Raw genomic sequence first — 115,343 nt, forward strand, 5'->3', positions numbered from 1 at the left:
GACCAGCGCCTTGCCGATCTGCGCGGCCTCTTCCTGCCCGTGCGCCCGCTTGAGCCAGACGAACGTGGAGTCGGTGTCGCCATAAATCACCTCGTAGCCCTGCGCTTCGATGAGCTGCCGGGTCTGGCGCATGATCTGATGCCCGCGCAAGGTGATCGACGACGCCAGACGCGTATCGAAGAAGCGGCAGCCACTGGAACCCAGTACGCCGTAAAAGGCGTTCATGATGATTTTCAGCGCCTGAGAAAGCGGCGCATTGTGCTCGCGCTTGGCGGCCTCGCGCCCCTCGGCGACCCGGGCCACGATGGCGGGCAGGCAATGTCGGGTGCGCGAGAACCGTGCGCCGCGAAAGCCTTCCACGGACAGGCTGTCATCGGGGTGCTTGAGGCCTTCGATCAATCCCACCGGGTCGATGAGAAAGCTGCGGATGATCGAGGGGTACAGGCTTTTGTAATCGAGGACCAGCACCGATTCGTACAGCCCCGGTCGCGAGTCCATGACGAATCCGCCGGGGCTGGCTTCCGGCATGCGCTCGCCCAGGTTGGGCGCGACGAAGCCCTGTCGGTGCATCAGCGGCATGTACAGATGCTCGAAAGCGGCCACCGATCCCCCGCTGCGGTCGGCTGGCAGGCCGGTCACCGTTGCGCGCTCGAGCAAAAAGGTGAGCAGTTCGGTCTTGGCGAAAATGCGCGTGACCAGCTCACAGTCCTTCAGGTTGTAGCGCGCGAGCGCAGGCTTGTCCTCGGCGAACATGCGGTTGATTTCGTCCATGCGCTGGTAAGGGTTGTCGATGGCCTTGCCTTCGCCCAACAAGGTCTGCGAGACGTTTTCCAGACTGAACGAAGGGAAACTCCAGGTCGCCGAACGCAAGGCCTCGATGCCATCGATGATCAGGCGTCCGGGGGCGGAGGCGAAAAAGTGGCTGTTGCGCGCGCCGTGCTCGCGCCAGCCCATGACTTCGCCGCCACGGCCGAGGCGCAGCGGCACGTTCAACCGCCGCGAGTGTTCGTGCAACACCCGCAGGTCGAACTGCACGACATTCCAGCCGATGATCGCGTCCGGATCGTGCAAGGCCAGCCAGTCATTGAGTCGCTCCAGCAACGCCTCGCGGCTGTCGCAGTACTCGAACGCAAAATCGACCTGTGAAGCGTCGCCATTGGGCGGGCCGAGCATGTACACCTGACGTTCGCCGCAGCCTTCCAGCGCGATCGAATACAGCTCGCCGCGTTCGGTGGTCTCGATGTCCAGCGACACCAGTTTCAGTTGCGGACGGTAGTCGGGCGCCGGTTTCATCTGGGTGTCGAGCAGCACGCCGTTCTCGTCCTGCGTGCCACTGAACTGCACGGGCGCGGTGATGAAACGCTCCATCAGGTACCGCTCGGGCGGCCGCACGTCGGCTTCGTAAAGGTCGACGCTGGCGCTGCGCAGGTCCTTTTCCAGATTCATCAGTTGTCGATGCTGGCGCGTGTACAGGCCGAGCACCGGACGATGGCGGAAATCACACAGTTGCAGCGGCTTGAGCTCGACGTCTTTCTCATTGCGCAGCACGGCTTCGGCGCGTTCGCGGTGCACCGCGGGAATGAACGCCACAGAGGTCTGTAGCGGCAGGCGGACCTGACGCGGGCCGTCGTCGGTGGCCAGCCAGAACTCCACCTCCGTGCCTGCATCGGTATCGCGCCAATGCCGGGTCAGGACAAAACCCTGCTGTAAATCCACCGCTGCAACCTCGAAAACCGCCTCTCAGGAGCGCGATTCTACGGCGATCGGCACGGGAAAGCGCGCGGCGTTACGCTGTTCGCTCACAGCCGAGCAGGATGCGGCGCATGCGCCAGCGTTCAATCGGCGGGGAACAACCCGCGCCGATCGGGTATCACAACCTCACTCGCACATCATCTGAGGGATCCAGCATGCTCGTTCGACGTACCGCTCTGGCCGCTTCTGTCTGGGTTGCACTGCTCGGCAGCCACGCTTTCGCCGCCGAATTCTCCGCCGACGGCTTACTCAAGAAAGCCGAGGCCGAACAGAAGCCATATCTGGCCACACTCAAGCAATTGGTCGATATCGACACCGGCACCGGACAGGCGGCCGGCCTGAAAACCGTGAGCGCCGTGCTGGTCGAGCGGCTCAGGGCGCTGGGGGCAAGCGTGCAGACCACGCCTGCGACGCCTTCCGCGGGCGATAACATCGTCGGCACCCTCAAGGGCAATGGCAGCAAATCGTTCCTGCTGATGATCCATTACGACACCGTGTTCGGACCGGGCACTGCCGCCAGGCGGCCCTTCCGTGTCGACAGCGAACACGCCTACGGCCCGGGCGTTGCCGATGCCAAAGGCGGCGTGGCCATGGTGCTGCACACCCTCAAGTTGCTGCAGGATCAGAAATTCAAAGACTTCGGCAGCATCACGGTGCTGTTCAACCCCGATGAAGAAACAGGCTCGGCCGGCTCGAAGAAACTCATTGCCGAGCTGGCTGCGAAAAACGATTACGTGTTCTCCTTCGAGCCGCCGGACAAAGACGCCGTGACCGTCGCAACCAACGGCATCAACGGTGTATTCGTCGACGTCAAAGGCAAATCGTCCCACGCAGGTTCCGCGCCGGAGGCCGGGCGTAACGCCGCGATGGAGCTGGCCCATCAGCTGGTGCAACTGAAGGACCTCGGCGATCCGGCCAAAGGCACCACGGTGAACTGGACGCTGATCAAGGGCGGCGAAAAGCGCAACATCATCCCGTCCAGCGCAGCGGCCGAGGGCGACATGCGCTATTCCGATCTGGGCGAATCCGACCGGGTGCTCGCTGATGGTCAACGCATTGTGCGGAGCACACTCATCGACGGCACCGAGGTGACGTTCCGTCTGGACAAGGGGCGTCCGCCGCTGGTGAAAAACCCGGCCACCGAAGACCTCGCGAAAACCGCGCAAACCCTCTATGGCAAGATCGGCCGCAACCTGGAACCGATTGCCATGCGCTTCGGCACCGACGCTGGCTATGCCTACGTTCCCGACAGCCAGAAACCGGCGGTGCTGGAAACCATGGGCGTCGTCGGCGCGGGATTGCATGCCGACGACGAATATGCCGACCTCTCAAGCATCGCGCCACGGCTGTACCTGACGACCGCGATGATCATGGAGCTGTCCGGCGGGAAATGACCGGCCGACGCGCTGCGGCTCGCCTCGACGTGGCGAGCGCAGCCAGAGCACGCGCGCGCCGGGTCATCCCAGCGCGCCGGCGATCCCGGCAACGATCATCTCCACATCGGTCTCATCGATCACCAGTGGCGGCAGCAGGCGGATGGTCTGGCCGCGCGTGACGTTGATCAGCACGCCGAATTCTTGCGCGGCCGTCAGGCACAAATCGCGAATCGGCTGATTCAATTCGATGCCGATCATCAACCCCAGCCCACGAATGCGCACCACGTTCGGGTGGCTGCCGAGTGATTCACGCAGACGGCGCAGCAGGCGTTCGCCCTGCTCGGCGGCGTTGTGCAGCAAGCCTTGCTGTTCGACGATGTCCAGCACCGTGCAGCCGACGCGGCAGGCCAGCGGATTGCCGCCGAAGGTGCTGCCATGGCTGCCCGGCGTAAACAGACGCGCGACAGCCGCGGACGCCAGGCAGGCGCCGATGGGAATGCCGTTACCCAGCCCTTTGGCCAATGTCATGACGTCGGGCACGATTCCCTCGTGTTCGAAAGCGAACCAGCGCCCGGTACGGCCGATGCCGGTCTGGATTTCGTCAAGCATCATCAGCCAGCCGTTGTTGCTGCAATGCGCGCGCAATGCCTTCAGGTAGCCCGGTGGCGGCAGCATCACGCCGCCCTCCCCCTGAACCGGTTCGAGCAACACCGCGACGAGGCGCTCGCCGTAGGTCCTCGTTGCGCGCTGGACGGCGGCCATGTCACCGAACGCGACCTTGATGAACTCACTGGACATCGGCTGATAACCCAGGCGCGCCGCGCCGTTGTCGCTGGCCGACAAGGTGCCCAACGTGCGGCCATGAAAGGCGTTGTCCATGACCAGCACCAGCGGCTGTTCGATCCCCCTGGCCCACCCGTGCAGGCGCGCCAGCTTCAGCGCCGTCTCGTTGGCCTCGGCCCCGGAATTGTTGAAAAATACCTGCGCCAGTCCAGACAGCCGGGTGAGCTTGTGGGCCAGCCGCTGCTGCCAGTCGATGCGGTAATGATTCGAGGTGTGCAGTAGCAGACCGGCCTGTTCGCTGATGGCCGAGACGATCCATGGATGGCTGTGCCCGACGTTAGTCACCGCCACGCCCGCGACGGCGTCCAGATATTGGCGACCGCTGGCGTCCCAGAGTCGCGCGCCCAGGCCTTTGACGAAGCTCAGCGGCAGGGGTTTGTAGGTGTTCATCAGGCAGGCGGCGGTCATTGGCGAAGCTCCATCACAGGTTGTGATGCCAGTATCGTTAGCCGCGATTGCTGTATAAAGAGCGACTTTCTTGAGTCACTTTAAAGCGAGGCTTGATAATGGACGTATTTCAGGCGATGAGCGTGTTCGTCAGAGTGGTCGAAGGCGGCAGCATGACCGCAGCGGCGCGCCAGTGCGAAATGTCCACGACCATGGTCGGCAATCACCTCAAAGCCCTGGAGCAGCGTCTGGGGGTAAGCCTGCTGCAACGCACCACCCGCAGACAGAACCTGACAGAATTCGGCCTGCAGTATTATCGGCGCTGCGTTGACGTGCTGGGGTTGGTGGACGATGCCGAGCGCATGGCCGAACAGGTGCAAAGCCAGCCGGGCGGCACATTACGGATTACCGCCGCGCCGGCGTTCGGCGCGGAACGCCTGGCACCGATGCTCAGCGATTTCCTCCAGCGCTACCCGCAGATCAAGGCCGAAGTCGTCCTGAGCAATCAGTTGATGGACCTGGTCGAGCATGGCTTCGATGTCGCCTTCCGCCTGGGCGTGCCGGAAAACTCTGCGCTGATCGCCCGGCCCTTGCAGGACTACACCCTGACCATCTGCGCCTCCCGGCATTACCTGGAGCGGTGCGGCACGCCTGAAACCGCCGCCGAACTGCGCGACCACAACTGCCTGGCGTACGCCTATCCCGCCGGGGACGACTGGCGCGCCGCCGACAAACTGTGGCGGCTGACCGGGCCCGAAGGCGTCGTGGAAGTGCCGGTGTCCGGGTCGATGATCGTCAACAGCTCGCCGGCGCTGCGTCAGGCGGCGCTGGCGGGCATGGGCGTGGCGATGTTGCCGGATGTGCTGATCAGTGACGACCTGCAGGCCGGCAAGCTGGTGCCGTTGCTTCAGGATTATCAGCCACCGGGCCGGCCACTCTGGCTGATGTACCCGCAGGACCGTTACCGCTTGCCCAAGGTCAGGCAGTTCGTGGAATGCGCACTGGAGGCGTGGGGCCGGTAACCCCCAAGCGTCGCCCGACGCGAGTTCCGCACATTCGAATTGATAACAGGCATGTCGGGTATCAACCGACAGAAATAGTGCCTGAACCCATGCGTCGATACAGTCATTACAACCCTAATCAAATGAGTCGAGGTTGGAAATGTCACGCGCCATCAAATTTCATCGCTTCGGCAAAGCCGATGTGCTGAGTTGCGAAGAACAGCCTGACCGCTTGCCCGGTCCTCAGGAAGTGCTGGTTCGTGCCGAGGCCATCGGCATCAGCTGGGACGACGTATTGTGGCGGCAAAACCTGGCCCTGGCCGAAGTCCGCCTGCCCGCAGGCCTTGGCAGCGAAATGGCCGGTATCGTCGAAGCCGTCGGCGCTGACGTGACCGATCTGAACGTCGGCGACAAGGTTGCCAGCTTTAAGGCCATGAGCGCCAACCAGTATCCGGTCTGTGGCGATCACGTGCTGGTGCCGCGCAATGCGCTGACCCGCTATCCGCAAACGCTGACGCCCACCGAGGCCAGCGTGCACTACACGCCGATGCTGCTGGCTTACTTCGCGTTCGTTGACCTGGCAAAGGTGCAGCCCGGCCAGACCGTGCTGATCACCGACGCCACGTACAGCCCCGGCATCGCCTTCGTGCAACTGGGCAAGGCGCTGGGCTTGCGAGTGATCGCAGCCACCCAACACGCCGAGGACCGGGAATACCTGCTGGCCAATGGCGCCGAACGGGTGATCGTCACCGACGAGGATGACATTTGCCTGCGCATCGATGCGGTGACCCAAGGCCAGGGCATCGAAGCGGTGTTCGACGGTCTGGGCGGCATGCAGATGTCGATGCTGGGCGATGTGCTGGCGCCCCGTGGCAGCCTGGTGCTGTATGGCCTGCGCGGTGGTAACAAAACGCCCTTCCCGGCGCTGCAGGCTTTCCGCAAGAACATGCGGTTCTTCGTTCACTGCCTGGAGAACTTTACCGGCAAACCCGAAGCGGGAATCGAACAGGACGGGCCAGCGATGCAACGCGCGCTGCAGGTCATCAATGACCTCACGGCCAAGGGACTGCTCCAACCCGACATCCATCGCACCTGGCCGTTCGAGCAGTTCGGCAAGGCGCACAATCACCTCGACGACAAACCCGTGCGCGGCCGCGTGGTGCTGACGGTTCGCTGAAACACGCTGTGCTGCAGCGCCCGGCGCAGCGTTCCCCCGCCATCGATCCATCGCTTCCCGGCGTTTACTGAAAGCGAAGGTAAACGCCTGATCCGACACCGCACCTCTCCCCTCGTAAACATCAGGCAACAGTTGTCGGCGCCAAGGCAATTGACGCAAGGCGGCCGATAGCCACACTCCAGTGAGGAATCTTCAAGCCACCCGCTCGAGCCCTTGCTCATCAGGCTCGGCAACACGTCAAAGGAATGACCCATGACCACGCTCGACAACGTTCACCCGCGTCCCGCCCATTTGGACTGGATGGCGCAGACCCCGCACCTGGCGCCGTTGCGCATCGACGAATTGATCCTTCCAGGCACACACAATTCAGGCAGCGACAAACTGTCTCCCAATCTCGGCCTGCCGCAAGAACTGGCTCAGGACGTGGCTCCGTTCGAACAGATGCGTCAAGGCATCCGCGTGCTGGACCTGCGCGTATCGTTTTATGGAAAACACCCGAAAGGCGACCCCAGACGCTTTCAGCTCTTTCACCTGTCATCCTCGGGCCGGACCATTGCGGTCGACATCATCGAGCGCGTGCTGGATTTTTACCGAGAACTGGAAGCGTCAGGCGCAGCGGCTCGCGACATCATCATCCTCGATTTCCACCAGTTCGACGGTTTCACCCCGCAGGCGCACCAGGAATTGCAAGCGTTGCTGAGCGATCGACTGCGCCAGCGACTGCTGCCCAGAGCATCGTCCACCCTGACCCTGGAGGAAATCTGGCGCAATCATCCCGGCAAAAACGTGGTGCTGGCCTACGCCCACACCACGCCCAGTGATGATTTCTGGCGCGGCGTCAGCCAGCGCTGGCCCGGCGAGAACCTGTTCAACACCAACACCCTGAAAGCGTTCATCAACGAGGTGGCCGCCGAGTACAAGCCCGTGCATTCACTGGTCGCCGTGCAATGCGCCAAGTATTCACTGCCCCTGCACGCCCCTACCGACCTCAGCCACAAGGTGGATCAGTGGTTCGAATCGGTCGACGAGAACAGCTTCATTCAGAACTTTTTCATCATCAACACCGACTGGTCGTTGCGCAGCGGGCTGGTCGCCAACTGCCGCCACGCCAATCGCATCCGCGCGCAACACAAAGCCAGGCATCCGGACCGGCCGCTGCAGCCGATGCGTCGGGCCGTCAGCAGCGTGTAATCAGCCCCTGCCTGGCAACGCGGGTCAGATGACGAATCACGGCGTCGGCATGCACTGCGGCCGGCGCCTGAATGACAGCGAGGTCGAATTGATCATTGGCGAAACGCTCCAGTGACTCGTCGGCGTCGATGAACTGGATGAGGAAGGCATGGGGACCGTTCTGGCGACGGGGCCAGCCATCCAGATAACGCAGCAGCGTCGGCTGATGGGAACCGCCCAGAAGGATTTTCGGATTACGACGATTGAACTGACTGGCGATTGGAGCCAGGCGAACGAGGGGGCGCGGGTTGGCGTAACTGCTCATAGTGTCTTCTCTGCCTCAGTGTTCCGCTGGGCAGCGGTGAGAGGCAACACCGAACCAGCGCTTTAGCGGTATTTCGACGGCGTTTTCACGTCATCAGGCGCCCCGCAAGTAGCTGTTTAAATCGGCGCATGCGGCATCCTAGAGAAGCCGCACGGGAATTGTCAATTGGCGCTTTGGATGGCGTTGCAGGCAGGGACGAAAAACCTCTGTCGTCTTCTGATTTGCCCGAGGCGGCGATTCGGGATCGCCGACTTGAGCATGCCAGGAGACGACAGAGGCGATGAAGCCGGGTTACTTGCTGGCGATCAACCGGTCCAGCGACAGGCGACCGGCACCTTCGAACAGCACCGCGACGGCACCTGCAATCAGCGCCAGGCCGAACTCATAACCGTTATTGGCCATGAACAGACCGTTGTGGATGTGCACCGAAAGGATCGCCACCACCAGCATCACGATGATCACCAGCGCGGCGGGACGTGCCAACAGACCGAGGAACAGTGCCAGACCGCCGAAGAATTCAGCGCTACCGGACAGCAGCGCCATCAGATAGCCGGGATTCAGCCCCAGGCTGGCCATGTACTGGCCGGTGCCTTCCAGACCGTAACCACCGAACAGGCCGAACAACTTCTGGCTGCCGTGCGCCATCAGGATGATGCCGACGATGATGCGCAGTGCGGTGATGCCGTAGCCGGCGCGGGTGGTGAACAGGGATTTGATTTGAGCGTTCATGGAGCTAATTCCGTTTGCGTTAGAGAATGGCGCCATCTTAATCGGATTAACAAATATGAAAATCGCAAAAAACGCATCTAACCCATCGAATTATTGAATCTATATTCATTATCGCGGACGCGCGTCAGGGTCTTCCAGCGAACTGCGCGCCTGGTCGTACGCCAGGTAGTATTTATTCACGCTGTTGACGTAGCTGACGACGTTCTTGCCGCCCTGCTCCATCGCGACCCGCTCGACCTGAAAAAACCACTGGTTCGGGTTCAGGCCCTGGCGTCTGGCCTCGGTGCGCATGGCCTGCACACGTTCCGGCCCCAGGTTATACGCCGCCAGCGTGAACGCCATGCGCTCGCGCTCGTTGATCTTCGGGCTGGAGAAAAACTTGCGCCGAATCATCGCCAGGTATTTGCTCGCCGCCTGGACGTTGCCGTCTATATCGTGAATGTTGCCAACGCCGACACGCTGCGCGGCGGACGGGGTGATCTGCAACAAGCCGGTGGCGCCGCTGCCCCCTTTGGCGCCGGGGTTGAGCGCCGACTCCTTGAACGCCAGGGCGGCCAGGTCCAGCCAGTCCATTTTCTGCGCATCGGCATGCAGTTGCAGGGTTGGACGCAGCTTTTCCAGGCGCAGACGATCGGCTCGCGCCAGTGGGTTGTGGATCTGATACAAATCCTTGTAGGCCTTCTGGAAGGCCACGTCCTGATTGCCGGGCACCTCGTAGGTTTCCAGGAAGCGGTTGACCGCTGCGTGCAGCATCACGGCGTCCTTGCGCACGAACCAGTTCATGTCGCCCGGATCACTCAGCGCCACCGACCGGTCCAGCCGCAGTCTGGGCATCACCTTGGCCCAGCGCTCGGCAATGGGCTGCTCGACCACGGTCAGGTGATAGATCCCGGCCTGAACCATTTCCAGCACATCTTCGACGGCCAGACTGGGATCGACCCACTCGATCTTCACCGGCGGCAGCTTGCGCAACGCAAGCTTCTGGTTGAGTTGAATGATTGCCGCGTCGGCGGCGCTGCCGCTGGTCAGCATCAGCGTGCGCCCGGAAAGCTGCTCGGGGTGTTTGAAGCTGCGCTCGCCCTTGACCCCGACAACCACCAGCGGCACGTGGCTGGCGACCGGTTCGGTGGCGTCGACATAACGGGCGGCACTGGCGTCGAGCAATTCGCCCGGCGCAACCAGATCGCCTTCGCCGCGCTGCAATGCGGCCAGCAACTGATCCTTGGCCTTGGGAATGAGCTTGAGGGTGATTTTCTGGCCATCGCGGGCGTGGCCGTTGAGGTATTTCTCGAATGCCTGCAAGCGACAGTATTCGATGCCGACCGGTTCGCCTTTCACTTCACCCGAACTGTTGCGGCTCTGATTGACCAGCACGCGCAACACCTTGCTGCTGCGAATGGCGGCCAGATCGCGCACCTGGCTTTTCTTGATCACCACCGGCGGACCAGCAGGACGAGCCGATGCGTGGGTGGGCACCAGCAACAGGCACAGCAATGAGATCAGAGAGGCTCGGATCATTGACGCTCCGGGAAAAGGCCGAAAATACGGGCTTGAAGCCTGTGCAGGACAGTCACTTGCGCCGCGGCGTGCGCCACGACCGGCAACCTCACAGGGATCTAATAATTCTAAGCAGTTGAACCTGCTTGTTTTTTATCGCTTCAATCGCTCTGGTATTCTTCTCGGCCTCTGGCCTGAGGTAGCACCATGCAATTAATCGACATCGGCGTCAACCTGACAAACGCAAGCTTCGCCAACCGGGAGCGTGAGGTCCTGGACCGCGCGTACGCCGCGGGCGTCAAGCAATTGGTGCTCACCGGCACTGACGTCGAAAGCAGCGAACAGGCGCTGCAACTGACCCGCCAGCTGGACGAAAGCGGCCAGCGTCTGTTCAGCACCGCGGGCATCCATCCCCATTCGGCAAGCGCCTGGACCTCAGCAACCGAGAAACAGCTGCAGGCCCTGTTGAACGAAAAACCGGTGTGCGCAGTGGGCGAATGCGGGCTGGACTTCAACCGCGACTTCTCGCCACGGGCGCAACAGGAAAAGGTGCTGGAGGCGCACCTGGCACTGGCCGTCTCCTTGCAGATGCCGGTGTTTTTGCATGAGCGTGATGCCGATGAACGCCTGCTGGCGATTCTGCGCGATTATCGCGATCACCTGCCCGCGGCCGTGGTGCACTGCTTCACCGGCGAAAAGCGTGCGCTGTTCAATTATCTGGACATGGACCTGCACATCGGCATCACCGGCTGGATCTGCGACGAACGACGCGGCACCCACCTGCATCCGCTTGTGCGCGACATTCCCCGTGGCCGCCTGATGCTGGAGAGCGACGCGCCCTACCTGCTGCCCCGTACGTTGCGGCCAAAACCGAAAAACGGCCGTAACGAACCCGCCTACCTGCCCGAAGTGCTACGCGAAGTCGCCCTGCACCGGGGCGAAAGCGAGGCCGATGTCGCCGCCCACACAACGGCGTGCGCACGTGCATTCTTCGGATTGCCGAGCCTGACGGACTGATACCGCCGTTCAGCACCCGATCCGTCGGGTTGCCTGACCTTCGTTAAAGATCAGCCCGAGCCAGAGGCGACTGAGCAGTCGCCCTCGCAGGCCAGCGCACGCCTGCCCTGCTCCCTGGAACATAAGCGCACCGGTGAAACCTTGATGCAGATCAACGCCGGTGACCTGCACAGTTGAGAAAATACTGGCACCTTGCCTTATCACGTGCATCCACAGAAGAGCTTTATCATGAGCCGCTGGCTGAGCAACATTTCCCTGAAATACAAGTTCTGGGCGGTCAATGCCGTCGCTTTCGTGACCACCCTGCTGCTGGTGTTGTATGCCCTGCAGCTCGAGCAACACAGCCGGGCCGACGATGCGCGTAACGCCGCCCGGTCTCAAGCGACGCTGCTCTCGGCCTGGCCCGCCGGCCAGCCGCTGCCGAGGGCGGAGGGTCTGCTGATTTTCCAGGCAGGCCAGACGCCACAGCTCAACGGTCAGGCCCTGACGGAACTGGCACAGGCCAGCGGCTGGGTGGACCTGTCAGGCGCTGCGTCATTGAACGATGTCCCCGTGATCGGCGCTCAGGTGATGACCTTGGGTGATCGCCGTGTCGCAGTGCTGGCCGCTGCGCCTGACCTGCCGCAACTGCTGGCCGACCACTTCAGTCATTACGCAATCGCGGTTTTCTTCCTGATGCTGGCCATGCTCAGCGCATCGCAATTGCTGATCCGTTTTCTGCTCACCCACCTCAACACGCTCAAGGACGTGATGCTCCACGTCAAGAAAAGCGGCGACCTCTGCGCCCGGGTGCCGCTGGCCGGTGAAGATGAAGTCGGGCAGATGGCCAAGGCGTTCAATGCGATGCAGGCCGGTTATCAGCGCATTGTCGCAACCGTGGCGCAGTCCGCCGCGCAACTGGATCAGGGCGCCGTGCACCTGGCGGCGGGCATGAGCGATGTGCGTCAAGGCATGCTGGGGCAGCAGAGCGAGACCGATCAGGTCGCCACCGCAATCAATGAAATGACGGCAACGGTCCATCACATCGCCCAGCACGCCAGCGCCACCCGCGATCAGTCGCAGAACGCCGACACCCTCGCCGGAACCGGCAAGGACGTCGTGGATCGGGTGCAGACGTCCATCGCGGGGCTGTCCAGCGGCGTGCAGCAAACGGCGGGCATGATTCAGCGGCTGGCCGAGGACAGCCAGAAAATCAACGGCGTGGTAAACGTGATTCACAGCATCGCCGAGCAGACCAACCTGTTGGCACTCAATGCGGCAATCGAGGCGGCACGGGCCGGGGAAATGGGACGCGGCTTTGCCGTGGTGGCCGATGAAGTGCGTAACCTTGCCAGGCGCGTACAGACCTCGACCGACGAAATCACCACGATGGTCTCGGCGCTGCAGGCCGGCACCCGTGACGCCGTGGACTTCATGCAGGAAAGCTCGTACAAGGCCGATGACTGCGTGCAGCATGCACGCGAGGCCGGGCAGGCGCTGGCCGCGATCACCGAGGCGGTGGCGCAGATGCGTGAGAACAATACCCAGATCGCCGTTGCCGCGCAGCAACAGAGTCAGGTGGCTGAAGAGATGAACCGGGCAGTGGTCAGTATCCGCGACGTCACTGAGCGCACCGTGCGCCAGACGCTGGATTCGGCCAGCACCAGCGATGAACTGGCGACACTTGCCGGCGCGCTGAACTCGGCCGTCGGCCAGCTGAAACTGCGTGGCTGATGATCGATCCACCAGCGGCAACGCGCGCGACCACGATTGACTGACACTGCTGTGCCCTATCACGGCCATAGCAAACGTCGATTCGCCGAGCTGAACTGTCGAGCCTATGCTGACTCTATCGAAAACACTTCTTATTAGTTTTTACGGAGGGTCAGCATCATGCCCAAGTTCATTGCCAACCTGCACATCGACGACTTTTTCAGCGCTGCGAGCAAGTCGGGCCTCTCGTCGAATCTGGTGGTCTCTTCCATTGCGTTCCCGCTGTCGATCGTCTCAGGCCTTCTGCTGCTCGACAGCGTACTCAATGCGAGCGTGACCTCCGCCGCCATCGGCGCGCTGGGTCTGGTGGCGGCCCAGGCCATCAAAGCCCGAGTCCAGTAAGGTCTCGGGCATGCTCCACGCAGGTGGTTTCACGTCAGCGAATCAGGTTAACCCACGCACGCTCAGCCAAACACCGTCACCGTCTGGCGACTGATCGCCACCAGCTCGCCCTTGGGCGTCCACAACCCCGCCGCAACATGACCATAGCCGTCACGTGCATGCTCGATCACCGCCTTGTATTGCGTCCAGTCGCGGGTGGTCATCGCCGGCAACGGCTGCACGAACTCAATGGTCCAGGTCAATGAACTGCCCGGCGCAGGTCTGGCCAGATGTGCCAACACCGCAGGCGGCCAGGTATCGACCAACGCCAACAGGTGCGCTTCGGTCAGCACTTCTTCCTCGACGTCACGCAACCGCGCATACCCGCCGATAGCCCGGGATTTCGTATTGGAAAACGGCATGCCGCCCAGCGCCCAGCGCATTTCCATGAACCGCAGGTATTCCGGCATCGCGCCGGCGACAAAAGGCAGCGCGGGCGACTCCAGCACCGGCTTGAATTCGGGCGCTGGCTCAGCGTTTACGCTGACCGATGATTCCCTCGCCGCACCGAAGCTGCCCTGTATCAGCGTCATCACTTCGCCGTTCTGAACCGCTCGTCCCAGCACCTGGCTGACCGCCTTGCCTTCGCGCAGGATTTCCACTTCGAAAGCAATCGGCACATCGATCGCAGGCGGCCCGATGAAGGAAATCGCCAGTGAGCGCACCGGCCGACCAGGCGCAACCCTGGCCTTCATTGCCTCGTAGACCAGCGCCGCCATCAGGCCGCCAAAACACGAGCGACCTTGAGACCAGGACGAAGGCACGCTGACGGATTGAGGATGGTCGCGTACAGCGTCGAGCAATTCGGAAAATTTCATGCGCACTCCATGGCGGGCGGGCGTCGGACATTTCCCGATGTTAGCGAGGCAAGATCCGCAGGACAGGGCTCATAAGTGCCAATCCTGCGGACAGTTCAGATCAATGGCCGGGACGTTTACCAAAACAGGCGTCGGACAGACGCTCCAGTTCCCGGTCGGATTTGTCCTCGGCGCGATGAATCGCCAGCTCCCATCCGGCCACGCAAGGCGCCAGGTCAGACTGATGCCGAGCCTGTTCCAGCCACTGCAAATGATCGTGCCAGTCGCCGAGTGCGCCTTGTGCGGCTTTGAGGCGTTTCTGCATGCCTTTGGGCTGATGGCTGAGTTCGGGGTAAGCCTCGGCGGCGTAGCGCACACGCTTGATCAGCAGGCGCAGGCGATGACGGTCATGGGCCGGATCGGCCATGGCGTCGCGCAGTTTCTTCCATTGCTTGTCCATGCGCTTCTCGATGCGCTGGCGCAATTTGCGCAGCAGCCCGTGGCGCTGCTGCGCGCGCAGGAAGGACGGCAACTGATCCAGCACGCCAAACAGCCGATTGAGCTCGGCGGACGTCGCCACGTTCGGGCACGCGGCATCCAGAAAGGTGGTGCGCTTGCGTGCGGCCCGGTCCAGCCCCTGCTCGCTGAGAAACGCCGCCAGTACCTGCATGTCTCGCAACGGCGTGGTCAGGTCGCCGACGCCCTTGGCGGCTTCTTCGATCTGATCGATGCCGGGCAACCCGCGCAGTGGTCGCAGCACGCTGCGAAGCCGCCGCACAGTGGTGCGCAGATCATGCAGGGCTTCGCTGTCGGTGGACGCTGCCAGCCGCGCATGGCAGGCCAGCAACTTGACGTTGAGACTGAAAATCTCGGCGATCAGATGATCGACCATGGCAGACATGACACGCTCCTTATGAATGTGGCTGCTTGCCCCTGATCGTGGACAAGCGCCATGGCAAGCTGCGTCGCAGGCGTTTCAAACGGCGCCGCAATTGCGCCGCCGAGCCGGAGGCGCCGGCATAACGCTGGGCCTGGAACTCATCGACAAAGCCCTCGATCGCTTCGGCGTGCTGGGGAAAATGCAGCGCCGCGCGCCGGGCAAAAGCCTGAGCGCCCTCGCCCTGTTGACGCTTGAGACCATGGCGCGCGAGCAACCGTTCGAAGCGATTGAACAGGCGCAGCTGAGAATCGCTTTCCCGACGCCAGGGCTTGAGCAGCCACAACGCCAGCAGCCCGAGAATCGCCAGCCCGGAGCCCGCGAACACCGGCGCCTGGACGCCGGAGAACCAGCGACCCAGCACCTGCAACTGCTGCTGGCCCTGATAGCCGAGCACCCAGCGCTGCCAGCCATAATTGAGGTTATCCCAACTCATGCGCAGGGCATTGACCCAGGCCAGATGCCGATAGCGCAACGCTGACATGGGTGAATCAGCAAGAAACTCCTCGCCCGAAGCCAGCGCCTGTTCCAGCCCCTGTTCGATGCGTGCAGGTGCCACCGCGGCGGTCGGGTCGACGCTGCGCCACCCGACGCCAGCCTGCCAATACTCGACCCAGGCATGCGCATCGAATTGCCGCACGCTGATGTAATTGCCGTCCGGGTTCAGCTCGCCGCCCTGGTAGCCGGCCACTACGCGCGCCGGGATACCCGCAGCGCGCAGGGCGAAGGTCATCGCCCCGGCATAATGCGCGCAGAAGCCGCTGCGGCTGGCGAACAGGAAATCATCGATGCTGTTGGGGCCAAGCGTCGGTGGCTTGAGTGTGTAATGGAACGGCTGCTCGGTGAAGTACGACAGCATGGCGTCCACCAGCGCATCCGTCCGGGGGTAGCGACGATGCAGATCGGCGGCCCATTCGCGGGCCTCGGGATTGCCTTTGGCGGGCAGTTGCAAAGCCTGCGAACGGGCGCTGTCACTGAGCGTGGTTTCGCGGACAGCGTCGGGCCATGACACAACGTTGTAGAGCATCGACTGCTCGACCGGACGTCGGCGCTGCCAGCGAAAATCGCTCATCTGCCGCGCGCCGGCCAGGTCGGTCTGCCCGACGTCCATCGTCATCAGCCAGGGTTTGCCGGTGGGCTCCAGCACGATGCTGTAAGTGATCTGCTCGCCCGCACGACGCCAGTCCGGCGCATCCGGCACCTGCGCGCGGGACGATTGCGACCAGCGCCGGCCGTCGAACTGCTCCAGCGTCAGGCCGCGCCAGTACTGCTGGCTGCGCGGTGGCACGGGGCCGTCGAAACTGGCCCGAAACACCAGCGAGGCCGACTTGCTCAACTCGGCGATGTCCCCCGGCGCCATGCTGTCGGACAACCCCGTCAAGGCCTTGTTGCTGGGCTGCGGCAGCGACCAGAGCGGGTCCAGCCGAGGAAAGAACAGAAACAACAGCAGCATCAGCGGCACCGCCTGCAGCAACAGCTTGGCGGCGAGCATCAGCGTGCCCGCAGGCTTGCTTGCAAGGTTCGACTGCTGCAGGCCGATCAGCGCCGCCAGCAGTGTCGCGATCGGCAGCAGCGTGAACAGCCCCCACAGCAGCGCATCCTCGAACAGGTAGCCCACCGCTACGCAAAAGAAGCCCAGAAAGATGAGCACCAGCGCATCGCGCCGGGTCTGCATTTCGAGCATCTTCAGGATGAACGCCGCGATCAGCAGCGCCGCGCCAGCGTCCAGCCCGATCAGGCTGCCACGCGCCAGGAAGATGCCGCCCGCAGTGCCGACCAACAGGCCCGACTTGATCCACGTGCCGGGCATGCGCACGCGCATGCGGAAGATTTGAATGCGCCAGAACGTGCAGACCAGCCACAGAATGATCAGCGCCACGGGCACGTGCAGCGCGAACGGCACAATCACCAGCGCCTGCGCGATCAGCAGCCAGTTCAGGCTGATCCGCGGGATCGGCTGGGCCAGTTGGGTCGAGGTCATGGCGATGCCCCGTTCATGCCCGCACGCCATACAGGGCGAGCTGGCGCAGGCAGGCTTCGCGATGAGCATCGCCACTGTCCACCGCCGAGAGAGAATTGGGCAGGCGCAGCGCAAACGGCTGTTGGCGCTGGGACAGTTCCAGAACCCAGTAGCACAAGCGCGACAGGCGCTCCTCGATGTCACCGCCCAGGGCCATGAAGTCCAGGCACAGGTCATGTCCGCTCAGATCGCTGAATTCCTTGACCATCAGGCCTTGCCCGCGCGACCAGGCTTTCCAGTGCATGCGCCGCATCGAGTCGCCGGGCTGCCACGGGCGCAGTCCCTGATAATCATCGACGCCCTGACCCTGAGTGGCCTGACCATCATCCTGCGCATGGGGTTGCACGCCCTGCAGCAACGGCATCGTTCCGGCCACCGGGCGCGGGTAGATCAACACCGTCTGCTCCAGATCGAGCCAGGTCCAGGCACGAAAGATCCCCAGCGGAAACACACTTTCCACGCGCAGACGCGGCGCGCGCAGCCAGCCACGGTTGAGCGCCGGCAGCGTCAGGGCGAGCTCCACCTGACGCTCGGCCTCGACGTCGGTCTGCTCCAGCTGTTCGCTGTCCCAACCCAGCGCGATGGCCTGATGGCCACGTTCGGCGCTTTCCAGCCGCAGGCGCAGTTGCACCGGCTCGCCGACGAACACCGAGCGCGCATTGCCGGCGCTGAGGATCAGCCCGCTGAAATTGCGATACGTATGAAGAATGGCGAGCACGCCGACCGACAGCATGAGGAAGGTCAGCCCGTAGGCGAGGCTGTTCTGGTAATTGATCGACACCAGCAGCAGCAGAAACAGCACGAACGCGTAAGTGCCGCCGACCCGGGTCGGCAGGATGAAAATTCGGCGGTGATCCAGCTCGATCCGCGAAGCGGGAGGAATGCGACGTCCTACCCAGCGCTGCCAGACCGGTTTGAACTGTTCGATCAAAGCACCGGCACCTCACGCAGCAGCCATTGAACCAACGCCCCGCCGCCGTGCCCGGTGGGGTCCGTACGCTCGCGCAGGCGATGCCCGATCACGGCAGGGAGAATCGCCTGAACGTCTTCTGGAATCACATAATCGCGGCCGGTCAGCAGGGCCCACGCCCGCGCCGCCGACAGGATCGCCAGACTCGCCCGGGGCGAAAGGCCGTAGGCGAACTGCGGCTGGCTGCGCGTGGCATCCACCAGCCGCAGCACGTAATCCACCAGCGCGTCGCTGGCGCGCACCTGCCGTGCTTCTTCCTGCAAGGCCGCCAGCCCGGCGTGATCGAGGATCGGCTCGATACGCGGCAACAGCTCGCGCCGGGACTCGCCCAACAACAACGCTCGCTCCGCCGACCGGGCCGGATACCCCAGCGACAGACGCATCAGAAAACGATCCAGCTGGGACTCGGGCAAGGCGAAGGTACCACCCTGGCTGAAGGGGTTCTGCGTGGCGATGACGAAGAAAGGCTCGGGCAGCAAACGGGTAGCGCCCTCGATCGTCACCTGGCCTTCTTCCATGGCTTCGAGCAGTGCGCTCTGACTTTTTGGCGTGGCGCGGTTGATCTCGTCCGCTAACACCAGTTCGGCGAAGATCGGCCCCGGGTGGAAGGTGAACTGCCCGGTTTCCCGGTCGAAAATCGAAGTACCGAGGATGTCGCCCGGTAGCAGGTCGGAGGTGAACTGGATCCGCTGGAAGCTAAGACCCAGCACCCGCGCGAGGGTATGGCTGAGCGTGGTCTTGCCCATGCCGGGCAAATCTTCGATCAGCAGATGGCCGCCGCCCAGCAGGCATGTCATCGCCAGGCGAACCTGTGGCTCCTTGCCCAGCACCACTTCATTGATCGCGTTTAAACACGCATCCAGTTTTCTGCCCATCGGAAGGCCTCCCCAGGCGACTGCTTATGGCTAGTAGGACTGCAGAAGATGCCAGACGTGCAGCCACTTTAAAGTCAGCGTAGGCGTTTTCGCCAGCGCGCAGGAAGGGATTGGGAAGGATTTATTCTGAAGCGGCTGTGGAAGTGAGCGTGCCCACTCCCACAGCGCCGGGCGAGGCGTTTGGAACCGGTTTACCGTCCGGCGCGGGACTCACGAATGTAGAAGCGGGCTTTTTCAGCCTTTTCCGAGCAACCTTCGAACGCTTCGAACTGCTGCTGGGTCTTCGCGCCGGTCAACAACGACAGGGCCTTGGAGTAGCTGACCGTGCCTGCAAAGCCTTCGGCCTTGGCCAGATCCAGCTCGTGCCAGGCGGCATCGAGTTGCGTGCCGCAGGTATCGCGGTAAGCGGTTTTACCGGCGCAACCAGTGAGAACCAACGCCAACAGGGGCAGGCAGATCCACGCTTTCATGGGGTGTTACCTCAACAATGGAAATCGACGATGCCGGTTTGACGGTAACGCGATGCAAAAGTGCCATACCGGGACGCCGCAGCGTATCCGATTCTGCGACCGGCTTGGCAACATGACGGGTGAGTCACCCGCCAAGCCGGTTTCCACCCCGGCGTTACGGTGCGGGGGCGTAGTGCATGTCGCCATTGCCGAACGACCAGTTCTCGCGTTTGGTTTCCACCAGGTTGATCCACACATCTTCCTGTCGCAGACCGGTGCGCTCATGAATCCCCTGCGCCACCGCCTTGTAGAACGCCTTCTTGACCTCAGTCGTACGCCCCTCATTCCAGGTGATCTGGATGAACACGATGTCCGGCGTGTAGTTGACGCCCAGATACCCTTCGGCGGGATAGACCAGCTCCTCGGCAGTATGACGATGGATGATCTGAAACCGGTCGTGCTCGGGCACGCTGGCGGTGTTGCGCATCGCCTGGTAGATGACGTCGCCGATGGCGGCAATGGTCTGTGCAGGTGTCTGAGCGGCAACATCGATTCTGACGAGGGGCATGGCGCGATCCTTTTTTGTGGTTGAAATGGCGGATGGTCTGGGTACGGGACCCGGCTGCTGATGCCCACACGCTATGCCTGGCGCCGGATTTGAGCAAGCGAATTTAGCGGGCGATCGTCATCTTGATGGGCCATGCGATCTGCAGCGCATTGCAGGCACTATCCCTGAGGAGGATGTACAACAGCAGATGATTCGCGGCAGCCTTGGGCGTAGGGTAGAACCTTTGCGGCGGGGGGCAGGCAAATGAAAAAACGAATCGCGCTGGTGCTGGGATCCGGCGGTGCCAGAGGCTATGCGCATATCGGGGTGATCGAAGAACTGGAGCGCCGCGGTTACGACATCGCCTGCATCGCCGGCTGTTCGATGGGCGCGGTGGTTGGCGGGATTTACGCGGCCGGCAAGCTGCCCGAGTACAAGGCGTGGATCGAGAGTCTCGACTACCTCGATGTGCTGCGGCTGGTGGACGTGAGTTTCCGCCTGGGCGCCATTCGCGGCGAAAAGGTCTTCGGCAAGATTCGCGAGATTGTCGGCGAGGTCAACATCGAGGACCTGCGCATTCCCTACACCGCCGTGGCCACCGACCTCACCAACCAACAGGAAATCTGGTTTCAGGAAGGTAATCTGCATTCGGCGATGCGCGCCTCGGCGGCCATTCCGAGCCTGTTCACCCCTGTGGTTCAGGGCAATCGCACGCTGGTCGACGGTGGCTTGCTCAACCCGTTGCCGATCGTGCCGGTGGTGTCCAGCCACTGCGACCTGATCGTTGCGGTCAACCTCAACTCGACCAACCAGAAGCATTACCAGTTGCCGGTGATCGAGCGACCGCCCGCAGTGAAGAAGCGCTTCGACAGCCTGATCAACTCCATCGGCTCGCACCTGCCGTTCCGGCGCAAACTGGAGGTCGCGGGCGGCGACGTGCTGCGGCTGCAGCAGGACAGCCTCAAGGCCACGGCTGCGACGATCGCCAATCCGTGGCTGGCGGGCGACAGCGAGTCTGCCGATCCTCAGGGCCAGCAACCTGCCGCTGCGCCACAGGCCGCGGGCGCGCCGAAGTCCGCCAGCGGCTCGATCATCGTCGACAACGTCGGGCCCGCCTCCCTGCTCGACCTGATCAACCAGAGCTTCGAGGTCATGCAGACGTCGTTGGCGCAATACAAGATTGCCGGTTATCCGCCGGACATCCTGATCAACGTGCCCAAGCGGGTCTGCCGGTTCTTCGAGTTCTACAAGGCGCCGGAACTGATCGCCCTGGGTCGGGAAATCGCCCGGGATACGCTGGACCGCTACGAGCGGGAGCACTGAGCATCCCCGCCGTAACGTCGGATCAGCTTTCTATCAACCGATACCCCACGCCCGCCTCGGTGACGATGAAGCGTGGCGCGGCCGGATCGTCCGCCAGTTTCTGACGCAGGTGGCCGACCACGATGCGCAGGTAATGGGTGTCCTCCACGTGGGTCGGGCCCCAGATGTCCTTCAGCAGTTGCTGCTGGGTGATGACCCGGCCCGGATGCCGCGCCAGTTGCGCCAGCACCGCATATTCCTTGCGAGTCAGCGCGACTTCAAGGCCGTCCAGCGACACCCGCCGATACGCCAGATCGACTGTCAGCGGCCCGATCACCAGCGCCGCTTCCACTTTCCCGCTCTCCGGCGCCTGACGCAACAACGCGCGGATGCGCGCCAGAAACTCCTGAATGCCGAACGGTTTGGTCACGTAGTCGTTGGCGCCGGAGTCCAGCGCACGCACCTTCTCGCCTTCACTGGCGCGCACCGACAGCACCAGCACCGGCACCGCCGACCACTCGCGGAACTGGCTCAGCACATCCTGGCCGTCCATGTCGGGCAAGCCCAGGTCCAGCACCAGCAGATCGGGTTTGTTCAGCGCCGCTTGCGTCAGACCTTCACTGCCAGTGCCGGCTTCCAGCACTTTGTAGCCTTGTGATGCGAGGCTGATCCGCAGGAATTTGCGAATCTGCGGCTCGTCATCGATCACCAGAATGGTCGCCGTCTGGCTCATGCTTTTCCCGTTACTCGTCAGATTCGATTACAAAACAGCAGCGTACCCGGCAAACGATCAGACCGCCTGCTCGATTTCAGCCTGAGGCTGCGCTTGCAGCGGCAAATGCAGGCTGATGCACGTGCCGCGGCCTTCGATGCCGTCCGCGACACTGATGCGTCCGCCATGGGCGCCGACCATGCCCTGACAGATCGCCAGCCCGAGCCCTGTGCCCTGCCCGCCCCGGTCGCCCCGTGCGGCGGTGTAAAACATGTCGAAAATCTTCGCCCGCTCGTCTTCGGGAATGCCCGGCCCTTCGTCGCTGACGGCGAACACCAGTTCGTCGGCCTCGACCCGCACGGCCATCTGCAGGCGACCGTGAACCGGCGAAAAGCGTGCGGCATTTTCCAGCACGTTGATCAGCGCCTGCTCGATCAGCGCGGCATGCACATAGAGCAGCGGCAGCTCAAGCGGCACATCGGTCTCGACGTGCAGCGGCGCCAGCACCGCGCGCAGTCGATTCAGCGCGCTGCCGACGATGTCTCCCGGCGATACCCAGTCGCGCGCCAGCTTCAATGCGCCGTGGCCCAGCCGGGTCATGTCCAGCAGGTTCTGGATGTAACGATCCAGCCGCTCGGCCTCGTCGCGCGTGCCCTCGAGCAACTCGCGCCGGTCTTCCAGCGGGATCGCTTCACCCAATGCCAACAGGCTGTCGATGCTGCCGCGCATGGCCGTCAACGGGGTGCGCAGGTCGTGTGACACCGAAGCCAGCAACGCGCTGCGCAGCTGTTCGGTTTCGCCGTGCAGACGCGCGGCCTCCAGATCCTGCGCCAGGCGTGCGCGCGCCAGCGCCTGCCCGAGCGGCTGGCTGAGTGCGCCCAGCAGGCGCCGACGCTGGGGGCTGAAGCTCTGCCCTTCTCGCGGCCTGACGCCGAGCAGCGCCAACGGTGCATCGTCGACCCACAATGGCAGCCACCACCAGTTGCCCGACGGCAGCGTGCCGGTGCCCCGACCTGCCGGCTGGCCGTGCTGCCAGGCCCAGTCGGCGGCCGCGCGCTCGGACCCGGAAAACTCCAGCGAGCCCCCGACTTCGGTTTTCCAGCCCTGCTGACCATCGCGATCCAACACGCAGATCTGCAATTCGCGCCAGTCGTCCAGATGATGCTCCGCCGCGCTGAGCACTGCCTGGCGATCGGTGGCGGCGGTCAGGCGCTTGGACAGGTCAAGCAGCTCGCTGGTCTCTTCCTGGGTGTCGCGCAGCGCCTGCAGCTGACGCCGCTGGCGCGCGGCGAGATTGCCGGTCAGCGCCGCCATCAACAGGAAAAACAACAGCGTCAGCACGTCTTCTTCGCGCTGGATGCTCAAGGAAAAGTTGGGCGGTATGAACAGAAAGTCATAGGCCAGAAACGACAGCACCGAGCAGACCATCGCAGGGCCCACGCTGCTGCGCACCGCCACCAGCAGCACGGCGGCGAGGAAGACCAGCGAGATGTTCGGCAACGCGAGGACGCTGGACACCGCCCATGCCAGCGCGCTCGCCCCCACAGTGGCCAGCACGGCCAGCAGATAATCGAACCAGACCAGCGGGTGCGGTGAAGCCGAGCGGGCCTGATCGGGCCGCGCTTCGCTGTCGAGCACGTTGATCTCTAGGCCATGGGCGTTGCGCAGCAGTCGCGAGGCCAGGCCGCCACCGAACAGCCGACGCCGCAGCAACGGCCGCGACTGACCGACCAGCACCAGACTGGCGCGGCGTTCAGCGGCATGCTGGATAAGGGTTTTCGCCACCTCGGGCGCACGCAGCACCACGACCTCTCCGCCCAGCCGCTCGGCAAGCTGCTGCGCGCTCTGCAGACGACTGCGTGCCAGCTCGTCGAAGAAGCGGCCGTTGTCGACGTGCACCAGGCTCCACGGCAAGTGCCGCCGCTGAGCAACCCGGCTGGCGTGGCGCACCAGTCGCTCGGCCTGATCGTCGCCGTCGATGCCCACCAGCAAACGGCCTCGCACCGCAGGCGCGGCCTGCCCCATCTGGCGATAGCCCAGCGCCAGATCATTGTCCACCTGAGCGGCCGCCGTCTGCATCGCCAGTTCACGCAGGGCCGTCAGATTGGTCTGGGTAAAAAACGCGTCGATGGCCGCGCGTGCCTGCTCGGGCACATACACCTTGCCATCGCGCAGACGCTCTAGCAGTTCGCGAGGCGGCAGGTCGATCAGCACCAGTTCGTAAGCTTCCTGCAGCACCCAGTCGGGCAGCGTTTCGCGTACCTGCACGCCGGTGATGCCGCGAACCTGATCGTTGAGGCTTTCCAGATGCTGCACGTTGACCGTGGTGTAAACGTCGATGCCGGCGGACAACAGCTCCTGAATATCCTGCCAGCGCTTGGCGTGTCGGCTGCCGGGCGCGTTGGTGTGCGCCAGTTCGTCGACCAGCACCAGTTTGGGCCGGGCCAGCAGCAGGCCGTCCAGGTCCATTTCTTCGAGCATCACGCCGCGGTATTCGCTGCGCAGCATCGGTTGCTGAGGCAGGCCGACGAGCAAGGACTCGGTCTCGGCGCGGCCGTGGGTTTCGACCACGCCCACGCGCAGCATCACGCCCTGGCGCAGCTGCGTGTGGGCGGCCTGAAGCATGGCGTAGGTCTTGCCCACGCCCGGCGCAGCGCCCAGGAACACCTTCAACCGGCCTCGGTCGTCCCGGGGCAGATCGGCCAGCAAGGCGTCCGCGCGGCTGTTTGAGTTCACGAAAGTTGTCCTGTGGCGTTGACGCGATTCAAAGTGTGCTTCCCGGTGCCTGATAAACCAATAATTGCAGGAGCGAGCTCGCTCGCGAAGAGGCCAGTACGTTCAGCAAAGATGCGTCGCCTGAACCTCAGTCTTCGCGAGCAAGCTCGCTCCCACAGAGCGCGTTTCACGAAGGTTGTCCTGTGGCGTTGACGCGATTCAAAGTGTGCTTCCCGGTGCCTGATAAACCCATAATTGCAGGAGCGAGCTTGCTCGCGAAGAGGCCAGTACATTCAGCAAAGATGCGTCGCCTGAACCTCAGTCTTCGCGAGCAAGCTCGCTCCCACTGCTGCGTTGTACCGTGACTCTGCCAATCAATTCACGACTTTGCCAGACGGCAATGCTTCCAGGCTCTGGTTCAGCGCCAGCACATTGACCACGGGCGGGCCGATCAGCGGGTTGTAGGTGTTGGCCGCTACGAGTTTATGCACCGAATCGCGCGGCAGATGACGCGCCGCAGCAATTCGCGCTACCTGATAATCCGCCGCTTCTGGCGACAGGTGCGGGTCCAGACCGCTGCCGGAGGTGGTCAGCAGGTTCAGCGGCACCGGCCCCTGGTTATCGACCTTTTGCTTCGCGGCCTCGTCGCCGATGCGTGTCGCCAGCGCCGGGTTGCTTGGCGACAGGTTGCTCGCCCCGCTCGCGACGGTGGCATAAGCGCCGGCGGACGGACGCGGATGAAACCACTGTTCGCCGCTGAAATCCTGCGCAATCAGCTCCGAGCCCCGGACTTTGTCCTGATCGTCGTACACCAGGCTGCCATTGGCCTGTTCCGGGAAGGCCACTTGCGCAACACCGGTGACCACCAGCGGATAAGCCACGCCGGTGATCAGGGTCATCAGGACGATCAGGCTCACGGCCGGACGCAATACACTGGACATCATTCATTCCTCATTCGAAAAAGGTGACTGCGGGCATGGGCCGCCCGCAGTGCAGGCAGTCGGTCAAACCAGGTGCAACGCCGTCAGCAGCAGGTCGATGGCTTTGATCCCCACGAACGGCACGACGATCCCGCCCAGCCCGTAGACCAGCAGGTTGCGTCGCAGCAGGTGCGCCGCGCTGGCCGCCTGCACGCGCACGCCACGCAGTGCCAGTGGAATCAGCACCACGATGATCAACGCGTTGAAGACGATCGCCGAGAGAATCGCGCTCTGCGGGCTGGCCAGGTGCATGATGTTGAGCACACCCAGTTGCGGATAGATGGCCGCGAACAGTGCCGGCAGGATCGCGAAGTATTTCGCCACGTCGTTGGCAATCGAGAATGTGGTCAGTGCGCCGCGGGTAACCAGCAACTCCTTGCCGATCTGCACCACGTCGAGCAGCTTGGTCGGATCGCTGTCCAGATCCACCATATTCGCCGCTTCGCGTGCAGCCTGAGTGCCATCGTTCATTGCCATGCCGACGTCAGCCTGGGCCAGCGCGGGGGCGTCGTTGGCGCCGTCGCCGCACATCGCCACCAGACGACCGTCGTTCTGTTCCTGACGAATGCGCTCGAGTTTCTTCTCCGGCGTGGCCTCGGCGATGACGTCGTCGACGCCCGCTTCGGCAGCAATCGCAGCAGCGGTCAGCGGGTTATCGCCCGTCACCATCACCGTGCGGATCCCCAACTTGCGCAACTCGTCGAACCGCTCGCGAATTCCCGGCTTGACCACGTCCTTGAGGTGAACAGCGCCCAACAGTTTGCCGTCGCCGCACACCAGCAGCGGCGTGCCGCCGGTCTTGGCGATCTTGTCGATCTCGCGGGACAGGGTCAGCGGCAGATCGGCGCGGTCGCGGCCGAGGAACTTGAGCAGAGAATCGACCGCCCCCTTGCGGTACACGCGGCCGTCGTAGTCAATGCCGGACAGGCGTGTTTCGGCGCTGAACGGCACCGCCGTCACCTGACCGGGCGATGGCTCGTTCATCGGGTGCAGCGCGCGCAGATATTCGACGATCGACTTGCCTTCGGCGGTGTCGTCGGCCAGCGAGGCCAGCAATGTGCCTTCGGCCAGCTCCTTGGCGCTCACGCCGGGCGCGGCATAGACCGCGGCGCAGCGACGGTTGCCGAACGTGATGGTGCCGGTCTTGTCCAGCAGCAGCACATGGACGTCGCCCGCTGCCTCCACCGCGCGGCCGGATTTGGCGATGACGTTCAGGCGCACCAGACGGTCCATGCCTGCAATGCCGATCGCCGACAGCAGACCGCCGATGGTGGTCGGAATCAGCGTGACCAGCAGCGCCACCAGAAACACCAGCGGCAGGCTGCCGCCGGCAAAGTGGGCGAACGGCTGGAGGGTGACGACCACCAGCAGGAAAATCAGCGTCAGGCCGATCAGCAGGATGTCCAGCGCCACCTCGTTGGGGGTTTTCTGGCGCTTGGCGCCTTCGACCAGCGCGATCATGCGGTCCAGCGTCGACTCGCCGGGATTGGCGCTGATCCGCACCAGCAACCAGTCGGACACCAGCCGGGTATTGCCGGTGACCGCCGAGCGGTCGCCGCCGGACTCGCGGATCACCGGCGCGGACTCGCCGGTAATCGCCGCTTCGTTGACCGCTGCGATGCCTTCGATGACCTCGCCGTCACCGGGCATCAACTCCCCCGCTTCGACGCGCACCACGTCACCCTTGCGCAACGTGCTGGCGTTGACCATCAGAAAGCCGCCCGTCGCACCTTTGAGTCGAGCCTTGAGGCCGTCCGTTCCGGCTTTCAGGCTGTCGGCCCGGGCCTTGCCGCGTCCTTCAGCCAAGGCTTCGGCGAAGTTGGCGAACAGCACGGTGAACCATAGCCAGACCGCAATCTGCACGGCGACGAAGGTCGGCACGGCCGGATTGGGGATCAGGCACAGAATGGTGGTGAGGATGGCGGTCAGTTCGACCACCAGCATGACCGGTGCGCGTTGCAGCTGACGGGGGTCGAGCTTGACGAACGCCTGAATCAACGCCGGGCGCCAGAGGTCACCGAACCCGGTCTTGACCGGCTCGGCCGCGGCCGGCGCGGGCACAGTGTTTTTGGTCACAGGAGCTTGCATATTCATGTTCAATCCTCAGAAGCCCAGGCTCAGATGTTCGGCAATCGGTCCTAACGCCAGCGTCGGCAGGAACGTCAGGCCGCCCACCAGCAGAATCGTCACGGTCAGTAACGTGACGAACAGCGGGCCATGGGTGGGAAAGCTGTTGAGCCCCAGCGGCGCGGTCTTCTTCGCCGCCAGACTGCCCGCCAGCGCCAGCACCGGCAGGATGTAGCCAAAGCGGCCAATGAACATCGACAGGCTCAGCATCAGGTTGTGGAACAGCGTGTTCGCACTGAAACCGCCGAATGCCGAGCCGTTGTTCGCGGTGGCCGAGGTGTAGGTGTAAAGCAGCTGGCTGAAGCCATGGGCGCCCGGGTTGCTCACCGAGCCGGCAGGCCCTGGCAACGAGGCCGCCAGCGCGCCGAACACCAGCACGCCGACCGGCATCACGATCAGCGTCGCAACCAGTAATTTCACCTCGGTGGCCTGAAGTTTCTTGCCCAGGTATTCCGGCGTGCGGCCAATCATCAGCCCGGCGAGGAACACGGCGATCAGCACGTTCAGCAACATCCCGTACAGGCCTGCGCCGACGCCACCGAAGATCACCTCGCCGACCATCATGTTGGCCAGCGCGATCATCCCGGTGAGCGGGTTGAGGCTGTCGTGCATGCCGTTGACCGACCCGTTGGACGCGGCAGTGGTGGTCGCTGCCCACAATACCGTGGCGGTGGTGCCGAAGCGGGTTTCCTTGCCTTCCATCGGCGCGGTCTGCTCGACCGCCGCCAGGTTCAGCGCCGGGTTGGGCTGGTATTCGGCCCACAACGCGGTCGCGCCGCCAATCAGGAACAGCACGAACATGCAGGCGACGATGGCACGGCTCTGGCGCATGTCCTTGACGTAATGGCCGAACGTGAACACCAGGGCGACCGGAATCAGGATGATCGACACCAGTTCGAACAGGTTGCTCCAGATGGTCGGGTTCTCGAACGGATGCGCCGAGTTGACGCCGAAGAACCCGCCGCCGTTGGTCCCCAGTTGCTTGATCGCGATCTGACTGGCGGCTGGGCCCAGAGGGATCGTCTGGTCAGCGCCCTGCAGGGTGACGGCGTCGACGTAATGGGCGAAGGTCTGCGGCACGCCCTGCGAGACCAGGAACAGCGCGAGGATGATGCACAGCGGCAGCAGGCCGTACAGCGTGGCGCGGGTCATGTCGGTCCAGAAATTGCCCAGATGCTGAGTCGAGCGTCGACCGATGCCGCGGCAGAATGCGACCAGCACGGCAATACCGGTGGCAGCGCTGACGAAGTTCTGCACGGTCAGGCCGGCCATCTGGCTCAGGTAGCTGAGCGACGCTTCGCCGCTGTAGCTCTGCCAGTTGGTGTTGGTGACGAAACTCATGGCGGTGTTGAACGCCAGCGACCACTCCATCCCTGGCAGGCCTTGGGGGTTGAGCGGCAGCGCGCCCTGAAACACGAGAATCGCGAACAGCACGACGAACCCTGCCAGGTTGAACGCCAGCAGGGCCAGGGTGTAGGTCTTCCAGTTGTGCTCAACTGCGGGGTCGACGCCCGACAGTCGATAGCAGATGCGCTCGATCGGCCCCAGCACCGGCGTGAGGAAGGTGCGCTGACCTTCCATGACGTTGTAGTAGAACCGCCCAAGCATTGGCGCGGGCAGCAGCACCAGTGCGAAAAAAGCCAGAATCAGCAGATAGTCATAACTGTGCATGGCCGTCACTCCTCGACCCGGCCAGCGCGCAGCAGCGCCACCAGCAAGTACACGAATAACCCTGCGGCCAACAGCAGAGACACCCCATCCAGAACGCTCATGAAAAACTCTCCGTCATACGGCGACTGCCGTGTGGAGGAATTGTCGTCATGAGGGGTGTAAAGGAACGAGATCGAGGCGTGGCATGCGACATAAAGAAAGCGTAAAGACTGCCGATTTTGCTGGGCGTCGGGGCTGGCTCCGCTGTAAAGAACCTGCTCGGCGGGCGCTGGCTGACGCCAAAACGTTTTCGACTTGCGCAAGGCACTTTTTTCAGAGCCGGAATGAGGGACGTTCCGCCATCAACCGTAGGCGCGCGGCTTGCCCCGCGATCTGCGGAGTACCGGCAGTAAAACCTGTGCATGCGAAGTGTCAGACTTTACGCGGTGGCTGGTTCTACGACTGCTGCGCAGCCGATCGCGGGCAAGCCGCACTCCTACGCCTTGCCGGCAGAATCACAAGCAGAGCTGTAATCGGCTATAGCCAGCGGTCTTCGCCTTCTGGATGCATCCGGCCATCTCCGCTGTCAGCTGTAGGAGCGCGGCTTGCCCCGCGATCTGCCGGAACCGGCAGCAAAACCTGTGCATGCGGAGTGTCAGACATAGCGCGGTGGCTGGTCTTACGACTGCTTCGCAGCCGATCGCGGGCAAGCCGCACTCCTACAGGGACCGGGGCGGCTGCTGACTTGTTTTTCCGACGCGACGACCCCATCGCCATCAACCGTTTTTTGTATCCCCGCCCTGCCGCGCAGATGACTCACGCGGGGGTGCGAGCTAACGGTTAGTGCGTCCAACGTACCCCGCTGTCAGCTGTAGGAGCGCGGCTTGCCCCGCGATCTGCCGAGTACCGGCAGTAAACCTGTGCACGCCGAGTGTCAGACATAGCGCGGTGGCTGGTTCTACGACTGCTGCGCAGCCGATCGCGGGCAAGCCGCACTCCTACAGGGACCGTGGCGGCTGCTGACTTGTTTTTCCGACGCAACGACCCCTTCGCCATCAACCGTTTTTTTTATCCCCGCCCTGCCGCGCAGATGACTCACGCGGGGGTGGGAGCTAACGGTTAGTGCGTCCAGCGTACCCCGCTGCCAGCTGTAGGAGCGCGGCTTGTCCCGCGATCTGCCGGGTACCGGCAGCAAAACCTGTGCATGCGGAGTGTCAGACATAGCGCGGTGGCTGGTTCTACGACTGCTGCGCAGCCGATCGCGGGCAAGCCGCACTCCTACAGGGACCGGGGCGGCTGCTGACTTGTTTTTCCGACGCGACGACCCCTTCGCCATCAACCGTTTTTTTGTATCCCCGCCCTGCCGCGCAGATGACTCACGCGGGGGTGCGAGCTAACGGTTAGTGCGTCCAGCGTACCCCGCTGTCAGCTGTAGGAGCGCGGCTTGTCCCGCGATCTGCCGGGTACCGGCAGCAAAACCTGTGCATGCGGAGTGTCAGACATTACGCGGTGGCTGGTTCTACGACTGCTTCGCAGCCGATCGCGGGCAAGCCGCACTCCTACGCCTTGCCGGCAGAATCACAAGCAGAGCTGTAATCGGCTATAGCCAGCGGTCTTCGCCTTCTGGATGCATCCGGCCATCTCCGCTGTCAGCTGTAGGAGCGCGGCTTGTCCCGCGATCTGCCGGGTACCGGCAGCAAAACCTGTGCATGCGGAGTGTCAGACATAGCGCGGTGGCTGGTCTTACGACTGCTTCGCAGCCGATCGCGGGCAAGCCGCACTCCTACAGGGACCGGGGCGGCTGCTGACTTGTTTTTCCGACGCAACGACCCCTTCGCCATCAACCGTTTTTTGTATCCCCGCCCTGCCGCGCAGATGACTCACGCGGGGGTGGGAGCTAACGGTTAGTGCGTCCAGCGTACCCCGCTGTCAGCTGTAGGAGCGCGGCTTGCCCCGCAATCTGCCGGGTACCGGCAGCAAAACCTGTGCATGCCGAGTGTCAGACATTACGCGGTGGCTGGTTCTACGACTGCTTCGCAGCCAATCGAAAACGTCCAGAGAAGTCGCTGCCCCAACCACATGTACATTTCTTGATACATTCAGGACAATCCGCCGACACCTCGCTTCGTCACCCTTCCGCCCCGCTCGCCTGCGAAGTAGCATGGCAGCGTTGTTCTTCACTCGCGGCCTTTCTCGGCGGCATCACATGGCGGCAGCAACATGCAGACAACCCCCGACAGCAACACCGCCAACGCGCAGGCCGATGAGCGTCGCTGGAACACGCGCGCGCTGATTGTCGATGACGATGTGCCGATCCGGGAGTTGCTGTGCGATTACCTGGCGCGCTTTAACATTCAGAGCACCGGCGTGACCGACGGCAATGCAATGCGGCAGGCACTGGCTGAGGAAACCTACGACGTGGTGGTGCTGGACTTGATGCTGCCCGGTGAAGACGGTCTTTCGCTGTGTCGCTGGCTGCGCAGTTCGTCGGATATTCCGATCCTGATGCTGACGGCCCGCTGCGAACCCACCGACCGTATCATCGGCCTGGAATTGGGCGCTGATGATTACATGGCCAAGCCGTTCGAGCCGCGTGAGCTGGTGGCGCGCATCCAGACCATTCTGCGCCGCGTGCGGGACGACCGCACCGAAGAACGCGCCACGCTGCGTTTCGACAATTGGCGCCTGAACAGCGTGCTTCGGCAGCTGACCGCTCCCGACGGTCTGGTCGTGCCGCTGTCCAACGCGGAGTTCCGCCTGCTGCGCGTGTTCCTCGAGCGTCCGCGTCGCGTGCTCAATCGCGAGCAGTTGCTCGACGCCGCGCGGGGCCGCTCGATCGAAGCGTTCGACCGCAGCATCGACCTGCTGGTCTCACGCCTGCGGCAGAAACTGGGTGATGACCCCAAATCCCCTCAACTGATCAAAACCGTGCGTGGCGAAGGCTATATGTTCGACGCCAGGGAGATTGGTTGATCCGCTCCGCCGACACCCTCTTCGCCCGATTATTCGGCGGCGCGCTGCTGGCAATCATTCTGGCGCACCTCCTGGCATTCATGTGGTTTCACCATTACGGTCCGGCGATGCCGCCGCCTCCCGCTGCACAGCAGACTCAGGCTGGCCCAGACAGCGGCGCCCCAGGCAAGCCTTCCGGCGGATTCGACGCGTTGCGCCCGCCGCCAGGCCGTCCGCCGTTTCTGGGTATTCCACTGATCCCATTGATCTTCCAGCTGATCACGCTGGTCATCGCCGCCTGGTTCGGCGCCAAGGCCCTGAGTCGTCCGGTGCAGCGCATCAGCGAGGCGGCCGAGCGGCTGAGCGAGAACCTCGACAGCCCGCCGCTGGACATCAAGGGGCCGCGAGAAGCGCGTCAGGCCGCGGCCACTTTCAACCTGATGCAGGAACGCATTCGCGAGCAGGTGCAACAGCGCGGCCGCATGCTCGCAGCAGTCTCCCACGACTTGCGCACGCCCCTGGCCCGCCTGAAATTGCGCGTCGAACAGATTGACGAGCCGAAACTGCACGATCAGATGACGCAAGACCTGAACGACATGATCGGCATGCTCGACGCGACCCTGACCTACCTCAATGAACAACGCACCAGCGAGGCGCTGCAATACTTCGACGTGCAGGCGCTGATCGAATCTCTGACCGAAAACGCTCAGGACAACGGCGATGATGTGCAGGCCAGCGGCACTTGCCGGCCGCTCAAGTCTCAGCCGATGGCGTTGCGCTCGTGCCTGCACAATCTGATCGACAACGCCCTGCGCTATGCCGGCCACGCCCGGGTGGAGATCGAAGACGCCAGCGACCGCCTGCAGGTGCGCGTCGTCGACCATGGCCCGGGTATTCCGGACCACCTGCGCGAAGCGGTGTTCGAACCCTTCTACCGCGTCGAGGGTTCACGCAACCGCAATTCCGGCGGCGTCGGAATCGGCATGACCATCGCCCGCGAGGCCGCCCGCAGAATGGGTGGCGACCTGCGCCTGGCGCAAACCCCTGGCGGCGGCCTCACCGCCGTGCTCGACCTGCCGCGCATCTGAATCGTCACCACGACGGTGGGCGTAAACCCATGGCAACCACCACCCTCCTCGCCGCGTAAGCCCCGCGTTACAAAGCTCACATACCCAGGACACGCGCCCCGTGGACGCTGCATAAGCCGGAGCACCCGGTTTTATCCATCTGATGGGGAGTCAGTCCGATGATCACAGGCATCAGCGGCAGCAGCAGTTATTCCAGCTATGTCAGTTCAGCCACCAGCAGCGCCAACAGCAAGAAGTTCGCCGAAGAACTGGTCAAGAAACTCGACGCCAATGGTGACGGCAGTATCGACAAGGACGAGTTGAGCTCGGCCCTGTCCTCGGATTCAAGCGACGGCATCACGGTCAGTCTGAGCAAGGCGTTCAGCGATCTGGACAGCGATGACGATGACAGCCTCGACGCAGAAGAACTGGCGGCGATGGCGCCGCCACCACCGCCGATGGCCATGGATGCCGCGTCCGCCGCCGATCAGGCGCAGGATCTGCTCAGCGCGCTGGACACCGACGGCGACGGCGCCGTCAGCAGCGATGAATTGACCGCCGCCCTCAGCAGCACCGACAGCAGCGCCGATGGCACTCAGGTTTTCGATGCACTGGACACCAACGAGGACGGCACGGTCAGCCTTGAAGAGCTAACCGCCGGCCTGCAAGCCCAGCAGCCACCGCCACCCGCCAACGATGCAGGCGACCTGTTCAGCAGCCTGGACACCGATGGCGACGGCAGCATCACTGCCGCCGAACTCACCCGTGCGCTGCAGAACGGTACGAGCGCCGACGGCAGCAATTCGACGTCTTCCAGCGCCGATGCCGTCGACTCGCTGTTCAGTGCGCTGGATGCCGATGGCAGCGGCGGCGTCAGCGCAGACGAACTGAGCGCAGCGCTCAAACCCGATGCCAGCCAGCAATCCACCGCTGCCACTCAGGCCAGCGAGGCACTGAACCGCATGGTCGCGGCCCTGAGCGACCGCTACAACCTCAACAGCAGCGCAACCGCAGGCAAATATCTGAGCACGTCGGCCTGATGCAAAAAACCGCCGCGGAACCTGTGTTCGGCGGCGGTTCTGTCAGTCATGAATCGTCACTTTGGCAACTGGCGCGCGCGGCTGTCGCCGACCCAGTCGAGCAGCAGACTGTACGCCACGGCCAGCAGTGTCGGGCCGATGAACAGGCCGATAAAGCCGAACGCCAGTAACCCGCCAAACACCCCCAACAGCACGATCACCAACGGCAAATTGCCTCCGCGACTGATCAGATAAGGCTTGAGGACGTTGTCGACCCCGCTGACGATGAACGTCCCCCACAGCCCGAGAAAGATCGCCATCCCGTAATCGCCTTTCCAGGCCAGCCATGCCGTCGCGGGAATCCAGATCAGCGGCGGGCCCATGGGCACCAGGCTGAGCAGGAACGTGCCGATCCCCAGCACCAGCGCCCCCGGGACACCGGCAATCAAGAAGCCGATCAGCGCCAGCACTGCTTGCGCGGCTGCGGTCCCGATCACGCCATTGACGACGCGTTGCACGGTCCCGGCGACCAGATCGAGGTAATACTGCGCGCGATCACCGATCAGCCGCTCCAGCAGACTGAGGACGAACGCCGCCAGACGCGGCCCGTCGCGGTAGAAAAAGAACACGAATACGATGCTCAGGGTCAGTTCGAGAATGCCGCCGCCGATCTGCGCACTGCGCGCCAGCAGCCAGTTGCCGACCTGTCCCAGATAAGGCTTGACGCTGGCAAGCATCGCCGCGCCTTGCTGATCGATGGTCATCCAGTAACCCACCAGCCGTTCGCCCACCAGCGGAATACTGCCCAGCCAGGCGGGCGGATCCGGCAGCCCATCGACCTGCACGTCCTTGACGAACGCCGTCGCGTCGCGCACGTGATCCGCCAGATTGAACCCCAGCCACACCAGCGGTGCGGCGACCAGCAACATCCAGCCCAGCGTGAGGATGCCGGCAGCCAGGGACTCGCGGCCATTGAGCCAGCGGGTGAGCAATGGCATCAGCGGCCAACTGGCAAATGCCAGCACGGCGCCCCAGAACAACGCCGACCAGAACGGCGCCATCACCCACAGGCAGGCCCCCAGCAACGCCAGCAGCAGAATCTGCACCAACAGGCGATCGTTATTGAGCATGGTCATTCCGCAGAAGTGAATCGAAGTATGAGCATAACGGCGAACCGGAGGGCTCGCCCGCTATTGAGCAAAATCAGCGTCCGGCAGGCGTCAGCGAATGACTTCCAGGGTCAGGCCCGGGCTTTCGTTGTCTTTGCTGCCAGCCTCCAGTCGCGCCTTGCGCACGCCTTTATCCACCAATGCCTGAAGCCAGGCTTCGCGTTGCGCCCCGGAGAGCACGATGCGCAGGGTGCTGTCCAGATTCAACCCTCTGGAGAGCAAGGTGAGCCATGGATCTTCGGGTGCTCCGGTCAGCATGGGCAGGTCCAGCTTGCCGGTGCTCTTGAGCTCCCGCAGCAGGGTCGCGGACGTGGGCAGCAACGTGCCCAGCGGCGCGCTGGCCTGCATCTGCTCGACATGCAGGTACGCGCGGCGATTGCCTCGGGTGATGCCATACAGTGCAACCAGCGTGTCGTTGGCCGGTGCCGCCAGACGCAGCAGCAGATAGGCCTGCTCGTTGTCGGCGCCATACAGCTTGGCGTTGCCGAACACCTCGTTGGCCCACAGGCTGCTTTCGCCGCAGTCGCGCGCCTGACACCAGAACAGCAACTGCGCACCTTGGCTCTGCAGCGCTTCACGGGCGGCGGTAAAGGCTTCGTCTGAGCTGTGCTCGACGGGGAGTTGATAGGTGATCGCGGTCACACTGCCCCGGGCGGGAACCTGACCGTCGAAGCGCAACTGGCCGCTGATCTTGCGGATGGAGCCCAGTGGGTAGATCCGCTCGAGTTCGGCGGCGGGACGGTAATCGATGATTTCGGCATCGGTAAGACGTGGCAGATTGGGCAAGTCCTGACTGCCGGGCACATCGGACGCCTGACTCAAGCCGGTGTGACCGACGACGCAGAGCAGCAGGCCCAGCGCGGAAAATAAACGCATGGGGGCTCTCATCGGCAGGGAATCGGGAGGCAAAGCAAGGCCGCAACGACGTGCGGCTTGGGAAGAAGTGTGCGTGTGCGGCTTGGGCGGTGGTCCATCGTGCAGTCTCCTGTTTCTACACGCCCAGCGTCGGCAGTTGCAGGGCGCAAGTCAAGGAACGGCGAAGAACCGATTGAAACAGTCTGCAACAGAGCGCGCACCCGCTTCGTCGTTCAGGTGCAGATGATGCCCGCCCGGCAGTTGCGAGACCTGAAACGGCACGCTGGCCAGCAACGCTTTGTTCTGCGCCAGCATGCCCTCCTCGGCCACGATCAGTTGGGCAGGGCATTGCACCGCGTTGACGAACGACATCGCCTGCGCGCGCGTAAGACGAATCGGAGACGCCAGGGTCAGGCGACTGTCGCTGCGCCAGGTGTACCCGCCGGGCACCGGCATCAGCCCGCGCTGCGCCAGCAACTCGGCGGCCTCGCGACTGACCGCGACGGCGCCCTTCATGCGCGCTTCGACGGCGCGGTCCATGTCCGCATACACCGGCTTGCGCTTGCCCGATTGCGCCAATTGTCCCTGCAGCGCGGTGCCCATCCGCTCAGCCGCGGATTCGGGCTCGCCCAGCGGCGGAATCAACCCGTCTATCAGGGCAAGGCGACGAACACGCTGCGGCATGGCGCCCGCCACGATCACCGAAACGATTGCGCCCAGCGAGTGGCCCAGCAGCGAGAACGTCTCCCAGCCCATCTGCGCCGCGACCTGCAACACATCGTGGGCGTAGTCCGGCAGGCCGTAACCGGCGCCGGGCGGACGATGATCGGAATGACCATGACCGGCCATGTCGACGGCGAGTATGCGCAATCCTTCAAGCCTGGGCGCCAGACGTGCGAAGCTGTTGGCGTTGTCGAGCCAGCCATGCAACGCGATCACCGGCTGGCCGTCCGAAGGCCCGAACAGGTGCGCGGCCAGTTCGATGTGCGGCAGGCTCAGACGTATTTCTTCAACCGAACAGGTCATGCGCGGGCCTGCTGAGGGGACGAAGCGGCATTGCCGGCTTGGGCCCTGGCCGTCCAGCGGGAAAACAGCTGCTTGAGCATCTGCGCGGTGTCCTCGGGGTGTTCAAGCGGAAACATGTGCCCGCCCGGTACCGAAAGATACTCGCCTTCGCGCATGCTTTTCACCGACAGCGCGTGATGGCGACGCACGACATCGCTGCGTTCGCCGCGCACCATGGCCAGCGGCACCCGCAGATGGCGGGCCATGCCCGGACTGGTGTGCGGGACGCTGCGGTAGATGCTGATCTCAGTGGCCGGATCGAAGCGCAGTCGCAGTTGCCCGCCTTGCGCCTGCAGACCGTGCAGCAGATAAGCTTCGAAGCATTCCGGATCGAAGCGGCGAAACAGGCTCTTGCCGGAAAAATACTGGCGGGCAGCGTCCAGATCGGTGAACAGCTCGCGACGTCCCAGCGTGCGCCCTGCCGGTGTGATGCGATCAATGAAACCGAAGCGCTTGGCGGCGCGAATCATCCATTGATCGAAGCGCGTCAGCACCGGTGAATCGAGCATCACGACGCCGCGGTACAGCTCCGGGTGGCGCAAGGCGGCGTGGTAATGCAGCACGCCACCCAGCGAATGGCCAACGCCCCACACCGGCTGCGGCTGTTCACGCAGATGGTGAACGAGTTCGTCGACCAGATTGGGCCAGTTGTCGGTCACTGGAAATCGCGGATCGTGGGCGTGCTGTTCCAGATGGATGACCTGGAAATCATCCCCCAGCGCTGAGAACAACTTGCCGTAGGTGGCGGAAGGAAAGCCATTGGCGTGAGCGAAAAACACAGTCTGGGTCATGCCGGCGTATCCATCGAAAGCAAACAGGCTGCAATTGTGCGCAGCGCCTCCTGTGCGCAGCAATGACCGGAACTGCCATCGATGATGACACTCCGGTCATCGACCGGATATATAAACTGCTCGTGCTGATGAATGCTCAAAGCATCTGGGTGAATCTGTCCAGACACGCCTGAATGTAGGCTACTTGAAATGCGTAAGCCTCGTGAATTCCGGTCTTGAGCTCACTGGGCAACTTTTGCTTCTTGAAGCTGAGAATCCCGGTCTGCATCCGTTGCACAGCACTATCGGCTGCTTCCTGAAAAGCAGCCAGCTCGGTGCTTTGGGGGTAAAGCTGTTTTAAAGCATCGACCCTGCGGTCAGCCTCGTCACGCAACTGCTGGAACTCGATATTGGTAAGCGATTTGTCACCATAGATGCGTGCCAGCCATTGACTCAGCTCGGTTTCCTCACCTTGCGTCTCGGTTGTTTGAGATTCCGACAGCTCAGCGGCAAGCTTTGCGATTTCGGCTGACTTGCTGACGATTTCCTCACTGATTAATGCAGCTCTTCTGCTCATGTCACTCCTCCTTGAACCTGCGTCATCCCGTCATGGGACCTCTACAGGCTAGGCGCATACACTCACGACAACAACTGTCACTTCTGACAGTTGACGGCTGCACAAATCAAGCGTCGGAAATCAGCGCGCGGGCGGCTGTTCGCCGAGGGGCACCACGGCCACGGTCAGGCGCGAGATGCAACTGGCCTTGCCTTCGTCGCTGGTCAGGCGGATGTCCCACACATGGGTGGTGCGACCGATGTGCACCGGGTGCGCGACCGCCGTGACCCGCCCGCTGCGCAGGCCGCGCAGATGATTGGCATTGATTTCAAGCCCGACGCAGAAGTACTTGCTGGTATCGATCACCAGGTAACTGGCCGACGACCCCACAGTCTCGGCCAGCACCACCGAAGCGCCGCCGTGCAACAGACCGTACGGCTGATGGGTGCGATGATCGACCACCATGCTGGCGGTCAGGGATTGCTCGTCAAAAGCCTCGAAACGGATGTCCAGCACTTCACCGATGGTGTTTTTCTGCATCGCGTTGAGGGCTTCGAGGTCGGGGGTTTTATGCCACAGACTCATGTCTTTTCCTTGTGGTTGATGTCACGAACCCGGTAACCCGGCAGAACCGAGAGATACCGCATTGCCCGCAAAAACGGGCATTACACCGGATGACGAACGCGCGACAGTTCCATTGCGCCCGCCAGCGGGAAATCCGCTTCCAGCTCGGCCAGGCTGGCGGTGTGCATGGGCTCTGCCTGTTGCAGACTGCCGTGCACCGCCAGGCCGATCAGCGAACCCACCAACGGTTGATGGCTGACCAGCAGCACGTCGTCGGCCGCGTACAGATCGAGGTTTTCCAGTACCTTGCGCGGATCGCTCTCAGGCGTCAGCCACGGCACAGTCACCACCGGTTCGGCAAACCCCAGTGACTGGCGCACCAGTTCGGCGGTCTGCTGTGCCCGCACATAAGGACTGGCGATGATCCAGCGCAGCGGCTGACCCAACAGCTGCGCAGCGCTGCTCAACACTTCTTCGCGGCCATTGGCGGTCAGCTCGCGCTCGGCGTCGGTGCGCGCGCGATGCTGAGCTTCGCCGTGGCGCAAGATCCACAACTTCATAGTTTCGGTTCCTCATCGCGCACGGGGTGCTCGGCAGCGGGAACGGTGTGAGGCGCTTCGCCCTCCGGAGCACGTGGCGCGGGCCAGTCGGCAAACGGCCAGGGCTTCTGGTCGGTATGAAAGGTGCCGAACCGGCCGATCTGTGCCAGAAACTGGCTCAGGCTGTCACCGAACGACATCATGCTCAGGCTGGGCGCCCCGTAAAACAGGCGGTACGCGAGCTGGACGAGCACAACGACCACCAGGACCAGTTCGGCGACCTGCCAGACGACGACAAACACCACCATCCAGAGGATGCGCAGCAGGATCGATTCGTGTTGCTTGAATTTAGACTCGTTCAAGAGCTTCTCCACCTGGAAATTGGGGTCAGTTGAAACCACTGGTTGAAATGAAATCGACATCGGTCTTGGGCTCGGCCCGCATCAGCAGCTCGATGACCTGCTCCAGCGTGCGCCCCTCGAAGAGGATGGCGTGCAACCCGGCGACCAGTGGCATGTAAACCTGCAGTTCCTGCGCTTTGGCCTTGAGGACCTTGAGCGTGTTGACCCCCTCGGCCACTTCACCCAGACGCGTCACCGCTTCATCCAGGCTCAGCCCCTGCCCGAGGGCAAAGCCGACCTGGTAATTGCGACTTTTGGGCGAGGAGCAAGTGACGATCAGATCGCCCACACCCGCCAGTCCGAGAAAGGTCATCGGATTGGCGCCCTGACTGACCGCAAAGCGGGTCATTTCAGCGAGCGCGCGAGTGATCAGCATGCTCTTGGTGTTCTCGCCCATGCCCAGCGCAACGGCCATGCCGGCGACGATGGCATAGACGTTCTTCAGGGCGCCGCCCAGCTCGACGCCGAAGCGGTCGGCGCTGGCGTACACCCGGAAGGTGCGCCCATGCAGCGCGGTCTGGACCTGCTGACAGAGGTCCTCGTCTTCACTGGCGACCACGGTGGCGGTCAGCGCGTGCTCGGCAATCTCTCGGGCCAGATTGGGCCCGGACAACACGCCGATGCGCGCGTTGGGGGCGATGTCTTCGAGGATTTCGCTCATCAGCTTGAAGGTCTGCGCCTCGATGCCTTTGGTCAGGCTGACGAGCATTTTACCGGTCAGCAATTCGACATGAGGGGTGAGGACGCTGCGCAGCGCGCTCGAAGGCAGCGCGACGAAAATCAGCTGGCTGTCGCGCAACGCCGCTTCCAGATCCGTCACAGGTTCCACCGCGTCGAGCACCTTGATGCCCTTGAGGTAACGCGGATTCTCACGATTGACGCGAATCGCCTCGGCCTGCTCCGGATCACGCATCCACTGCAGGACCCGATGGCCATTGCCGGCCAACAGATTGGCCACGGCCGTCCCGAAGCTGCCGCCGCCCAGGACTGCTATAGGTTGCTGTTGGGTCATAAAACAATCCATTCAGAGCCATCACATCTGGCGATGGCAGCATTATACGGAGCGCGATGCCTGCCACCAGCGGCAAAACACCTGTCGAAGAACATATAGCCGATCCCTACTCTTCACGAGGAAATTACCCACGGCTCGGTTAAGATGCGCGCCCGACACGAAAAATTCCGGCGTAACGCCGATGAGCTATCGTTAGTGCGCTCCCGAAGAGATCCATCACATGACGCAACGTTCTTCCTCCCCACGCACCGGCCAGCCCCGCGTCTTCTGAAAAAATGGCGAATGAAGTGCCCACCCAGAGCCGGAACTCAGTGATGACGGTACAACGCGGCTGGAACATCAGCACACGAACGCAGATCCTCAGCCTGGGACCGGCGTTGCTGTTGACGCTGTTGCTGATCAGTTTCTTCACCGTGGTGCGCATTCAGGACCTTCGTCAGGAGCTCAATCACACCGGCCAGCTGATCGCCAACCAACTGGCGCCCGCCTCGGAATACGGCGTGATCGTCGGCAACGACGACGTGCTCGAAAGCCTGATGAAAGCCACCATGAACACGCCTCACGTGCGCTTTCTGGAGGTTCAGAACAGTGCCGGACAGGTTCTGGTACATGTCGAGCAGACCGCGGACAACAATCACGCCCGCCAGATGGAAGTGTTTCAGGCGCCTATCCGCCTGCAACGGGTGAAGGCGCAGAACGACCATGCCGATGAGCTGGACGACAACGCCAGTGTGCCGGTGGAGGATTATCTGGGCCGTGTGCTGGTGGGCATGTCCAGTGATGCATTCAATCTGCGCGAGCAGGAAATCCTCCTGAAAGCCGGCATCCTCGCGCTGTTCGCCCTGCTGTTTACCTACATCCTTGCGCGGCGTCTGTCCTTGAGCCTGTCACAGCCAATCAGCGCCATGAGCGATGCGGTGAAGGCCATTCAACACGGCGATTACACCGCGCCTCTGCCCGTGGCAGACGACGCCGAGCTCGGCGATCTGGCTCGACACATCAACAATCTGGCGCTGGGCCTGGAAAAGGCCAGTCGCGAACAGAAACAGGCGATGGATGAACTGATCCGGACCCGAGAAGAAGCCGAGCGCGCCAACAGCGCGAAATCGGAATTTCTGGCGATGATGAGCCATGAATTGCGCACCCCGATGAACGGCGTACTGGGGATGTTGCAGTTGATGGAAACCACGAAAATGACCGAGGAACAGGCCGAATATTCCGCCCTCGCCATGGAATCCACCGAGCATCTGCTTCGGGTGATCAACGACATCCTCGACTTCTCCCGTTTCGAGCGCGATGCGCTGGAGCTCGAGAACATTGCGTTCAATCTGGCAGACCTCATCGCCACATCGGTGCAGGCGTTCGCTCATAACGCGCAACAGCGGGGTCTGGCGCTGGAGCTGGATCTACCGCCGGGGCTCGAATCGCTCAGGGTCAAGGGCGATCCGACGCGCATCCGGCAGATCCTCGTCAACCTGATTGGCAACGCATTGAAGTTCACCGAGTTCGGCAGCGTGCGCGTCGAAACCGCCTGGCAACAGACCGACCCCCAGCACATCCTGTTCATCTGCGCAGTGCGCGACAGCGGCATCGGCATTTCCCCGGATTTGCTGGAATCGATGTTCGACGCGTTTCAGCAGGCCGACAACTCTATCTCCCGGCGCTACGGCGGCACCGGACTGGGCCTGCCGATCGCGCGCAACCTTGCCGAACGCATGGGCGGCTCGCTGCAGGCGCAGAGCAGCGAAGGTCTGGGCTCGGTGTTCAATCTCGAAATTCCGCTGCAACGGGTGCAGGAGGAAGAGCCGGCGCCTCAGTCCGGCGCCCTTGGCGAGATGCCACAGGAGCGCGAAGGCTGCGTGCTGCTGGTCGAAGACAACCCGGTCAACCGCACCGTGGTCGAGGCCATGCTTCGCAGTCTGGGCCTGCAGGTCAGCGTTGCCGCGGATGGTGCTGAAGCGGTGAGCATGGCCAGCAAGGAAAAATTCGCCCTGATCCTGATGGACTGCCGGCTGCCGGTGATGGACGGTTACGAGGCCACGCGGCGAATCCGTGCGCTGCCAGGGCTCGACAGCCTGCCGATCATTGCCCTGACGGCCAACGCACGGCACGGCGATCGCGAGATTTGTATTCAGGCCGGAATGAACGATTACCTGGCCAAACCGTTCAAACGTACTGATTTACAGCAGGTTTTGCAGCGCTGGCTGACCTTTAAGGCATCTGTGACTGGCGATAAATGATAAATTGCGGCAGTCTTGTGCGCTGGATCGACCCGCGCCGACGCGCGGACAGAAAATTTCAGTGCACAGGTGTACATTCATTTCACCCGTGCTGTGACTTTCACTACAACGCAATAGTCTATGAGTAGGCTGCCAGCAGACCCCTTGTGTGAGAACAGCCGTTCTCCTCAGTCAGGGAAGACCGCTGGCCAGATCGGGTTAGTACGCCACACCCTGCCGCACAGGATTATCGAGGAGCTCGCATGACCAAACAAAACGCCTTTACCCGGGAAGACCTGCTGCGCTGCAGTCGCGGTGAGCTGTTCGGCCCAGGTAACGCGCAACTGCCCGCCCCCAACATGCTGATGGTTGATCGCATCACCCATATCAGCGAAGAAGGCGGCAAGTTCGGCAAAGGTGAATTGGTCGCCGAACTGGATATCACTCCTGACCTGTGGTTCTTCGCCTGTCACTTCGAAGGTGACCCGGTGATGCCAGGTTGCCTGGGCCTCGACGCCATGTGGCAGCTGGTCGGTTTCTTCCTGGGCTGGCAAGGCCTGCCGGGCCGCGGCCGTGCGCTGGGTTCGGGCGAAGTGAAGTTCTTCGGCCAGGTCCTGCCGACCGCCAAGAAGGTCACTTACAACATTCACATCAAGCGCGTCCTCAAAGGCAAGCTGAACATGGCCATCGCCGATGGTTCGGTCAGCGTGGACGGCCGCGAAATCTATACCGCCGAAGGCCTTCGTGTCGGCGTATTCACCTCCACTGACAATTTCTAAGGGTATTCGCATGCGCCGCGTCGTTATCACTGGTCTGGGCATTGTTTCCTGCTTGGGCAATGACAAAGACACCGTCTCCGCCAACCTGCGTGCAAGCCGCCCTGGCATCCGTTTCAATCCGGAATATGCCGAAATGGGTCTGCGCAGCCAGGTCTCGGGCTCCATCGACCTCAACCTCGAAGAGCTGATCGATCGCAAGATCTACCGCTTCGTCGGCCACGCTGCGGCGTATGCCTATCTGGCCATGAAGGACGCCATCGCTGACTCCGGCCTGACCGAAGAGCAGGTTTCCAACCCACGTACCGGCCTGATCGCCGGCTCCGGCGGCGCGTCGACCCTGAACCAGATGGAAGCGCTGGACATCCTGCGCGAGAAAGGCGTCAAGCGCGTCGGTCCGTACCGCGTGACCCGCACCATGAGCAGCACCGTTTCGGCCTGCCTCGCGACGCCATTCAAGATCAAAGGCCTGAACTACTCCATCGCTTCGGCGTGCGCGACCAGTGCTCACTGCATCGGCACCGCCATGGAACAGATCCAGATGGGCAAGCAGGACGTGGTGTTCGCAGGCGGCGGTGAAGAAGAACACTGGAGCCAGTCGTTCCTGTTCGACGCCATGGGCGCGCTGTCCAGCAAGCGTAACGAAACGCCTGAGCAGGCTTCGCGCGCTTACGATGCCGACCGTGACGGTTTTGTCATTGCCGGCGGCGGCGGCATGGTCGTTGTCGAGGAGCTGGAACACGCTCTGGCACGCGGCGCGAAGATCTACGCGGAACTGGTCGGCTACGGCGCGACTTCCGATGGCTACGACATGGTCGCACCGAGCGGCGAAGGCGCCATCCGCTGCATGCAGCAGGCGATGTCGACTGTCGACGGCAAGATCGACTACCTGAACACCCACGGCACTTCGACGCCGGTCGGTGACGTCGCTGAAATGAAAGGCGTGCGTGAAGTGTTCGGCGACAACGCTCCGGCCATCAGCTCCACCAAGAGCCTGTCGGGTCACTCCCTGGGCGCCGCCGGCGTTCACGAAGCGATCTACTGCATGCTGATGATGGAAGGCAACTTCATGGCGGGCTCCGCCAACATCGACGAGCTGGACCCGGAAGTGGCCGATCTGCCGATTCTGACCAAGACTCGCGAGAACGCCGACATCAATCTGGTGATGAGCAACAGCTTCGGCTTCGGCGGCACCAACGCCACGCTGGTCATGAAGCGCTGGACTGGCAAGTAATCTGCCTGTCTGCACTCAATAAAAAGGCGCCCCTCGGGGCGCCTTTTTTATTCGCTGTCGGCCTTACACTGTAAACGCCGCCACCATCCCGTTCAGATCCGTCGCCAGGCGCGACAGGTCATGACTGGCGGCACTGGTCTGATTGGCGCCCGCTGAGCTCTGCAGCGCGATGTCGCGAATATTGGTCAGGTTGCGATCGACTTCGCGAGCCACCTGCGCCTGCTCTTCCGAAGCACTGGCGATGACCACGTTCCGCTCGGTGATCAGCGTGATTGCGGCGGCAATGTCGTTCAACGCGACGCCTGCCGATTGCGCCAGCTCAAGAGTCGATTGCGCGCGGCTATTGCTGCCCTGCATGGCGTTGACCGCCTGATCGGTGCCCTGCCGGATGTCGACCACCAACTGCTCGATTTCCTGAGTCGAGGACTGCGTGCGATGGGCCAGCGCGCGAACTTCATCGGCGACGACCGCAAAGCCGCGCCCCGCTTCCCCTGCCCTTGCGGCTTCGATCGCGGCGTTGAGCGCCAGCAGGTTAGTCTGCTCGGCAACCGAGCGGATGACATCCAGCACTTTGCTGATGCCATACACCTTCTGCGCCAGAATCCCTACCTGATCGCCTGCCTGCGTGACGTCGTGCGCCAGATGCCCGATCGACGCGACCGTCTGCTGCACCTGCTCGCGGCCACGCTGGGCAATCCGGTCTGACTCGCCGGACGCCTGCGACGTCGCCACCGCATTACGCGCGACCTCCTCCACCGCGGCCGTCATCTGATTGACCGCGGTGGCGGCCTGATCGATTTCCAGGCTTTGCTGATGCAGGCCCCGCGTGGAATCTTCGGTGACGGTGCTCAGCTCTTCCGAGGCCGACGCCAGTTGGTTCGACGAATCGGAGATGCGCAGAATCGTGCGCCGCAGGTTCTGCTGCATGGTTTTCAGAGCCTCCAGCAGGCGTGCCGGCTCGTCACGACCGTGGACCACGATGTTGGCAGTCAGATCGCCCGCCGCCACGACCTGAGCGATGCCCAGCGCCTGAGCCAGCGGCATGACGATGCTGCGCGTCAGGCCCCAGGCCAGCATCAGGGTAATCAGCGCCGTGATCAGCATCATGCCGACCACCCAATTGGTGGCGCTGCCAAACACCGCCAGGGCCTCTTCGCTGGCCTGGCCGGCGCCCTGCTTATTCAGGGCGGTCAATTCGTTGAGGGCCTGAGTCATTTTGTCGGCGTATTGATTCATTTCGCCATTGATGACCTGAAGCGCCGCGTCCAGCTGGTTCTGCGCGGAAAGCTCCATCACCCGGTTCTGCCGCTGCAGATAGGCTTGCTGCGAGGCAAGGAAGTCGTTATACAACTCGCGCTCTTTCGCCGAGCCGATCAATGCGAGGTAGCGGGTTTCGGCAACCTGCAAGCCGGACTTCAGGCTCTCCAGTTTGGCGATGTTCTCGCGCAATGCCTCGGGGCTGCGGTTGAGCATCAGTCGAAGGGTCAGCGTCCTGATCCTCATGATGTCCTGACCTACCGTCCCCAGTTCCATGACGCTCGGCAGCCATTTGCCTTCTACCAGATCCGATTGCTTGCGCATGCTGGACATCTGCAGCAACGCAAAGGCGCCCAGCCCAAACACCAGCAGCGCGAGCACCCCAAAGCCAAGAGCGGCGCGGGGCGCGATATTCATGTTTCTTACGGTCACAATGGGTCCCTCCCCAAAAATCCTGCACGGTTAAGGCGCAGCTGGTCGTTGCCACAGGTATCGGCGGGGAGGCGTACATTCTGTAGGACCTTTCGGCAATTCATGTCGGCGTCCATCCGAGCGGATCGATTCGAGAGCACAGACGATCCAGACGGCGGCGTGCAAGTTGCTTATCCTGTCATCAAGCCCACCGAGAGCCCTGACATGTTCACCATCAAACCTCGAGCGGAAGACGTTGAAGGCCAGCCTATTCTGCGTCCCCTGCCCTCCGCTCAGTGCCGCAGCGTCGGCCCCTTCGTGTTTTTCGATCACATGCTGGAAACCTCCTACGCGCCGGGCCACGGAATGGACATTCGCCAGCATCCACACATCGGCCTGTCCACCCTGACCTACCTGTTCGAGGGCGAGATCCGACACAAGGACAGCCTGGGCAGCGATCAGCACGTGCTGCCAGGCGAGGTCAGCTGGATGACGTCAGGGAGCGCGATCGCACACATCGAACGCACGCCCGAAGCGCTTCACGACGCCGGTTCACGCTTACATGGCCTGCAAATCTGGCTGGCCTCGCCCAAGGAGCATGAACAAGGACCGGGCCACTACAGCCATCACCCCGCCGCGACGCTGCCGGTGAGCGACTCGATGGGCATCAGCATTCGCATGATTGCCGGGACAGGATTCTGCCTTCAATCACCGGTGCCGGTGCTGTCGCCTACGCTGTATGCCGAAATCAGGATGCAGACCGCCACGACGCTGCTGATTCCGGCCGAGCATGAGCAGCGTGCGTTGTATGTGATCGAGGGTGACATGCTGCTGGACGGCGAACCTGTCGAACCACGCAGCCTTATCGTGCTGGACGCGGGGGATGAGCCGACACTGAGCGCTGAAAGCGAAGCCCATGCCGTGCTGATTGGCGGCGCGCCGCTGGATGGGCCGCGCAGGATGAACTGGAATTTCGTGGCCAGCGATCCGGCCTTGATCGATCAGGCACGCGCCAGATGGGCCGCCGGAGACTGGCCGACCGTACCAGGGGAAGTCGAGCGGATCGAATTGCCTTCAGGCAAACGCTGAATTCGGCCAGAACCGAGCCTGTTCACGACGGCGTGCGTGCATTCATCCTTCGGAGCATCACGCCACGCCATCCCGAGCAAGCTCATTTAGACGAGGCGTATCAGCCCGCGAACACTTCATCCAGCAGGTTATGCATGGCAGTGAACGCGCGCTTTGACACGGTCGGGTTATACATCTGCACGCCTGGATTATTGGCGTGCTTGTCAGTGAACGAGTGGAAGGCGCCGCCGTAACTCAGCAGTTGCCAGTCGACGTTGGCGGCGTTCATTTCCGCTTCGAACGCAGGCAATTGCTCCTTCGGCACCAGCGGATCGGAAGCACCGTGCAGCACGAGCACTTTGCCCTGGATCTGCTTGCCGCCGTCCGGATGAGTGGTGTCCAGCGTGCCGTGGAACGAGATTGCCGCCTTCAGCGGCGCACCGGTACGGGCCAGTTCCAGCGAACAGCAACCGCCGAAGCAGAAACCGAACGTCGCCAGACGCGTCGAGTCCACCGCCGCAATCTTTTGCCCGGTCAGTTGATCCAGCGCAGCCTGCATGCGCGTGTTCAGCAGCGCACGGTCGTTTTTCAAGGGCATCATTGCCGCCGCGGCCTCGTCGCCGTTTTTCGGGCGAACGTTCTGGCCATACAAATCGGCCAGCAGCACCACGAAACCTTTGCCGGCGACTTCCCGGGCGATGTCCTCGGCGTCCTCGCTGATGCCCATCCAGTTTGGCGCCATCACCAGACCCGGAGCGGCTTTGGCACCTTCGCTGAATACCAGACGGCTCTCATAGGATTTGCCATCGATCTGATACACCACGGACTGTACGGTCACGTTGCTCATTGCGGACTCCTGCTGTTGAGAATGAAAGATCATCAAATGACAAAACCCGCCGAAGCGGGTTTTGTCAGCACTCGAATGTTAAACCGAGAGCTCCACCAACAACTTGTTCAGACGGCGCACGTAAGCGGCCGGATCCTTCAAGCTGTCGCCTGCGGCCAGCGCGGCCTGATCGAACAGGATGTGCGACAGGTCGCCAAAGCGCTCTTCGTTCTGCTCGTTGTCCAGCTTGCCGATCAGCGGATGCGTCGGGTTGAACTCGAAGATCGGCTTCGAATCCGGAACCTTCTGACCGCTGGCTTCCAGAATCTGGCGCATCTGCAAGCCCAGATCCTGCTCGCCGATGGCCAGAATCGCAGGCGAATCGGTCAGGCGATGGGACACGCGAACTTCGCTGACAGCCTCGCCCAGCGCGGTTTTCAGGCGCTCGATCAAGCCCTCTTTGTCCTTGGCGACTTCTTCCTGGGCTTTCTTGTCCTCTTCGGAGTCCAGTTTGCCCAGGTCCAGGTCACCCCGTGCCACATCGACGAAACCCTTGCCGTCGAAGTCGCTGAGGTAGCTCATCAGCCACTCGTCGATACGGTCGGTCAGCAGCAGCACTTCGATGCCTTTCTTGCGGAAGACTTCCAGGTGCGGACTGTTCCTGACCTGCGCGTAGCTCTCGCCGGTGAGGTAGTAGATCTTGTCCTGACCCTCTTTGGCGCGCGCCAGGTACTCGGACAGGGCCACGCTCTGCTCACCGCTCTCGTCGGAGGTCGAAGCGAAACGCAGCAGACCGGCGATCTTTTCCTTGTTGGCAAAATCTTCGGCAGGACCTTCTTTCATGACCTGACCGAAGTTCTTCCAGAAGCCTTTGTATTCTTCCGGTTGGTTCTTCGCCAGTTTCTCCAGCATGTCCAGCACGCGCTTGGTGAGCGCCGACTTCATCGAGTCGATGATCGGGTCTTTCTGCAGAATCTCGCGCGAAACGTTCAGCGACAGATCGTTGGAATCGACCACGCCCTTGATGAAGCGCAGGTACAGCGGCAGGAAGGACTCCGCCTGATCCATGACGAACACGCGCTGCACGTAGAGTTTCAGGCCACGCGGCGCTTCACGCTGATACAGGTCGAACGGCGCGCGGGCCGGAACGTAAAGCAGCGAGTTGTATTCCAGCTTGCCTTCGACCTTGTTATGGCTCCAGCTCAGCGGGTTCTCGAAATCGTGGGCGATGTGCTTGTAGAACTCCTGGTATTCCTCATCCTTCACCTCGGTGCGCGGACGGGTCCACAGGGCACTGGCGCGGTTGACGGTTTCCCATTCCTGCACCGGTGCAGGCTCGCCTTCGACGGCGATCTGCTCTTTCGGCAGCTCGATCGGCAACGCGATGTGGTCGGAGTACTTCTTGATGATGTTGCGCAGGCGGTAGCCATCGGCGAACTCGTCTTCGCCGTTTTTCAGGTGCAGCACGATGCGCGTGCCGCGGTCGGCTTTTTCCAGCGTGGCGACTTCGAATTCGCCCTCGCCTCTGGAGGACCAGTGCACGCCTTCGCTGGCAGGCAGGCCGGCACGACGGCTGAAGACTTCGACCTGATCGGCAACGATGAACGCAGAGTAGAAACCGACACCGAACTGACCGATCAGGTGCGAGTCCTTCTTCTGATCGCCGGACAGGTTCTTCATGAAGTCGGCAGTGCCCGATTTGGCGATGGTGCCCAGGTGGGTGATCACATCTTCACGGCTCATGCCGATGCCGTTGTCTTCGAGCGTGACGGTCTTGGCGTCTTTGTCGAAGCTGACGCGGATCTTCAGCTCGGCGCCGCCTTCCAGCAGCTCAGGTCGGGACAGCGCTTCGAAGCGCAGCTTGTCGACGGCGTCAGACGCGTTGGAAATCAGCTCGCGGAGAAAAATCTCCTTGTTCGAGTACAGCGAATGGATCATGAGGTGCAGCAGCTGCTTTACCTCGGTCTGGAAGCCCAGGGTTTCCTTTTGAGTTTCCACACTCATGGTCATCAAACTCCAATCAGTCGACACAAATAGGGATGGCCGCGCCTGACACCTGTTGAAGGCCGGGCGGCGGGTTGTCATCAAGGTGGGGGCTGGGTCAGGGATTTCAAGAGAGCGGCATCAAGGGAATGAAGATTCTCCATCGTCCATAAACATGATCACCCGAGGTCTTGCATGACTCACCCTGCATAAACGTTTAATCAGCCTGACTGCGCGGCATTGCGCCGGCATTGTGTAAATCCGAGGTAACAGCTGGTTTTTAATCCTCGACACACAATGGAACTAACTTAATAGCGCTGTGCTCGAAGGCTCGTAGATGTTCAATAAGGAGAAACACCCCATGCGTAAGACTTTAGCCATTGCCCTCATGCTTTCTGCCACTTTGGGTCTCGCTGCCTGCGATAAAAAATCCGAGGATAAACAGCAAGATGCAAACAAGGCTGCTCAGCAGTCCCAGGAGTCGATGCAGAAGGCTCAAGATAAAGTGAACGATGCAGCCAAAGAAAGTCAGGAAGCTGCTCAGAAAAATGCCGAGGCCGCACAAGAACGCGCGAAAGAGGCGAACGAACAGGCACCTGCTCCAACTAAGCCGTAAGTTCGAAAGTTTACAGAAAATAAAGCCCGCACTAAGCGGGCTTTATTTTTTATGCGGGAAATGTTGTTCCACGGTGCAAGCGCTTGCGCCGCCGCCCTCCCCTCAGGCCAGCGCCTCGCTGCGCTTGCCCAGCATCCGGTCCACCACGAACGCGATGAACAGAGTGATCAGTGAGGGAATCAGCCAGGCCAGGCCCTGCTCGCTCAACGGCAGATGGCCCACAGCTTCAGGCAGGTAAGCGCCAAGACCAGCGCCTTTCGCTGCATCCACAGCACCGAACACAAATGACACCAGCATCACCGGCGCAACGATCCGGCCCTGTGCGTGCCAGAAATCCTTGCAGAAACTCAAGGCGACCAGCGCGATGCACGGCGGGTAAATCGCCGTCAGCACCGGGATGGAGAACTGGATGAGCTTGGTCAGACCAAGGTTGGAGACCAGCAGTGAAAACACGGCCAGGAGGATGACCAGCGTCTTGTAGGACAGTGGCAACAACCGGCTGAAGTATTCGGCGCAGGCGCAGGTCAGACCTACTGCGGTCACCAGACACGCCAGGGAAATCAACACCGCCAGGAAGCTGCTGCCCAGCGTACCGAAGGTATGTTGCACATACGCGTGCAGCACGGCAGCGCCGTTCGTTGCGTCCGCCGCGACAGCGTGACTGCCCGAACCGAGGCGGAACAGACTGATGTACACCAGCGCCAGACCGACGCCGGCAATCAGGCCGGCGATGATGGCGTAGCGCGTGATCAGGCGTGGCGATTCAACGCCGCGCGAACGAATGGCATTGACGATGACGATGCCGAACACCAGCGCACCCAGGGTATCCATGGTCAGGTAGCCATTGATGAACCCTTGCGAGAACGGCGCCGCGACGTAAGCCGGTTGCGCGCTTCCTACATCACCGGCAGGCAGTGCGAACGCCGCGATGCCCAGCACGGCCAGTGCGATGATCTTCAACGGGGCAAGGAAACGTCCGACGGTATCGAGCAGGCGGCCCGGATACAGTGAGATCCAGAACACCAGAAGGAAATAAACCAGGCTGTAGAGAAACAGCGCCAGTGGACTTTCGCCGGTCAGCGGCACCAACCCGACTTCAAAGGACACCGTGGCCGTGCGCGGCGTGGCGAACAGCGGGCCGACGGAAAGGTAGCAGACCGCCGCCAGCAGCGTCCCGGCGATCTTGCCGATGGGACTGCTCAACGCGTCCATTGCACCGCCGACCTTGGCCAGCGCGATGACCGTGACCACAGGAAGACCGACCGCAGTCACCAGAAAGCCCAGCGCCGCCATCCACACGTGTGGACCGGCCTGCAGGCCTACGATGGGGGGAAAGATGATATTGCCAGCACCCACGAACAACGCGAACGTCATGAAACCCAGCGCCAGGATGTCCTGGCCTTTCAACACTTTCATCAAAGAAACCACACTGCTGAATCGGAATTAAGAAGAGGATTTCCCTGAGGGTGAGGGAAATGCTGCCCGTCCTTTTAAGACAGACCCGTTGCGCGCAGCAGCTCCTTATGGGGGCCGACCACGCAAAATGGCGGCTAGCCTACCTCATTTTTCGCACCGTTACAGGGCGGTGCGACCGATGAACGCACGTTGCTGTCGCATTTCGGACAAGTCCTACAAAACTCGGCCAGACTGCTCGCCCTTCGTCCCCCTGCGCCTTGCGAACAGGAGGCTGTTATACGGATTGAATACTTGCGACTGGAAACGACACGCCGAAATCCAGACCCGGAAAACACAAAGGCCACCCGAAGGTGGCCTTTGTCGATCAGACGATGATCAGCAAGCGATGCTTACTTCTTCATTTCCCAACCGGTCAGCTCAGCCAGGGCTTTGCCGATGTCTGCCAGCGAACGCACGGTTTTGACGCCTGCGTCCTGCAGTGCAGCGAATTTCTCGTCTGCAGTGCCTTTGCCGCCAGAGATGATTGCGCCCGCATGGCCCATGCGCTTGCCCGGAGGAGCAGTCACACCGGCGATGTAGGAAACCACTGGCTTGGTCACGTTTGCCTTGATGTAGGCAGCCGCTTCTTCCTCAGCCGAACCGCCGATCTCACCGATCATGACGATCGCTTCGGTCTTCGGGTCTTCCTGGAACAGCTTGAGGATGTCGATGAAGTTGGAGCCCGGGATCGGGTCACCACCGATACCGACGCAGGTCGACTGACCGAAGCCGGCGTCAGTGGTCTGCTTCACAGCTTCGTAAGTCAGGGTGCCGGAACGCGACACGATACCGACTTTGCCTGGCAAGTGAATGTGACCTGGCATGATGCCGATCTTGCACTCGCCCGGGGTGATGACGCCTGGGCAGTTAGGGCCGATCAGGGTAACACCCAGCTCGTCGCACTTGACCTTGGCATCCAGCATGTCGAGGGTAGGAATACCTTCGGTGATGCAGATGATCAGTTTGATGCCGCCGAACGCTGCTTCAAGGATGGAGTCCTTGCAGAACGGAGCCGGAACGTAGATCACGCTGGCAGTGGCGCCAGTCTGTTCAACGGCTTCGCGAACGGTGTTGAACACTGGCAGGTTCAGGTGAGTGGTGCCACCTTTGCCTGGGGTCACGCCGCCAACCATCTTGGTGCCGTAGGCAATGGCTTGTTCGGAGTGGAAGGTACCTTGCGAGCCGGTGAAACCCTGGCAGATAACCTTGGTGTCTTTATTGATCAGGACGCTCATTATTTGCCCTCCGCAGCTTTGACGACTTGTTGAGCAGCGTCGGTCAAGCTGGTAGCAGCGATGATGTTCAAGCCGCTTTCTGCCAGTACTTTAGCGCCCAGGTCAGCGTTGTTGCCTTCGAGGCGCACAACGACCGGGATTTTCACGCCGACTTCTTTAACGGCGCCGATGATGCCTTCGGCAATCATGTCGCAGCGAACGATGCCGCCGAAGATGTTGACCAGTACTGCAGCGACGTTGCTGTCGGACAGGATGATCTTGAACGCTTCGGTCACGCGCTCTTTGGTCGCGCCGCCACCTACGTCGAGGAAGTTGGCTGGCTTGCCGCCGTGCAGGTTGACGATGTCCATGGTACCCATGGCCAGGCCGGCACCGTTGACCATGCAGCCGATGTTGCCTTCCAGTGCCACGTAGTTCAGTTCGAACTTGGCAGCGTGGGCTTCACGTGGGTCATCTTGCGATGGATCGTGGAAAGCCTTCAGCTTTGGCTGACGGTACATGGCGTTGGCGTCGATGTTGATCTTCGCGTCCAGGCAGTGCAGATCGCCGTCAGCCTTGATGACCAGCGGGTTCACTTCCAGCAGGGCCAGGTCGTGGTCCTGGAACAGCTTGGCCAGACCGGTGAAGATCTTGGCGAACTGAGCAACCTGCTTGCCTTCCAGACCCAGCTGGAAAGCCAGATCGCGACCCTGGAACGGCTGAGCGCCAACCAGTGGATCGACAGTGGCTTTGAGAATCTTCTCAGGTGTTTCGTGAGCGATTTTCTCGATGTCCACGCCACCTTCGGTAGAAGCCATGAACACGATACGACGGCTCGAACGATCGACTACAGCGCCCAGGTACAGCTCTTTGGCGATGTCAGTGCAGGATTCAACCAGGATCTTGGTGACTGGCTGACCGTTGGCATCAGTCTGGTAAGTGACCAGACGCTTGCCCAACCACTGTTGAGCGAACGCAGCTGCGTCTTCCTTGCTGCGAACCAGCTTGACGCCGCCCGCTTTACCGCGACCACCCGCGTGAACCTGGGCTTTAACAACCCACTCGGTTCCGCCGATTTTGTCGCACGCTTCTGCTGCTGCTTCCGGGGTGTCTACTGCAAAGCCCTTGGATACTGGCAGGCCGTATTCAGCAAACAGCTGCTTACCCTGATACTCGTGAAGATTCATGCTTATTACCGTCTTCGTTAGGTACTGCGCATTCGGTGCTGCTCGTCTAAGCGTGCCGCACCACCTGTGACCGCTTCTCCCGGAAGGTGCCAGGACAGACACCTGAATGCCTGCCTCGCACCACCGGGAGTTCGAGTCCAACGGTCCTTCCGCGGTAAGCCTTGCGAGCAAGGCTCACGACGGGCGGACCGTCGTGGTTTTTTCTTAGCGTTTCTTCTTGTTCTGGATGTGGATGGCGTGGCCATTCACTGCCAGTGCAGCTTCGTGCAGCGCTTCGGACAACGTCGGGTGCGAGAAGACCATCATGCCGATGTCTTCGGCACTGGTGCCGAACTCCATGCCGATCGCGCCCTGCTGTACAAGTTCTGCGGCGCCTGGACCAATGACGTGTACACCCAGTACACGGTCGGTCTTGGCGTCGGCGATGACCTTGACGAAACCGCCGGTGTCGTTCGCAGCCATTGCACGACCACTGGCCGCGAACGGGAAGCTGCCGACGTTAACCTCTACGCCTTCGGCCTTCAAGGTCTGCTCGGTTTTACCGACCCATGCGATCTCCGGGTGGGTGTAGATAACCGACGGGATCAGGTCGTAGTTCATCTGGGTCTTGTGACCCTTGATGCGCTCGACAACCATGATGCCTTCTTCCGACGCTTTGTGTGCCAGCATCAGACCACGGACCACGTCACCGATCGCGTAGACGCCAGGAACGCTGGTCTCGCACTGGTCGTTGACGAAGATGAAACCGCGCTCGTCGATGTCGACGCCGCTGTCGGAAGCCAGCAGATCGGTGGTCACCGGACGACGGCCCACCGCGACGATCAGACGATCGAAGGTGATGTTCTGCTCGCCATCCTTGTCGGTGTAGTTGACGACGACTTCGTTGCCGTTGACTTTCGAACCGGTGACGCGCGCGCCCAGCTTGATGTCCAGCCCCTGCTTGGTGAAGGTCTTCTGCGCTTCCTTGGAAACGGCTTCGTCAGCGGCTGGCAGGAATTTCTCCAGCGCTTCCAGAACGGTCACCTTGGAACCCAGACGCGACCACACCGAACCCAGCTCCAGGCCGATGACGCCAGCGCCGATCACGCCCAGGCGCTCAGGCACGGTCTGGAATTCCAGGGCACCGGTGGAGTCGACGATGACGTTCTGGTCGACTGGCGCCGGCGGAATGTCGATCGGGCGCGAGCCGGAAGCCAGGATGATGTTATCGGCTTCGATGACTTCAGTGGTGCCGTCAGGCTTGGTCAGCTCGACTTTCTTGCCGGCCAGCAGCTTGCCGTGACCTTGCAGAGAAGTGACGCCGTTTGCCTTGAACAGGCTGGCAACGCCGCCGGTCAGGCCTTTGACGATCTGAGCCTTGCGGCCGACCATCGCCGGTACGTCCATCTGCACGTCGCCGGAGATGGAGATGCCGTGCACGTTGAACTGGTTCTTGGCTTCGTAGAATTTCCACGAGCTGTCCAGCAGCGCCTTGGAAGGGATGCAGCCCACGTTCAGGCAGGTACCGCCGAGAGCCAGTTTGCCCTCTTTATCCTGATACTTCTCGATGCAGGCAGTCTTGAGACCAAGTTGCGCGGCCTTGATGGCGGCCACATAACCGCCAGGGCCTGCGCCAATCACTACCACGTCGAATTTCTGGGACATACAAAGAGTTCCTCTTTAGCTGCGAGCTTCAAGCCACAAGCTGCAAGCTGATCCGTGATGCTCTACAGACGAGTTGCAGCCTGCTATTAGAATGTTGCGACGACCCAAGCGCAAACGCCAGGCTGCTCGTGTGCAGCTTGGCGCGTGCGGCTTGTGGCTGCCTTGAATCAGATATCCAGCAACAGACGAGCCGGATCTTCCAGCAGGTTCTTGATGGTCACCAGGAAAGTCACAGCTTCTTTACCGTCGATCAGGCGGTGATCGTACGACAGCGCCAGGTACATCATCGGACGAATGACAACCTGACCGTTGATCGCCATCGGGCGTTGAACGATGTTGTGCATGCCCAGGATGGCCGCTTGCGGCGGGTTGACGATCGGGGTCGACATCATCGAACCGAAAGTACCACCGTTGGTAATGGTGAAGGTACCGCCAGTCATCTCGTCGATGGACAGTTTGCCGTCACGGGCTTTCTTGCCGAAGGTGGCGATGCCGCCTTCGATCTCAGCCAGGCTCATCTGTTCGGCGTTACGCAGAACCGGAACCACCAGACCACGGTCGCTGGACACGGCAACACCTACATCGGCGTAACCGTGGTAAACGATGTCCGAACCGTCGATCGACGCGTTGACTGCCGGGAAGCGTTTCAGCGCTTCGGTGGCGGCCTTGACGAAGAACGACATGAAGCCCAGACGCACACCGTTATGGCTCTTCTCGAAGAGATCCTTGTACTTCGAACGCAGGGCCATGACTTCGGTCATGTCGACTTCGTTGAAGGTGGTCAGCATCGCCATGGTGGACTGAGCTTCTACCAGACGCTCGGCAACCTTGGCACGCAGGCGGGTCATCGGAACGCGCTTCTCGGTGCGGTCACCGGCAGCGACCACAGGAGCGGCAGCTGCGGCGGCAGCAGGCTTGGCAGCCGGTGCGCCGGCCGGAGCGGATTTCTTCGCTTCGATGGCAGCGACCACGTCTTCCTTGGTGACACGGCCGTCTTTGCCGGTGCCTTTGATGCTGGACAGCGCGATGCCGTTTTCTTCAGCCAGCTTGCGGGCGGCCGGAGCGCCGATCGCGTCTTCGTCGCCGGCAGCAGGTGCCGGAGCGGCAGCAGCGGCGGCAGGTGCAGGCGCGGCGGCCGGTGCAGCAGCGGCAGCGGCAGGCGCGGCCGAAGCCGTGGCGCCAGCGTCCAGGGTTGCGATCAACTCGTTGGACAGGACGGTGTCGCCCTCGCCTTTGACGATCGATGCCAATACGCCGTCAGCTTCGGCCAGTACTTCGAGAACGACTTTGTCAGTCTCGATGTCGACCAGCAGCTCGTCACGTTTCACCGCCTCGCCCGGCTGTTTGTGCCATTTGGAAATGGTGCCGTCGGCAACGGATTCCGGGAAAGAGGGGGCTTTGATCTCAATAGCCATTGTCTGTAATTCCTTAATTCGGTTTCTAGTGCGCGAAGGCGTTAAACAGTGAACGCGTCTTGCAGCAGTTTTTCCTGCTGCTCGGCGTGCATCGAAGCGTAGCCACAAGCAGGAGCAGCAGAAGCATCACGACCGGCGTACTCGAGAACGAGGTTGCGGTTGTGATTGCCGATGCTACGGCGCAAGTGATGCTGGCTGCTGTACCAGGCGCCCTGGTTCATCGGCTCTTCCTGACACCAGACCACGTGGGTCAGGTTGGTGTAAGGCGCGATGGCCTCCATCAGGTCGTCTTCCGGGAACGGATAGAGCTGCTCGATACGCACGATGGCGATATCTTCGCGGCCTTCGGCACGGCGTTTTTCCAGCAGGTCGTAGTACACCTTGCCGCTGCACAGGACCAAGCGGGTCACCTTGGCCGGATCGAGGGTGTCGATTTCCGGGATGACCGTCTGGAACGAGCCTTCGGCCAGATCTTCCAGCGTCGAGATGGCCAGCTTGTGGCGCAGCAGCGACTTGGGCGTCAGCACGACCAGCGGCTTGCGCAGAGGACGAATCACCTGACGGCGCAGCAGATGGTAGATCTGTGCCGGAGTGGTCGGCACGCACACCTGAATGTTGTGCTCGGCGCACAGCTGCAGGTAACGCTCCAGACGAGCCGAAGAGTGCTCTGGCCCCTGCCCTTCGTAGCCATGCGGCAAGAGCATGGTCAGACCGCACAGACGGCCCCATTTGTGCTCGCCGCTGGTGATGAACTGGTCGATCACGACCTGCGCACCGTTGGCGAAGTCACCGAACTGGGCTTCCCAGATCACCAGCGCGTTCGGCGAAGTGGTCGAGTAGCCGTATTCGAATGCAAGCACCGCTTCTTCCGACAGGAACGAGTCATACAGGTCAAAGCGGGGCTGACCGGCGTACAGGTTCTGCAGAGGCACGTAGGTGGTTGCGTCTTTCTGGTTGTGCAGGACGGCGTGGCGGTGCGAGAACGTGCCGCGACCGACGTCTTGCCCGGTGATGCGCACCGGATGCCCTTCGAACGCCAGCGTGGCGTAAGCCATGGTCTCTGCGTAACCCCAGTTGATCGGCAGGCCACCGGCTTGCATCTTCTGGCGGTCTTCGTAGATCTTCTGGACCTGACGCTGAACCACGAAGCCTTCCGGCAGTTCCATCAGCTTGGCCGACAGTTCCTGCAGGGTCTTGAGGTCAAAACGGGTGTCGTGACGCGCAGTCCAGGCGTGGCCCAGGTAAGGACGCCAGTCGACGAACAATTCCTTGTTCGGCTCTTTGACCAGGCTTTTCACGACGTGCATGCCGTTGTCCAGCGCGTTGCGGTACTCGTCGACCTTCGCCTGAGCGGCGGCGGCATCGAGCACACCGGCGGCGGCCAGGGAGTCGGCGTACAGCTCGCGGGTGGTGCGCTGCTTGGAGATCTGCTGGTACATCAGCGGCTGAGTGCCGCTCGGCTCGTCGGCCTCGTTGTGGCCGCGACGGCGGTAGCAGACCAGGTCGATGACCACGTCACGCTTGAACTGCATGCGGTAGTCGATCGCCAGCTGGGTCACGAACATGACCGCTTCAGGGTCGTCGCCATTCACGTGGAGGATCGGCGCCTGAATCATCTTGGCCACGTCGGTCGCGTATTCGGTCGAACGCGCGTCCAGCGGGTTGCTGATGGTGAAGCCAACCTGGTTGTTCACCACGATATGGATGGTGCCGCCAGTCTTGAAGCCGCGGGTCTGCGACATCTGGAAGGTTTCCAGAACCACGCCCTGACCTGCGAACGCAGCATCACCGTGGATGGAAATCGGCAGCACTTTCTCGCCGGTGGCGTCGTTGCGGCGATCCTGACGGGCGCGCACGGAACCTTCGACCACCGGAGAAACGATCTCCAGGTGAGACGGGTTGAACGCCATGGCCAGGTGAACTTCGCCGCCTGTGGTCATGACGTTGGACGAGAAGCCCTGGTGATACTTCACGTCACCGGAACCGAGCTCGACCTTCTTCTTGCCTTCGAACTCGTCGAACAGCTCGCGCGGGTTCTTGCCGAAGGTGTTGACCAGTACGTTCAGACGGCCACGGTGGGCCATGCCGATGACGATTTCCTTGGTGCCGTAGGAACCGGAACGCTGGATCAGTTCGTCCAGCATCGGGATCAGGCTTTCGCCGCCTTCCAGACCAAAGCGCTTGGTGCCCGGGTACTTGGTGCCCAGGTACTTCTCCAGACCCTCGGCCGCGGTGACGCGCTCGAGCAGGTGGCTCTGAATGTCGGCGGAGTAAGCTGGACGGCCACGCACGCTTTCGAGGCGCTGCATGAACCAGTTGCGCTGGTTGGAATCGACGATGTGCGTGAACTCCGCACCGATGGTGCGGCAATATGTCTTCTGCAACGCGTCAACGATTTCGCGTAGGCTCGCTTCCTCCTTGCCGATGAACAGGTCGCCGGCACGGAATGTGGTATCGAGGTCAGCGTTGGTCAAACCGTAATGGTTGATCGACAGGTCAGCTGGCGCAGTACGCTTCCACAGACCCAGAGGATCGAGTTGCGCACCCTGATGGCCGCGCATACGGAATGCCTGGATAAGTCGCAGCACTTCGACTTGCTTCTTCTCGTGTTCGCTGCTCACGCTACCGGCGGAGACCGGCTGAGCGCGGCGCTGGTTTTTCCCCAGCAACACGAAATGATCGCGAACCGTAGAGTGCGATACATCGGTGGCAGTGCTGCCGTCAGCCGGCAACGTCTGAAAGTAGGTGCGCCACTCTTCTGGCACAGCGTTAGGGTCGTGCAGGTAGAGTTCGTAGAGCTCTTCCACATAGGCAGCGTTACCACCGGAAAGGTGGGCGCTGTTCCACATGCGCTGCATCACGCTTTCTTGCATGCTTGGTCACCCTCGGTTAGGGGACACCACCGGCGTCGACACCGTTGCAAACTTGAAAAGTCCGGCAGCGATTTCGAATCAAGTCGCTGACTGCACCAAGTCGCTAGGATCACGCAGATAGTCCGGGTACCAGCCCGGATGCCCCTGCTGGTCTCATTTCTTCAAAATAAGAGCTGCGGCCAAATGACTGCTGCTCAGGTTAAAACTACGGCGCCGGTTGAAGCCTGCGCCGCAGCGTTTACGGGCACAACATTTACACATGCATCGATGTTACAGGTACAAGGAACTCAGATACCGCTTTTCAGCAACATGCTGCGAACATGACCGATCGCCTTGGTCGGGTTAAGACCTTTCGGGCAGACGTTGACGCAGTTCATGATCCCGCGGCAGCGGAACACACTGAACGGGTCATCCAGCGATGCCAGACGCTCCTGGGTCTTGGTGTCACGGCTGTCAGCCAGGAAACGATAGGCTTGCAGCAGCGCGGCTGGACCGAGGAACTTGTCCGGGTTCCACCAGAACGAAGGGCAGGAAGTCGAGCAGCAGGCGCACAGGATGCACTCGTACAGACCGTCCAGCTTTTCACGCTCTTCAGGCGACTGCAGACGTTCGATGGCCGGAGCCGGCGTGTTGTTCTGCAGGAATGGCTTCACCTTCTCGTACTGCTTGTAGAAGATGCTCATGTCGACGACCAGGTCACGGATGACCGGCAGGCCAGGCAGCGGACGAACCACCAGCTTGTTGCCCTTGACCACGGAAGACAGCGGCGTGATGCAGGCCAGGCCGTTCTTGCCGTTGATGTTCATGCCGTCGGAACCGCAGACGCCTTCACGGCAGGAGCGACGATAGGAGAAACCTTCGTCCTGCTCTTTGATCAGGGCCAGCACGTCCAGCACCATCAGGTCCTTGCCACCGGTGTCGACCTGGAATTCCTGCATGAACGGCGCAGCGTCCTGATCAGGGTTGTAACGATAAACACTGACTTGCAACATGGCGATCACCCTTAATAAGTCCGAACCTTAGGCTCAAAAGTCGGAACAGTCTTCGGCGAGAAGTTCACGGCACGCTTGGCTACGCGCTTTTCACCCGGGAAGTACAGGGTGTGGCACAGCCAGTTTTCGTCGTCGCGATCTTCGAAGTCTTCGCGAGCGTGCGCACCACGGGACTCCTTGCGATGTTCTGCAGCAATGGCCGTTGCTTCGGCGACTTCCAGCAGGTTCTGCAATTCCAGCGCTTCGATCCGGGCAGTGTTGAACGCCTGGCTCTTGTCGTTGATCTTGACCTTCGCGATACGCTCGCGCAGGGTGGCCAGCTGAGCGATACCCTTCTGCATGTATTCGCCCGTGCGGAATACACCGAAGTAGTTCTGCATGCAGCTTTGCAGCTCTTTGCGCAGGGTGGCGACGTCTTCGCCATCGGTGCGTTCGTTCAGGCCGCTGAGGCGGGCCAGAGCGACATCGATGTCGGTGTCGGAGGCGCGACGGTAGTCGATGCCTTCGTTGAGCGCCTGCTCCAGGTGCAGACCGGCAGCACGACCGAACACGACCAGGTCGAGCAGCGAGTTGCCACCCAGACGGTTGGCACCGTGAACCGATACGCACGCCACTTCACCGACCGCGAACAGGCCCGGGATGATGGTGTCTTCGCCAGCGGCGTTCTGCGTGATTGCCTGACCGTGAATGTTGGTGGCGATGCCGCCCATCATGTAGTGGCAGGTTGGAACGACCGGGATCGGCGCAACGGCAGGATCGACGTGTGCGAAGGTCTTGGACAGCTCCATGATGCCTGGCAGACGGCTGTGCAGCACTTCTTCACCCAGGTGATCGAGCTTCAGCATCACGTGGTCGCCATCGGGACCGCAACCATTGCCGGCGATGATTTCCTTGACCATCGAGCGCGCAACGACGTCACGACCTGCAAGGTCTTTCGCGTTCGGCGCATAGCGCTCCATGAAACGCTCGCCGTGCTTGTTGATCAGGTAACCGCCTTCACCACGGCAACCTTCGGTGACCAGTACACCTGCGCCGGCAATGCCGGTCGGGTGGAACTGCCACATTTCGATGTCCTGAACCGGCACGCCTGCACGCAGGGCCATGCCGACGCCGTCACCGGTGTTGATCAGGGCGTTGGTGGTCGACGAGTAGATACGGCCTGCGCCGCCGGTAGCCAGTACGGTCGCGTCGGCGCGGATGTACGAGGTTTCACCGGTTTCGATGCAGATGGCGATGATGCCGACGAAAGCGCCGTCCTGGTTCTTCACCAGATCAACTGCATAGTATTCGTTGAGGAATACGGTGCCGGCCTTCAGGTTGGCCTGGTAAAGGGTGTGCAGCAAGGCGTGGCCGGTACGGTCGGCAGCAGCGCAGGTACGCGCAGCCTGACCGCCTTTACCGAAGTCCTTGGATTGACCGCCGAACGGACGCTGATAGATGCGGCCCTGCTCGGTACGGGAGAACGGCAGACCCATGTGCTCGAGTTCGAACACGGCTTCAGGGCCTACGGAACACATGTATTCGATCGCGTCCTGGTCACCGATGTAGTCGGAACCCTTGACGGTGTCGTACATGTGCCAGCGCCAGTCATCGTTCGGGTCGGCCGAAGCGATGGCGCAGGTGATGCCACCCTGGGCGGAAACGGTGTGCGAGCGGGTCGGGAAGACCTTGGTGACTACAGCGGTCTTGTGGCCGCCCTGAGCCAGCTGCAATGCAGCGCGCATGCCTGCACCACCGCCGCCGATGATGATGGCGTCGAATGAAAGTGTATTAATGTTAGCCATGAATCAGATACCCCAAAGAATCTGCACACCCCAGACGAAGTACGCGAACATCGCAATGCCGCAGACAGCCTGGAAAAGGAAACGCACAGCTGTCGCGGACTTGCCCAGCGCCATCGGCGTCAGGTAGTCGGTCGCGATGGTCCACATGCCGACCCAGGCGTGAGCGCCCAGGGCAACGAAGGCCAGCAGACTGAAAATGCGCATTCCGTTATGGGAGAACAGAGCGTGCCACGTGGCGAAATCGATGCCAGGGTGGGCGATCAGGTATCCGATCAGGAAGATGAAATAAGCCGCGAGCACTACGGCGGAGACGCGCTGCGCCATCCAGTCATAGAGGCCCGAACGTGACAGGTTCGTAACGCTGGTTACCATATCCAAACTCCCGCCAGAACAATCAACACCAGGGAAACGGCGATGATGATTTTCGAGCCCAGTTTTCCGCCTTCCAGCGTCTCACCGATACCCGCATCCATGATCAAGTGGCGAACACCGGCCACCAAGTGATACAGCAAGGAGGACAGGAGACCCCACACAACGAGTTTGGCCAGCGGACTGGTCAGGCAATCCTTCACCTCGGCAAAGCCTTCCTCGGAACCCAGAGACTTGCTCAATGCGTAAAGCATGATGGCGAGGCCCAGGAAGAGGATGATGCCGGAGACGCGATGAAGAAATGACGTTACGCCGGTGATGGGGAGTTTGATGGTCCTTAGGTCTAGGTTTACAGGTCGTTGGCTTTTCACGGCTTTTTTTCACACTGAAGAGCCCCTAACAATCAGGGCAAGTTGTTGGGAAGTGCACTGGTCAGGTACCCACTACCCAGGAAGTGACGGCCCCCAGAAAAACGGGCCTGAAAGCCCCTGGCGGTCGGACGCCGAGTATAGACAGTTAGCCAACTAATGACAACGCAAAGACCCCACGCTAAGGGCGGATTGCTTTAGCTCGATAAAAGGCGTAAATGGCAGGTAATTTCGCGGAAAACATCGCCTTAAAGCCTTCTGCTACAAGACTTTTGGCAAATTGACTTTAGAATTTATCTCACTATAGTGGTGCGGGCCCTGCGTGGGGGGCCTGTCTGATGATTTGAAGCATAAATAGGAGGCCACATGGCTGACAAAAAAGCGCAGTTGATCATCGAGGGCGCTGCCCCCGTCGAGCTGCCCATTCTGACCGGCACAGTTGGTCCCGATGTAATCGACGTACGCGGCCTGACCGCCACCGGACGCTTCACATTCGACCCAGGTTTCATGTCGACCGCCTCATGCGAATCCAAGATCACCTACATCGACGGTGACAACGGAATCCTGCTGCATCGTGGCTACCCGATCGAACAGCTGGCCGAGCAATCGGACTATCTGGAAACCTGCTACCTGCTGCTGAACGGCGAACTGCCGACTGCCGAACAAAAAGCTCAATTCGTCGTCACCGTGAAGAACCACACAATGGTGCACGAGCAGTTGAAGACCTTCTTCAACGGCTTCCGTCGCGATGCTCACCCGATGGCCGTCATGTGCGGCGTCGTCGGTGCCCTCTCGGCGTTCTACCACGACTCGCTGGACATCAATAATCCTCAGCATCGCGAAATCTCGGCGATCCGCCTGGTCGCGAAGATGCCTACCCTGGCCGCGATGGTGTACAAGTACTCCATGGGTCAGCCCATGATGTACCCGCGCAACGACCTGAGCTACGCAGAAAACTTCCTGCACATGATGTTCAACACGCCGTGCGAGATCAAACCGATCAGCCCGACGCTAGCCAAGGCCATGGACCGGATTTTCATCCTCCACGCCGACCACGAACAGAACGCTTCCACCTCCACCGTGCGCATGGCCGGCTCTTCGGGCGCCAACCCGTTTGCCTGTATCGCAGCCGGCATCGCCGCGCTGTGGGGCCCGGCACACGGCGGCGCCAACGAAGCCGTTCTGACCATGCTCGATGAAATCGGCGATGTCTCGAACATCGACAAGTACATCGCCAAGGCCAAGGACAAGAACGATCCGTTCAAGCTGATGGGCTTCGGTCACCGCGTTTACAAGAACCGCGACCCACGCGCCACCGTGATGAAACAGACGTGCGACGAAGTCCTGCGCGAACTGGGCATCACCAACGATCCGCAGCTGGAACTGGCGATGCGTCTGGAAGAGATCGCGCTGACCGATCCGTACTTCATCGAGCGCTCGCTGTACCCGAACGTCGACTTCTATTCGGGCATCATCCTGAAAGCGATCGGCATTCCAACCAGCATGTTCACCGTGATCTTCGCCCTGGCCCGCACCGTCGGCTGGATCTCGCACTGGAAAGAAATGCTCTCCAGCCCGTACAAGATCGGCCGCCCGCGCCAGCTGTACACCGGTGAAGTCTCTCGCGACATCGTGCCACTCGCAGAGCGCAAGTAAGCGCGACACCGACATGAAAAAGGCTGCCGATTGGCAGCCTTATTTGTGCGCTGAAGAACGCTTGCGACGCTTACTGCTCCGCATGCTCCTTGAGCGCCTTAAGCGTGTTGAAAGGCGCGTCGACGACGAACTTGTTAGCAAGCCAGGACGGAACGCTGCCGCCCGGTTCGGTGTGCACCTGGTAGGTAACCTCGGTCAGGTTGTCGCCCTTGGGCACGAACTTCCAGTAGCCCTCCACCTGCGCAACCCGTACGAAGCCTTTCTCTTCAGGAATGTACTTGGGCTGCCCCAGCAGCTTGCGAGTGAGGCTGCCATCGGCGCCTTCCACGGTCGTGACCTCGAGCACCGAATCCCGCGGCGTGACTGGCCACGGCGTGTTGAACTGGGTGTAGGTCCAAGTCTTGTCGCCTTCATGCTTGAGGATTTTCTGCGACTTGCACTCATGAATCCAGGCACACGCGGCAGCGACATCCTCTTGCAGCGCGCGCAATTTGGGAATGCCAGCCTTGATGGTGGCCACACCTTGATAAGCCTTGTACTGAGAGCCCGCGACGTCACTGAGCGAGACCTTGATGCCCTCCTCGTTCTTGGCAACCTTCCAGTCCTCAGCCTGGGCACTGGCAGCGACCATTACAGTCAGGCCGATTCCACATGCAATCCGGTACAGCGAACCCATTGTTGTATTCCTTATTCTTGAAGTTCAGTTGTCTCGATTGATCCACATCCCTGCCTTCAAGCAACCGATGTGAGCGTCTCCCACCAGCCCAGCAGGCGAATGGCGTCTTCGGAACTGCTGCCACAGACTTCCGCGTCTGCCGAGAACTGGCTACACACCGCCGGTCTTTCCGGCCTGCCGAACAGCCCGCAGAGCATGTCGACCGACAGGTGCAGACAACGTTCGCCAGCCGGCTTGCCCTGCGGCATCCCGGGAATGGGCGAGGTGATGGAGGGTGCAATGCAGCAAGCGCCGCAACCCGGACGGCATTCCATGAAAACGTACTCTGGGAGGCAGTGAGAGATGACAGGATCTTAACCGCTAAAACGCGCGTTTGAAAATACAGGATTCATGCAAGCCGACGGTCGAGGGCCCATTACTGCTTGAATTTGAAATCCAGTGCAGCGCCCTCGACATCCCGGCGCGCCTCGTTACGCAGTTGCAGCTGCATTTCGTTGCTGAGCAGACGGCCCTGAAGCTGAAAATCCGGATCGCTCTGCGAATCAGGAAACAGCTGCGGCAGCAGCGGCTTGGCGCCTGCCGAAGGCGTCTTGGGCTTGGCAGCGGAGGTGATCACGTTCGCTGGCGGGGCCAATTGCTTGACCATCTCCGGCGGCAGACTCAAATCAAGCTGAGCCTTCGGCAGTCGCGTGTCCTTGACCACTTGGGAGGCAGGCTTGGTCTTGCTGGCAACCGGCGCACGATTGGCCACCTCTGAATTGTCGGCTTTCACCTTGGCTGATCGGGCATTGGCACTGGGTGATTTCTGCTCGACCGCAGCCGCCTTATTGGGCGTGATGACAGGCGTGACAGACTTGGCGGGGGCCTGCGGCTTACTCGACGCGATAACGGGCACCACGCCAGCGTCAGGCGCTAGGTCGTGCACCGCTGGCGCCGTTGCAGCAGGAACAACAGGCTTTTCCAACGGTGCAGGCGCTTGAGCGTCCCTGGTTTGAGCCGTCGGGGCGGTCGCGGTCGTCGCTACTTTAGGCGGCGGTGTCACCGGCTTGTCGCCATCGCAAGCGCTCAACAAGACCAGCAACAACACGCCAACACAACGCAATGAATTCATAGATCGAAGACGGCAGATTAAGACACGAGCAAATATGCTGGCCCTTTAGTCAACCGGTGACAAGTGAAGCCTTGTCAGCCAGCCCCTGAACAATGGAAAGCAACGGACCGACTGAGTTCACCACGTTTGACCGGCGTCCTGACACAACTGCTTGGCAAGCATGCCCAGGGTCATCAGCGCCCTCTCCGCCTCACGGTTCCACGGCAGCCCGCAATTGAGCCGGATGCAGTGGTTGAACTGTTCGGTGTTACTGAAGATAAGCCCCGGCGCGATGCTGATGCCCTGCTCGAGCGCGCGCACGTGCAACTCCTGCGTATTGACCCGCCCCGGAAGGCTGATCCACAGGATGAACCCGCCAGCCGGACGGCTGATTTGCGTGCCCTCTGGAAACATTTGCTGCACCGCCAACTGAAAGGCGCTCAGGTTCTTGCGATGCTCCTGGCGGATGTAACGCAGGTGCCTGTCATAGCCGCCGTTCTCCAGATAAGAGGCCACGGCCATTTGCGTCACACTACACGCCGAATGGGTGCTGAAGGTTTGCAGCCGCTGGATTTCGGCCTGGTATTTTCCGGCGATCATCCAGCCGATGCGCACGCCCGGCGACAGCGTCTTGGAGAAGCTCGAGCAGTAGATCACCCGCCCCAGGCGATCGAACGCCTTCAGCGCTTTGGTCTTGTTCTGCTCATACATCAGCTCGCCGTAAATGTCGTCCTCGATGACCTGAATGTCGAAGTCCGACGCCAGCCGCAGCAAGTGTTTCTGCCGCTCTTCGGGCATCGTGCTGCCCAGCGGGTTGCTCAACCGCGAGGTCATCACCAAAGCCTTGATCGACCACTGATTGGCCGCCAGCTGCAAGGCCTCCAGACTGATGCCGGTGTTCGGATCGCTGGGAATCTCGATCACCTTCAGGCCCAACAGATCGGCCAGTTGCAGCAACCCGTAATAGGTCGGCGACTCGGCCGCGATCAGGTCACCGGGACTGGTCAGCACACGCAGCGACATCTGCAGTGCGTCGACACAGCCGTGTGTGATGACGACCTCTGAAGGATCGACCACCACGCCGGCATCGCGCATGCGGATCGCCACCTGACGCCGCAACGGCTCGAAGCCCGGGCTGAACATGTAGTTGAAGGCGCGAGGGCTCTGGAAGCGCGTGACCTTCGCCAACTGCTGGTGCAGCGCACGCAGCGGCAGGTAATCAATGTGCGGCACCGCAGCGCCGAACGCAAAGACACCCTCACGCCGGGCCTCCACCAGCACTTGCTGGATGATGCTGGCGCGGGTGACCAGACCCGGCCGCTCGACCCGTGCAATGTCCGGGGTCGGCGCAGTCAGGGCAGGCGTCTGATGGACGTAGTAACCGGACTGCGGGCGCGCGCGGATCAGCCCCTGATCCTCGAGATTGGCGTAGGCCTGCAGGACGGTGGCATGACTGACATTGAGCTGCGAGCTCATCTTGCGCACCGAAGGCACGCGCTCACCGGGCTGATACACGCCCCGGCGAATGTCTTCAGCCAACTGCTGAGCGATACGTTGATACAGCAGAAGATTGGTCATGGCGTCCCTCGTGTCACAGGCAGGTCGATTCCGGCGCACACTTTTCAATCTCACCGGAACAGTTGAGAAGTGTACGGGGACAGTTCAGGAAACCGCCAGTAATACTTGAGTGTGAAGAAAATTTTGTTAAGCCGTTTGCGCCAAACCTCTGGACGATTTGCACAAAAAAGCCCGGCGTCTTTGCAGACAGCCGGGCCTGATCAACCCAATAATTCAGCGCGGGGCGCTTAAATGGCCTTTTTCGTCGGAGAACACGATTTCCACCCGACGATTTTGCGCCCTTCCCCGTTCGGAAGTGTTCACATCCACCGGGTACTGATCGCCATACCCTTCCACCTGGATACGCTCGTCTTCGATCCCGAGGTCTGCCAGGACATCCGCCACCGCTTGCGCCCGATCACGGGACAGCTGCAGGTTTTCCTGAGCGTCGCCGGTGCTGTCGGTGTAACCCTCGATACGCACGACGCGCTTGGGATTGAATTGCAGAAACTGCACGACCTTCAGCACGGTACGGTTTGCCGAGCTCTTGAGTTCGGCATGGCCGGTGTCGAACAGCATGTCACCCAGCGTCATGACCAGACCCCGTTCGGTCTGCAACGTGGAAAGGCTGATCACTTGATCTTCGGCCCATTTGCCTTGCTGCTGCGCACCCGACAACTTGGCCTCACGCAGCGCCAGTTGCAGGCGCTGGCGTTCAAGCTCGAGGCGCGCAAGCTTCTCCTGATTGAGCAGCAACTTGCTGTGTTCGGTGGCGATCGCGCTGTAGCGGCTGCTCAGGTAAGCGTAATGGCTGACGTCGTCGGCACTGCCGATGTAGCTGGACAGACGCTCGGCTCTGGCGAGCAATTCGCCTGCGCGGATCACGTCCTTCGGCGCACTGCGCAAGACGTTGGTGTCTTCTTTGACTGTCTGGAAATCGGCGCTGGCGCTCTGCAACGTGGCTTCGCTACCGGGGTGAGCCGCGCAACCGTACAGTCCGGCACTCGCCAACAACATCGCGACGCTCACTGCACGCGGGATGGCGTTCATTGGCTCGCCCCCAACTGTTTGCGAAGACGCTCCAGGCGCGCGTTGACCTGTGCAACCTGTTCGTCGCTCTTTTGCGTCAGTACCCGCGCTTCCGCCAGGCGGGCATCCAGCTCAGCCTGCTCGGCCTGCATGCGCGCATCCTTGTAGGCCTTGTCGGCCATGTCGGCGCGGGCACGAGTCAGTTTGGCCTGCGCTTTGGCGAGGTCCGGTTCGTCATCGGTCGCACCCACGGCGCCCGCCTGAGTCACTGCCTGTTCGGTCAGTTTCAACTGCTCAACCGGCGCGGGATCGTTCGCGCAGCCGAACAGAGAGGCCGTTGCCACGGCTGCGATCAAAGGTCGTATTTTCAAAAGAAAGCTCAAAAAACATTCCTACTGGTGGGTGGCGCTGCTCGGCTGCTGCAACTGGGCTTTCCACAAATCCAGATTGCGCGTAACGGCTTCACTGGAGCGGCCCGAAGCGGACAATTCTGTCATTTTTTTCGCCAGCTGTCCGCGCAGCCAGGGTTCGTTGCACGCCGAGTTGAACGACAACGCCAGATACAAGCCCGGCCGGTCGAGCGGCAGCGGTTGTGCCGCAAGGTCCGCCGCCAGGGTCTGCGTCATCGCCATTCCAGCGTAGCGCCCGGCGAGCAAGTATTCGACCTGTCCCTGAACGAGGGCCTGGAAGGTCTGCGTCAGGTTGGTCTTCCTCTCCAGCGTGAGGTGCTCCTTGATCGCGCGCTCAAACGCAGGGGTCACGCGGGTTTTCTCGGAGATGGCGCCCGCATGGCCTTGCAGGTCCGCCAGAGCGTTGAAGGGCTGAGCGTGGCCTGCGCGGGTCCAGACCATGATTTCATTCTGGGAAACCGGCGGATGAACGAAGTCCAGCGACTCGAGTTCGGCGTCGTTCAGCGGGGTGTCGGCCAGCAGATCCATGCGTCCGGTGCGCACTTCCTCCAGTGCCTGACTGCGCTTGCCCGCGAAAAGCAGCTCGACCTTGATTCCTATCTGCGTCGCAGCCTCTTTGAGCAGGTCGGCGTTGGCCCCCATCAGGTGCTTCGGATCCTGCGGATCACGCCACAGGTAAGGCGGTGCATCCGGACTGCCCGTCACGATTAGACGATCGCACTTGCCCGCCGCCATCGTCAGCGAAGGCACGAGCAGTATTGCGCCTGCCAGTGATGCCAGCGTGCCCCTTGGCGACAACATGGCTACATCCTTTTTTCGACCCATAAAAAAACCCGCTCTGTTCCGACCGGGGAAAACGTCTTCGGCGCAGTGCAACCAATGATCAACGTTTTCCAGCAGCCCGAACGAACGGGTTCTCTTTATAAGTCAGACGGCTGGATTAGACCAGCTTCTCCAACTCAGGGACGGCTTCGAAGAGGTCGGCAACCAGACCGTAATCGGCCACCTGGAAAATCGGCGCTTCTTCGTCCTTGTTGATCGCGACGATCACTTTGGAGTCCTTCATGCCGGCCAGGTGCTGGATCGCGCCGGAAATACCGACCGCGATGTACAGCTGCGGCGCGACGATCTTGCCGGTCTGACCGACCTGCATGTCGTTGGGCACGAAGCCTGCGTCGACGGCAGCGCGAGAAGCGCCGACGGCCGCGCCCAGCTTGTCGGCCAGCGCATACAGATGCTTGAAGTTGTCGCCGTTCTGCATGCCGCGACCGCCGGAAACGACGATTTTGGCAGCGGTCAGCTCAGGACGGTCGGACTTGGCCAGTTCTTCATTGACGAAGGACGACTTGCCTGCGTCGTGGGCCGCAGCAACGGCTTCTACGCTCGCCGAACCGCCTTCGGCGGCAACGGCGTCGAAACCGGTGGCGCGCACGGTGATGACCTTGACGGCCGCCGACGACTGAACGGTCGCAATGGCGTTACCAGCGTAGATCGGGCGCTTGAAGGTGTCAGCCGATTCAACCGAGATGATCTCGGAGATCTGGTCGACGTCCAGTTGCGCTGCCACGCGCGGCAGGATGTTCTTGCCGTTGGAGGTGGCAGCGGCCAGTACGTGGCTGTAGTTCGCAGCCAGTTCGCCAACCAGGGGTGCCACGTTTTCCGGCAGTTGGTGCGCGTAGGCGGCGTTGTCGGCAACCAGCACCTTCGCGACGCCGGCGATCTTCGCAGCCGCTTCACCTACAGCGGCAACGTTCTGGCCCGCGACCAGGACGTGGATGTCACCACCGATCTTGGCGGCGGCCGCCACGGTGTTCAGGGTGGCGGGAGCGATCGCGCCGTTCTCGTGCTCAGCGATAACCAGGATAGTCATTTAGATTACCTTCGCCTCGTTCTTCAGTTTTTCGACCAGTTCTGCAACCGACTTGACCTTGATGCCTGCACTGCGGGCAGCCGGGGCTTCGACTTTCAGGGTCTTGTTGGTCGAAGACGTGGAAACGCCCAGCGCGTCAGGCGTCAGGGTTTCGAGCGGCTTCTTCTTGGCCTTCATGATGTTCGGCAGCGACGCGTAGCGTGGCTCGTTCAGACGCAGGTCGGTGGTGACGATCGCTGGCAGCTTCAACGAAACAGTCTGCGCGCCGGCATCGATTTCACGGGTGACATTGACGCTGTCGCCGGAGACTTCAACCTTGGAGGCGAAAGTGCCCTGGGCGTAGCCGCTCAGCGCAGCCAGCATCTGACCGGTCTGGTTGTTGTCGCTGTCGATGGCCTGCTTGCCAAGGATGACCAGTTGAGGCTGTTCTTTATCGACAACAGCCTTGAGCAGCTTGGCCACGGCCAGGGAGGTCAGCTCGTCAGCGGATTCAACGAGGATGGCGCGATCGGCACCCAGTGCCAAAGCGGTACGCAGTTGCTCCTGAGCGGTGGTCGGGCCAATGGAAACGACGACGATCTCGGTCGCGACGCCTTTCTCTTTCAGGCGTACGGCTTCTTCCACAGCGATTTCGCAGAAGGGGTTCATCGACATTTTGACGTTAGCGAGATCGACGCCGGAGTTGTCCGCTTTGACGCGAACCTTGACGTTGTAGTCGACCACTCGTTTGACAGCTACAAGAACCTTCATGGATTCCTCGTTACTCTCCGGTGAAAAGAAAGTCGCCAGGCTCAGCCCGGCGATGGGTACACGTCAGTGTAAAGAACACCTCTGAAAACAACGTATTCGTCGTTGCTGAATGCTGATTTCAGCAAAAACAGCCGCTCAGCCACGCCAACTCAAGCCAGAGGCCGGCTGGCCGTGTAAACTGCACCGCGCCCCGCCGCCCCTTGGGCCCAGCGGATCTGCAGCACAGCATTGCGTCGCTTTTAGAGGCGTTCTCCTGCCTGACGGTCAGCCTACGGCGAGCGCAAAACCGCCCGTATCTTGACCGGAACGCCTAGTCCGGTCAATACGACAAAAACGCCAGTCACAAGCCGCGTCCCTATGTTTTATCAGGGTTTCGGCCGATTCAAACAAACGTTTGTATTGGACCTGTGAGGTGGTGTAGATATAATGCAGACCCTTTGAGATATCGCGCGGGTGTACCCCATGCGCGTGTCGGTTTTAGCAACCTATAAAAAATATGCCGTTGAGCCCTGAGTAGGAGATAGCCTGTGGAACGCGAATACATGGAATTCGACGTCGTCATCGTCGGAGCCGGCCCCGCCGGGCTTTCCGCCGCATGCCGCCTGAAACAGAAAGCCGCCCAAGCCGGCCAGGAAATCAGTGTGTGCGTGGTGGAAAAAGGCTCTGAAGTTGGCGCCCACATCCTGTCGGGTGCGGTGTTCGAACCTCGCGCCCTCAACGAGCTGTTCCCGGACTGGAAAGAACTGGGCGCCCCGCTGAACACGCCGGTCAAAGGCGACGACATTTATGTCCTGACCAGCGCCGAAGCCGGCACCAAAGTGCCGGGCGCGTTCGTGCCCAAGACCATGCACAACGAAGGCAACTACATCATCTCCCTGGGCAATCTGTGCCGCTGGCTGGCCCAGCAGGCGGAAAACCTGGGCGTGGAGATCTACCCGGGCTTCGCCGCCCAGGAAGCGCTGATCGACGAAAACGGCGTCGTGCGCGGGATCATCACCGGTGATCTGGGCGTGGACCGTGAAGGCAATCCCAAAGAAGGCCTGTACACCCCGGGCATGGAGCTGCGCGGCAAGTACACGCTGTTCGCCGAAGGCTGCCGCGGGCACATCGGCAAGCAGTTGATCAAGCGCTTCAATCTGGACAGCGAAGCCGACGCTCAGCATTACGGCATCGGCCTGAAGGAAATCTGGGAAATCGACCCGGCCAAACATCAGCAAGGCCTGGTGGTGCACACCGCTGGCTGGCCGCTGGACGTCATGGGCACCGAAAACACCGGCGGCTCCTTCCTCTATCACCTGGAAAACAACCAGGTGGTGGTCGGCCTGATCGTCGACCTGTCGTACGCCAACCCGTACCTGTCGCCGTTCGACGAGTTTCAGCGCCTCAAGCATCACCCGATCCTCAAGCAATATCTGGAAGGCGGCAAACGCGTGAGCTACGGCGCCCGCGCGATCTGCAAAGGCGGTCTGAACTCGCTGCCGAAAATGGTATTCCCGGGCGGCGCGCTGATCGGTTGCGACCTGGGCACGCTGAACTTCGCCAAGATCAAAGGCAGCCATACCGCGATGAAGTCCGGCATGCTGGCCGCCGAATCGGTGGCCGACGCGCTGTTCGCGGGCAACGAAGGCGGCGATGCGCTGAACACCTATGTCGACGCGTTCAAAGCCAGCTGGCTGCATGAAGAACTGTTCGCCAGCCGCAACTTCGGCGCGGCGATCCACAAGTTCGGTCCGGTACTGGGCGGCGCCTTCAACTTCATCGATCAGAACCTGTTCGGTGGCAAGATCCCGTTCACGTTGCACGACAACAAGCCTGACTACGCATGCATGAAGCTGGCCGCCGACTCGAAGAAGATCGATTATCCGAAACCGGACGGCAAACTGAGCTTCGACAAGTTGAGCTCGGTGTTCATCTCGGGTACCAACCACGAAGAAGAGCAGCCTTGCCACTTGAAGCTCAAGGATCCAGGCATTCCGATCAACGTCAACCTGCCCAAGTACGATGAGCCGGCCCAGCGTTACTGCCCGGCAGGTGTGTACGAGGTGGTGACTCAGGAAGACGGCGCCAAGCGCTTCCAGATCAACGCTCAGAACTGCGTGCACTGCAAGACCTGCGACATCAAGGACCCTTCGCAGAACATCACCTGGGTGACGCCGGAAGGCGCGGGTGGGCCGACCTACCCGAATATGTAAAAGACGCAGCGGCCAGTGTCGAGCTGCAAGCGACTAGAGAAAGGCGCCCTGATGGGCGCCTTTTCCGTTTATCAGGCCTGGTGCTTTACGCCGAAAACCGCAGCCGGTCGCCCTCTTCCCCCGGATTGCGCTCGAAATACCGTTTGTACTCGCGGCTGAATTGCGACGTGCTCTGATAGCCCACCTTGTGCGCGACCTGCGCCACGCCCATGCCTTCGCCGATCAGCATCTGCTGGGCCTTGAGCAGCCTCACCCGCTTGAGGTACTGCACCGGCGACAACAGGGTGCTGCGCTTGAAGTGCTCATGAAAGGTCGACGCGCTCATGTTGGCGCGGCGGGCAAGATCATCGACGCTCAATGGCTCGTTGTAATGATCGCGAAGAAACTGCAGCGCCGCGCCGATCCGCGCGAAGTGTCCCTGTTGCTCGACCAGCGCCCGCAAGACGCCGGCCTGGGCGCCTCGCAGCGCGGCATACAGCACCTCCCGCACCCGCGCCGCGCCCATCACTTGCGCGTCGAGCGGATCGTGCAGACAGCGCAACAAACGCTCGACACTTTCACGCATGGATGCGTCCAGTTCGGCAGACGTCATGGACTCGGGCGTCTGCGCCTTCACCGACGGGTCGGGCGCCAGGTGCATCATCTGCACCAGCTCGCTCAACACCGTGCGGTCGATGGACACGGCGACGCCATACATGGGTTCGTCCCGGGTGGCGAAGGTTTCGCACATGAACGGCACCGACAGCGCCTGAACCAGATAATGGCCTGCGCCGTACTCGAACGTGCGCGGCCCCAGGCGCGCGAGTTTGCTGCCTTGGGCGAGGATGATCAGGCTCGGCTCGTAGATCTGCGGACTGCTGGCGACATAGCGGTCCCACGACATTGCCTGCACGCCACGAACGCGTGTATCAACGAAGCCGGGTTGCACCGCGAGGGGCTTGATCAGGGCGACCAACGTGGCGTTGGCCGCTGAATGAAGAGTCAGTGACATAAGTGACCGGACAGAGGATTAGACACTGACATCATCGCAGATATGCCGCATCAAGCCGCTACCGCAAAGGCAACTTCGGAGGAATGTGCATGACAGACGGAGAATCGTTCATGGCTGCCGTCGGCCCCGCTGCGGACAATAGCCCGCCTCAACCGTCATCGTTTTTGCGAGGTATTACATGTACACAGCCATCGGTTACGCCGCTCAGTCCGCGACCACTCCCCTCGCCCCCATGACCTTCAACCGCCGCAGCCCGCGGCCTGACGATGTGGCCATCGAGATCCTCTACTGCGGCGTGTGCCATTCCGACATCCATCAGGCACGCAACGAGTGGGGCATCGCCGTTTACCCATTGATGCCAGGCCATGAAATCGTTGGCAAGGTCACCGAAGTCGGCGCCAATGTCAGCAAGCACAAGGTTGGCGATCTGGTGGGCGTTGGCTGCATGGTCGACTCCTGCCGTCATTGCGAAGCCTGCGCCGCCGATCTGGAGCAATACTGCCTGGAAGGTCCGACCCTGACCTACGCCACCCCCGACCGCATCGACGGCAGCAACACCATGGGCGGCTATTCCAACAGCATCGTGGTCAGCGAGCACTTCGTGGTGCGCATTCCCGAGAAGCTGAATCCGGCCGCCGCAGCGCCGATCCTCTGCGCGGGCATTACCACCTATTCGCCGCTTAAGCATTACGGCGTCAAGGCAGGCGACAAGGTGGGCGTGCTGGGCATGGGCGGTCTGGGCCACATGGGCATCAAGTTCGCCAAGGCCATGGGCGCAGAAGTCACGCTGTTCACCCGCTCGGCCAGCAAGGCGGAAGAAGCCCGCCGCCAAGGCGCCGATCACGTGATCGTGTCCACCGACGCCGAGCAGATGAAGGCCGCTGCCGGTCGCTTCGACTTCCTGCTCGATACCATTCCGGTGCAGCACGACCTCAATCCGTACCTGGAAACCCTGCGCTTCGACGGCGTGCACATCTTGGTCGGCCTGATCGAACCGGTGGACCCGGCGCTGCATGCTGCCAATCTGGTGATGAAGCGTCGAGTGCTGGCGGGTTCGCTGATCGGCGGCATTGCCGAAACTCAGGAAGTGCTGGATTTCTGCGCCGAGCATGACATCAGCTGCGACATCGAGATGCTCGACATCAAGCACATCAACGAGGCTTACAGCCGCATGATCGCGGGCGACGTGAAGTACCGTTTCGTCATCGACATGGCCACGCTGAAAGCCTGATCGCTTGTCTTCTGATCGTTCCATGGGGACGGTCAGAACGCGATAACTGTAGGAGTGAGCTTGCTCGCGATCGCCGTCGTTCACTCACCTCATCAGGAGACAGGTATACCGCGATCGCGAGCAAGCTCACTCCTTCAAGAAGGGCGTTTGATCAGACAGAGGGATCAGCCCCCCAACTCCGCCGACAACCGTGCCGCCGTTTCTTTGATCACCGGCACCAGTTCGGCCATCTTTTCCAGCGGCATGTACGGCACCGTGCTGGCAATGCTGATACCGGCGACGATGTGTTTGCTCGCATCGCGGATCGGCGCCGCCACGCAGCGGATCGACGGTTCGTTGTCTTCCAGATCGAACGCGTAACCGCCCTTCACGTATTCGTGCATCCGCGCGCGCACCTGCTCCCAGGTCTGCTCCTGATGCGCAGGCCACAGCGGGTTTCGGGTAACCTCCGGCACACTGATGTCGTACAGACGCCGCCATTCGCTTTCGGGACTGTCCAGCAACAACGCCTTACCAATGCCGGTGCGCGCCAGCGGCATGCGATGGCCTACCCGCGAGCGCATTTCCGGACCGTTGCGTCCGGGATTCTTATGCAGATAAAGCACTTCGTCGCCATCGCGCACTGCCAGGTGAACGGTGTCGCCGGTCAACGCCGACAGCTCGTCGAGAAACGGCCTGGCCAGCATCGCCAACGGCACTTCTTCGCGCGCCTGAAACCCCAGCTCGATCAGTTTCGGACCCAGCAGATACCCCACTTGGGGCAGCACGCGCAGGTAACGCTCTTCCACCAGGCAACTGGCCAGCCGATGTGTCGTGCTGCGCGTGGTGCCGATCTGACGGGCAATTTCCTTGAGATCGCGGGCGCCGCCGGCGACGGCCTGAACCACCCCAAGCCCGCGCAGCAGGGTTTGCGTGCCGGTCGGCGCAGGGTCTTTGCCAGTCACGCCAGCGGTGTCGGAAGAATCGTGCATATCGCGCCTTATCAAATCAAAAAGCTGGCGGCATTATCGTCGCCAGCTTCGTCGCCTGCCAGCCTTAGAGCTCGATGCGCTCGACCTTGCCCACCAGCAGAATGTAGGACAACGCGCCCAGCAGTGCGAGCACGGCGATGTAGGTGATGGCCGGCGCAAAGGATTCGCCCGACGCCAGGAAGCCGATGACGATCGGCGTGGCAATGGCGGCGAGGTTGCCGATCAGGTTGAACGTGCCGCCGGTCAGGCCCAGCAGGCGCGCCGGAGCCAATGTGGACACCAGCGACCAGGTGATCGAGGCCAGTCCGTTGCCGAAGAATGCCAGCGCCAGGAATGCAATGACCAGCGGTGTGGAGTCGACGTAGTTGGCGCCGATGATCGAGGTGGAGATCAGCAGTCCGGCGATGATCGGCAGCTTGCGCGCGAAACCTACGGTGTGACCGCGACGGATCAGCCAGTCGGAGAAGAACCCGGAGCACAACACGCCGACGAACGCCGCCAGGAACGGCAGTGACGCCAGCAGCCCCGACTTGATGAAGTCCATGCCACGGTATTTGACCAGATAGGTCGGGAACCAGGTAAGGAAGAACCACAGCGTCGAGTTCAGGCAGAACTGTCCCAGGTAAATGCCCCACAGCTTGCGCTTGCTCAGGACGATGCCCAGGTCCATCCAGCTGAAGCCGCGCTTGACGTTGCCGGCGTCGTTCTGGATATCCACCAGACCGCCGCCCTCTTTGATCAGATCGATCTCGCCCTGATTGACGCCTTTGAAGTCGCGCGGTTCGCGGTAGACCATGTACCAGATTGCAGCCCAGACGACACCGACGCCGCCGGTGGCAACGAAGACCATGTGCCAGCCGTATCGAGTCTGCAGCCAGGCCAGCACCGGAGTCAGAAATGCCAGGCCGACGAACTGCCCGGAGGTGTAGAAGCCGACGGCGGTTGCGCGCTCCTTCTCCGGGAACCAGGCAGTGACCACCCGGCTGTTGATCGGGTACGCCGGAGCCTCCAGCGCACCGACCGCCAAGCGCAGCACGAACAGGCCGATGAAGCTGCCGACAAAGCCCAGGAATATCGTCGCCACCGACCACAGGGCCAGCGCCACGGTGTAGAGAATACGCGGCGGAACGCGATCGACCAGCCAGCCACCGGGCAGTTGCATGGCCGCGTAGGTCCAGCCGAAGGCCGAAAACACCAGGCCGACGTGCACTGGATCGATGCCCAGCTCGCTGGTCAGTGCGGGCGCGGCGATGGACAGGTTGCTGCGGTCCAGATAGTTGATCACCACCGTAATGAACAGCAGGACCATGATGAAAAAGCGTTTACGGGTCGGTGTGACGGCAAGCGTCCCCGCTTCTGGCAACGTCTGTGTGCGCATGGGAAGTGCCTCTTTTTATGGTTGTCTGAGGTCTGGAATTGTTTTGCGTGTATGACGCATCGTGACTGCGCAGTTGATGCTTGCACGCGCTGCGCGGAAACGATCAATGAGCCTTCGTGAGCAAGCGCTCTGCCACAGGGTTCCGGGTGTGCCCCCTTTTGAGCACGACACAAAGTCTCTGGGCGTGAGCGTGCTCACGAATGAGGTCAACCCGGTATCAGGGTTGACCTCAGTCAATCACCACTCGGCAAAACTGCCGTCGGCATGGCGCCAGATCGGGTTGCGCCAGCGGTGGCCGATGGCCGCGCGCTCTTTGACGTACTCCTCGTTGATCTCGATGCCGAGGCCCGGTCCGTTGGGGATTTTGACCATGCCCTTGTCGTAGTCGAAGACTTCCGGGTTCTTGATGTAGTCGAGCAAATCGTTGCTCTCGTTGTAATGAATACCCAGGCTCTGTTCCTGAATGAACGCGTTGTAGCAGGCGGCATCCAGTTGCAGGCAGGCCGCCAGCGCGATCGGCCCCAGCGGACAGTGCAGGGCCAGCGCGACGTCATAGGCCTCGGCCATGTTGGCGATCTTGCGGGTTTCGGTGATGCCGCCGGCATGGGACGCGTCCGGCTGGATGATGTCGACGTAGCCCTCGCTCAGCACGCGCTTGAAATCCCAGCGCGAGAACAGACGCTCACCCAGTGCAATCGGCGTGCTGGTCAGTGGCGCCAGTTCCTTGAGCGCTTCGTAGTTCTCGCTGAGTACCGGCTCCTCAATGAACATCAGCTTGTAGGGATCGAGCTCCTTCATCAGCACCTTGGCCATCGGCTTGTGCACACGGCCATGGAAATCCACGCCGATGCCGACGTTCGGGCCGACGGCGTCACGCACGGCGGCAACGTTGGCCAGCGCCAGGTCGACTTTCTCGAAAGTGTCGAGGAACTGCAGCTCTTCGGTGCCGTTCATCTTGACCGCGGTGAACCCACGGGAAACGGCCTCTTTGGCCGCACGGGCGGTGTCGGCAGGACGATCGCCGCCGATCCACGAATACACGCGGATCTTGTCGCGCACCTGACCACCCAGCAAATCGCTGACCGAAACACCCAGCGCCTTGCCCTTGATGTCCCACAGTGCCTGATCGATACCGGCCAGCGCACTCATGTGAACGGCGCCGCCGCGGTAGAAGCCGCCGCGATACAGCACGGTCCAGATGTCTTCGATATTGCGCGGATCCTTGCCGATCAGATAGTCGGACAGCTCTTCGACGGCGGCGGCCACGGTGTGCGCACGTCCTTCGACCACGGGTTCGCCCCAGCCGGTCACACCCTGATCGGTTTCGACTTTCAGGAAGCACCAGCGCGGCGGAACGATGAAGGTCGTGAGTTTGGTGATTTTCATAAGGGTCTCTCTTATTCAATGACGCTTGTTCGGCGGCGCGACAAGCGCTCGATTCAAAGGTTGTTCGCAGGCTTGTGCTGGTTCCAGGCGGCGACGTAGGCCTTGGCACGCTCGGCGACTTGCTCGGCGCTGAGGCCTGGCTTGAAGAGACCAGAGCCCAGCCCGAAGCCCGACACGCCGGCGTCGAGGAACACTTTCATGTTGTCAGGCGTGATCCCGCCCACCGGAATCAGCGCGGTCCCCGCCGGCAGGACGGCCAGCCAGGCCTTCACCACCGCAGGGCCCATCTGCTCGGCCGGGAACATTTTCAGGACGTCGGCGCCTTCCGCCAGCGCAGCGAACGCTTCGGTCGGCGTGGCCACGCCTGGCGACAGAAACAGACCGTGCTCCTTGGCCGCGCGCAGCACTTTCGGATCGCTGTGGGGCATGACGATGACCTGCCCGCCGGCTTCCTTGACGTGCTGGACTTGCTCGGGGGTCAGCACAGTCCCGGCGCCGATCAGGCAATCGGCGGGCAGGCTCTGACGCAGAAGGCGGATGCTGTCGTACGGCTGCGGGGAATTGAGCGGCACTTCAATGACCCGAAAACCGGCCGTGTACAGGACGTCGCCGATGGCGGGTGCTTCTTCGGGGCGCAGGCCGCGCAGAATCGCAACCAGGCCGTTTTGCACGAGGGCTTGCTTGAGCATGTCAGTTCTCTACGTGAAGGGGCCGGGCAGCGGCCGCCGAAAGGGATGGGATCAGACCGGCCTGCACCGCGACCTGCCAGAGACCGCGCTCGGTGGCCTGTTCGGCCAGCGTGATCTGCGGGAAACCGCCGGCATCGAGCGCACGCTGATAACGGGCCAGCAACGCATCGCTGCCGATCAGGATGACCGCTGGCAATGGAGCCTCGTCCTGGCGCAAAAGTTGCGCGAGGGCCGCGATCTCGTGACCGATCAACAGGCCGGACAAGTAATCGGATTGCGCCGCGCCAGACAGTGCCCCGGTGAGTCCGAGGGTCCGGCAGCTGAAGATGGTCGACAGCGGACCGGCGGCGCCGACGGGAGAAAAGGCGACGCCGACGCCGCGATCGAAGGCGGCAGCGTCAAAGCCGTCGCCCCGCTGCAGGGTGCGCCCGAGAATGGTGTGACTGGACAGCGCGGCATAGACCTCGCCGGTCATGAAGGTGTCGAAATGCACGATGCGGCCATCCTGCGCCCTCACCCACTTGGAGTGGCTGCCAGGCAAGCCGATCAACAGGGGCCTGGCGGTATCGCCGGGCGGCAGTGCGTCGAGCACGCCGAGCACTTGAGTTTCTTCGCCGCGCATGACGTTGGGCAGCTCGGAGCGTTGCAACACGCCCGGAATGATGTGCACGTCGGTGCCGCGTACGCTGCGGACCGTCACCAGCGCCGAACTGAGCGCCGCGACGCTGGCCGGGGTTTGCTGATACGCCGCTTCGCGCCAGCCCTGGGCACTGCCGACCATGCCGCAGGCGATCACCGGGAGCGTAGGGTCGGCGTCCAGCCAGTCGCCACAGGCCTCATCGAAGGCCAGTTCGAAACCGTCACTGACCTGTTGCCCGGCAATGCTGCGAGGGGTCGAAGGCAGTTGCATGATGCCCGCCGTGAGCGAGCGGTGTTCCAGAACCCGGCCGTGTCCGCCGAGTCGATACGCACGAAGGGAAGTCGTTCCCCAGTCGAGCGCGATCAATTGCGCCTGCATGGCTTCACCTGATTGTTATTAATGAGTGAATGCGAGACGAACTATAAACCTGAGCCCAACCATATCTCAATATATAAATGACGATCCCATATTATGGGAATCTCTATCGGACGAGCGCGCTCATTCGCGAGCGTTCATGTCTGGCCTCTGCGCCCCGGGCTGAGGCATACTCGGAGCGCCCCGGTTTTTCAGTCTCAGCATCATTTGCTGGCGGTAGCGATCCTGCGAATCGCCATTACCGGCGCCAGTGCCGCACACCGGTCGGTGCCACGCAGATACGTCGGCGTCCAGCCTCTCTGGAACAACCTGCCGCGCATCCGCCATCAGAGCGAAAAGCGGTCATCACCCTGCCCATATGACTCTTCTCGCGCGCCACGCGTGACGTGCCTGTGCCGCCCACTGCCCGACATTCCTGATACTCATCTACATAAGGACCCGTACGATGAAGCGATTCCTCGTGCTCGACAGCTTTCTCGGGCTCTGCGCACTGGCGCTGATCGTCCACCACTCACACATTGAACGGAGCATCAGCGAGCTTGCGTTTTTCCGGAACGCCAGCCAGTTCGCAGGCTTTTTCTTCGCGCTGAGTGGCTTTCTGATTTATCGCCACTACGTGGCCTCCTTTAAAACCCCACGGCTGTTGCATGAATTCGTGATCTCGCGCGTCTGCCGCGTGCTGCCGTTGCACGTGGCGGTGATGCTGTTCTTCATCGGATTCGAATGTCTGAAACTGCTGCTTGAGCGCCGCGGTCTGTCGCTCAGCTTTCCAGCGTTCAGCGGCGACCGGGCGCCCAGCGAGATCTTGCCCAACCTGCTGCTGATACAGGCCTGGTGGCCGGGGTTCAACGCCTTGTCGTTCAACTATCCGTCCTGGCTCATCAGCGTTCAGTTTTATCTGTGGATGGTGTTCGGCGTGATCGCCTACGCACTGCCCGGCATCGCCCGCAAGGTGTTCGCGTTGCTCGGCCTGCTGGCGTTCGTGGCGTTGTTCGAGGACTTTGGCGCGATTCCGCGCAACGTGCTCTGGGGCACCGCGTGCTTCTTCGCCGGGGCAATGACGTACCGAATTTATGCGCGGCTGCACTCGACGCCGGGCCCGATCGTCGCCAGCGTGCTGGAAGTGGCGATTCTGGCGAGCATCGGCTGGGTGATGAGCGACGCCGAGCCGCCGTTGACGATTGAGCTGGGGTTGCTGTTCTGCGTCGCGATCCTGATCTTTGCCCATGAGGCCGGGATCGTTTCGCAACTGCTCAAGCTGCGAGTGTTTCCAGCATTGGGCAGGCTCTGGCTGTCGATCTACCTGACCCACGCCGCCGTGATTTTCGTACTGGCAACCGGCCTGACCGTCGCCGGGAAGTTCGGCGGTTTTGCACTGCTGGTCGACAGACCCGGAGAAGCGCCAGGGACCCTGCTGCGTTACCTGAGCACCGGCAGCGCTCTGAACGACAACCTGTTGATGCTGCTGGTGGTGGTCGCGGTGGTCGTTGTCTCGATGCTGACCCATCGTTACATCGAGGTGCCCGGCATCCGGCTGGGCGAGAACTGGAAGCACGGCACGCGTTTCCACCGCCGCAAGGATGATCCGCCACAGCAGCAGGCCTGACGCTTGGCCACGCAGGCAGCGCGTTCAAGACTTTTGCAGACGCCAAAAAAAACCGCCCCGAGAGGCGGTTTTTTTACGTCTGGCACGCAGGCCGGATCAACGCTCCAGCAGGATCCGCAGCATGCGGCGCAGCGGCTCGGCGGCGCCCCACAGCAGCTGATCGCCTACAGTGAACGCGCCCAGGTACTGCGAGCCCATGTTCAGCTTGCGCAGGCGGCCGACCGGAATGTTCAAGGTGCCGGTCACCGACGTCGGGCTGAGTTCCTGAATGCTCGCCTCACGGTTGTTCGGCACCAGTTTCACCCACGGGTTGTGCTGGCTGATCATGCCTTCGATGTCGGCGATCGGAACGTCTTTGTTCAGCTTGATGGTCAGCGCCTGGCTGTGGCAGCGCATGGCGCCGATGCGCACGCAGATGCCGTCGACCGGGATCGGGCTCTTGAAGCGACCGAGGATCTTGTTGGTCTCGGCCTGACCTTTCCACTCTTCGCGGCTCTGACCGTTCGGCAACTCTTTGTCGATCCATGGGATCAGGCTGCCGGCCAGCGGCACGCCGAAGTTCTCGGTCGGGAAGCTGTCGCTGCGCATGGCTTCGGCGACCTTGCGGTCGATGTCCAGAATGGCGCTGGCGGGATTGGCCAGTTCATCGGCGACCGAGGCGTTGATGGTGCCCATCTGCTTGATCAGTTCACGCATGTTCTGCGCGCCGGCGCCAGACGCCGCCTGATACGTCATGACGTTCATCCACTCGACCAGACCGGCTTCGAACAGCCCGCCCAGGCCCATCAGCATCAGGCTGACAGTGCAGTTGCCGCCGATGTAGTTCTTGGTGCCGGCGTCCAGCTGCTGGTCGATGACCTTGCGGTTGACCGGATCGAGGATGATCACGGCATCGTCCTGCATGCGCAGGGCCGAAGCGGCGTCGATCCAGTAGCCCTGCCAGCCCGCCTCACGCAGCTTGGGGAAAACCTCGTTGGTGTAGTCGCCGCCCTGACAGGTCAGTACCACGTCCAGGGTCTTGAGCTCGTCGATGCTGTAGGCATCTTTCAACGGCGCAACATCCTTGCCCACCGATGGACCTTGTCCACCGACGTTGGAGGTGGTGAAAAAAACCGGCTCAATGAGATCGAAATCCTGCTCTTCCAGCATACGCTGCATGAGCACGGAACCAACCATACCGCGCCAACCGACCAGACCTACACGTTTCATCGCAACTACACCTTAATTAAAAGTGGGGCCCTTTCTGCACGGAGCCGGCAGGCTCGACATTGCAGTCACGGGCCCGAGATATTACAGATTGCGCAGCGCGGCGACTACGGCGTCGCCCATTTCCTGTGTACCGACCCTGACAGTGCCTTCAGACCAGATATCACCGGTGCGCAGACCCTGATCGAGGACCAGGCTCACGGCCTTCTCGATGGCATCGGCCGCCGTGTGCTGATTGAAGCTGTAACGCAGCATCATCGACACCGACAGGATGGTCGCCAGCGGGTTGGCCACGCCTTTGCCGGCGATGTCGGGCGCCGAACCGTGGCAAGGCTCGTACATGCCCTTGTTGTTCGAATCCAGCGATGCCGACGGCAGCATGCCGATGGAGCCGGTGAGCATCGACGCTTCGTCGGACAGAATGTCGCCGAACATGTTGTCGGTGACCATCACGTCAAACTGCTTGGGTGCGCGGACCAGCTGCATCGCGGCGTTGTCCACGTACATGTGGCTCAGCTCGACGTCCGGATAATCCTTGGCAACCTGCTCGACCACTTCGCGCCACAGCTGGCTGGACGCCAGTACGTTGGCCTTGTCCACCGAGCAGAGCTTCTTGCCGCGCACCCGCGCCATGTCGAAACCGACGCGCGCAATGCGACGGATCTCGCTCTCGCTGTAAGGCAAGGTATCGTAAGACTGACGTTCGCCGTTTTCCAACTCGCGGGTGCCGCGCGGTGCACCGAAATAGATACCGCCGGTCAGCTCGCGAACGATGAGGATGTCCAGGCCCGCAACGATCTCAGGCTTGAGGCTCGACGCATTGGCCAGTTGCGGATACAGGATGGCAGGACGCAGGTTGGCGAACAGACCCAACTGAGAGCGGATTTTCAGCAGGCCACGTTCCGGACGGATATCACGCTCGATGGCGTCCCACTTCGGACCGCCCACCGCGCCCAGCAGCACGGCGTCGGCCACGCGGGCGCGATCCAGCGTTTCATCGGCCAGCGGCACACCGTGCTTGTCGATGGCCGCACCGCCGATGACGTCGTGGCTCAATTCGAAACCCAGTTGGTACTTCTCATTGGCCAGCTCCAGCACCTTGACCGCTTCGGTCATGATCTCCGGACCAATGCCATCACCTGGGAGAACCAGAATCTGCTTGCTCATAGAACCCTCGTTTCAAAATTGCGGTCGGCCTCTAGAGCGAGGCCGACTCGGGAGCTGCAAGTTTCAAGCGGCAAGCTGTCAGAAGAAGCCGCGCGCGTCCCAACTTGCCGCTTGTCGCTGAAAACCTGTCGCTGCTTCTATCGGAACAACCACGGCTGGCTTGCACGATGCTTGCTCTCGAACGCCGAAATCGCCTCGCCATCGACCAGCGTCAGGCCGATGTCGTCCAGGCCGTTGAGCAGGCAATGCTTGCGGAACGCGTCGATCTCGAAGCTGTACACCTTGCCATCTTCGCGGGTCACGGTCTGCGCCTGCAGGTCGACGTTCAGCTGATAACCTGGATTGGCTTCGACCACCTTGAACAGATCGTCCACATCGCTTTCGCTCAGAATGATCGGCAACAGGCCGTTTTTGAAGCTGTTGTTGAAGAAGATGTCAGCGTAGCTCGGCGCGATGATACTGCGAAAACCGTACTCCTCCAGCGCCCACGGGGCGTGCTCGCGGCTCGAGCCACAGCCGAAATTCTCGCGGGCCAGCAAGACGCTGGCGCCCTGATAACGCTCGGCGTTGAGCACGAAGTCAGGATTCAGCGGACGCTTGGAGTTGTCCTGATAAGGCTGGCCGACGTCCAGGTAGCGCCACTCGTCGAACAGGTTAGGGCCGAAACCGGTACGGCGGATCGACTTCAGAAACTGCTTGGGAATGATCTGGTCGGTGTCGACGTTGGCGCGATCCAGCGGAGCGACCAGGCCGGTGTGTTGAGTAAAAGGCTTCATGGGAGGCTCCTTATTGCTGGCTCATGGTGCGGACATCGACAAAACGGCCGTTCACGGCTGCCGCCGCCGCCATCGCCGGGCTGACCAGGTGAGTACGACCACCGGCACCCTGACGGCCTTCGAAGTTGCGGTTGGACGTCGACGCGCAATGCTCGCCGCTTTCCAGCCGGTCCGGGTTCATCGCCAGACACATCGAGCAACCTGGCTCACGCCATTCGAAACCGGCTTCGATGAAGATCTTGTCCAGACCTTCTTTCTCGGCCTGTTCCTTGACCAGCCCCGAGCCCGGCACGACCATTGCCTGCTTGATCGTCGACGCCACTTTGCGGCCTTTGGCGATCTCGGCAGCCGCGCGCAGGTCTTCGATCCGCGAGTTGGTGCAGGAGCCGATGAAGACGCGATCGAGCTGAATGTCGGTGATCGCCTGATTGGCCTGCAGCCCCATGTACTTCAGTGCGCGCTCGATGGAGCCACGCTTGACCAGATCCGCTTCCTTCGCAGGATCGGGAACATTCTGATCGACGGCCAAGACCATTTCCGGCGACGTGCCCCAGCTGACCTGCGGTTTGATCTGAGCGGCGTCGAGCTCGACGACGGTGTCGAACACGGCGTCGGCGTCGGACACCAGATCTTTCCAGGCTTCGACCGCCAGGTCCCACTGCTCGCCTTTCGGTGCGAATGGACGGCCCTTGACGTAGGCAACGGTCTTCTCGTCGGTCGCCACCAGCCCCACGCGGGCGCCCGCTTCGATAGACATGTTGCAGATGGTCATGCGGCCTTCGACGGACAGGTCGCGGATCGCGCTGCCAGCGAACTCGATGGCGTGACCGTTACCGCCAGCGGTGCCGATCTTGCCGATGATCGCCAGCACGATGTCTTTGGCCGTGACGCCGAACGGCAGCTTGCCCTCGACTTTCACCAGCATGTTTTTCATTTTCTTGGCGACCAGACACTGCGTCGCGAGCACGTGCTCGACTTCAGAGGTGCCGATGCCGTGGGCCAGCGCGCCGAAGGCGCCGTGGGTCGAGGTGTGCGAGTCGCCGCAGACGACGGTCATGCCCGGCAAGGTTGCGCCCTGCTCCGGGCCGATCACGTGAACAATGCCCTGGCGCACGTCGTTCATCTTGAATTCGGTGATGCCGTACTCATCGCAGTTGTCGTCCAGCGTCTTGACCTGCAGGCGTGATACCTGATCGACGATGGCATCCACGCCGTCCTTGCGGTCAGGCGTGGTCGGCACGTTGTGGTCAACGGTGGCGACGTTGGCGTCGATACGCCATGGTTTGCGGCCCGCCAGGCGCAAGCCCTCGAACGCCTGTGGCGAGGTCACTTCGTGAATGATGTGACGATCGATATAAAGCAGCGCCGAGCCATCGTCGCGCTGCTTGACCAAATGCGAATCCCAGAGCTTGTCGTAAAGCGTTTTGCCGGCCATCAGACGGTTTCCTCATCAGCTTGTTTCTATGCCCTGGGCTGCGACATCACGGCGATGCCCTAAAACCCTTTGGCTTGTGGGGGAGATGCTATGGAATATGCTTAAATAACTCAAATTCATATTTTTCATGCTTTGGATAACCAACAGGAATTCGAGATGGACCTGGCGAACCTCAACGCCTTTATCGCGATCGCCGAGACCGGCAGCTTCTCTGCCGCGGGCGAGCGCTTGCACCTGACACAGCCTGCTGTCAGCAAACGTATCGCGGGCCTTGAACAACAACTTGATGTGCGCCTGTTCGACCGGCTGGGTCGCGAGGTCAGCCTGACCGAGGCCGGTCGCGCCTTGCTGCCACGGGCTTATCAGATCCTCAATGTGCTGGACGACACGCGTCGCGCGCTGACCAACCTCACTGGGGAGGTCACCGGCCGGCTGACTCTGGCCACCAGCCACCACATCGGCTTGCACCGGCTGCCGTCTTTATTGAGGGCGTTCACGCGGACCTATCCGGATGTGGCGCTGGACATTCAGTTTCTTGACTCGGAAGTGGCCTACGAGGAAATCCTCCACGGTCGCGCGGAACTGGCCGTCATCACCCTCGCGCCCGAGCCGCACTCGCTGATCAAGGCAGTGATGGTCTGGGATGACCCGCTGGACTTCGTCGCCGCGCCCGAGCATCCACTGGCCAGCACTGCGTCGGTGACCTTGGCGGACATTGCCAGCTACCCGGCGGTGTTTCCGGGCGGCAACACCTTCACCCATCACATCGTCAGCGACCTGTGCGAAGCACAAGGGCTCAAGCCGAACATCGCGATGAGCACCAACTATATGGAGACGATCAAGATGATGGTGTCGATCGGGCTGGCCTGGAGCGTATTGCCCAGAACCATGCTCGACGAACAGGTCACGCGCATTCCGCTGCCGGGCATACAGCTGCGCCGCCAGCTAGGCTACATTGTCCACACGGAACGCACGCTGTCGAACGCCGCCCGGGCGTTCATGGCGTTGCTGGATGCACAGGCGCAAACCGTCTGAGCGGGTGCAGTTCACTGATCGACATACCGGCTTCACTCTTTGAAGGCTCGTGATCACATGCCCATAACCGCAGACAGCCCCTCGATTGAGCTCACTGGCCTGGCCTTGACCGCAAAGGAGTCGGAAAAACACTTTGCGACGCTGTTCAATCTCAGCCCTAACGTGGTGCTGCTGACCCGTTTCGAAGACGGCCTGATCTGCAACGCCAATCGCCATTTCGAACTCATCTTCGGCTGGCCGATGATTGATTGCGCGGGACGCACCACGGTCGACATCGGGCTGTGGATCGATTTGCGACAGCGCCAGCTGGCGCTCGAAAGGACGATCCTGACCGATCAGCCCGCCAGCCTGGAGACCCAGTGGCGCGCGCGCGACGGAAACATCCACGATGGCACGCTGTACACGCAGACAATCGAGCTGAGCGACGGCATGTACCTGCTCAGCACGTTCATCGACAACACCGAGCGCAAGCACGCCGAAGCGGCCTTGAAGGCCAGCGAGGAGAAGTTCGCCAAGGCGTTTCACTCAAGTCCGGACGCTATCATCATCACCGAGCAGGCCACCGGCCGTTACCTGGAAGTCAACGATGGCTTCTGCCGACTGACCGGCTACACCAGCAGCGACGTGATGGGCCGCTCTGTCTACCGGTCCGGGATTCTGGCCGACATCACCCAGCGCACCCGGCTGATTCAGGAAATGGAAGAGCGCGGCACGGTGCAAAACCGGGAGTTGCTGGCGCGCGGCAAGAACGGCGACCTGCTCACCGTCGACGTGTCCATCGTGCCGCTGATGCTCAACGGCGCCGCCTGCCTGCTGATCACCGCGCGAGACATCAGCCAGTTGAAGAACGCGCAGGCGCAGATTCAACATCTGGCGTACCACGACTCACTGACCAACCTGCCGAACCGCGCGCTGCTGATGGACCGGCTCAGCCAGCAGATCGCCCTGCTCAATCGGCATGATCTGCGCGGCGCTCTGCTGTTCCTCGATCTGGATCATTTCAAGCACATCAACGACTCGCTCGGCCATCCGGTCGGCGACAGCGTCCTGAAGATCGTCACGGCCAGGCTGGAAGCGAGCGTGCGGCTGGAAGACACCGTCGCGCGACTGGGCGGGGACGAGTTCGTGGTCCTGATCAGCGGCCTTGAGGGCTCACGTGAGCAGGTGGTCGATCAGGTCAACGCACTGACCGACACGCTGCGCGAGCTGCTCGCCGAACCGATGTTCCTCGACGGGCATCGGCTGCAAGTCACGCCCAGCATCGGCGTTGCGCTGATTCCCGATCACGGGTCGACGCCGGCCGATCTGCTCAAGCGTGCAGACATCGCGCTGTACCGGGCCAAGGATTCGGGACGCAACACCACGCAAATGTTTCACGACACCATGCAGGTGGCCGCCAGCGAGCGGCTGCGTATGGAAAACGATCTGCGCCAGGCCCTCAGCCGCGGAGAATTCAGCCTCAGTTACCAACCGCAAGTCGACACCCGCGGCAACCGCATTGTCGGCGCCGAAGCGCTACTGCGCTGGCAGCGTCCGGGCCTGGGTCAGCTGCCGCCAGACCAGTTCATCCAGATCATGGAAGAAAGCGGCATGATCCTCGACGTCGGCAACTGGATTCTCGAGCAGGCCTGCAGGACCGGCAGCGAATTGCTCGGCAAGGGCCTGATCGACGGCGAAGATTTCAGCCTGTGCGTCAACATCAGCCCGAGACAATTTCGCCAGACCGATTTCGTCCAGCGCATCCAGCGTTGCCTGCAGGGTTGGGGGCTGCCCACGCGCATGCTGAAACTGGAAATCACCGAAGGCATCGTGATTCAGAACCTGGAAGACACCATCGCCAAGATGCTGCAACTGCGGCAGATCGGCATCAGTTTCGCGATGGACGATTTCGGCACCGGCTATTCGTCGCTGACCTACCTCAAACGCCTGCCCGTGGACGCGCTGAAGATCGACCAGTCCTTCGTGCGCGACGCCACCAGCGACCCCAACGATGCGGAAATCGTGAGGGCAATCGTCGCCATGGCCGCCAGCCTGAACCTGACGATCATTGCCGAGGGGGTGGAAAAGCAGGAACAGCTGGACTTTCTGGCTCAGCTCGACTGCCATCTGTATCAAGGCTATCTGTTCAGCGAGCCCTTGAGTGCCGATGGGTTCGAGGCATTGCTGCGTGTCCAGGTAAGCCAGGGCTGAGGCTTGCGCCGGACAGCGGCACTTGAAATGGACACCCGGAACGCCCGAGGACGTGCCGATGATTCATCCAATAAAAAAGGCGCCCCGGAGGGCGCCTCTTGTCTGGATGGATGGATCAATGAGCCAGCGCTTTCTGGCCGTTGATCTGAATGCGCTTAGGCTTGGCCTCTTCCGGCACCAGACGCAGCAGATCGATGTTCAGCAAGCCGTTTGCCAGCGCGGCGTCTTTCACTTCGATGTGATCGGCCAGGCGGAACGACAGCTTGAACGCACGCTGGGCAATGCCCTGATGCAGGAAGGTCACGCCTTCAGCGGCCTTTTCACGCTTGTTGCCGGTCACGGTCAGCACGCCCTTCTCGACCTGCAACTCCAGGTCTTCTTCCTGGAAACCCGCAGCCGCGATGACGATGCGGTATTGGTCATCTGCGTGTTTCTCGACGTTGTAGGGAGGGTAGCTGCTGGCCGACTCGTTACGGGCTGCCGATTCGAACAGATCGTTGAAACGGTCGAAGCCAACGGAAGAGCGGAACAGTGGAGCCAGGGAAAATGCGGTAGTCATGTGAATCTCCTGATAAATCAGCAAGTGGTTGTCTCCGCGACCCGTCTTCGGCATCGCGTAATCCCTAGATAAGGACAGTCACTTCTGTTTCAAGAGTCGCTATGAAAAATTTTTCAGGCCACTTCCTGCTCGACGATGCCGAGCATCCGGCTGATGCGCTCGCAATCGGTTTCCCGCCGCAACGCGTCGAACAACACGACGGCTTCGGGGTAGCTTTTGGTCAGCAGCACCACCCATTGCTTGAGGCGCCCGGGCGCCTGAACGCGCGTCATCTTGGCCATCGCCTGCAACCAGAACTCGCGCAGCAATGGCTGCAGTTCTTGCCAGGTCATCGCCACCACGTCGCGCCCGGCTTGCGCAGCGGCAATCTGCCGGCCCAGGTCGGGCCGCGCCACCAGGCCACGGCCGATCATGATGTCGCGCGCGCCGCAGATCTCCCGGCAACGGCGCCAGTCGTCGACCGTCCAGATTTCGCCGTTGGCGATGATCGGGATTCTGACCACGTCCTGAATCTTGCCGATCCACTCCCAGTGCGCGGGCGGCTTGTAGCCGTCGACCTTGGTCCGGGCGTGCACCACGATGTGCTGCGCGCCACCGGCTTCCAGCGCCCGGGCGCAATCGAGCGCCGGTTCGGTGCTGTCGTAGCCCAGGCGCATCTTCGCGGTGACGGGAATGTGTGCAGGCACGGCACGGCGCACATGGCTGAGGATCGAATGCAGCAGCTCGGGCTCCTTCAACAGCACAGCCCCGCCCCGCGACTTGTTGACGGTCTTGGCCGGGCAGCCGAAGTTGAGGTCGATCACCGGCGCGCCCAGCTCAGCGGCGAAGGCGGCGTTTTCTGCCAGGCACACTGGATCGGAGCCCAGCAATTGCACACGCAACGGCACGCCGGCGCGGGTCTTGGCGTCGGTCAGCAGTTCGGAAGCGAACTTGTGGAAGTAATGCGCCGGCAGCAGACGCTCGGTCACCCGGATGAATTCGGTCACGCACCAGTCGATGCCGCCCACCTGAGTCAGCACATCGCGCAGAATATCGTCGACCAGGCCTTCCATGGGCGCCAGAGCAATTTGCATGGATCACACTCGGAAAAAAGTCCGGCAGTTTACGCAGTGGCCGCCGTAATGGAAACGGGCAAGCCCTACCGGGTATCAGGAGGTCGCCATCTGCAACGCCGGTGCGTAACCGTCGATGAACTCAGTCGGCATCCGCTTGGGCTTGCCGGTCGACAGCTCGATGCACACGAAGGTGGTCTGCGCACGCAGCAGGGTCACACCATCGCCCGGACGTTTGAGCTGGAAACGTCGGGTCATTTTCAGGCGCTGGTCCCAGTTGACGATCCAGGTTGCCAGCTGCAACTCCTCATCCTGATAAGCACTGGCGAGGTAGTCGATCTCGTGCCGCACCACCGCCATGGCCCTGTCCAGTCGCCGGTATTCGGTCAGATCCAGACCCAGATGCTGCGAATGACGCCAGGCACACCGTTCAAGCCAGGTGACGTACACCGCATTGTTGGCGTGCCCCAGGCCATCGATGTCGTCCTCACTGACGTGCAAATCGATGACGAATGGCGTTGCCAGATCCCAGACCATGCTCGTTCCTGCCCTCGTGGTTTCATTCGCGTTCGAACTGTAGGACCGGCTTTCAGCGGGAAACGCCGGGCATCACCTCTCAGACTGAGGGTGTTCGCACAGTGTAACGAAAAGCGTCGGGCGATGAAGCGCGATGTCCGTTCCGGCTTAGAGCATGGCCGACTTCGCAGCCCGCAGGACGCGGTCGGACAGCTCGCAGGGCCCCAAAGCGCGAGCCAGCGCCAGGCCGCCCAGCATCAGGGCGATGTCGGCCAGGGTCTTGTCGGTTTCTTCGGGGCTGGATGCCAGCTGCGCGATCATTAACTCGACGTGCTCGGCCAACGCCCCGCGAAAATCGTCCGACAAACGCGCCATTTCACCGATCGCGGTGGGCAACGGACATGCGTGGTCTTCGGCGTCGCGGTGTTTGCGCGACAGGTAAAACGCCGCGAGCAAGGCGCGGCGCTCGGCTCCCGGCAACTGATCGTCGATACTGGCGACCATCTCCCGGCGTTCGGCGAGCAAGTGATTGAAGGCCTCCAGCATCATCGCTTCCTTGCTGTCGAAGTGGGCGTAGAAGCCACCCACGGTCAATCCGGCCGCGCCCATGATTTCATTGACGCTGGGTTCCACCGGACCGCGTGCGATCAACGCCATGCTGGCGGCCGTCAGGATGCGCTCGCGGGTTTGTGCCTTTTTATCGTTCATGTCCGCCTCCGGGATGATGGCAGTAATATTATCTGCATCATGCGCGATGGCAAGCAAAGAGAATGAATGCAAGGGAGGATGCGAAGGACTGCAGCATGACTCAGCCTGCGGGACGGTCGGACAACCAGAACGAGGGCTCGAGAAATAAAACCCAAAAAAACAAAAGGGCCATTCAATAATCGAATGACCCTTGGTCTCGCAGAGCGAGAAATCGTGGCGTCCCCTAGGGGACTCGAACCCCTGTTACCGCCGTGAAAGGGCGGTGTCCTAGGCCACTAGACGAAGGGGACGCAAAACCTTCAGTCAGATTCGTTAAAGCGAACTCAACGAATCCTGGCAAATTTGGTGGAGCTAAGCGGGATCGAACCGCTGACCTCCTGCATGCCATGCAGGCGCTCTCCCAGCTGAGCTATAGCCCCGGATTTACGCCTCTCGGCGGAGATCAACCTTGCGGCATCACTCGGTAAAACTGGCGTCCCCTAGGGGACTCGAACCCCTGTTACCGCCGTGAAAGGGCGGTGTCCTAGGCCACTAGACGAAGGGGACGTAACCCTTGTGTACCTGATCGGTGCTGGTTCCGATTTGCGGTACAAACTTCAAGGCAGTGTAGCCGACCTTGAAGCCTCTAAATTGGTGGAGCTAAGCGGGATCGAACCGCTGACCTCCTGCATGCCATGCAGGCGCTCTCCCAGCTGAGCTATAGCCCCACATTACACTCTCAGATAACGCTGCGTTGCCGCTGTGTTTCTGTGTTGCCGTGTGGACGGGGCGCATATTAAGTGCGGTCCCGATACCTGTCAAACTCTTTTTCAACAAATTTCAAAAGAATTTTCCGGGATAACAATCACTTACCGCCCTCCCCCGGTTCGCCCCTTCGAATTCGAGGGACTTGTCGGCCCTGGGCATCCCGCTCAGGGCCGACAATGGCTCAGCCGATGGCGCCCAGCAGCTTTTCCCACTCTTTGTTTTCTTTCTTCGACACGCCGCCCAGCAGGTCCAAGGCCTGGCGCAGACGGAAACGTGTCAGGTCCGGCCCGAGGATTTCCATGGCGTCGGTCACCGATACCGAATTCGCCTGACCGGTGATGGCAGCGAACATCAACGGCATCGCGTCACGCAGCTTGAGCTCCAGGTGCTCGACGACGGCCTGGATGCAGCCCGTGATTCGATCCTTTTCCCACTGACGCAGCGACTCGAGCTTCCACAGGATCAGTTGCATGACCTGACGCACCTGCTCCGGCGACAGCTTCTTGTGCTCGAACAGTTTTGCGTCCGGGGTCACGCCGCCGGCGAAGAAAAACCCGCCCAACGGTGCGATCTGGCTGAAGGTTTCGACACGGCCCTGAACGTGAGGCGCGATCTTCATCATGTAATCGCTGTTGAACGCCCATTTCTGCACGCGGGCGGCGAACGCCTCCACCGGCAGTTCGCGCAGCCACTGACCATTGAGCCAGGACAGCTTCTCGATGTCGAAGATCGGGCCGCCAAGAGACACGCGGTTCAGGTCGAAGTTATCGACCATCTCCTGCAACGAGAACTTCTCGCGCTCGTCCGGCATCGACCAGCCCATGCGGCCCAGGTAGTTGAGCATCGCCTCAGGCATGAAGCCCATGCGTTCGTAGAACGTGACCGAAGTCGGGTTCTTGCGCTTGGAGAGCTTGCTTTTGTCCGGGTTGCGCAGCAGCGGCATGTAGCACAGCGCAGGTTTTTCCCAGCCGAAATATTCGTACAGCAGTATCAGCTTCGGCGCCGAAGGCAGCCACTCCTCGCCGCGCAGCACGTGGGTGATGCCCATCAGGTGATCGTCGACCACGTTGGCCAGGAAGTACGTCGGCAGGCCGTCGGTCTTCATCAGGACTTGCATATCCATGCGATCCCACGGGATTTCGACCTCGCCGCGCAAGATGTCCGGCACGATGCACACGCCTTCGCTCGGCACCTTCATGCGGATAACGTGCGGCTCGCCCGCGGCCAGACGGCGCGCGACTTCTTCCTTGGAGAGCAGCAATGCGCGGCCGTCGTAACGCGGGGTCTCACCGCGTGCCATCTGTTCGGCGCGCATCTGGTCCAGTTCTTCGGCGGTGCAGAAGCACGGGAAGGCGTGGCCGGCGTCGACCAGTTCCTGGACGTACTTCTTATAGATGTCGCCGCGTTCGCTCTGGCGATACGGACCATGCGGGCCGCCCACATCGGGGCCTTCGCTCCACTCGATGCCGAGCCAGCGCAGTGCGTCGAAAATCTGTTGTTCGGACTCGCGGGTCGAGCGCAGCTGATCGGTGTCTTCGATGCGCAGGATGAATTCGCCGCCGTGCTGCTTGGCAAAGCAGTAGTTGAACAGTGCGATGTAAGCCGTGCCAACGTGAGGGTCGCCGGTGGGCGATGGCGCGATGCGGGTACGAACGGTGGTCATGGAAAATTCCGAATAGATCGAACAAGCCGCGAATCTTAACAGGCGCAGCCGTCGCGGCTCCAGCGCCAGCTCCGCATGGCGGACAGAATCGGCTCGATGACATCCCGCAGCGTCAGCACGGCATGGCTTCACCCGACTGAATACCGAAATATCACTTCCAGTCATTATTCCAACGGTCGCTAGATGCCCGATCGCCAATGCTGATAAATTTGCTTACATTCTAATAATTCAGAACGACCATGCCCGCCCAACTCAAACGCCGCCTGCTCATCTTTCTCGGGGTGGTCCTGCTGATCGCCCTCGCCTTCTTCGCCCAGTGGTACTTCAAGGGCCGGTTCTACGAATCCACCGACAATGCTTATGTGCAGGGCGAGATCACGCGCGTTTCCAGTCAGCTGGGCGCGCGGATCAGCGAAGTGCTGGTGCAGGACAACCAGCCTGTGCAGCAGGGGCAATTGCTGGTGCGTCTGGAACCCGACGACTTCCGGCTGGCCATCGAGCGTGCGCAGGCGACCCTCGCGACGCGTGAGGCCGAGCGCCTGCAAGCGCAAAGCAAGCTGACTCAGCAGGCGAGCCTGATTGCCGCGAGCGACGCTCAGGTGCAGGCCAATCAGGCGACGCTGGGTCGTACGCAGCTCGACCTGGCCCGCCTGCAGAAACTGCGCACGCCGGGGTTCGTCTCTGAAGCGCAGGTGACGACCATGACCGCCGACAGCAGCGTCGCGCGCTCGCAAGTCACCAAGGCCCAGGCCGATGCGCAGAGCCAACGCCAGCAAGTCAATGCGCTGAACGCCGACATCAAGCGTCTGGACGCGCAGATCGCCAACGCCCGCGCCGACCTGGCTCAGGCGCAGATCAACCTGCAGCGTACTGAAATTCATGCACCGATCAGCGGCCTGATCGGCCAGCGTGCCGCCCGCAACGGTCAGTACGTTCAGGCTGGCGCCTACCTGTTGTCGGTGGTGCCTGATGAGGACATCTGGGTGCAGGCCAATTTCAAGGAAACGCAGATCGAGCACATGGAAATCGGTCAGCCGGCCGAACTGACCTTCGACAGTTTTCCGGGCACGCCCATTCAGGGTCGGGTCGACAGCCTGTTCGCCGCCTCCGGCGCGCAGTTCAGCCTGCTGCCGCCGGACAACGCGACGGGCAATTTCACCAAAGTCGTGCAGCGCATTCCGGTCAAGCTGACGTTCGCGCCGGATAACCCTCTGCATGGCAAGGTTCGCCCGGGAATGTCGGTGACCGTTTCGGTCAACATCAAGCCGGCGAACGACCCGCACAGTGGCCGGTGACGAGCTGATCCGCCCGGTCGGTGAGCCGACCCGGCGCGACTGGATTGCAGTGATGAGCGTGATGCTCGGCGCCTTCATGGCGGTGCTGGACATCCAGATCACCAACTCGTCACTCAAGGATATTCAAGGCGCGCTCTCGGCGACCCTTGAAGAAGGCTCTTGGATTTCCACTTCCTATCTGGTGGCCGAGATCATCATGATCCCGCTGACCGCCTGGCTGGTGCAGCTGCTCTCGGCGCGGCGTCTGGCGGTGTGGGTGTCGCTGGGGTTTCTGCTGTCTTCGCTGCTCTGCTCGATGGCCTGGAGCCTGGAAAGCATGATCGTGTTCCGTGCCATGCAGGGTTTTACCGGCGGCGCGCTGATCCCGCTGGCGTTCACCCTGACGCTGATCAAACTCCCCGAACACCACCGCGCCAAAGGCATGGCGCTGTTCGCCATGACGGCGACCTTCGCGCCCTCCATCGGCCCGACCCTGGGTGGCTGGCTGACGGAGAATTTCGGTTGGGAATACATTTTCTACATCAATATTCCGCCTGGCCTGGTGATGATTGCCGGGCTGCTCTACGGACTGGAAAAGAAAGCGCCGCACTGGGAACTGCTCAAAAGCACCGATTACGCCGGCATCGTGACCCTCGGCGTCGGCCTCGGCTGCCTGCAGGTGTTTCTGGAAGAAGGGCATCGCAAGGACTGGCTGGAGTCGACGCTGATCGTGGGCCTGGGTAGCGTCGCCCTGCTCAGTCTGATCACGTTCGTGATCATCCAGTTTTCCCGACCCAGACCGCTGATCAACCTGAGCATTCTGGGTAACCGCAACTTCGGACTGTCGAGTATTTCCAGCGTCGGCATGGGCGTGGGATTGTACGGCTCGATCTATCTGCTGCCGCTTTATCTGGCGCAGGTTCAAGGCTACAACGCCCAGCAGATCGGCGAAGTGATCATGTGGATGGGCGTGCCGCAGCTGTTCTTGATTCCGCTGGTGCCACAGTTGATGAAGGTCATCTCCCCCAAAGTGCTGTGCACCCTTGGCTTTGGCCTGTTCGGCATTGCCAGCTTTTCGTCAGGCGTGCTTAACCCTGACTTTGCCGGGCCGCAGTTTAATCACATCCAGATTGTCCGCGCCCTCGGGCAGCCACTGATCATGGTCACCGTCTCACTGATCGCCACGGCATTCATTCAGCCGCAGGACGCCGGTTCAGCATCGAGCCTGTTCAACATCCTGCGCAACCTGGGCGGCGCCATCGGCATCGCCCTGCTGGCCACACTGCTGGACGCCCGCACCAAGACCTACTTCGATTACCTGCGAGAGTCCATCTCCCCCGCCAACCCGCAGGTGGCCGAGCGCCTGACGCAACTGACCGACCGACTGGGCAACGAGACGGCGGCACTGGGCAAGCTCAGCGAAATCGCCCACCAACAGGCCGCGATCATGGCCTACAACGACGCGTTTCACTTTGTTGGGATCGCGCTGGGGATCAGCATGGTGGCGGTGATGCTGACCAAAAAGCTGCCGTCGGGCGTCAAGGGTGGGGCTGCGCATTGACGCCATCCAGCTTATCGAGCCTTATGCCGCGCGTAGAACCGTGCGAGCAGCATCAAACACTCAAACCGCCAACAACCGCTCCCGCAGTTTGGTGATTTCGTCACGCATCTGCGCCGCTGCTTCAAACTCCAGATCCCGAGCCAGTTGGTACATCTTCTCTTCCAGCTGGCGAATGCGCTTGGTGATTTCGGTGGGTGAGCGCAGTTCGGCTTCGTATTTGGCGTTTTCCTCGGCGGCCTTGGCCATGCCTTTGCGTTTTTTGCTGCGCGAGCCGGGGACGGTGGCGCCTTCCATGATGTCGGTGATGTCCTTGACCACGCCTTTGGGCGTGATGCCGTTGGCGAGGTTGAACGCGATCTGCTTGTCGCGACGGCGTTCGGTCTCGCCGATGGCCCGCTCCATCGAGCCGGTCATGTTGTCTGCGTACAGGATCGCCCGGCCGTTGAGGTTGCGCGCCGCGCGGCCGATGGTCTGGATCAGCGAGCGCTCGGAGCGCAGGAAGCCTTCCTTGTCGGCATCGAGAATCGCTACCAGCGAGACTTCGGGCATGTCCAGGCCTTCGCGCAGCAGGTTGATCCCCACCAGCACGTCGAAGGTGCCAAGGCGCAGATCGCGGATGATTTCCACCCGCTCCACGGTGTCGATGTCCGAGTGCAGGTAACGCACGCGCACGCCATGATCGGCCAGATAGTCGGTGAGATCTTCGGACATCCGCTTGGTGAGCGTCGTCACCAGCACGCGCTCTTCCAGTTCGACGCGCTTCTTGATTTCCGACAGCAGATCGTCGACCTGGGTCAGCGCCGGACGGATTTCGATCTGTGGGTCGACCAGGCCGGTCGGCCTGACGACTTGCTCGACCACGCGCCCAGCGTGCTCGCCTTCATAAGGACCGGGCGTGGCCGAAACGAAGATGGTCTGCGGGCTGACGGATTCCCACTCATCAAATCGCATGGGCCGGTTGTCCAGCGCCGACGGCAGACGGAAACCGTATTCCACCAGGGTTTCCTTGCGCGAGCGGTCGCCCTTATACATGGCGCCGACCTGCGGCACGCTGACGTGGGACTCGTCGATCACCAGCAGCGCATCGGCCGGCAGGTAATCGTAGAGCGTGGGCGGCGGCGCCCCTGCCGGACGACCGGAAAGGTAGCGGGAATAGTTTTCGATGCCGTTGCAGTAGCCCAGCTCGAGGATCATCTCCAGGTCGAAACGGGTGCGCTGTTCCAGGCGCTGCGCTTCCACCAGCTTATTGGCGCCGCGTAGGTACTCCAGCCGCTCCTGCAGCTCGACCTTGATCCCTTCCATCGCGTCCAGCAGCGTCTCGCGCGGCGTCACGTAGTGGCTCTTGGGATAGAAGGTAAAGCGCGGCAGCTTGCGAATCACCTCACCGGTCAGCGGGTCGAAGGCCGACAGGCTTTCGACCTCATCGTCGAACAGCTCGATGCGAATGGCCTCGAGGTCCGATTCGGCGGGGAAAATGTCGATCACGTCGCCGCGCACGCGAAAGGTCGCTCGGGCGAAGTCCATGTCGTTGCGGGTGTATTGCAGGTCCGCCAGGCGGCGCAGCAGGGCACGCTGGTCGAGTTTGTCGCCGCGATCGACGTGCAGCACCATGCGCAGGTAGGTCTCCGGACTGCCCAGACCGTAGATGCACGACACCGTGGTGACGATGATCGCGTCCTTGCGCTCCAGCAGGGCTTTGGTCGCGGACAGGCGCATCTGCTCGATGTGGTCGTTGATCGACGCATCCTTCTCGATGAAGGTGTCGGACGAAGGCACATAAGCTTCCGGCTGGTAGTAATCGTAGTAAGAGACGAAGTACTCGACCGCGTTGTTCGGGAAGAACGCCTTGAACTCGCCATACAACTGAGCGGCCAGGGTCTTGTTCGGCGCCAGCACGAGGGTCGGGCGCTGGACCTGCTGAATGACGTTGGCAATGCTGAACGTCTTGCCTGAGCCGGTCACGCCCAGCAGAGTCTGGTGCGACAGCCCGGCATCGATGCCCTCGACCAGCTGACGAATGGCTTCCGGCTGATCCCCGGCCGGCTCAAAACGGGTAACGAGTTGGAACTCGGACATAACGTACCTCTATGTTCGCCCCCGCAGCATGACGTCTGGCCGGGGCGTAATGAGCGCGGACGGCTGATCCCGCCAAAGGAAAAGACGCACGTGAAAGGAAGTGATGGGACTACAAATGGAGTCGTCATCGCCGGCTTTCAAGCCGTCGTCAGGACATTAGTCCGCGCGACATGACTAATGGTCGGGAAATAATCGGAAATACCTCGAAAAAACCGCCCCTGACCTGTCGCCCCCGTCGGCGATGGCCTCTATACTAGCTCCCCGTTTGTGCACCGCTCTAGTGCATTCGGCCGGAGCGATGCTACCCATTCACTCCCCATTCAGAGCTGCCGCAAAAATGAGCCTGTTCTCCGCTGTCGAAATGGCACCACGCGATCCTATCCTGGGCCTCAACGAAGCATTTAACGCTGACACCCGTACGACCAAGGTCAACCTGGGTGTAGGCGTTTACAGCAACGAAGAAGGGAAAATTCCGCTGCTGCGTGCCGTTGCCGAAGCAGAAGAGATTCGTGTCGCTCAACACGTACCCCGCGGCTATCTGCCGATCGATGGCATCGCAGCCTACGACAAGGCCGTGCAGACCCTGCTGTTCGGTGCCGAGTCGCCATTGCTGGCCTCGGGCCGGGTCATGACCGTGCAGGCCGTCGGCGGTACCGGCGCGCTGAAAATCGGTGCCGACTTCCTCAAGCAGCTGTCGCCAGACGCCGTCGTCGCCATCAGCGACCCGAGCTGGGAAAACCACCGCGCGCTGTTTGAAACCGCCGGCTTCCCGGTGCAGAACTACCGCTACTATGACGCCGCGACCCATGACGTCAATCGCGCGGGCATGCTGGAAGACCTGCAGAATCTGCCGGCGGGCTCCATCGTCGTGTTGCACGCGTGCTGCCACAACCCGACCGGTGTCGACCTGACCCTGGAAGACTGGAAAAAGGTCCTTGAGGTTCTGAAAATCAAAGGCCACGTGCCGTTCCTGGACATGGCCTATCAGGGCTTTGGCGATGGCATCGACGAAGACGCCGCCGCCGTGCGCCTGTTCGCCGACTCCGGCCTGACGTTCTTCGCCTCCAGCTCGTTCTCCAAATCGTTCTCTCTGTATGGCGAGCGCGTCGGCGCGCTGTCGATCGTCACCGACTCCAAAGAAGAAACCGCGCGCGTTCTGTCGCAGGTCAAACGTGTGATCCGCACCAACTACTCCAACCCGCCGACCCATGGCGCGACCATCGTTGCCGCGGTGTTGAACAGCCCTGAGCTGCGTCAGAAATGGGAAGACGAGTTGGCAGAAATGCGCCTGCGCATTCGTGGCATGCGTGAAGAGATGACCCAACGTCTGGCGAACAACGCTGCGGGCCAGGACTTCAGCTTCGTCGCGCGTCAGCGTGGGATGTTTTCCTACTCGGGCCTGACCACCGAACAGGTGCATCGTCTGCGCAACGAGTTCGGCATCTACGCGCTGGACACCGGCCGCATCTGCGTTGCAGCGTTGAACACGCGCAACATCGAAGCGGTGACCCAGGCGATTCTGGCAGTGATCTGAAATAGCAGCGGCAAGCCGGAAACGGCAAAAGGGGAAGCAGATTGATGTCTGCTTCCCCTTTTTTGTGCTCGACACACAACCCTGCAGGCGCGCGCTTGCTCGCGTTCATCCAATCGAATGCATCGGCTCATGGCCCTAATCACTGCGCTTTCCTGCGATACGCCATGGAGTCGTCGATCCGCTTGAGGATGTAATCGCCTGCCGCCACGGGTGGATAAAGGCTGGATGCGGAATCGATGCCCAGATCACAGGGGTCGACCACCGCGCCGTAGGTCGGGTCATAGAAAGTCGCAATCGAATACCGCTCGTGCCCCGACGTGTTGATCACCCGATGCAGCGTCGATCGAAAACGGTCATTGGACCAGCGCGCCAGCAGATCGCCGACGTTGACCACCAGGCTGCCTTCCATCGGCGTCGCGTCGATCCAACTGTTGCTGCCCAGCTCGCGCACTTGCAGGCCGCCGCTGTTGTCCTGATACAACAGCGTGATGCAGCCGTAATCGGTGTGCGGCGCCACGCCGAACTGATCCGTCTCAGCCCTCGGCGGATGCGGCGGGTAATAGACCATCTGCGTGCGTTGCAGGCGTTTGCCGTACTTGGGCTCAAAAAACGCCGGAGCAATGCCCAGTCCCACCGCGACCGCCTTGAGCAAGTCCGCACCGGCCTCGCCGATTTCTTCGTAATACGCATCCAGCGCCAGACGTAGTTCGGGCATGAAATCCGGCCACTGGTTGGGCCCGCGCAGCGCCTCCCCCGCCAACACGCATGGATCGTCTTCCGGCAACTCCAGGCCCATGCTGAAGAATTCCTTGAAGTCCGGCTTGGTCGCTTCGTACATCAGCGCCCCGCCCAGCGCGTGCCAGCCGCGATGGCGTTTGTTGACCGCGACCTGACGCTTGACCTCCGCCGGGAAGGCAAAAAAAGTCTTCGCCGCAGCCATGGCGGCGTCGATCACCTTCTGCGGCACGCCGTGATTGATGATGTAGAAAAACCCGGTTTCGCTGCAGGCCTTGCGGATGGCCTCTCCGGCACGCGCGATCGCCGACGGTTCGCCTTCTCGGACACCGGCCATGTCGATCAGCGGGAGGCTGATGGATGCGGGGTTGCTGTGAACGGTCATGCAAACTCCTGTCTACGAAAGGATCGGCAAGCTGTATAGACAGGTGAAGCATTTAATATGCCGTGCATGAGACGCGGGAGTCTGCAGGGCCATGCGTGCCCGAGATTGCGGTGTGTCAGACAGGCAATCAATGGCTGACCACCGCAATCGCGGAACATCGTACGCGCCTGCGCAGATGTACCGAACCGGGTGGCGTGAAGTTTCTGGACGCCCCATCAATGGGCACGGGAACGCAATCGGTGCAACTTTTGGTGACATCCTTTCGGCTTTTTTGCTGCGGGATCGTTGGCAACCCGAGACCCAGCCTCCCGCGCTGAACTGGCCTGTATCTTGCGTCGGCTGTCTATACAGCTCGACCAAGGACATTCATGCGTCGTTATCACGCCGGCACTGATTTCACTCGTGCGCACAGCATCGCCGAACTGGCCCATATGGCCCGTCGCCGGTTGCCGCATTTCGCCTGGGAATACCTTGAGGGCGGCGCCGAGGAAGAACTGACGCTGGCGCGCAATCGCCAGGCATTCGCCGAGGTCAGCCTGTTGCCCCGAACGCTGGTGCCGGGCGAGTCGCCGGACACGCGCCGCATGCTACTCGGCGAGCAGAGAAACCTGCCGATGGCCATCGCGCCCACGGGCTACAACGGCATGCTGTTTCGCGACGCCGATATCCACCTGGCGCGCGCCGCCACCGAGCGCGGGCTGCCCTTCTCCCTGAGCACGGTCTCGACCACCTCGATGGAGCAGCTCGTCCAGGCCGTTCCGGGCGTCGATCTGTGGTTTCAGCTTTACAGCATGAGCGACCCCGCCGTGCAGGAAGACTTGCTGCAACGCGCAGACGCGGTGGGTTGCAAGACCTTGCTGCTGACCACCGACGCCGTTCTGCTCGGCAATCGCGAATGGGACCGACGTAATTTCGCCCGTCCGCGCCAACTGAGCCTGCGCAACAAGCTGGACGTCTTGCGCCATCCGCGCTGGATCCGGCAGACGCTGTGGCCCCACGGCATGCCGAGCATGGCCAATCTGGATCGCTACTTGCCTGCCGACCAACGCAACGCTGCCGGCGCCGCGCATTTCATCGGCGCGAAAATGGAGAAGCAGCTGAGTTGGGAGTTTCTCGCCCGCCTGCGCGAGCGCTGGCCTCATCGGCTGCTGCTCAAGGGCGTGATGCATCCTGCGGACGCCGAACGCGCCGTGCAGCTTGGGCTCGATGGCGTCGTGGTGACCAACCATGGCGGACGCCAGCTCGACGGCGTGCCTGCCAGTCTCGATTGCCTGCCAGCCATCGCCGAGGTCGCGAAAGGCAAGCTGAGCATCCTTCTGGACAGCGGCATCCGGCGCGGCACCGACATTCTCAAAGCCTGCGCACTGGGCGCCGATGCAGTCCTGCTGGGCCGCGCCACGCTGTATGGCGTCGCCGTGGGCGGCCAGGCGGGTGCCGGGCACGCCCTTGATCTGCTGAGTCATGAATTGCGTCTGGCCCTGACCCTGCTCGGGCAGCCGGACTTGAACCTGTTGCGCGCCAGCCGCCAGCGCGACGCGACCTTTTCCGTGAGTTGATGTCATGAACGACCTGCAACAGACCCTCACCCGATTGCGCGACGCCCTGGGCGACGGGCAGGTGCTGACGGGCGACTCGATCAGTCAGCGTCACTACAGCGACTGGACCCGCCACGCCCCCACCTGCCCGGCAGCGCTGCTCCTGCCTAAAGACACCGAACAGGTCGCCGCCGCCCTGCGCATCTGCAACGCTGCAGGTCAACCGGTCGTCCCGCAAGGCGGCATGACCGGGCTGGCGGGCGGCGCGGTGCCGAGGGCGACGGACATCGCCCTGTCGCTGGATCGTTTGCAGGGCATCGAAGAAATCGATGCCGCGGCCGCCACTGTCACGGTCAAGGCCGGTACCGCTCTGCAGGACATTCAGCACGCTGTCGCCAACGCCGGCTTTCTGTTTCCGCTGGACCTGGGCGCGCGCGGTTCCTGCCAGATTGGCGGCAACATCGCCACCAACGCCGGCGGCAACGCAGTGATCCGTTATGGCATGACCCGCGACCTGGTGCTGGGCCTGGAAGTCGTGCTGGCCGACGGTCGTGTGTTGAACCTGATGAACAAGATGATCAAGAACAACTGCGGCTATGACCTGAAACAGTGCTTCATCGGCAGCGAAGGCACCCTTGGGGTGATTACCCGCGCGGTGCTGAAGATGGCGCCACAGCCGGGCCAGTCCACCACGTTGCTCTGCGCCCTGCCCGACTACCCCAGCGCCGTCGCCTTGCTGCGGCGCATCCAGCGCAGCGTCGGCACGCCCCAGGCGTACGAATTGATGTGGCAGGACTTCTTTCGCATGGGCGTGTCCTGGCTGGAAAACCCGGTTTCGCCCATGCCGGATCATCACCCGCTTTACGTCCTGCTCGAATCCTCGGCCAGCGATGAAGCGCTGCAGCAGACACTGGAAGCCGCCCTCGATGCGGGCGAAGTGGTTGACGCCATCCTTGCCAGCTCGCAGGCCCAGGCGCGCAGCTTGTGGAAGATCCGTGAAGCGACCGCAGAGTTTCCGGTCCGCCTGGCGCCGTTGAATTTCGACATCAGCCTGCCCATCGGCCAGATCGGTGAGTTCGCAGACCTGTGTCGCGAACGCCTGGACCTGCGCTGGCCCGGTAACCGCAGCGTGTATTTCGGCCACATCGGCGACAGCAATCTGCACCTGACGGTGGACTGCCATTCGCTGCCTCAGCCTGCGCCCGTGTTCGAGATCGAAGAACTGGTCTACAGCGCGGTCGGCGAGCTGGGCGGCGCGGTGTCCGCAGAGCATGGCATCGGCCTGCTCAAGCGCGAGTTTCTTCACCACTCGGTCAGTGCAGACGCCATGCAGACGATGGCCGCGCTGAAGAACAGCCTGGACCCCAAGGGCATTCTCAATCCGGGCAAGATCTTCGGCTGAACGGCCGGCCGGTTGTATATACCGGTATGGCACGCTAACTGCAGCACCCGTAGCACATCTGCCCCACCTCACGACGACAACACTGCATCTGAAGGAGTTACACAATGCGACTCGATTCTCTTTTCAGTAAGACGTTCAAAAGCCTGAGCATCGCGGCGGCGCTGACGGCTTTCTCCATCGCGGCGCAGGCGGACCAGTTGGCCGACGTGAAGAAAGCCGGTGAGCTGGTTGTCGGCACCGAAATGCAATTTGCCCCGTTCGACTTTCTCGATGGGGGCAAACAGAAAGGCCTGAACGCCGAGTTGTTCGAGGAGCTGGGCAAGGAGCTGGGCGTCAAGATCAAGTTCCTCGATCTGCCTTGGCCGAGCGTGCTGCCAGGGCTGGAAGCGAAGAAATTCGACGTGGTTGCCGGCCCGATCATCGTCACCAAGGCGCGCAAAGAGCGCTATCACTTCGTTTCGCCCATTGCCGAAGCCACCGTGGCGCTGATGGCCGGGGCCAAGGACGACAGCATCAAGAAGCCTGAAGACATCGCCGGTAAAACCGTGGGTGCCGGTAAAGGGTCGGCGCAACTCGAAGAGCTCAAAGCCTTTGCCGCGACCCTGCCGGAGAAGGTCACCATTCGCGAATACGTCGACAACAACCAGGCTTACGCTGACCTCGCCGCCAAGCGCATCGTCGCCGTCGCCAACTCGCTGCCGAACATCTCTTACGTCGCTGCCCAGAAAGCCAATCTGTACAAAGTGGTGCAGCCGCCGTTCGGCAAGAAATCCTATTTCGCGTACCTGGGCCGCAAGGACGCCGATGCCGACAGCCTGATCGCGGCGCTGGACGCAGCCCTGACCAGGATGCACGACGACGGCCGCCTCGCCGCCCTGCAGAAAAAATGGCTTGGTGCGGAGATGGACGTGCCGAAGGGTGATTTCGAGCCGACGTGGTAAAGCGCGCGCTCAGCAACGCCACGCCCCTCTGTAGGAGCGCGGCTTGTCCCGCGACCGGCGACGAAGTCGTCGTAAAGTCTACCCATACGGTGTTTCAGATACCGCCGGGAGACATGGACTTGCGACTGCTTCGCAGCCGATCGCGGGACAAGCCACGCTCCTACACGTGCAACGCCACCCGTTCGAGATAGCTGGAGTCACAACGTGTTCGATTGGCCCTTGCTGCAGCAGAACGCACCTTTATTGCTCGGCGCCCTGTGGGTGACGTTGCAGGTGTCCATCGCCGCGCTGGCGTTCGGTTTCGTCATCGGCATCGTCGTCGGCAGCCTGCGTCTGTCCCCGATTCCCCTGCTCCGCCGTCTGGGCGGCGCTTACATCTTCGTGTTCCGCGGCATTCCGCTGCTGGTCCAGTTGCTGTTCATTTATTACTTCCTGCCGCGCATCGGCCTGCCCAACGTGTCGCCCACGGTGGCCGCGATCATTGGCCTGTCGCTGGCGGCGGGCGCTTACATTGCGGAAATCATGCGTGGCGGTTTCCTCGCCATTCCGGGCGGCCAGCTCGAAGCCGCTGGGTTGCTCGGCATGAGCGCCAGCCAGATGCTGATCCGCATCCGTGTGCCTCAAGCCGTACGCCTGACGCTGCCGGCACTGGTCAATGAAATGATCCTGCTGATCAAGGCGTCGTCACTGGTGTCGGTGGTGGGCCTGGCCGATCTGACGCGCACCGCGCAGAACCTCGCCGCCAGCGACTACATGTTCGTTCAGGACTATCTGATGCTGGCCGGCTTCTATTGCCTGATCAACATTCCGCTGGCCTTCTGTGGCAGCGTGCTGGAGCGTCGGCTCAAGGAGCAGACCGCATGATCTTCGATCCGACCATCATCACCGACCACCTGGGCGACATCGGCTCGGGCTTCATGGTCACCCTCGCCACGTGGAGCAGCGGCGTCGTGCTCGGCATCGCGCTGGGCATGTTGATCGCCGTGGCACAGGTGTTCGGCAATAACTTCGTGCGCGCGCCGCTCAGGGTGTTCATCGAGCTGATCCGCAGCACGCCGTTTCTGGTGCAACTGTTTCTGGTGTACTACGGCGGCCCGTCCTTCGGGTTGAGCCTGGACCCCATTCCGGCCGGCATTCTGGGCCTGGGCGTCTATGGCAGCGTGTACTTCGCCGAAATCTTCCGCTCCGGCTTCGACTCGGTCGCCCGCGGGCAACTGGAAGCCGCCGATTGCCTGGGCATCACCCGCCTTCAATGCATCTGGCGCATCCAGGTCCCGCAGATGCTGGTGATCATCCTTCCGGCGCTGGTGAACATGATCACCGTGCTGTGCAAGGAAACCGCCGTGCTGTCGATCATAACCATTCCGGAGCTGACCATGGTGCTCACCGGGATCGGCTCGGAGACATTCGCATTCGTCGAAACCCTGCTGATGCTGTGCATCGGCTACCTGATTCTGGTGGAGCTGTGCTCGCGGCTGGGCATGCTCCTGGAAACCCGCGTCGGCCGCTTCATGAATAAGCAACCACGATGAACAGTTTCCTGATTCCCAGCGGCCCCGTGTCCGCCAGCACACGCGAGAAACAAGGTGAAAGCATGAAGACTTCGGCAACAGCGCCCGGCGAGCAGCCAACCATTCTGACGCTGGACAGGGTCGGCAAAAGCTTCGGCAATCTGCGCGTGCTCAAAGGCATCGATCTGCAGGTGCGCCGCTCCGAAGTGGTGTGCCTGATCGGCCCTTCCGGGTCGGGCAAAAGCACCCTGCTGCGCAGCATGGCGTTTCTGGAGGAATACGACGAAGGCCAGATCCGCATCGAGGGCCAGTTGCTCGGCTGGCAGGACACCGACAAGGGTCGCCGTCGTGCTCCGCAGTCGCAGATCAATCAGGTGCGGCGCAACGTCGGCATGGTGTTCCAGCAGTTCAACCTGTGGCCGCACATGACAGCGATCGGCAACGTCTGCGAAGCCTTGCGCCGCGTGCGCAAACTGTCCGCAGACGAGGCGAACACCCGTGGCATGGCGATGCTCGACAAGGTCGGTCTGGCACACAAGGCCCAGGCCTATCCGGCGCAGCTGTCGGGCGGTCAGCAGCAGCGCGTGGCGATCGCCCGGGCACTGGCGATGGAGCCGCACATCATGCTGTTCGATGAGCCGACTTCGGCGCTGGATCCGGAACTGGTGGGCGAAGTGCTGCAAGTGATGAAGACGCTCGCCAAAGAAGGCATGACCATGGTCGTGGTGACCCACGAGATGGGTTTCGCTGCGCAGGTGGCCGACTCGGTGATTTTCCTCGATCAGGGCGAGGTGGTCGCGCGCGGCACGCCGCAGCAGATTTTCCATAACGCGGAACAGCCGCGTTTGCAGCAGTTTTTGCAGAACTACCTGGACCGCAACGCATTCTGGCAGGACGGCAAACAGCAAGCGCTGATCTTGTAGGAGCGCGCTTGCCCGCGATCGGCCGGGAACCGGTCGTAAGATCTTGAGACAGGATGGCGCAGACCCGTCGTGATCGCGGGCAAGCGCGCTCCTGCAGGTGATCATCCGGACCGTACTGCGTTAAGGAGGTCAATGATGGACAAGCCGGCACCGCAGGCCCTGTATCGGCAGGCCAAGGAGTTCGTGCACGGCAAGCTGGTGTCCGGGGAATGGAAGCCCGGCGACCTGATTCCGTCGGAAAACCGTCTGGTGCTGGAACTGGGCATGTCGCGCATGACAGTCAATCGCGCCTTGCGCGAACTGACGGAAGAAGGCCGGCTGCTGCGGGTGACCGGGGTCGGCACGTTCGTGGCCGAGAGCAAGCCGCAGTCCAACCTGCTGCACATCACTAACATCGCCGACGAGATCGTCGCGCGCGGTCATCGCTATCACTGCCAGGTGCTGCATCTGGGTCGGGAAGCCGCTTCGATGCCGATCGCCGCTGCGCTGTCGCTGACGACCGGTGCGTCGGTGTTTCATCTGCTGTGCGTGCATTACGAGGACGGCGTCGCGGTGCAGCTGGAAGATCGCTACGTCAATCCGCAGACCGCCCCGGCGTTTCTCGAGCAGCCATTCGGTGACACGTTGCAGTCGGCGCGCTATCTGCTGCAGATCATTCAACCGGACGAGATGGAGCACATCGTCGAAGCCAGTCACCCGAGCGCCGAGGAGCGCAGGTTGTTGCAGATCGACGCCAGCGAGCCGTGTCTGGTGTTGCTGCGCCGGACGTGGAACAGCGGGCGCGTGGTCACCTTCGTGCGGCTGGTGCATCCCTCCTCGCGCTATCGCCTCGGCAGCCGCCTGCCGGTGACGGGCGCCTATCGAGACAGCTGAGCCGCGCTGGCAACCAGTCGGCAGATTGATCGAACGCTTGCAAGGCGGCGCCATCGATATCTGTAAGCCCTTTGAACAGGGCATGACCGAAGAGGTGGATATGGCTAACCCCAATAATCAGCAGAACGGCGAACGCAACGACCCGGCCATTGACCCGGATACCCCGGATAACCAGATGGGTCAGGACAAGGCGCCTGCACAGGGCGGCGCGCAGAGCCAGAGCAACAACGGTGCGCAGAGCCAGGAGAACAACGGCAATCTGTCCGGCGAAAACAGCTTCACGCCTGACTTCGAGCCCGAAGAGCATGAGTCACCGGACACCACCAAAGAAGAAAACCAGACGGGAGAGACTGACCGGGATATCGACGCGCCGGCGGGCTAAGCATCACCGCGCTCTGCATTGACACGCTTGCCCGCGAAGACACTCATGATCCGAACAAATGCTGCGTTACCTGCAGCTCGGTCGGATGAGATGAACGCTTCGCGGGCAAGCGCGCCCTTCACCCGTTCTCGACGCCTCTGGACAGTCCGTCAAACGCGCGAACCGCTCAAACTCAAGCATTGCCCATTGCATAGCCCCCTGCCGAACCGGCACCATCACGCTTTCGTCTGTGCTTGCAGACCCGCCTGTCGCCTCTCTCGGAGCGTTGTCGATAATGGTCCAGCCCGCCACTCAGGATTCCCCACGCGTCAACGATAAGCTGACCTCTCGCGAGTTTCGCGGCATGGTCGCGATTCTGCTGTCCATCGCCCTGGCGACACTGGACACGGCCATTGCCAATACCGCACTCCCCGCCATCGCCGCCGACCTGCACGCCTCGCCTGCCGCATCGGTGTGGATCATCAATGCCTACCAACTCGCCGCCGTCGCCACGCTGTTGCCGTTCGCCGCGCTAGGCGGCGTGCTGGGGCAGCGCAAAGTGTATCTGGGTGGCCTGATCCTGTTCGTGGTGTCGTCGGCGCTGTGTACGTTTTCCTGGTCGTTGCCGACGCTGACCATCGCCCGCGTACTGCAGGGCATTGGCGCCAGCGCGATCATGAGCGTCAATGCCGGGCTGATCAGTTCGATCTTCCCCCACGAACGCCTCGGTCGCGGTCTGGGCATGAACGCGCTGGTCGTCGGCACCTCGTTTTCCATCGGCCCGACCATCGCCTCGCTGGTGCTCTCAGTCGCCAACTGGCCCTGGCTGTTCGCGATCAACCTGCCGATCGGCGTGTTCGCGCTGGTCTTCGCCTGGAACTCCCTGCCCGCCACCCGGCCGGGCAGCCTGACCTTCGACCGGGTGACCGCGATCCTCAACGTGATCACCTTCGGCGCCCTGATTTTCGCGCTCAGCCAAGCGGCGCAGCTGGGCTCCATGAGCAGCGTGCTGATTGCGCTGGCGGTGTTTCTGGTGGGCGGCGCGGCGATGCTCAAGCGCGAGGCGGGCCATCCTGCACCGATGTTTCCGCTGGACTTGCTCAAGCGGCCGATGTTCGCCCTGTCGGCGCTGACCGCTTTCTGCTCGTTCGCCACCCAAGGGCTGGCGTTCGTGTCACTGCCATTCTTTTTTGAAACCACGCTCGGCCGCGACCCGGTGCAGACGGGGTTTCTGATGACGCCATGGTCCGTGGTGGTGGCGATGATCGCGCCGTTCGCCGGGCGCATGTCGGACCGCTACCCACCCGGCCTGCTGGGCGGCATTGGCCTGGCCATGCTGTGCGGCGGGATGATCTCGCTGGCGACCATGCCGGCCGACGCCAGCGTTGTGTCCATCGTGCTGCGGATGATCCTTTGCGGCATCGGCTTCGGTTTCTTCCAGGCGCCCAACCAGAAAGCCCTGATGACCAGCGCCCCCAAGGAGCGCTCCAGCGGCGCCAGCGGCACCATCGCCACGGCACGGCTGATCGGTCA

99 protein-coding genes, 4 tRNA genes and 1 pseudogene (2 of these 104 cut by a window edge) are annotated in these 115,343 nt (G+C 61.8%); 34 read left to right on the forward strand and 70 right to left on the reverse strand.

Annotated features, from left to right (window positions below; genetic code table 11):
• On the reverse strand, positions 1-1,716 hold the 5' portion of the coding sequence (locus AAGQ88_RS16730) for a DNA polymerase II (RefSeq protein WP_342652996.1). 648 nt of this gene lie to the left of the window's left edge; 1,716 of the gene's 2,364 nt are visible here — the first part of the coding sequence; it begins with the start codon at positions 1,714-1,716; the stop codon falls past the left edge of the window.
• Between the two features lie 191 nt (positions 1,717-1,907).
• Between AAGQ88_RS16730 and AAGQ88_RS16735 the strand changes: the two genes are divergently transcribed.
• A complete protein-coding gene (locus AAGQ88_RS16735) occupies positions 1,908-3,146 on the forward strand; it encodes a M20/M25/M40 family metallo-hydrolase (RefSeq protein WP_342652997.1) in 1,239 nt (412 codons plus the stop codon).
• 63 nt (positions 3,147-3,209) lie between these two features.
• Here the strand turns inward: AAGQ88_RS16735 and AAGQ88_RS16740 are convergent, their stop codons facing one another.
• On the reverse strand, positions 3,210-4,379 hold the full coding sequence (locus tag AAGQ88_RS16740) for an aspartate aminotransferase family protein (protein WP_342652998.1): 1,170 nt from the start codon (positions 4,377-4,379) through the stop codon (positions 3,210-3,212).
• 98 nt (positions 4,380-4,477) lie between these two features.
• On the opposite strand from AAGQ88_RS16740, the gene AAGQ88_RS16745 reads away from it, so the two are divergent.
• The 3 genes from AAGQ88_RS16745 to AAGQ88_RS16755 all read left to right on the forward strand — a co-directional run bounded on the left by AAGQ88_RS16745 (position 4,478) and on the right by AAGQ88_RS16755 (position 7,727).
• Positions 4,478-5,380, forward strand: a complete 903-nt coding sequence (locus tag AAGQ88_RS16745; protein WP_342652999.1) for a LysR family transcriptional regulator — start codon at positions 4,478-4,480, stop codon at positions 5,378-5,380.
• A 139-nt stretch (positions 5,381-5,519) separates the two neighbouring features.
• Positions 5,520-6,536 carry a zinc-dependent alcohol dehydrogenase family protein gene (locus AAGQ88_RS16750; RefSeq protein WP_285426786.1) on the forward strand — a complete coding sequence of 339 codons (1,017 nt, stop codon included), beginning with the start codon at positions 5,520-5,522 and terminating at the stop codon, positions 6,534-6,536.
• Between the two features lie 252 nt (positions 6,537-6,788).
• A complete protein-coding gene (locus AAGQ88_RS16755; protein WP_342653000.1) occupies positions 6,789-7,727 on the forward strand; it encodes a hypothetical protein in 939 nt (312 codons plus the stop codon).
• Here AAGQ88_RS16755 and AAGQ88_RS16760 read toward each other — a convergent pair.
• From AAGQ88_RS16760 to AAGQ88_RS16770, 3 genes are all read right to left on the reverse strand, one after another.
• A complete protein-coding gene (locus AAGQ88_RS16760; RefSeq protein WP_342653001.1) occupies positions 7,714-8,031 on the reverse strand; it encodes a class I SAM-dependent methyltransferase in 318 nt (105 codons plus the stop codon). The two genes, AAGQ88_RS16755 and AAGQ88_RS16760, sit on opposite strands and share 14 nt — an antisense overlap.
• A gap of 291 nt (positions 8,032-8,322) precedes the next feature.
• Entirely contained in the window at positions 8,323-8,760 is a 438-nt protein-coding gene (locus tag AAGQ88_RS16765) for a DoxX family protein (protein WP_285426789.1), read from the reverse strand.
• 108 nt (positions 8,761-8,868) lie between these two features.
• The gene (locus AAGQ88_RS16770; RefSeq protein ID WP_342653002.1) at positions 8,869-10,278 is read right to left on the reverse strand and encodes a transglycosylase SLT domain-containing protein; all 1,410 of its coding nucleotides are present in this window, start codon (positions 10,276-10,278) and stop codon (positions 8,869-8,871) included.
• A gap of 186 nt (positions 10,279-10,464) precedes the next feature.
• Here AAGQ88_RS16770 and AAGQ88_RS16775 point away from each other — a divergent pair, with 186 nt between their 5' ends.
• From AAGQ88_RS16775 to AAGQ88_RS16785, 3 genes are all read left to right on the forward strand, one after another.
• Positions 10,465-11,274, forward strand: a complete 810-nt coding sequence (locus AAGQ88_RS16775) for a TatD family hydrolase (protein ID WP_342653003.1) — start codon at positions 10,465-10,467, stop codon at positions 11,272-11,274.
• 228 nt (positions 11,275-11,502) lie between these two features.
• Positions 11,503-12,987 carry a methyl-accepting chemotaxis protein gene (locus AAGQ88_RS16780; RefSeq protein ID WP_342653004.1) on the forward strand — a complete coding sequence of 495 codons (1,485 nt, stop codon included), beginning with the start codon at positions 11,503-11,505 and terminating at the stop codon, positions 12,985-12,987.
• Positions 12,988-13,146: 159 nt separating this feature from the next.
• On the forward strand, positions 13,147-13,368 hold the full coding sequence (locus AAGQ88_RS16785) for a hypothetical protein (protein WP_342653005.1): 222 nt from the start codon (positions 13,147-13,149) through the stop codon (positions 13,366-13,368).
• Positions 13,369-13,430: 62 nt separating this feature from the next.
• Here AAGQ88_RS16785 and AAGQ88_RS16790 read toward each other — a convergent pair whose 3' ends face one another.
• From AAGQ88_RS16790 to AAGQ88_RS16820, 7 genes are all read right to left on the reverse strand, one after another.
• On the reverse strand, positions 13,431-14,225 hold the full coding sequence (locus AAGQ88_RS16790) for a thioesterase family protein (protein ID WP_285426794.1): 795 nt from the start codon (positions 14,223-14,225) through the stop codon (positions 13,431-13,433).
• A gap of 100 nt (positions 14,226-14,325) precedes the next feature.
• On the reverse strand, positions 14,326-15,105 hold the full coding sequence (locus AAGQ88_RS16795) for a CHAD domain-containing protein (protein WP_342653006.1): 780 nt from the start codon (positions 15,103-15,105) through the stop codon (positions 14,326-14,328).
• A 10-nt stretch (positions 15,106-15,115) separates the two neighbouring features.
• Positions 15,116-17,122 (reverse strand): DUF3488 and DUF4129 domain-containing transglutaminase family protein, encoded by a 2,007-nt coding sequence (locus AAGQ88_RS16800; RefSeq protein WP_342653007.1) that lies wholly within the window; start codon positions 17,120-17,122, stop codon positions 15,116-15,118.
• Between the two features lie 13 nt (positions 17,123-17,135).
• A complete protein-coding gene (locus AAGQ88_RS16805; protein ID WP_342653008.1) occupies positions 17,136-18,092 on the reverse strand; it encodes a DUF58 domain-containing protein in 957 nt (318 codons plus the stop codon).
• Positions 18,089-19,006: a MoxR family ATPase gene (locus AAGQ88_RS16810; RefSeq protein WP_285426798.1), complete on the reverse strand. Its 918-nt coding sequence runs from the start codon at positions 19,004-19,006 to the stop codon at positions 18,089-18,091. The genes AAGQ88_RS16805 and AAGQ88_RS16810 overlap by 4 nt, the downstream gene beginning before the upstream one ends.
• Before the next feature lie 191 nt (positions 19,007-19,197).
• On the reverse strand, positions 19,198-19,476 hold the full coding sequence (locus AAGQ88_RS16815; RefSeq protein WP_093459191.1) for a hypothetical protein: 279 nt from the start codon (positions 19,474-19,476) through the stop codon (positions 19,198-19,200).
• A 154-nt stretch (positions 19,477-19,630) separates the two neighbouring features.
• Positions 19,631-20,023, reverse strand: coding sequence for a tautomerase family protein (locus AAGQ88_RS16820; protein WP_342653009.1), 393 nt, complete (start codon positions 20,021-20,023; stop codon positions 19,631-19,633).
• Between the two features lie 243 nt (positions 20,024-20,266).
• On the opposite strand from AAGQ88_RS16820, the gene AAGQ88_RS16825 reads away from it, so the two are divergent.
• Complete coding sequence (locus tag AAGQ88_RS16825; protein WP_093459193.1) at positions 20,267-21,325, forward strand: patatin-like phospholipase family protein; 1,059 nt, start codon at positions 20,267-20,269, stop codon at positions 21,323-21,325.
• 22 nt (positions 21,326-21,347) lie between these two features.
• On the opposite strand, the gene AAGQ88_RS16830 is transcribed toward AAGQ88_RS16825, so the two are convergent.
• The 6 genes from AAGQ88_RS16830 to kdpF all read right to left on the reverse strand — a co-directional run bounded on the left by AAGQ88_RS16830 (position 21,348) and on the right by kdpF (position 29,610).
• Complete coding sequence (locus AAGQ88_RS16830; protein ID WP_342653010.1) at positions 21,348-22,037, reverse strand: response regulator; 690 nt, start codon at positions 22,035-22,037, stop codon at positions 21,348-21,350.
• A gap of 57 nt (positions 22,038-22,094) precedes the next feature.
• Positions 22,095-24,752 carry a sensor histidine kinase KdpD gene (locus tag AAGQ88_RS16835; protein ID WP_342653011.1) on the reverse strand — a complete coding sequence of 886 codons (2,658 nt, stop codon included), beginning with the start codon at positions 24,750-24,752 and terminating at the stop codon, positions 22,095-22,097.
• Between the two features lie 353 nt (positions 24,753-25,105).
• Positions 25,106-25,672: a potassium-transporting ATPase subunit KdpC gene (kdpC, locus tag AAGQ88_RS16840; protein WP_342655828.1), complete on the reverse strand. Its 567-nt coding sequence runs from the start codon at positions 25,670-25,672 to the stop codon at positions 25,106-25,108.
• 63 nt (positions 25,673-25,735) lie between these two features.
• Positions 25,736-27,805 carry a potassium-transporting ATPase subunit KdpB gene (kdpB, locus tag AAGQ88_RS16845; RefSeq protein ID WP_342653012.1) on the reverse strand — a complete coding sequence of 690 codons (2,070 nt, stop codon included), beginning with the start codon at positions 27,803-27,805 and terminating at the stop codon, positions 25,736-25,738.
• Positions 27,806-27,814: 9 nt separating this feature from the next.
• Positions 27,815-29,509, reverse strand: coding sequence for a potassium-transporting ATPase subunit KdpA (gene kdpA / locus AAGQ88_RS16850; protein WP_342653013.1), 1,695 nt, complete (start codon positions 29,507-29,509; stop codon positions 27,815-27,817).
• Positions 29,510-29,514: 5 nt separating this feature from the next.
• Entirely contained in the window at positions 29,515-29,610 is a 96-nt protein-coding gene (gene kdpF, locus AAGQ88_RS16855; RefSeq protein WP_037009437.1) for a K(+)-transporting ATPase subunit F, read from the reverse strand.
• A gap of 2,098 nt (positions 29,611-31,708) precedes the next feature.
• Here kdpF and AAGQ88_RS16860 point away from each other — a divergent pair.
• The 3 genes from AAGQ88_RS16860 to AAGQ88_RS16870 all read left to right on the forward strand — a co-directional run bounded on the left by AAGQ88_RS16860 (position 31,709) and on the right by AAGQ88_RS16870 (position 34,547).
• Positions 31,709-32,461, forward strand: a complete 753-nt coding sequence (locus AAGQ88_RS16860) for a response regulator (RefSeq protein WP_285426065.1) — start codon at positions 31,709-31,711, stop codon at positions 32,459-32,461.
• Positions 32,458-33,528, forward strand: a complete 1,071-nt coding sequence (locus AAGQ88_RS16865; protein WP_342653014.1) for a HAMP domain-containing sensor histidine kinase — start codon at positions 32,458-32,460, stop codon at positions 33,526-33,528. Before AAGQ88_RS16860 ends, AAGQ88_RS16865 begins: the two co-directional genes overlap by 4 nt.
• Positions 33,529-33,686: 158 nt before the next feature.
• Positions 33,687-34,547: an EF-hand domain-containing protein gene (locus AAGQ88_RS16870; RefSeq protein ID WP_342653015.1), complete on the forward strand. Its 861-nt coding sequence runs from the start codon at positions 33,687-33,689 to the stop codon at positions 34,545-34,547.
• A gap of 56 nt (positions 34,548-34,603) precedes the next feature.
• Here AAGQ88_RS16870 and AAGQ88_RS16875 read toward each other — a convergent pair whose 3' ends face one another.
• From AAGQ88_RS16875 to AAGQ88_RS16915, 9 genes are all read right to left on the reverse strand, one after another.
• Positions 34,604-35,656 carry an AI-2E family transporter gene (locus AAGQ88_RS16875; protein ID WP_093459200.1) on the reverse strand — a complete coding sequence of 351 codons (1,053 nt, stop codon included), beginning with the start codon at positions 35,654-35,656 and terminating at the stop codon, positions 34,604-34,606.
• A 90-nt stretch (positions 35,657-35,746) separates the two neighbouring features.
• Positions 35,747-36,571 carry a DUF4892 domain-containing protein gene (locus AAGQ88_RS16880; protein ID WP_285426068.1) on the reverse strand — a complete coding sequence of 275 codons (825 nt, stop codon included), beginning with the start codon at positions 36,569-36,571 and terminating at the stop codon, positions 35,747-35,749.
• Positions 36,572-36,721: 150 nt separating this feature from the next.
• Positions 36,722-37,576 carry an alpha/beta fold hydrolase gene (locus AAGQ88_RS16885; RefSeq protein ID WP_342653016.1) on the reverse strand — a complete coding sequence of 285 codons (855 nt, stop codon included), beginning with the start codon at positions 37,574-37,576 and terminating at the stop codon, positions 36,722-36,724.
• Entirely contained in the window at positions 37,573-38,406 is an 834-nt protein-coding gene (locus tag AAGQ88_RS16890; RefSeq protein WP_342653017.1) for an alpha/beta hydrolase, read from the reverse strand. The genes AAGQ88_RS16885 and AAGQ88_RS16890 overlap by 4 nt, the downstream gene beginning before the upstream one ends.
• A 136-nt stretch (positions 38,407-38,542) precedes the next feature.
• On the reverse strand, positions 38,543-38,962 hold the full coding sequence (locus AAGQ88_RS16895) for a hypothetical protein (protein ID WP_342653018.1): 420 nt from the start codon (positions 38,960-38,962) through the stop codon (positions 38,543-38,545).
• A gap of 120 nt (positions 38,963-39,082) precedes the next feature.
• Positions 39,083-39,526, reverse strand: coding sequence for a hotdog fold thioesterase (locus AAGQ88_RS16900; RefSeq protein WP_285426072.1), 444 nt, complete (start codon positions 39,524-39,526; stop codon positions 39,083-39,085).
• Between the two features lie 80 nt (positions 39,527-39,606).
• Positions 39,607-40,065 carry a phosphohistidine phosphatase SixA gene (sixA, locus tag AAGQ88_RS16905; RefSeq protein ID WP_342653019.1) on the reverse strand — a complete coding sequence of 153 codons (459 nt, stop codon included), beginning with the start codon at positions 40,063-40,065 and terminating at the stop codon, positions 39,607-39,609.
• A complete protein-coding gene (locus AAGQ88_RS16910) occupies positions 40,062-40,406 on the reverse strand; it encodes a DUF4389 domain-containing protein (RefSeq protein ID WP_285426074.1) in 345 nt (114 codons plus the stop codon). The genes sixA and AAGQ88_RS16910 overlap by 4 nt, the downstream gene beginning before the upstream one ends.
• Before the next feature lie 25 nt (positions 40,407-40,431).
• The gene (locus AAGQ88_RS16915; protein WP_342653020.1) at positions 40,432-41,457 is read right to left on the reverse strand and encodes an NAD(P)H-dependent glycerol-3-phosphate dehydrogenase; all 1,026 of its coding nucleotides are present in this window, start codon (positions 41,455-41,457) and stop codon (positions 40,432-40,434) included.
• A 314-nt stretch (positions 41,458-41,771) separates the two neighbouring features.
• On the opposite strand from AAGQ88_RS16915, the gene AAGQ88_RS16920 reads away from it, so the two are divergent.
• From AAGQ88_RS16920 to fabB, 3 genes are all read left to right on the forward strand, one after another.
• Positions 41,772-43,697 (forward strand): response regulator, encoded by a 1,926-nt coding sequence (locus AAGQ88_RS16920; protein WP_285426076.1) that lies wholly within the window; start codon positions 41,772-41,774, stop codon positions 43,695-43,697.
• Between the two features lie 242 nt (positions 43,698-43,939).
• Positions 43,940-44,455 (forward strand): 3-hydroxyacyl-[acyl-carrier-protein] dehydratase FabA, encoded by a 516-nt coding sequence (fabA, locus tag AAGQ88_RS16925; protein ID WP_138220177.1) that lies wholly within the window; start codon positions 43,940-43,942, stop codon positions 44,453-44,455.
• A 10-nt stretch (positions 44,456-44,465) separates the two neighbouring features.
• Complete coding sequence (gene fabB, locus AAGQ88_RS16930) at positions 44,466-45,686, forward strand: beta-ketoacyl-ACP synthase I (RefSeq protein ID WP_093459210.1); 1,221 nt, start codon at positions 44,466-44,468, stop codon at positions 45,684-45,686.
• 63 nt (positions 45,687-45,749) lie between these two features.
• On the opposite strand, the gene AAGQ88_RS16935 is transcribed toward fabB, so the two are convergent.
• The gene (locus tag AAGQ88_RS16935) at positions 45,750-47,375 is read right to left on the reverse strand and encodes a methyl-accepting chemotaxis protein (RefSeq protein ID WP_342653021.1); all 1,626 of its coding nucleotides are present in this window, start codon (positions 47,373-47,375) and stop codon (positions 45,750-45,752) included.
• A gap of 204 nt (positions 47,376-47,579) precedes the next feature.
• Between AAGQ88_RS16935 and AAGQ88_RS16940 the strand changes: the two genes are divergently transcribed.
• Positions 47,580-48,443, forward strand: a complete 864-nt coding sequence (locus tag AAGQ88_RS16940) for a pirin family protein (RefSeq protein WP_342653022.1) — start codon at positions 47,580-47,582, stop codon at positions 48,441-48,443.
• A gap of 100 nt (positions 48,444-48,543) precedes the next feature.
• On the opposite strand, the gene AAGQ88_RS16945 is transcribed toward AAGQ88_RS16940, so the two are convergent.
• The gene (locus AAGQ88_RS16945; RefSeq protein WP_342653023.1) at positions 48,544-49,269 is read right to left on the reverse strand and encodes a dienelactone hydrolase family protein; all 726 of its coding nucleotides are present in this window, start codon (positions 49,267-49,269) and stop codon (positions 48,544-48,546) included.
• A 78-nt stretch (positions 49,270-49,347) separates the two neighbouring features.
• Entirely contained in the window at positions 49,348-51,252 is a 1,905-nt protein-coding gene (gene htpG, locus AAGQ88_RS16950; RefSeq protein WP_342653024.1) for a molecular chaperone HtpG, read from the reverse strand.
• Between the two features lie 340 nt (positions 51,253-51,592).
• On the opposite strand from htpG, the gene AAGQ88_RS16955 reads away from it, so the two are divergent.
• Positions 51,593-51,847: a hypothetical protein gene (locus AAGQ88_RS16955; RefSeq protein WP_285426082.1), complete on the forward strand. Its 255-nt coding sequence runs from the start codon at positions 51,593-51,595 to the stop codon at positions 51,845-51,847.
• Positions 51,848-51,949: 102 nt separating this feature from the next.
• Here AAGQ88_RS16955 and brnQ read toward each other — a convergent pair whose 3' ends face one another.
• The 10 genes from brnQ to sdhC form a co-directional block, all read right to left on the reverse strand.
• Complete coding sequence (gene brnQ, locus AAGQ88_RS16960) at positions 51,950-53,263, reverse strand: branched-chain amino acid transport system II carrier protein (protein WP_342653025.1); 1,314 nt, start codon at positions 53,261-53,263, stop codon at positions 51,950-51,952.
• 389 nt (positions 53,264-53,652) lie between these two features.
• Positions 53,653-54,537, reverse strand: a complete 885-nt coding sequence (gene sucD / locus AAGQ88_RS16965) for a succinate--CoA ligase subunit alpha (RefSeq protein WP_093459218.1) — start codon at positions 54,535-54,537, stop codon at positions 53,653-53,655.
• Positions 54,537-55,703: an ADP-forming succinate--CoA ligase subunit beta gene (gene sucC, locus AAGQ88_RS16970; RefSeq protein ID WP_093459219.1), complete on the reverse strand. Its 1,167-nt coding sequence runs from the start codon at positions 55,701-55,703 to the stop codon at positions 54,537-54,539. The genes sucD and sucC overlap by 1 nt, the downstream gene beginning before the upstream one ends.
• Positions 55,704-55,907: 204 nt before the next feature.
• Positions 55,908-57,347, reverse strand: coding sequence for a dihydrolipoyl dehydrogenase (gene lpdA / locus AAGQ88_RS16975; protein WP_285426084.1), 1,440 nt, complete (start codon positions 57,345-57,347; stop codon positions 55,908-55,910).
• 167 nt (positions 57,348-57,514) lie between these two features.
• Positions 57,515-58,762 (reverse strand): 2-oxoglutarate dehydrogenase complex dihydrolipoyllysine-residue succinyltransferase, encoded by a 1,248-nt coding sequence (gene odhB, locus AAGQ88_RS16980; protein ID WP_342653026.1) that lies wholly within the window; start codon positions 58,760-58,762, stop codon positions 57,515-57,517.
• A gap of 41 nt (positions 58,763-58,803) precedes the next feature.
• Positions 58,804-61,635: a 2-oxoglutarate dehydrogenase E1 component gene (locus tag AAGQ88_RS16985; RefSeq protein WP_285426086.1), complete on the reverse strand. Its 2,832-nt coding sequence runs from the start codon at positions 61,633-61,635 to the stop codon at positions 58,804-58,806.
• Positions 61,636-61,922: 287 nt separating this feature from the next.
• Positions 61,923-62,627: a succinate dehydrogenase iron-sulfur subunit gene (locus tag AAGQ88_RS16990; RefSeq protein WP_093460102.1), complete on the reverse strand. Its 705-nt coding sequence runs from the start codon at positions 62,625-62,627 to the stop codon at positions 61,923-61,925.
• Positions 62,628-62,638: 11 nt separating this feature from the next.
• Complete coding sequence (sdhA, locus tag AAGQ88_RS16995; RefSeq protein WP_285426087.1) at positions 62,639-64,411, reverse strand: succinate dehydrogenase flavoprotein subunit; 1,773 nt, start codon at positions 64,409-64,411, stop codon at positions 62,639-62,641.
• 3 nt (positions 64,412-64,414) lie between these two features.
• On the reverse strand, positions 64,415-64,783 hold the full coding sequence (gene sdhD, locus AAGQ88_RS17000; protein WP_093459224.1) for a succinate dehydrogenase, hydrophobic membrane anchor protein: 369 nt from the start codon (positions 64,781-64,783) through the stop codon (positions 64,415-64,417).
• A complete protein-coding gene (gene sdhC / locus AAGQ88_RS17005; protein WP_285426088.1) occupies positions 64,777-65,151 on the reverse strand; it encodes a succinate dehydrogenase, cytochrome b556 subunit in 375 nt (124 codons plus the stop codon). Before sdhC ends, sdhD begins: the two co-directional genes overlap by 7 nt.
• Before the next feature lie 363 nt (positions 65,152-65,514).
• Here sdhC and gltA point away from each other — a divergent pair, with 363 nt between their 5' ends.
• A complete protein-coding gene (gene gltA / locus AAGQ88_RS17010) occupies positions 65,515-66,804 on the forward strand; it encodes a citrate synthase (protein WP_285426089.1) in 1,290 nt (429 codons plus the stop codon).
• A gap of 70 nt (positions 66,805-66,874) precedes the next feature.
• On the opposite strand, the gene AAGQ88_RS17015 is transcribed toward gltA, so the two are convergent.
• The 9 genes from AAGQ88_RS17015 to AAGQ88_RS17055 all read right to left on the reverse strand — a co-directional run bounded on the left by AAGQ88_RS17015 (position 66,875) and on the right by AAGQ88_RS17055 (position 74,186).
• Complete coding sequence (locus AAGQ88_RS17015; protein WP_342653027.1) at positions 66,875-67,480, reverse strand: START domain-containing protein; 606 nt, start codon at positions 67,478-67,480, stop codon at positions 66,875-66,877.
• A gap of 56 nt (positions 67,481-67,536) precedes the next feature.
• Positions 67,537-67,794 (reverse strand): YkgJ family cysteine cluster protein, encoded by a 258-nt coding sequence (locus AAGQ88_RS17020; protein WP_342653028.1) that lies wholly within the window; start codon positions 67,792-67,794, stop codon positions 67,537-67,539.
• A 101-nt stretch (positions 67,795-67,895) separates the two neighbouring features.
• Entirely contained in the window at positions 67,896-68,405 is a 510-nt protein-coding gene (locus AAGQ88_RS17025; RefSeq protein ID WP_342653029.1) for a translation initiation factor 2, read from the reverse strand.
• A 303-nt stretch (positions 68,406-68,708) separates the two neighbouring features.
• Positions 68,709-70,148, reverse strand: coding sequence for a PLP-dependent aminotransferase family protein (locus AAGQ88_RS17030; protein WP_285426093.1), 1,440 nt, complete (start codon positions 70,146-70,148; stop codon positions 68,709-68,711).
• A gap of 213 nt (positions 70,149-70,361) precedes the next feature.
• Positions 70,362-71,177 (reverse strand): OmpA family protein, encoded by an 816-nt coding sequence (locus tag AAGQ88_RS17035; protein ID WP_342653030.1) that lies wholly within the window; start codon positions 71,175-71,177, stop codon positions 70,362-70,364.
• Positions 71,174-71,527 carry a DUF4398 domain-containing protein gene (locus tag AAGQ88_RS17040; protein ID WP_285426111.1) on the reverse strand — a complete coding sequence of 118 codons (354 nt, stop codon included), beginning with the start codon at positions 71,525-71,527 and terminating at the stop codon, positions 71,174-71,176. The genes AAGQ88_RS17035 and AAGQ88_RS17040 overlap by 4 nt, the downstream gene beginning before the upstream one ends.
• A gap of 21 nt (positions 71,528-71,548) precedes the next feature.
• On the reverse strand, positions 71,549-72,367 hold the full coding sequence (locus AAGQ88_RS17045; RefSeq protein WP_342653031.1) for a transporter substrate-binding domain-containing protein: 819 nt from the start codon (positions 72,365-72,367) through the stop codon (positions 71,549-71,551).
• 139 nt (positions 72,368-72,506) lie between these two features.
• On the reverse strand, positions 72,507-73,436 hold the full coding sequence (locus AAGQ88_RS17050; RefSeq protein ID WP_342653032.1) for an FAD-binding protein: 930 nt from the start codon (positions 73,434-73,436) through the stop codon (positions 72,507-72,509).
• Positions 73,437-74,186 (reverse strand): electron transfer flavoprotein subunit beta/FixA family protein, encoded by a 750-nt coding sequence (locus AAGQ88_RS17055; RefSeq protein ID WP_093459233.1) that lies wholly within the window; start codon positions 74,184-74,186, stop codon positions 73,437-73,439.
• A gap of 527 nt (positions 74,187-74,713) precedes the next feature.
• Here AAGQ88_RS17055 and AAGQ88_RS17060 point away from each other — a divergent pair.
• The gene (locus AAGQ88_RS17060) at positions 74,714-76,378 is read left to right on the forward strand and encodes an electron transfer flavoprotein-ubiquinone oxidoreductase (RefSeq protein ID WP_285426096.1); all 1,665 of its coding nucleotides are present in this window, start codon (positions 74,714-74,716) and stop codon (positions 76,376-76,378) included.
• Between the two features lie 85 nt (positions 76,379-76,463).
• Here AAGQ88_RS17060 and AAGQ88_RS17065 read toward each other — a convergent pair whose 3' ends face one another.
• Positions 76,464-77,369, reverse strand: coding sequence for an AraC family transcriptional regulator (locus AAGQ88_RS17065; RefSeq protein WP_342653033.1), 906 nt, complete (start codon positions 77,367-77,369; stop codon positions 76,464-76,466).
• A gap of 178 nt (positions 77,370-77,547) precedes the next feature.
• On the opposite strand from AAGQ88_RS17065, the gene AAGQ88_RS17070 reads away from it, so the two are divergent.
• Entirely contained in the window at positions 77,548-78,600 is a 1,053-nt protein-coding gene (locus AAGQ88_RS17070) for an NAD(P)-dependent alcohol dehydrogenase (protein WP_093459236.1), read from the forward strand.
• Positions 78,601-78,764: 164 nt separating this feature from the next.
• Here the strand turns inward: AAGQ88_RS17070 and AAGQ88_RS17075 are convergent, their stop codons facing one another.
• The 5 genes from AAGQ88_RS17075 to AAGQ88_RS17095 form a co-directional block, all read right to left on the reverse strand.
• Positions 78,765-79,571, reverse strand: a complete 807-nt coding sequence (locus AAGQ88_RS17075; RefSeq protein ID WP_093459237.1) for an IclR family transcriptional regulator — start codon at positions 79,569-79,571, stop codon at positions 78,765-78,767.
• Between the two features lie 64 nt (positions 79,572-79,635).
• Positions 79,636-80,949, reverse strand: coding sequence for an MFS transporter (locus tag AAGQ88_RS17080; RefSeq protein WP_285426099.1), 1,314 nt, complete (start codon positions 80,947-80,949; stop codon positions 79,636-79,638).
• Positions 80,950-81,186: 237 nt separating this feature from the next.
• Positions 81,187-82,335, reverse strand: coding sequence for a galactonate dehydratase (dgoD, locus tag AAGQ88_RS17085; protein WP_093459239.1), 1,149 nt, complete (start codon positions 82,333-82,335; stop codon positions 81,187-81,189).
• A gap of 53 nt (positions 82,336-82,388) precedes the next feature.
• Entirely contained in the window at positions 82,389-83,024 is a 636-nt protein-coding gene (locus AAGQ88_RS17090; protein WP_093459240.1) for a 2-dehydro-3-deoxy-6-phosphogalactonate aldolase, read from the reverse strand.
• A gap of 1 nt (position 83,025) precedes the next feature.
• Entirely contained in the window at positions 83,026-84,042 is a 1,017-nt protein-coding gene (locus AAGQ88_RS17095) for a 2-dehydro-3-deoxygalactonokinase (protein WP_342653034.1), read from the reverse strand.
• 442 nt (positions 84,043-84,484) lie between these two features.
• On the opposite strand from AAGQ88_RS17095, the gene AAGQ88_RS17100 reads away from it, so the two are divergent.
• A complete protein-coding gene (locus tag AAGQ88_RS17100; protein WP_342653035.1) occupies positions 84,485-85,645 on the forward strand; it encodes an acyltransferase in 1,161 nt (386 codons plus the stop codon).
• 96 nt (positions 85,646-85,741) lie between these two features.
• Here the strand turns inward: AAGQ88_RS17100 and asd are convergent, their stop codons facing one another.
• The 4 genes from asd to leuC form a co-directional block, all read right to left on the reverse strand.
• A complete protein-coding gene (asd, locus tag AAGQ88_RS17105; RefSeq protein WP_285426102.1) occupies positions 85,742-86,854 on the reverse strand; it encodes an aspartate-semialdehyde dehydrogenase in 1,113 nt (370 codons plus the stop codon).
• A gap of 81 nt (positions 86,855-86,935) precedes the next feature.
• Positions 86,936-88,018 (reverse strand): 3-isopropylmalate dehydrogenase, encoded by a 1,083-nt coding sequence (leuB, locus tag AAGQ88_RS17110; RefSeq protein WP_342653036.1) that lies wholly within the window; start codon positions 88,016-88,018, stop codon positions 86,936-86,938.
• A 137-nt stretch (positions 88,019-88,155) separates the two neighbouring features.
• Positions 88,156-88,794, reverse strand: a complete 639-nt coding sequence (gene leuD, locus AAGQ88_RS17115; RefSeq protein WP_285426104.1) for a 3-isopropylmalate dehydratase small subunit — start codon at positions 88,792-88,794, stop codon at positions 88,156-88,158.
• A 10-nt stretch (positions 88,795-88,804) separates the two neighbouring features.
• Entirely contained in the window at positions 88,805-90,229 is a 1,425-nt protein-coding gene (leuC, locus tag AAGQ88_RS17120) for a 3-isopropylmalate dehydratase large subunit (RefSeq protein ID WP_342653037.1), read from the reverse strand.
• Between the two features lie 156 nt (positions 90,230-90,385).
• Between leuC and AAGQ88_RS17125 the strand changes: the two genes are divergently transcribed.
• Together AAGQ88_RS17125 and AAGQ88_RS17130 are read left to right on the forward strand one after the other, a co-directional pair.
• The gene (locus AAGQ88_RS17125; RefSeq protein ID WP_285426106.1) at positions 90,386-91,264 is read left to right on the forward strand and encodes a LysR family transcriptional regulator; all 879 of its coding nucleotides are present in this window, start codon (positions 90,386-90,388) and stop codon (positions 91,262-91,264) included.
• Between the two features lie 120 nt (positions 91,265-91,384).
• Positions 91,385-93,454 (forward strand): annotated as a pseudogene (locus tag AAGQ88_RS17130) (EAL domain-containing protein); the annotation flags it as partial.
• A gap of 115 nt (positions 93,455-93,569) precedes the next feature.
• Here AAGQ88_RS17130 and AAGQ88_RS17135 read toward each other — a convergent pair.
• From AAGQ88_RS17135 to gltX, 9 genes are all read right to left on the reverse strand, one after another.
• Positions 93,570-94,013, reverse strand: coding sequence for an Hsp20 family protein (locus AAGQ88_RS17135; RefSeq protein WP_342653038.1), 444 nt, complete (start codon positions 94,011-94,013; stop codon positions 93,570-93,572).
• Positions 94,014-94,126: 113 nt separating this feature from the next.
• Positions 94,127-95,086 carry a tRNA-dihydrouridine synthase family protein gene (locus AAGQ88_RS17140; RefSeq protein WP_342653039.1) on the reverse strand — a complete coding sequence of 320 codons (960 nt, stop codon included), beginning with the start codon at positions 95,084-95,086 and terminating at the stop codon, positions 94,127-94,129.
• Positions 95,087-95,161: 75 nt separating this feature from the next.
• Entirely contained in the window at positions 95,162-95,602 is a 441-nt protein-coding gene (locus AAGQ88_RS17145; protein WP_342653040.1) for a thioesterase family protein, read from the reverse strand.
• Positions 95,603-95,749: 147 nt separating this feature from the next.
• Positions 95,750-96,289 (reverse strand): TetR/AcrR family transcriptional regulator, encoded by a 540-nt coding sequence (locus AAGQ88_RS17150; protein WP_285426110.1) that lies wholly within the window; start codon positions 96,287-96,289, stop codon positions 95,750-95,752.
• Positions 96,290-96,503: 214 nt separating this feature from the next.
• Positions 96,504-96,579: transfer RNA gene (locus AAGQ88_RS17155), tRNA-Glu, on the reverse strand.
• Between the two features lie 53 nt (positions 96,580-96,632).
• Positions 96,633-96,708, reverse strand: a tRNA-Ala gene (locus AAGQ88_RS17160).
• 51 nt (positions 96,709-96,759) lie between these two features.
• Positions 96,760-96,835: transfer RNA gene (locus AAGQ88_RS17165), tRNA-Glu, on the reverse strand.
• An 85-nt stretch (positions 96,836-96,920) separates the two neighbouring features.
• Positions 96,921-96,996: transfer RNA gene (locus AAGQ88_RS17170), tRNA-Ala, on the reverse strand.
• Between the two features lie 221 nt (positions 96,997-97,217).
• Positions 97,218-98,699, reverse strand: a complete 1,482-nt coding sequence (gene gltX / locus AAGQ88_RS17175; protein WP_285425425.1) for a glutamate--tRNA ligase — start codon at positions 98,697-98,699, stop codon at positions 97,218-97,220.
• Between the two features lie 239 nt (positions 98,700-98,938).
• Here gltX and AAGQ88_RS17180 point away from each other — a divergent pair, with 239 nt between their 5' ends.
• Together AAGQ88_RS17180 and AAGQ88_RS17185 are read left to right on the forward strand one after the other, a co-directional pair.
• A complete protein-coding gene (locus AAGQ88_RS17180; RefSeq protein WP_093459253.1) occupies positions 98,939-99,994 on the forward strand; it encodes an HlyD family secretion protein in 1,056 nt (351 codons plus the stop codon).
• A gap of 49 nt (positions 99,995-100,043) precedes the next feature.
• A complete protein-coding gene (locus AAGQ88_RS17185) occupies positions 100,044-101,534 on the forward strand; it encodes a DHA2 family efflux MFS transporter permease subunit (RefSeq protein WP_342655829.1) in 1,491 nt (496 codons plus the stop codon).
• Between the two features lie 60 nt (positions 101,535-101,594).
• Here the strand turns inward: AAGQ88_RS17185 and uvrB are convergent, their stop codons facing one another.
• The gene (uvrB, locus tag AAGQ88_RS17190; protein ID WP_342653041.1) at positions 101,595-103,610 is read right to left on the reverse strand and encodes an excinuclease ABC subunit UvrB; all 2,016 of its coding nucleotides are present in this window, start codon (positions 103,608-103,610) and stop codon (positions 101,595-101,597) included.
• A 337-nt stretch (positions 103,611-103,947) separates the two neighbouring features.
• Between uvrB and AAGQ88_RS17195 the strand changes: the two genes are divergently transcribed.
• Positions 103,948-105,144 (forward strand): amino acid aminotransferase, encoded by a 1,197-nt coding sequence (locus AAGQ88_RS17195; protein WP_342653042.1) that lies wholly within the window; start codon positions 103,948-103,950, stop codon positions 105,142-105,144.
• Positions 105,145-105,283: 139 nt separating this feature from the next.
• Here AAGQ88_RS17195 and AAGQ88_RS17200 read toward each other — a convergent pair whose 3' ends face one another.
• Complete coding sequence (locus tag AAGQ88_RS17200) at positions 105,284-106,264, reverse strand: 2-oxoglutarate and iron-dependent oxygenase domain-containing protein (RefSeq protein ID WP_342653043.1); 981 nt, start codon at positions 106,262-106,264, stop codon at positions 105,284-105,286.
• Positions 106,265-106,632: 368 nt separating this feature from the next.
• On the opposite strand from AAGQ88_RS17200, the gene AAGQ88_RS17205 reads away from it, so the two are divergent.
• The 9 genes from AAGQ88_RS17205 to AAGQ88_RS17245 form a co-directional block, all read left to right on the forward strand.
• Positions 106,633-107,820, forward strand: coding sequence for an alpha-hydroxy acid oxidase (locus tag AAGQ88_RS17205; protein WP_342653044.1), 1,188 nt, complete (start codon positions 106,633-106,635; stop codon positions 107,818-107,820).
• A gap of 4 nt (positions 107,821-107,824) precedes the next feature.
• Complete coding sequence (locus AAGQ88_RS17210) at positions 107,825-109,201, forward strand: FAD-binding oxidoreductase (protein WP_342653045.1); 1,377 nt, start codon at positions 107,825-107,827, stop codon at positions 109,199-109,201.
• 104 nt (positions 109,202-109,305) lie between these two features.
• Positions 109,306-110,142, forward strand: coding sequence for a transporter substrate-binding domain-containing protein (locus AAGQ88_RS17215; RefSeq protein WP_285425430.1), 837 nt, complete (start codon positions 109,306-109,308; stop codon positions 110,140-110,142).
• A gap of 204 nt (positions 110,143-110,346) precedes the next feature.
• Entirely contained in the window at positions 110,347-111,006 is a 660-nt protein-coding gene (locus tag AAGQ88_RS17220; protein ID WP_218147172.1) for an amino acid ABC transporter permease, read from the forward strand.
• Positions 111,003-111,674, forward strand: coding sequence for an amino acid ABC transporter permease (locus AAGQ88_RS17225; protein ID WP_342653046.1), 672 nt, complete (start codon positions 111,003-111,005; stop codon positions 111,672-111,674). The genes AAGQ88_RS17220 and AAGQ88_RS17225 overlap by 4 nt, the downstream gene beginning before the upstream one ends.
• 62 nt (positions 111,675-111,736) lie before the next feature.
• Positions 111,737-112,576: an amino acid ABC transporter ATP-binding protein gene (locus tag AAGQ88_RS17230; RefSeq protein ID WP_342653047.1), complete on the forward strand. Its 840-nt coding sequence runs from the start codon at positions 111,737-111,739 to the stop codon at positions 112,574-112,576.
• A 132-nt stretch (positions 112,577-112,708) separates the two neighbouring features.
• Positions 112,709-113,449 carry a histidine utilization repressor gene (hutC, locus tag AAGQ88_RS17235; RefSeq protein ID WP_342653048.1) on the forward strand — a complete coding sequence of 247 codons (741 nt, stop codon included), beginning with the start codon at positions 112,709-112,711 and terminating at the stop codon, positions 113,447-113,449.
• A 100-nt stretch (positions 113,450-113,549) separates the two neighbouring features.
• On the forward strand, positions 113,550-113,831 hold the full coding sequence (locus AAGQ88_RS17240) for a hypothetical protein (protein WP_285425434.1): 282 nt from the start codon (positions 113,550-113,552) through the stop codon (positions 113,829-113,831).
• Between the two features lie 343 nt (positions 113,832-114,174).
• A protein-coding gene (locus tag AAGQ88_RS17245; protein WP_093460114.1) for an MFS transporter crosses the window boundary here: on the forward strand, positions 114,175-115,343 show its 5' portion. Its footprint extends 157 nt past the window's final position; only the first 1,169 of its 1,326 coding nucleotides appear in the window; its start codon is at positions 114,175-114,177; its stop codon lies off the right edge, out of view.

This window comes from Pseudomonas sp. F3-2 (assembly GCF_038804275.1).
In the GTDB taxonomy this organism is placed as follows: Bacteria; Pseudomonadota; Gammaproteobacteria; order Pseudomonadales; family Pseudomonadaceae; genus Aquipseudomonas.

Coding starts and splice junctions, on each gene's coding strand:
- AAGQ88_RS16735 (WP_342652997.1), top strand. CDS start 1,908: ATGCTCGTTCGACGTACCGCTCTGGCCGCTTCTGTCTGGGTTGCACTG.
- AAGQ88_RS16740 (WP_342652998.1), bottom strand. CDS start 4,379: ATGACCGCCGCCTGCCTGATGAACACCTACAAACCCCTGCCGCTGAGC.
- AAGQ88_RS16745 (WP_342652999.1), top strand. CDS start 4,478: ATGGACGTATTTCAGGCGATGAGCGTGTTCGTCAGAGTGGTCGAAGGC.
- AAGQ88_RS16750 (WP_285426786.1), top strand. CDS start 5,520: ATGTCACGCGCCATCAAATTTCATCGCTTCGGCAAAGCCGATGTGCTG.
- AAGQ88_RS16755 (WP_342653000.1), top strand. CDS start 6,789: ATGACCACGCTCGACAACGTTCACCCGCGTCCCGCCCATTTGGACTGG.
- AAGQ88_RS16760 (WP_342653001.1), bottom strand. CDS start 8,031: ATGAGCAGTTACGCCAACCCGCGCCCCCTCGTTCGCCTGGCTCCAATC.
- AAGQ88_RS16765 (WP_285426789.1), bottom strand. CDS start 8,760: ATGAACGCTCAAATCAAATCCCTGTTCACCACCCGCGCCGGCTACGGC.
- AAGQ88_RS16770 (WP_342653002.1), bottom strand. CDS start 10,278: ATGATCCGAGCCTCTCTGATCTCATTGCTGTGCCTGTTGCTGGTGCCC.
- AAGQ88_RS16775 (WP_342653003.1), top strand. CDS start 10,465: ATGCAATTAATCGACATCGGCGTCAACCTGACAAACGCAAGCTTCGCC.
- AAGQ88_RS16780 (WP_342653004.1), top strand. CDS start 11,503: ATGAGCCGCTGGCTGAGCAACATTTCCCTGAAATACAAGTTCTGGGCG.
- AAGQ88_RS16785 (WP_342653005.1), top strand. CDS start 13,147: ATGCCCAAGTTCATTGCCAACCTGCACATCGACGACTTTTTCAGCGCT.
- AAGQ88_RS16790 (WP_285426794.1), bottom strand. CDS start 14,225: ATGAAATTTTCCGAATTGCTCGACGCTGTACGCGACCATCCTCAATCC.
- AAGQ88_RS16795 (WP_342653006.1), bottom strand. CDS start 15,105: ATGTCTGCCATGGTCGATCATCTGATCGCCGAGATTTTCAGTCTCAAC.
- AAGQ88_RS16800 (WP_342653007.1), bottom strand. CDS start 17,122: ATGACCTCGACCCAACTGGCCCAGCCGATCCCGCGGATCAGCCTGAAC.
- AAGQ88_RS16810 (WP_285426798.1), bottom strand. CDS start 19,006: ATGGGCAGAAAACTGGATGCGTGTTTAAACGCGATCAATGAAGTGGTG.
- AAGQ88_RS16815 (WP_093459191.1), bottom strand. CDS start 19,476: ATGAAAGCGTGGATCTGCCTGCCCCTGTTGGCGTTGGTTCTCACTGGT.
- AAGQ88_RS16820 (WP_342653009.1), bottom strand. CDS start 20,023: ATGCCCCTCGTCAGAATCGATGTTGCCGCTCAGACACCTGCACAGACC.
- AAGQ88_RS16825 (WP_093459193.1), top strand. CDS start 20,267: ATGAAAAAACGAATCGCGCTGGTGCTGGGATCCGGCGGTGCCAGAGGC.
- AAGQ88_RS16830 (WP_342653010.1), bottom strand. CDS start 22,037: ATGAGCCAGACGGCGACCATTCTGGTGATCGATGACGAGCCGCAGATT.
- kdpC (WP_342655828.1), bottom strand. CDS start 25,672: ATGTCCAGTGTATTGCGTCCGGCCGTGAGCCTGATCGTCCTGATGACC.
- kdpB (WP_342653012.1), bottom strand. CDS start 27,805: ATGAATATGCAAGCTCCTGTGACCAAAAACACTGTGCCCGCGCCGGCC.
- kdpA (WP_342653013.1), bottom strand. CDS start 29,509: ATGCACAGTTATGACTATCTGCTGATTCTGGCTTTTTTCGCACTGGTG.
- kdpF (WP_037009437.1), bottom strand. CDS start 29,610: ATGAGCGTTCTGGATGGGGTGTCTCTGCTGTTGGCCGCAGGGTTATTC.
- AAGQ88_RS16860 (WP_285426065.1), top strand. CDS start 31,709: ATGCAGACAACCCCCGACAGCAACACCGCCAACGCGCAGGCCGATGAG.
- AAGQ88_RS16870 (WP_342653015.1), top strand. CDS start 33,687: ATGATCACAGGCATCAGCGGCAGCAGCAGTTATTCCAGCTATGTCAGT.
- AAGQ88_RS16875 (WP_093459200.1), bottom strand. CDS start 35,656: ATGCTCAATAACGATCGCCTGTTGGTGCAGATTCTGCTGCTGGCGTTG.
- AAGQ88_RS16880 (WP_285426068.1), bottom strand. CDS start 36,571: ATGCGTTTATTTTCCGCGCTGGGCCTGCTGCTCTGCGTCGTCGGTCAC.
- AAGQ88_RS16885 (WP_342653016.1), bottom strand. CDS start 37,576: ATGACCTGTTCGGTTGAAGAAATACGTCTGAGCCTGCCGCACATCGAA.
- AAGQ88_RS16890 (WP_342653017.1), bottom strand. CDS start 38,406: ATGACCCAGACTGTGTTTTTCGCTCACGCCAATGGCTTTCCTTCCGCC.
- AAGQ88_RS16895 (WP_342653018.1), bottom strand. CDS start 38,962: ATGAGCAGAAGAGCTGCATTAATCAGTGAGGAAATCGTCAGCAAGTCA.
- AAGQ88_RS16900 (WP_285426072.1), bottom strand. CDS start 39,526: ATGAGTCTGTGGCATAAAACCCCCGACCTCGAAGCCCTCAACGCGATG.
- sixA (WP_342653019.1), bottom strand. CDS start 40,065: ATGAAGTTGTGGATCTTGCGCCACGGCGAAGCTCAGCATCGCGCGCGC.
- AAGQ88_RS16915 (WP_342653020.1), bottom strand. CDS start 41,457: ATGACCCAACAGCAACCTATAGCAGTCCTGGGCGGCGGCAGCTTCGGG.
- AAGQ88_RS16920 (WP_285426076.1), top strand. CDS start 41,772: ATGACGGTACAACGCGGCTGGAACATCAGCACACGAACGCAGATCCTC.
- fabA (WP_138220177.1), top strand. CDS start 43,940: ATGACCAAACAAAACGCCTTTACCCGGGAAGACCTGCTGCGCTGCAGT.
- fabB (WP_093459210.1), top strand. CDS start 44,466: ATGCGCCGCGTCGTTATCACTGGTCTGGGCATTGTTTCCTGCTTGGGC.
- AAGQ88_RS16940 (WP_342653022.1), top strand. CDS start 47,580: ATGTTCACCATCAAACCTCGAGCGGAAGACGTTGAAGGCCAGCCTATT.
- AAGQ88_RS16945 (WP_342653023.1), bottom strand. CDS start 49,269: ATGAGCAACGTGACCGTACAGTCCGTGGTGTATCAGATCGATGGCAAA.
- htpG (WP_342653024.1), bottom strand. CDS start 51,252: ATGAGTGTGGAAACTCAAAAGGAAACCCTGGGCTTCCAGACCGAGGTA.
- AAGQ88_RS16955 (WP_285426082.1), top strand. CDS start 51,593: ATGCGTAAGACTTTAGCCATTGCCCTCATGCTTTCTGCCACTTTGGGT.
- brnQ (WP_342653025.1), bottom strand. CDS start 53,263: ATGAAAGTGTTGAAAGGCCAGGACATCCTGGCGCTGGGTTTCATGACG.
- sucD (WP_093459218.1), bottom strand. CDS start 54,537: ATGAGCGTCCTGATCAATAAAGACACCAAGGTTATCTGCCAGGGTTTC.
- sucC (WP_093459219.1), bottom strand. CDS start 55,703: ATGAATCTTCACGAGTATCAGGGTAAGCAGCTGTTTGCTGAATACGGC.
- lpdA (WP_285426084.1), bottom strand. CDS start 57,347: ATGTCCCAGAAATTCGACGTGGTAGTGATTGGCGCAGGCCCTGGCGGT.
- odhB (WP_342653026.1), bottom strand. CDS start 58,762: ATGGCTATTGAGATCAAAGCCCCCTCTTTCCCGGAATCCGTTGCCGAC.
- AAGQ88_RS16985 (WP_285426086.1), bottom strand. CDS start 61,635: ATGCAAGAAAGCGTGATGCAGCGCATGTGGAACAGCGCCCACCTTTCC.
- AAGQ88_RS16990 (WP_093460102.1), bottom strand. CDS start 62,627: ATGTTGCAAGTCAGTGTTTATCGTTACAACCCTGATCAGGACGCTGCG.
- sdhA (WP_285426087.1), bottom strand. CDS start 64,411: ATGGCTAACATTAATACACTTTCATTCGACGCCATCATCATCGGCGGC.
- sdhD (WP_093459224.1), bottom strand. CDS start 64,783: ATGGTAACCAGCGTTACGAACCTGTCACGTTCGGGCCTCTATGACTGG.
- gltA (WP_285426089.1), top strand. CDS start 65,515: ATGGCTGACAAAAAAGCGCAGTTGATCATCGAGGGCGCTGCCCCCGTC.
- AAGQ88_RS17015 (WP_342653027.1), bottom strand. CDS start 67,480: ATGGGTTCGCTGTACCGGATTGCATGTGGAATCGGCCTGACTGTAATG.
- AAGQ88_RS17020 (WP_342653028.1), bottom strand. CDS start 67,794: ATGGAATGCCGTCCGGGTTGCGGCGCTTGCTGCATTGCACCCTCCATC.
- AAGQ88_RS17030 (WP_285426093.1), bottom strand. CDS start 70,148: ATGACCAATCTTCTGCTGTATCAACGTATCGCTCAGCAGTTGGCTGAA.
- AAGQ88_RS17035 (WP_342653030.1), bottom strand. CDS start 71,177: ATGAACGCCATCCCGCGTGCAGTGAGCGTCGCGATGTTGTTGGCGAGT.
- AAGQ88_RS17045 (WP_342653031.1), bottom strand. CDS start 72,367: ATGTTGTCGCCAAGGGGCACGCTGGCATCACTGGCAGGCGCAATACTG.
- AAGQ88_RS17050 (WP_342653032.1), bottom strand. CDS start 73,436: ATGACTATCCTGGTTATCGCTGAGCACGAGAACGGCGCGATCGCTCCC.
- AAGQ88_RS17055 (WP_093459233.1), bottom strand. CDS start 74,186: ATGAAGGTTCTTGTAGCTGTCAAACGAGTGGTCGACTACAACGTCAAG.
- AAGQ88_RS17065 (WP_342653033.1), bottom strand. CDS start 77,369: ATGTCACTGACTCTTCATTCAGCGGCCAACGCCACGTTGGTCGCCCTG.
- AAGQ88_RS17070 (WP_093459236.1), top strand. CDS start 77,548: ATGTACACAGCCATCGGTTACGCCGCTCAGTCCGCGACCACTCCCCTC.
- AAGQ88_RS17075 (WP_093459237.1), bottom strand. CDS start 79,571: ATGCACGATTCTTCCGACACCGCTGGCGTGACTGGCAAAGACCCTGCG.
- AAGQ88_RS17080 (WP_285426099.1), bottom strand. CDS start 80,949: ATGCGCACACAGACGTTGCCAGAAGCGGGGACGCTTGCCGTCACACCG.
- dgoD (WP_093459239.1), bottom strand. CDS start 82,335: ATGAAAATCACCAAACTCACGACCTTCATCGTTCCGCCGCGCTGGTGC.
- AAGQ88_RS17090 (WP_093459240.1), bottom strand. CDS start 83,024: ATGCTCAAGCAAGCCCTCGTGCAAAACGGCCTGGTTGCGATTCTGCGC.
- AAGQ88_RS17095 (WP_342653034.1), bottom strand. CDS start 84,042: ATGCAGGCGCAATTGATCGCGCTCGACTGGGGAACGACTTCCCTTCGT.
- AAGQ88_RS17100 (WP_342653035.1), top strand. CDS start 84,485: ATGAAGCGATTCCTCGTGCTCGACAGCTTTCTCGGGCTCTGCGCACTG.
- asd (WP_285426102.1), bottom strand. CDS start 86,854: ATGAAACGTGTAGGTCTGGTCGGTTGGCGCGGTATGGTTGGTTCCGTG.
- leuB (WP_342653036.1), bottom strand. CDS start 88,018: ATGAGCAAGCAGATTCTGGTTCTCCCAGGTGATGGCATTGGTCCGGAG.
- leuD (WP_285426104.1), bottom strand. CDS start 88,794: ATGAAGCCTTTTACTCAACACACCGGCCTGGTCGCTCCGCTGGATCGC.
- leuC (WP_342653037.1), bottom strand. CDS start 90,229: ATGGCCGGCAAAACGCTTTACGACAAGCTCTGGGATTCGCATTTGGTC.
- AAGQ88_RS17125 (WP_285426106.1), top strand. CDS start 90,386: ATGGACCTGGCGAACCTCAACGCCTTTATCGCGATCGCCGAGACCGGC.
- AAGQ88_RS17135 (WP_342653038.1), bottom strand. CDS start 94,013: ATGACTACCGCATTTTCCCTGGCTCCACTGTTCCGCTCTTCCGTTGGC.
- AAGQ88_RS17140 (WP_342653039.1), bottom strand. CDS start 95,086: ATGCAAATTGCTCTGGCGCCCATGGAAGGCCTGGTCGACGATATTCTG.
- AAGQ88_RS17145 (WP_342653040.1), bottom strand. CDS start 95,602: ATGGTCTGGGATCTGGCAACGCCATTCGTCATCGATTTGCACGTCAGT.
- AAGQ88_RS17150 (WP_285426110.1), bottom strand. CDS start 96,289: ATGAACGATAAAAAGGCACAAACCCGCGAGCGCATCCTGACGGCCGCC.
- gltX (WP_285425425.1), bottom strand. CDS start 98,699: ATGACCACCGTTCGTACCCGCATCGCGCCATCGCCCACCGGCGACCCT.
- AAGQ88_RS17180 (WP_093459253.1), top strand. CDS start 98,939: ATGCCCGCCCAACTCAAACGCCGCCTGCTCATCTTTCTCGGGGTGGTC.
- uvrB (WP_342653041.1), bottom strand. CDS start 103,610: ATGTCCGAGTTCCAACTCGTTACCCGTTTTGAGCCGGCCGGGGATCAG.
- AAGQ88_RS17195 (WP_342653042.1), top strand. CDS start 103,948: ATGAGCCTGTTCTCCGCTGTCGAAATGGCACCACGCGATCCTATCCTG.
- AAGQ88_RS17200 (WP_342653043.1), bottom strand. CDS start 106,264: ATGACCGTTCACAGCAACCCCGCATCCATCAGCCTCCCGCTGATCGAC.
- AAGQ88_RS17205 (WP_342653044.1), top strand. CDS start 106,633: ATGCGTCGTTATCACGCCGGCACTGATTTCACTCGTGCGCACAGCATC.
- AAGQ88_RS17210 (WP_342653045.1), top strand. CDS start 107,825: ATGAACGACCTGCAACAGACCCTCACCCGATTGCGCGACGCCCTGGGC.
- AAGQ88_RS17215 (WP_285425430.1), top strand. CDS start 109,306: ATGCGACTCGATTCTCTTTTCAGTAAGACGTTCAAAAGCCTGAGCATC.
- AAGQ88_RS17225 (WP_342653046.1), top strand. CDS start 111,003: ATGATCTTCGATCCGACCATCATCACCGACCACCTGGGCGACATCGGC.
- AAGQ88_RS17230 (WP_342653047.1), top strand. CDS start 111,737: ATGAAGACTTCGGCAACAGCGCCCGGCGAGCAGCCAACCATTCTGACG.
- hutC (WP_342653048.1), top strand. CDS start 112,709: ATGATGGACAAGCCGGCACCGCAGGCCCTGTATCGGCAGGCCAAGGAG.
- AAGQ88_RS17240 (WP_285425434.1), top strand. CDS start 113,550: ATGGCTAACCCCAATAATCAGCAGAACGGCGAACGCAACGACCCGGCC.